General features: G+C 60.4%; 95 protein-coding genes, 3 pseudogenes and 1 riboswitch (2 of these 99 cut by a window edge). Of the genes and pseudogenes, 71 read left to right on the forward strand and 27 right to left on the reverse strand.

Annotation, left to right across the window (positions count from 1 at the left end; all coding sequences use genetic code 11):
* Positions 1-92, reverse strand: partial view of an alkene reductase gene (locus AB7M23_RS19835; protein WP_454241793.1) — the 5' end (the start) only. 994 nt of this gene lie to the left of the window's left edge; only the first 92 of its 1,086 coding nucleotides appear in the window; the start codon lies at positions 90-92; the stop codon falls past the left edge of the window.
* A 262-nt stretch (positions 93-354) separates the two neighbouring features.
* Between AB7M23_RS19835 and AB7M23_RS19840 the strand changes: the two genes are divergently transcribed.
* Positions 355-1,692, forward strand: a complete 1,338-nt coding sequence (locus AB7M23_RS19840) for a spinster family MFS transporter (protein ID WP_065758663.1) — start codon at positions 355-357, stop codon at positions 1,690-1,692.
* A gap of 157 nt (positions 1,693-1,849) precedes the next feature.
* On the opposite strand, the gene AB7M23_RS19845 is transcribed toward AB7M23_RS19840, so the two are convergent.
* From AB7M23_RS19845 to AB7M23_RS19855, 3 genes are all read right to left on the reverse strand, one after another.
* Positions 1,850-3,943, reverse strand: coding sequence for a TonB-dependent siderophore receptor (locus tag AB7M23_RS19845; RefSeq protein WP_454241794.1), 2,094 nt, complete (start codon positions 3,941-3,943; stop codon positions 1,850-1,852).
* Positions 3,944-4,089: 146 nt separating this feature from the next.
* Positions 4,090-4,644, reverse strand: a complete 555-nt coding sequence (locus AB7M23_RS19850) for a DUF4174 domain-containing protein (RefSeq protein WP_102051902.1) — start codon at positions 4,642-4,644, stop codon at positions 4,090-4,092.
* 248 nt (positions 4,645-4,892) lie between these two features.
* The gene (locus AB7M23_RS19855; RefSeq protein ID WP_454241795.1) at positions 4,893-7,253 is read right to left on the reverse strand and encodes a DNA polymerase II; all 2,361 of its coding nucleotides are present in this window, start codon (positions 7,251-7,253) and stop codon (positions 4,893-4,895) included.
* Positions 7,254-7,563: 310 nt separating this feature from the next.
* On the opposite strand from AB7M23_RS19855, the gene AB7M23_RS19860 reads away from it, so the two are divergent.
* The 3 genes from AB7M23_RS19860 (at position 7,564) to AB7M23_RS19870 (ending at position 9,372) form a co-directional block, all read left to right on the forward strand.
* A complete protein-coding gene (locus AB7M23_RS19860) occupies positions 7,564-8,250 on the forward strand; it encodes a sel1 repeat family protein (RefSeq protein WP_454241796.1) in 687 nt (228 codons plus the stop codon).
* A gap of 103 nt (positions 8,251-8,353) precedes the next feature.
* On the forward strand, positions 8,354-9,052 hold the full coding sequence (locus tag AB7M23_RS19865) for an AzlC family ABC transporter permease (protein WP_102051905.1): 699 nt from the start codon (positions 8,354-8,356) through the stop codon (positions 9,050-9,052).
* Entirely contained in the window at positions 9,049-9,372 is a 324-nt protein-coding gene (locus tag AB7M23_RS19870; RefSeq protein ID WP_099775162.1) for an AzlD domain-containing protein, read from the forward strand. The genes AB7M23_RS19865 and AB7M23_RS19870 overlap by 4 nt, the downstream gene beginning before the upstream one ends.
* A gap of 51 nt (positions 9,373-9,423) precedes the next feature.
* Here the strand turns inward: AB7M23_RS19870 and AB7M23_RS19875 are convergent, their stop codons facing one another.
* Positions 9,424-9,621, reverse strand: a complete 198-nt coding sequence (locus AB7M23_RS19875; protein ID WP_145991779.1) for a co-regulatory protein PtrA N-terminal domain-containing protein — start codon at positions 9,619-9,621, stop codon at positions 9,424-9,426.
* Between the two features lie 227 nt (positions 9,622-9,848).
* Here AB7M23_RS19875 and lpxO point away from each other — a divergent pair, with 227 nt between their 5' ends.
* The 3 genes from lpxO to AB7M23_RS19890 all read left to right on the forward strand — a co-directional run bounded on the left by lpxO (position 9,849) and on the right by AB7M23_RS19890 (position 11,873).
* Complete coding sequence (gene lpxO / locus AB7M23_RS19880; RefSeq protein ID WP_454241797.1) at positions 9,849-10,748, forward strand: lipid A hydroxylase LpxO; 900 nt, start codon at positions 9,849-9,851, stop codon at positions 10,746-10,748.
* Between the two features lie 147 nt (positions 10,749-10,895).
* Positions 10,896-11,234, forward strand: coding sequence for a carboxymuconolactone decarboxylase family protein (locus tag AB7M23_RS19885; RefSeq protein WP_065758655.1), 339 nt, complete (start codon positions 10,896-10,898; stop codon positions 11,232-11,234).
* A gap of 72 nt (positions 11,235-11,306) precedes the next feature.
* The gene (locus AB7M23_RS19890) at positions 11,307-11,873 is read left to right on the forward strand and encodes a GNAT family N-acetyltransferase (protein WP_065758654.1); all 567 of its coding nucleotides are present in this window, start codon (positions 11,307-11,309) and stop codon (positions 11,871-11,873) included.
* A gap of 32 nt (positions 11,874-11,905) precedes the next feature.
* Here the strand turns inward: AB7M23_RS19890 and AB7M23_RS19895 are convergent, their stop codons facing one another.
* Positions 11,906-12,595: a VIT1/CCC1 transporter family protein gene (locus tag AB7M23_RS19895; protein ID WP_102051907.1), complete on the reverse strand. Its 690-nt coding sequence runs from the start codon at positions 12,593-12,595 to the stop codon at positions 11,906-11,908.
* A gap of 255 nt (positions 12,596-12,850) precedes the next feature.
* Here AB7M23_RS19895 and AB7M23_RS19900 point away from each other — a divergent pair, with 255 nt between their 5' ends.
* Positions 12,851-13,339 carry a glycine zipper 2TM domain-containing protein gene (locus tag AB7M23_RS19900; protein WP_454241798.1) on the forward strand — a complete coding sequence of 163 codons (489 nt, stop codon included), beginning with the start codon at positions 12,851-12,853 and terminating at the stop codon, positions 13,337-13,339.
* A gap of 237 nt (positions 13,340-13,576) precedes the next feature.
* Here the strand turns inward: AB7M23_RS19900 and AB7M23_RS19905 are convergent, their stop codons facing one another.
* The 3 genes and pseudogenes from AB7M23_RS19905 to AB7M23_RS19915 form a co-directional block, all read right to left on the reverse strand.
* Entirely contained in the window at positions 13,577-15,223 is a 1,647-nt protein-coding gene (locus tag AB7M23_RS19905) for a SulP family inorganic anion transporter (protein ID WP_099775165.1), read from the reverse strand.
* A gap of 69 nt (positions 15,224-15,292) precedes the next feature.
* Positions 15,293-15,685 carry a CZB domain-containing protein gene (locus AB7M23_RS19910; RefSeq protein WP_371917191.1) on the reverse strand — a complete coding sequence of 131 codons (393 nt, stop codon included), beginning with the start codon at positions 15,683-15,685 and terminating at the stop codon, positions 15,293-15,295.
* Positions 15,686-15,688: 3 nt separating this feature from the next.
* A pseudogene (locus AB7M23_RS19915) lies at positions 15,689-15,964 on the reverse strand (methyl-accepting chemotaxis protein); the annotation flags it as partial.
* Between the two features lie 712 nt (positions 15,965-16,676).
* On the opposite strand from AB7M23_RS19915, the gene AB7M23_RS19920 reads away from it, so the two are divergent.
* From AB7M23_RS19920 to AB7M23_RS19935, 4 genes are all read left to right on the forward strand, one after another.
* On the forward strand, positions 16,677-16,988 hold the full coding sequence (locus AB7M23_RS19920; RefSeq protein ID WP_065758650.1) for a hypothetical protein: 312 nt from the start codon (positions 16,677-16,679) through the stop codon (positions 16,986-16,988).
* Between the two features lie 270 nt (positions 16,989-17,258).
* Positions 17,259-19,364, forward strand: coding sequence for a putative bifunctional diguanylate cyclase/phosphodiesterase (locus AB7M23_RS19925; RefSeq protein ID WP_454241799.1), 2,106 nt, complete (start codon positions 17,259-17,261; stop codon positions 19,362-19,364).
* Between the two features lie 100 nt (positions 19,365-19,464).
* Positions 19,465-19,878 (forward strand): DoxX family protein, encoded by a 414-nt coding sequence (locus AB7M23_RS19930; RefSeq protein ID WP_065758648.1) that lies wholly within the window; start codon positions 19,465-19,467, stop codon positions 19,876-19,878.
* 210 nt (positions 19,879-20,088) lie between these two features.
* Positions 20,089-21,228, forward strand: a complete 1,140-nt coding sequence (locus AB7M23_RS19935; RefSeq protein ID WP_454241800.1) for a diguanylate cyclase — start codon at positions 20,089-20,091, stop codon at positions 21,226-21,228.
* A 31-nt stretch (positions 21,229-21,259) separates the two neighbouring features.
* Here the strand turns inward: AB7M23_RS19935 and AB7M23_RS19940 are convergent, their stop codons facing one another.
* Genes AB7M23_RS19940 through AB7M23_RS19950 form a run of 3 tightly spaced genes read right to left on the reverse strand, consistent with a single transcriptional unit; the run spans position 21,260 to position 25,065 of the window.
* Positions 21,260-22,573, reverse strand: a complete 1,314-nt coding sequence (locus tag AB7M23_RS19940; protein WP_454241801.1) for an NAD(P)/FAD-dependent oxidoreductase — start codon at positions 22,571-22,573, stop codon at positions 21,260-21,262.
* Complete coding sequence (locus AB7M23_RS19945) at positions 22,570-23,658, reverse strand: polyamine ABC transporter substrate-binding protein (RefSeq protein ID WP_102052009.1); 1,089 nt, start codon at positions 23,656-23,658, stop codon at positions 22,570-22,572. The genes AB7M23_RS19940 and AB7M23_RS19945 overlap by 4 nt, the downstream gene beginning before the upstream one ends.
* Before the next feature lie 48 nt (positions 23,659-23,706).
* Complete coding sequence (locus AB7M23_RS19950; RefSeq protein WP_065758644.1) at positions 23,707-25,065, reverse strand: glutamine synthetase family protein; 1,359 nt, start codon at positions 25,063-25,065, stop codon at positions 23,707-23,709.
* 173 nt (positions 25,066-25,238) lie between these two features.
* On the opposite strand from AB7M23_RS19950, the gene AB7M23_RS19955 reads away from it, so the two are divergent.
* The 4 genes from AB7M23_RS19955 to AB7M23_RS19970 all read left to right on the forward strand — a co-directional run bounded on the left by AB7M23_RS19955 (position 25,239) and on the right by AB7M23_RS19970 (position 28,303).
* Positions 25,239-26,159 (forward strand): helix-turn-helix domain-containing protein, encoded by a 921-nt coding sequence (locus tag AB7M23_RS19955; protein WP_454241802.1) that lies wholly within the window; start codon positions 25,239-25,241, stop codon positions 26,157-26,159.
* 100 nt (positions 26,160-26,259) lie between these two features.
* Complete coding sequence (locus AB7M23_RS19960) at positions 26,260-27,510, forward strand: MgtC/SapB family protein (protein ID WP_102051913.1); 1,251 nt, start codon at positions 26,260-26,262, stop codon at positions 27,508-27,510.
* A 250-nt stretch (positions 27,511-27,760) separates the two neighbouring features.
* Positions 27,761-28,117, forward strand: coding sequence for a hypothetical protein (locus tag AB7M23_RS19965; protein WP_454241803.1), 357 nt, complete (start codon positions 27,761-27,763; stop codon positions 28,115-28,117).
* A 3-nt stretch (positions 28,118-28,120) separates the two neighbouring features.
* On the forward strand, positions 28,121-28,303 hold the full coding sequence (locus tag AB7M23_RS19970) for a DUF1289 domain-containing protein (RefSeq protein WP_102051915.1): 183 nt from the start codon (positions 28,121-28,123) through the stop codon (positions 28,301-28,303).
* A gap of 98 nt (positions 28,304-28,401) precedes the next feature.
* On the opposite strand, the gene AB7M23_RS19975 is transcribed toward AB7M23_RS19970, so the two are convergent.
* The 3 genes from AB7M23_RS19975 to AB7M23_RS19985 all read right to left on the reverse strand — a co-directional run bounded on the left by AB7M23_RS19975 (position 28,402) and on the right by AB7M23_RS19985 (position 31,657).
* Positions 28,402-29,253: a CAP domain-containing protein gene (locus tag AB7M23_RS19975; RefSeq protein WP_454241804.1), complete on the reverse strand. Its 852-nt coding sequence runs from the start codon at positions 29,251-29,253 to the stop codon at positions 28,402-28,404.
* A 68-nt stretch (positions 29,254-29,321) separates the two neighbouring features.
* Positions 29,322-30,182 (reverse strand): CAP domain-containing protein, encoded by an 861-nt coding sequence (locus tag AB7M23_RS19980; RefSeq protein WP_454241805.1) that lies wholly within the window; start codon positions 30,180-30,182, stop codon positions 29,322-29,324.
* Between the two features lie 221 nt (positions 30,183-30,403).
* Positions 30,404-31,657, reverse strand: coding sequence for a 2-aminoadipate transaminase (locus AB7M23_RS19985; RefSeq protein ID WP_454241806.1), 1,254 nt, complete (start codon positions 31,655-31,657; stop codon positions 30,404-30,406).
* Positions 31,658-32,043: 386 nt separating this feature from the next.
* On the opposite strand from AB7M23_RS19985, the gene AB7M23_RS19990 reads away from it, so the two are divergent.
* From AB7M23_RS19990 to AB7M23_RS20010, 5 genes and pseudogenes are all read left to right on the forward strand, one after another.
* Entirely contained in the window at positions 32,044-33,444 is a 1,401-nt protein-coding gene (locus AB7M23_RS19990; RefSeq protein WP_102051918.1) for an amino acid permease, read from the forward strand.
* 30 nt (positions 33,445-33,474) lie between these two features.
* Positions 33,475-33,675, forward strand: a riboswitch (cobalamin riboswitch).
* A gap of 59 nt (positions 33,676-33,734) precedes the next feature.
* Positions 33,735-35,926 (forward strand): annotated as a pseudogene (locus AB7M23_RS19995) (TonB-dependent receptor).
* A gap of 20 nt (positions 35,927-35,946) precedes the next feature.
* Entirely contained in the window at positions 35,947-36,732 is a 786-nt protein-coding gene (locus tag AB7M23_RS20000; RefSeq protein ID WP_454241807.1) for an ABC transporter ATP-binding protein, read from the forward strand.
* Positions 36,729-37,700 (forward strand): ABC transporter substrate-binding protein, encoded by a 972-nt coding sequence (locus AB7M23_RS20005; protein WP_454241808.1) that lies wholly within the window; start codon positions 36,729-36,731, stop codon positions 37,698-37,700. The genes AB7M23_RS20000 and AB7M23_RS20005 overlap by 4 nt, the downstream gene beginning before the upstream one ends.
* Positions 37,700-38,719, forward strand: a complete 1,020-nt coding sequence (locus AB7M23_RS20010; protein WP_454241809.1) for a FecCD family ABC transporter permease — start codon at positions 37,700-37,702, stop codon at positions 38,717-38,719. Before AB7M23_RS20005 ends, AB7M23_RS20010 begins: the two co-directional genes overlap by 1 nt.
* A gap of 57 nt (positions 38,720-38,776) precedes the next feature.
* Here the strand turns inward: AB7M23_RS20010 and AB7M23_RS20015 are convergent, their stop codons facing one another.
* Entirely contained in the window at positions 38,777-39,679 is a 903-nt protein-coding gene (locus AB7M23_RS20015) for a LysR substrate-binding domain-containing protein (RefSeq protein WP_065758631.1), read from the reverse strand.
* A 108-nt stretch (positions 39,680-39,787) separates the two neighbouring features.
* On the opposite strand from AB7M23_RS20015, the gene AB7M23_RS20020 reads away from it, so the two are divergent.
* From AB7M23_RS20020 to AB7M23_RS20045, 6 genes are all read left to right on the forward strand, one after another.
* Positions 39,788-40,879 carry a tartrate dehydrogenase gene (locus AB7M23_RS20020; protein ID WP_454241810.1) on the forward strand — a complete coding sequence of 364 codons (1,092 nt, stop codon included), beginning with the start codon at positions 39,788-39,790 and terminating at the stop codon, positions 40,877-40,879.
* A 193-nt stretch (positions 40,880-41,072) separates the two neighbouring features.
* On the forward strand, positions 41,073-42,674 hold the full coding sequence (locus AB7M23_RS20025) for a BCCT family transporter (protein ID WP_102051922.1): 1,602 nt from the start codon (positions 41,073-41,075) through the stop codon (positions 42,672-42,674).
* 141 nt (positions 42,675-42,815) lie between these two features.
* Positions 42,816-43,937 carry an aromatic ring-hydroxylating oxygenase subunit alpha gene (locus AB7M23_RS20030; RefSeq protein ID WP_454241811.1) on the forward strand — a complete coding sequence of 374 codons (1,122 nt, stop codon included), beginning with the start codon at positions 42,816-42,818 and terminating at the stop codon, positions 43,935-43,937.
* A gap of 51 nt (positions 43,938-43,988) precedes the next feature.
* Positions 43,989-45,437 (forward strand): NAD-dependent succinate-semialdehyde dehydrogenase, encoded by a 1,449-nt coding sequence (locus AB7M23_RS20035; RefSeq protein WP_454241812.1) that lies wholly within the window; start codon positions 43,989-43,991, stop codon positions 45,435-45,437.
* A gap of 62 nt (positions 45,438-45,499) precedes the next feature.
* A complete protein-coding gene (locus AB7M23_RS20040) occupies positions 45,500-46,471 on the forward strand; it encodes a PDR/VanB family oxidoreductase (protein ID WP_454241813.1) in 972 nt (323 codons plus the stop codon).
* Positions 46,472-46,635: 164 nt separating this feature from the next.
* A complete protein-coding gene (locus tag AB7M23_RS20045; RefSeq protein WP_454241814.1) occupies positions 46,636-47,718 on the forward strand; it encodes a PAS domain S-box protein in 1,083 nt (360 codons plus the stop codon).
* 6 nt (positions 47,719-47,724) lie between these two features.
* Here the strand turns inward: AB7M23_RS20045 and AB7M23_RS20050 are convergent, their stop codons facing one another.
* Complete coding sequence (locus tag AB7M23_RS20050) at positions 47,725-48,075, reverse strand: hypothetical protein (RefSeq protein ID WP_102051924.1); 351 nt, start codon at positions 48,073-48,075, stop codon at positions 47,725-47,727.
* Between the two features lie 316 nt (positions 48,076-48,391).
* On the opposite strand from AB7M23_RS20050, the gene fdnG reads away from it, so the two are divergent.
* From fdnG to fdhE (AB7M23_RS20075), 5 genes are read left to right on the forward strand one after another with little or no spacing between them, the layout of a single operon-like run.
* Positions 48,392-51,442 (forward strand): formate dehydrogenase-N subunit alpha, encoded by a 3,051-nt coding sequence (fdnG, locus tag AB7M23_RS20055; RefSeq protein WP_454241815.1) that lies wholly within the window; start codon positions 48,392-48,394, stop codon positions 51,440-51,442.
* Positions 51,443-51,460: 18 nt separating this feature from the next.
* Entirely contained in the window at positions 51,461-52,351 is an 891-nt protein-coding gene (fdxH, locus tag AB7M23_RS20060) for a formate dehydrogenase subunit beta (RefSeq protein ID WP_330523413.1), read from the forward strand.
* The gene (locus AB7M23_RS20065; protein ID WP_065758622.1) at positions 52,348-52,995 is read left to right on the forward strand and encodes a formate dehydrogenase subunit gamma; all 648 of its coding nucleotides are present in this window, start codon (positions 52,348-52,350) and stop codon (positions 52,993-52,995) included. Before fdxH ends, AB7M23_RS20065 begins: the two co-directional genes overlap by 4 nt.
* Positions 52,992-53,396: a formate dehydrogenase accessory protein FdhE domain-containing protein gene (gene fdhE, locus AB7M23_RS20070; RefSeq protein WP_454241816.1), complete on the forward strand. Its 405-nt coding sequence runs from the start codon at positions 52,992-52,994 to the stop codon at positions 53,394-53,396. The genes AB7M23_RS20065 and fdhE (AB7M23_RS20070) overlap by 4 nt, the downstream gene beginning before the upstream one ends.
* On the forward strand, positions 53,311-53,904 hold the full coding sequence (fdhE, locus tag AB7M23_RS20075) for a formate dehydrogenase accessory protein FdhE (protein ID WP_454241817.1): 594 nt from the start codon (positions 53,311-53,313) through the stop codon (positions 53,902-53,904). The genes fdhE (AB7M23_RS20070) and fdhE (AB7M23_RS20075) overlap by 86 nt, the downstream gene beginning before the upstream one ends.
* A gap of 61 nt (positions 53,905-53,965) precedes the next feature.
* On the opposite strand, the gene AB7M23_RS20080 is transcribed toward fdhE (AB7M23_RS20075), so the two are convergent.
* Positions 53,966-54,931 carry a toxin-antitoxin system YwqK family antitoxin gene (locus AB7M23_RS20080; RefSeq protein ID WP_454241818.1) on the reverse strand — a complete coding sequence of 322 codons (966 nt, stop codon included), beginning with the start codon at positions 54,929-54,931 and terminating at the stop codon, positions 53,966-53,968.
* A gap of 120 nt (positions 54,932-55,051) precedes the next feature.
* The gene (locus AB7M23_RS20085; protein ID WP_454241819.1) at positions 55,052-55,414 is read right to left on the reverse strand and encodes a hypothetical protein; all 363 of its coding nucleotides are present in this window, start codon (positions 55,412-55,414) and stop codon (positions 55,052-55,054) included.
* A gap of 99 nt (positions 55,415-55,513) precedes the next feature.
* Here AB7M23_RS20085 and AB7M23_RS20090 point away from each other — a divergent pair, with 99 nt between their 5' ends.
* The 17 genes from AB7M23_RS20090 to AB7M23_RS20170 all read left to right on the forward strand — a co-directional run bounded on the left by AB7M23_RS20090 (position 55,514) and on the right by AB7M23_RS20170 (position 80,721).
* Positions 55,514-56,212: a YoaK family protein gene (locus AB7M23_RS20090; protein WP_454241820.1), complete on the forward strand. Its 699-nt coding sequence runs from the start codon at positions 55,514-55,516 to the stop codon at positions 56,210-56,212.
* A gap of 115 nt (positions 56,213-56,327) precedes the next feature.
* Entirely contained in the window at positions 56,328-56,885 is a 558-nt protein-coding gene (locus AB7M23_RS20095; RefSeq protein WP_454241821.1) for a cytochrome b, read from the forward strand.
* 408 nt (positions 56,886-57,293) lie between these two features.
* Positions 57,294-62,129, forward strand: a complete 4,836-nt coding sequence (locus tag AB7M23_RS20100) for a beta strand repeat-containing protein (protein WP_454241822.1) — start codon at positions 57,294-57,296, stop codon at positions 62,127-62,129.
* A gap of 167 nt (positions 62,130-62,296) precedes the next feature.
* Positions 62,297-64,006 carry a type I secretion system permease/ATPase gene (locus AB7M23_RS20105; RefSeq protein ID WP_454241823.1) on the forward strand — a complete coding sequence of 570 codons (1,710 nt, stop codon included), beginning with the start codon at positions 62,297-62,299 and terminating at the stop codon, positions 64,004-64,006.
* A 23-nt stretch (positions 64,007-64,029) separates the two neighbouring features.
* On the forward strand, positions 64,030-65,349 hold the full coding sequence (locus tag AB7M23_RS20110) for an HlyD family type I secretion periplasmic adaptor subunit (RefSeq protein WP_454241824.1): 1,320 nt from the start codon (positions 64,030-64,032) through the stop codon (positions 65,347-65,349).
* A 1-nt stretch (position 65,350) separates the two neighbouring features.
* Positions 65,351-66,682, forward strand: coding sequence for a TolC family outer membrane protein (locus AB7M23_RS20115; protein WP_454241825.1), 1,332 nt, complete (start codon positions 65,351-65,353; stop codon positions 66,680-66,682).
* A gap of 442 nt (positions 66,683-67,124) precedes the next feature.
* Positions 67,125-70,586, forward strand: a complete 3,462-nt coding sequence (locus AB7M23_RS20120) for a T6SS effector BTH_I2691 family protein (protein ID WP_454241826.1) — start codon at positions 67,125-67,127, stop codon at positions 70,584-70,586.
* Complete coding sequence (locus AB7M23_RS20125) at positions 70,583-71,362, forward strand: hypothetical protein (RefSeq protein WP_454241827.1); 780 nt, start codon at positions 70,583-70,585, stop codon at positions 71,360-71,362. The genes AB7M23_RS20120 and AB7M23_RS20125 overlap by 4 nt, the downstream gene beginning before the upstream one ends.
* A gap of 209 nt (positions 71,363-71,571) precedes the next feature.
* Complete coding sequence (locus tag AB7M23_RS20130) at positions 71,572-72,825, forward strand: ferredoxin reductase family protein (RefSeq protein ID WP_102051934.1); 1,254 nt, start codon at positions 71,572-71,574, stop codon at positions 72,823-72,825.
* Positions 72,826-73,958: 1,133 nt separating this feature from the next.
* Positions 73,959-74,549: an amino acid synthesis family protein gene (locus AB7M23_RS20135; RefSeq protein ID WP_065761139.1), complete on the forward strand. Its 591-nt coding sequence runs from the start codon at positions 73,959-73,961 to the stop codon at positions 74,547-74,549.
* A gap of 25 nt (positions 74,550-74,574) precedes the next feature.
* Positions 74,575-75,408 carry an alpha/beta fold hydrolase gene (locus tag AB7M23_RS20140; RefSeq protein WP_065761138.1) on the forward strand — a complete coding sequence of 278 codons (834 nt, stop codon included), beginning with the start codon at positions 74,575-74,577 and terminating at the stop codon, positions 75,406-75,408.
* Positions 75,405-76,886 carry an aldehyde dehydrogenase gene (locus tag AB7M23_RS20145; RefSeq protein ID WP_454241828.1) on the forward strand — a complete coding sequence of 494 codons (1,482 nt, stop codon included), beginning with the start codon at positions 75,405-75,407 and terminating at the stop codon, positions 76,884-76,886. Before AB7M23_RS20140 ends, AB7M23_RS20145 begins: the two co-directional genes overlap by 4 nt.
* A 12-nt stretch (positions 76,887-76,898) precedes the next feature.
* On the forward strand, positions 76,899-77,384 hold the full coding sequence (locus AB7M23_RS20150; RefSeq protein WP_102051935.1) for a flavin reductase family protein: 486 nt from the start codon (positions 76,899-76,901) through the stop codon (positions 77,382-77,384).
* Positions 77,385-77,452: 68 nt separating this feature from the next.
* On the forward strand, positions 77,453-78,904 hold the full coding sequence (locus tag AB7M23_RS20155; protein ID WP_454241829.1) for an NAD-dependent succinate-semialdehyde dehydrogenase: 1,452 nt from the start codon (positions 77,453-77,455) through the stop codon (positions 78,902-78,904).
* 20 nt (positions 78,905-78,924) lie between these two features.
* Positions 78,925-79,314, forward strand: coding sequence for a carboxymuconolactone decarboxylase family protein (locus AB7M23_RS20160; RefSeq protein ID WP_065761134.1), 390 nt, complete (start codon positions 78,925-78,927; stop codon positions 79,312-79,314).
* An 89-nt stretch (positions 79,315-79,403) separates the two neighbouring features.
* On the forward strand, positions 79,404-80,156 hold the full coding sequence (locus tag AB7M23_RS20165; protein WP_454241830.1) for a GntR family transcriptional regulator: 753 nt from the start codon (positions 79,404-79,406) through the stop codon (positions 80,154-80,156).
* Position 80,157: 1 nt separating this feature from the next.
* Positions 80,158-80,721, forward strand: a complete 564-nt coding sequence (locus tag AB7M23_RS20170) for an NUDIX hydrolase (protein ID WP_065761132.1) — start codon at positions 80,158-80,160, stop codon at positions 80,719-80,721.
* 18 nt (positions 80,722-80,739) lie between these two features.
* Here the strand turns inward: AB7M23_RS20170 and AB7M23_RS20175 are convergent, their stop codons facing one another.
* On the reverse strand, positions 80,740-81,033 hold the full coding sequence (locus AB7M23_RS20175; RefSeq protein WP_099775199.1) for a DUF1330 domain-containing protein: 294 nt from the start codon (positions 81,031-81,033) through the stop codon (positions 80,740-80,742).
* Between the two features lie 70 nt (positions 81,034-81,103).
* On the opposite strand from AB7M23_RS20175, the gene ribBA reads away from it, so the two are divergent.
* The 5 genes from ribBA (at position 81,104) to AB7M23_RS20200 (ending at position 86,438) form a co-directional block, all read left to right on the forward strand.
* Positions 81,104-82,213 (forward strand): bifunctional 3,4-dihydroxy-2-butanone-4-phosphate synthase/GTP cyclohydrolase II, encoded by a 1,110-nt coding sequence (gene ribBA / locus AB7M23_RS20180; RefSeq protein WP_454241831.1) that lies wholly within the window; start codon positions 81,104-81,106, stop codon positions 82,211-82,213.
* Positions 82,214-82,483: 270 nt separating this feature from the next.
* Positions 82,484-83,509 carry an ABC transporter substrate-binding protein gene (locus AB7M23_RS20185; protein ID WP_065761129.1) on the forward strand — a complete coding sequence of 342 codons (1,026 nt, stop codon included), beginning with the start codon at positions 82,484-82,486 and terminating at the stop codon, positions 83,507-83,509.
* Complete coding sequence (locus AB7M23_RS20190; protein ID WP_065761128.1) at positions 83,506-84,450, forward strand: ABC transporter permease; 945 nt, start codon at positions 83,506-83,508, stop codon at positions 84,448-84,450. The genes AB7M23_RS20185 and AB7M23_RS20190 overlap by 4 nt, the downstream gene beginning before the upstream one ends.
* 6 nt (positions 84,451-84,456) lie before the next feature.
* Positions 84,457-85,266: an ABC transporter permease gene (locus tag AB7M23_RS20195; RefSeq protein ID WP_099775202.1), complete on the forward strand. Its 810-nt coding sequence runs from the start codon at positions 84,457-84,459 to the stop codon at positions 85,264-85,266.
* Between the two features lie 17 nt (positions 85,267-85,283).
* The gene (locus AB7M23_RS20200) at positions 85,284-86,438 is read left to right on the forward strand and encodes an ABC transporter ATP-binding protein (protein WP_065761126.1); all 1,155 of its coding nucleotides are present in this window, start codon (positions 85,284-85,286) and stop codon (positions 86,436-86,438) included.
* 485 nt (positions 86,439-86,923) lie between these two features.
* Here AB7M23_RS20200 and AB7M23_RS20205 read toward each other — a convergent pair whose 3' ends face one another.
* Positions 86,924-88,330 (reverse strand): purine-cytosine permease family protein, encoded by a 1,407-nt coding sequence (locus AB7M23_RS20205; protein WP_454241832.1) that lies wholly within the window; start codon positions 88,328-88,330, stop codon positions 86,924-86,926.
* 322 nt (positions 88,331-88,652) lie between these two features.
* Here AB7M23_RS20205 and AB7M23_RS20210 point away from each other — a divergent pair, with 322 nt between their 5' ends.
* Both AB7M23_RS20210 and AB7M23_RS20215 read left to right on the forward strand, forming a co-directional pair.
* A complete protein-coding gene (locus AB7M23_RS20210) occupies positions 88,653-89,138 on the forward strand; it encodes a flavin reductase family protein (RefSeq protein ID WP_065761124.1) in 486 nt (161 codons plus the stop codon).
* A gap of 193 nt (positions 89,139-89,331) precedes the next feature.
* Positions 89,332-90,375 (forward strand): LLM class flavin-dependent oxidoreductase, encoded by a 1,044-nt coding sequence (locus tag AB7M23_RS20215; RefSeq protein WP_099775204.1) that lies wholly within the window; start codon positions 89,332-89,334, stop codon positions 90,373-90,375.
* Positions 90,376-90,445: 70 nt separating this feature from the next.
* Here the strand turns inward: AB7M23_RS20215 and AB7M23_RS20220 are convergent, their stop codons facing one another.
* The 5 genes from AB7M23_RS20220 to glnT form a co-directional block, all read right to left on the reverse strand.
* Positions 90,446-91,771: an ammonium transporter gene (locus AB7M23_RS20220; RefSeq protein ID WP_454241833.1), complete on the reverse strand. Its 1,326-nt coding sequence runs from the start codon at positions 91,769-91,771 to the stop codon at positions 90,446-90,448.
* Between the two features lie 128 nt (positions 91,772-91,899).
* The gene (locus AB7M23_RS20225; RefSeq protein ID WP_065761881.1) at positions 91,900-93,222 is read right to left on the reverse strand and encodes an FMN-binding glutamate synthase family protein; all 1,323 of its coding nucleotides are present in this window, start codon (positions 93,220-93,222) and stop codon (positions 91,900-91,902) included.
* 15 nt (positions 93,223-93,237) lie between these two features.
* Positions 93,238-93,921 carry a GltB/FmdC/FwdC-like GXGXG domain-containing protein gene (locus tag AB7M23_RS20230; RefSeq protein ID WP_099775206.1) on the reverse strand — a complete coding sequence of 228 codons (684 nt, stop codon included), beginning with the start codon at positions 93,919-93,921 and terminating at the stop codon, positions 93,238-93,240.
* Positions 93,922-93,932: 11 nt separating this feature from the next.
* Positions 93,933-94,838 carry a class II glutamine amidotransferase gene (locus AB7M23_RS20235; RefSeq protein WP_065761883.1) on the reverse strand — a complete coding sequence of 302 codons (906 nt, stop codon included), beginning with the start codon at positions 94,836-94,838 and terminating at the stop codon, positions 93,933-93,935.
* 67 nt (positions 94,839-94,905) lie between these two features.
* The gene (gene glnT, locus AB7M23_RS20240) at positions 94,906-96,240 is read right to left on the reverse strand and encodes a type III glutamate--ammonia ligase (RefSeq protein WP_330523809.1); all 1,335 of its coding nucleotides are present in this window, start codon (positions 96,238-96,240) and stop codon (positions 94,906-94,908) included.
* A gap of 298 nt (positions 96,241-96,538) precedes the next feature.
* Here glnT and AB7M23_RS20245 point away from each other — a divergent pair, with 298 nt between their 5' ends.
* The 8 genes from AB7M23_RS20245 (at position 96,539) to AB7M23_RS20280 (ending at position 105,120) form a co-directional block, all read left to right on the forward strand.
* On the forward strand, positions 96,539-97,138 hold the full coding sequence (locus tag AB7M23_RS20245; protein ID WP_065761885.1) for a helix-turn-helix domain-containing protein: 600 nt from the start codon (positions 96,539-96,541) through the stop codon (positions 97,136-97,138).
* A gap of 279 nt (positions 97,139-97,417) precedes the next feature.
* A complete protein-coding gene (gene purU / locus AB7M23_RS20250) occupies positions 97,418-98,284 on the forward strand; it encodes a formyltetrahydrofolate deformylase (protein ID WP_102051941.1) in 867 nt (288 codons plus the stop codon).
* Positions 98,281-99,180: a bifunctional methylenetetrahydrofolate dehydrogenase/methenyltetrahydrofolate cyclohydrolase FolD gene (gene folD, locus AB7M23_RS20255; RefSeq protein ID WP_099775208.1), complete on the forward strand. Its 900-nt coding sequence runs from the start codon at positions 98,281-98,283 to the stop codon at positions 99,178-99,180. The genes purU and folD overlap by 4 nt, the downstream gene beginning before the upstream one ends.
* The gene (locus AB7M23_RS20260) at positions 99,162-100,403 is read left to right on the forward strand and encodes an FAD-dependent oxidoreductase (RefSeq protein ID WP_099775209.1); all 1,242 of its coding nucleotides are present in this window, start codon (positions 99,162-99,164) and stop codon (positions 100,401-100,403) included. The genes folD and AB7M23_RS20260 overlap by 19 nt, the downstream gene beginning before the upstream one ends.
* 14 nt (positions 100,404-100,417) lie before the next feature.
* Entirely contained in the window at positions 100,418-100,723 is a 306-nt protein-coding gene (locus tag AB7M23_RS20265) for a sarcosine oxidase subunit delta (protein WP_454241834.1), read from the forward strand.
* Positions 100,720-103,623 carry a 2Fe-2S iron-sulfur cluster-binding protein gene (locus tag AB7M23_RS20270; protein ID WP_454241835.1) on the forward strand — a complete coding sequence of 968 codons (2,904 nt, stop codon included), beginning with the start codon at positions 100,720-100,722 and terminating at the stop codon, positions 103,621-103,623. The genes AB7M23_RS20265 and AB7M23_RS20270 overlap by 4 nt, the downstream gene beginning before the upstream one ends.
* A gap of 3 nt (positions 103,624-103,626) precedes the next feature.
* Positions 103,627-104,220 carry a sarcosine oxidase subunit gamma gene (locus AB7M23_RS20275; protein WP_102051944.1) on the forward strand — a complete coding sequence of 198 codons (594 nt, stop codon included), beginning with the start codon at positions 103,627-103,629 and terminating at the stop codon, positions 104,218-104,220.
* Between the two features lie 90 nt (positions 104,221-104,310).
* A complete protein-coding gene (locus tag AB7M23_RS20280) occupies positions 104,311-105,120 on the forward strand; it encodes an IclR family transcriptional regulator (protein ID WP_454241836.1) in 810 nt (269 codons plus the stop codon).
* 139 nt (positions 105,121-105,259) lie between these two features.
* On the opposite strand, the gene AB7M23_RS20285 is transcribed toward AB7M23_RS20280, so the two are convergent.
* Complete coding sequence (locus tag AB7M23_RS20285; RefSeq protein WP_454241837.1) at positions 105,260-107,425, reverse strand: methyl-accepting chemotaxis protein; 2,166 nt, start codon at positions 107,423-107,425, stop codon at positions 105,260-105,262.
* A gap of 1,001 nt (positions 107,426-108,426) precedes the next feature.
* Between AB7M23_RS20285 and AB7M23_RS20290 the strand changes: the two are divergent.
* From AB7M23_RS20290 to kdpD, 7 genes and pseudogenes are all read left to right on the forward strand, one after another.
* A pseudogene (locus AB7M23_RS20290) lies at positions 108,427-108,657 on the forward strand (HAMP domain-containing protein); the annotation flags it as partial.
* Positions 108,658-109,521 carry a methyl-accepting chemotaxis protein gene (locus tag AB7M23_RS20295; RefSeq protein ID WP_454242203.1) on the forward strand — a complete coding sequence of 288 codons (864 nt, stop codon included), beginning with the start codon at positions 108,658-108,660 and terminating at the stop codon, positions 109,519-109,521.
* A gap of 306 nt (positions 109,522-109,827) precedes the next feature.
* Positions 109,828-109,920, forward strand: coding sequence for a K(+)-transporting ATPase subunit F (kdpF, locus tag AB7M23_RS20300; protein WP_409278467.1), 93 nt, complete (start codon positions 109,828-109,830; stop codon positions 109,918-109,920).
* Positions 109,917-111,689, forward strand: a complete 1,773-nt coding sequence (gene kdpA, locus AB7M23_RS20305; protein ID WP_454241838.1) for a potassium-transporting ATPase subunit KdpA — start codon at positions 109,917-109,919, stop codon at positions 111,687-111,689. The genes kdpF and kdpA overlap by 4 nt, the downstream gene beginning before the upstream one ends.
* Before the next feature lie 8 nt (positions 111,690-111,697).
* The gene (kdpB, locus tag AB7M23_RS20310) at positions 111,698-113,776 is read left to right on the forward strand and encodes a potassium-transporting ATPase subunit KdpB (RefSeq protein ID WP_454241839.1); all 2,079 of its coding nucleotides are present in this window, start codon (positions 111,698-111,700) and stop codon (positions 113,774-113,776) included.
* Positions 113,777-113,787: 11 nt separating this feature from the next.
* Positions 113,788-114,360 (forward strand): potassium-transporting ATPase subunit KdpC, encoded by a 573-nt coding sequence (gene kdpC / locus AB7M23_RS20315; protein ID WP_454241840.1) that lies wholly within the window; start codon positions 113,788-113,790, stop codon positions 114,358-114,360.
* A gap of 26 nt (positions 114,361-114,386) precedes the next feature.
* A protein-coding gene (gene kdpD / locus AB7M23_RS20320; RefSeq protein ID WP_454241841.1) for a two-component system sensor histidine kinase KdpD crosses the window boundary here: on the forward strand, positions 114,387-115,343 show its beginning. Its footprint extends 1,743 nt past the window's final position; the window shows 957 of its 2,700 coding nt (coding positions 1-957); the start codon lies at positions 114,387-114,389; its stop codon lies beyond the right edge, outside the window.

Consider the following 115,343-nt stretch of genomic DNA (forward strand, 5'->3'; position numbering starts at 1 on the left):
GCATCGGCACGACTGCGGGTCATCGGCGCCATGACGATACGATTGGCCAGCTGCAGTTCGCCGAGGCACACCGGCTCGAACAAGATGCTCATGTCAGCTCCTTAACGTCTTATTGTTTCCGGCGATGCCAAGCGGCTCACCGCAAGGTGGCCAGGGATTGCGCAGAACCGGATATGGGCTGAATGATTCACCTTGAACGCAACTGAAACATCGTCCGACAAGACTAGATTTACCGGCCTGGACATCGCAGCCAAATGCCCGCAACTACGGGAAAAATGGTCTGAACGGACGATGAAAAAACAGCCGGATGCACTGACGATCAAGCCCACTAGAACAAGACCGGGAGCACCCGCAGTGAACGCATCCAACCCCGTGACATGGCGAACGCATTACGCGCTTTTCGTGCTCGCCAGCATCTACGTTTTCAACTACATCGACCGCCAGTTGATGGCGATTCTGATCGAACCGGTGAAGCTCGAGTTCGGCATATCGGACACCGGCATCGGCTTGTTGTCGGGCGTGACCTTCGCGGTGTTCTATACGGTTTTTGGCTTCCCTTTGGGGCGCCTGTCGGATCGCATCGGGCGTAAACCGGTCATTGCCTTCAGCTGCATCGCCTGGAGCCTGATGACCATGCTCTGCGGCATGGCTGGCAGCTTTCTGACGCTGGTACTGGCACGGATCGGCGTCGCTGTCGGTGAAGCCGGCGGTACCGCGCCGTCAGTGGCGATGGTTTCGGACCTGTACCCGGCACGCCGCCGCTCGACAGCACTGGCCGTGCTGATGCTGGGCTCAAGCCTGGGTGCGATTGTCGGCCTCGGCCTAGGCGGCTGGATTGCCCAGCACCATGGCTGGCGCTACGCCTTCTTGCTGATCGGCGCCCCCGGTATCTTCCTTGGCCTGCTCCTGCTGTTGACCGTACGCGCGCCAAAACCTGCACTGCCGCCAGCGCACCTGAACAAGGCTGCACTGCAGCAGGAAGGCTGGCTCAAGACGTTGGTCGAGCTGTTCCAGATGCCATCATTCCTGTGGCTGGTGCTCACCGGCGGTGCGGCGGCCATTGCCGGGTATGCGATTGGTACCTGGAGCCCGAGTTTCCTCATTCGCTCCCATGGCCTGAACCTGCAGGAGGCTGGGTTCCTGGTCGGCGTGGTCGGCGGCACCGGCTCGACTATCGGCACCCTGACCTGCGGCCTGCTGACCGACCGAATGGCACGGCGCGATGTCGGCTGGCAAATCGGTGTACCCCTGTTGGGCACGCTGATCAGCATCCCCTTTGCACTGGCCTATTTCCTCTGGCCACAAGGCGTTGCCTTCCATATCGGCAGCATCGCCGTACCGCAAGCGTTCCTGTTCTACAGTGCGTTCGGGTTCTTCGGTGTCTGGTGGGCAACGCCCTGCCTGAGCGCGATCACCCACCTGTTTCCGGCCTCGCGACTGGCCCAGGCCACCGCTATTTTTGTGATGTCGATGACCTTGCTCGGTGTCGGTGTCGGTCCGCTGCTGATTGGCATGCTCAGTGATTTCTTCATCCCGACCCTGGGCGGCGAGTCGCTGCGCTATGCACTCGCCTCTTCCGTCTCGCTGCTGGTGCTGGCGGCGGTTTTCCTGGCGCTGGCACTGCCGCGTTATCGACAGCAGTTGAAGCAAACGGCGCTGGCTGTCCCTCCCGCACAAGCCGTTACCGCCTGACGGCATCAGGTACGCACGCGAACCGAGTTGAGACTATCGCAGGCAAGCCTGCTCCCACCTGTGGGAGTTGGCTTGCCAACGATGCAGGCCCCCCGAACCTACTGACACCCCGCCGATGCCATCGCAGGCAAGCCTGGCACACGGGGCCAAGCCAGAATCACAGGCTCAAGGCCAGGCTCAGGCTGACGTTGCGCGGATCACCCGGCATGACCCACGCCGCGTTGTAGCTGCGCTCGTAATAGGTGCGGTCGAACAGGTTGTTGAGGTTCAAACCAAGCGTAAGGTTCTCCGTCGCCTTGTAATGGGCCAACAGATCGACCGTGCTGTAACCGGGCAAGCGGAAATCGCTGCCAGCAAGGCCCGAGCGCTCGCCTACATAGTTGGCCGCCACCCCCATGTCAGAACCGCGCAAGGCACCGTCCTGGAACTCATACACCGCCATCAGGCTGCCGCTATGCCGGGGGATACCCAGCAAGTCGCTGCCCTTGGGCACGCTGGCATCGCCCTTGGTGACTTCGGCGTCGATGTAGGCATAGGCGCCAATCACGCGCACGGCATCGCTCAACTGGCCACTGAACTGCGCATCCAGGCCCTGGCTGCGTGCCTTGCCCGCCGCGATGCTGTCGCCATTGGCATCGGTGGTGATGACGTTTTCCTTGTCGATCTGGAACAACGCAATCGTCGCGCCCAAACGGCTGTCGAACAGGTCGAGCTTGACCCCGGTTTCATAACCCAGGCCTTTCTCCGGCTTGTAGACCTCGCCCTGGGTGCCCATGCCGTTAGGCTTGAACGAGGTCGATGCGTTGGCGAACACCCCCACCTGCGGTGTCAGCTGATACAACAGGCCCACCCGAGGCGTAACGGCATCTTTTTCCTGGGTGTTACTGACCTGCGTTGCTCGGTTCTGAGCGGTCTGCTCGATATGTTCAAGACGTACGCCGAGCAACCCCCGCAGCCGTTCGGTGAAAACGATCTGGTCCTGCAGGTTCAGGGCGTAACTTTCGGTGCGCTCGAAGAAGTCGTTGGCCTTGACGATGGCAGGTTTGGGTTGGCCATACACCGGGTTGTAAACATCCAGGCCATAGTCCAGGGTCGTAGCGCTTTGCGGGTACTTCTGGCTGTTGCGGTAGTTCTCGTACTCCAGGCCAATCAGTGTCTGGTGTTGCCAATTGCCCACATCGAAACGGCCATGCAGTTCTGCCTGGGTGATGTTGTCGTTCCATTCAAAATTCCGCTGACGGTAGAACCGGCTGATGGCCGTTCCAACCACCCGTGAAGCTTCCGAGCTGTCACCGTTGAGGGTGCCCTGGGTGTAATGGTTGGCCAGACGCAGCTTCCAACTGTCATTGAGGTAATGTTCCAGCGCCAGGTCCAGCGTCTGATTGTCATTGCGGATACGGCCATCGTTGGGTTCACCCAGAAAGGTCGAACGCTTTACTGAACCCAGTTCGTTGTTCACGGCCGCAATGCCACGGTCGAACACCGACTCGGTACGGGAGAATTCCGTATCGACGAACAGTTGCGTGTCCGGGTTGAGCTGCCAACTCAGCGACGGGCTGACAATCCGCCGCTGGCTGTCGACATGGTCACGGAAGCTGCCGTTGTCTTCCACCGCCAGGTTAACCCGCGACAGCAGCGAACCATCGTCGTTGAGCGGGGTGTTCACATCCAGGCTGCTGCGGTAGCGGTCCCAACTGCCGGCACTGGCCTTGAAGCGGGTGAAGGCTTCGGCCTCGGGCCGTTTGGTCACGATGTTCACCAACCCGCCGGGGTCACCTCGCCCATACAGGCTGGCAGCAGGCCCCTTGAGCACTTCGATACGCTCGATACTTGAGGTATCCGGCGCGCTGTAGCTGCCCCGGTTGACGGCAAAACCATTCTTGTACAACTCGCCGGTGGTGAAGCCCCGCACGCTGTAGTTGAGGAAGGTCAAGCCACCAAAATTGTTCTGCCGCGACACACCCCCGGCAAAATCCAGTGCGCGATCAATGCGGGTGCTGTTGAGGTCATCGAGCACTTGGGCGGGTACCACACTGATGCTCTGCGGGGTGTCGCGGATGTCGGTATCGGTCTTGGTCGCGGTGCTGGAGCGCGTGGCCCGGTAACCCTGTACCGGGCCATCGGCACGCTCTTCAAAACGACTGTCACTGACGGTGACGGCATCGAGGACGATGGTTTGTTCGGCAGTGACAGGCACGCTCAACAGGCCTGCAGACAGGCCAAGGTACAACCTTCCTAGCGGGTGATTCATGGGGGCTCCTTTATTAACTATGTAATAACATAACAATAAAGTGAGCAATATCCTACTGCTTAGCGAGAATCATTTACCGAAAGGAGGGTATCGCGGTGAGTGCCTGCCGCATTGCTGCAGGCACTGGGCTGACGTGCCGGGAATGATCAGTCTTCAAGCGGCTTGGGCGGCGCTGCCGGTTTTGCTGGCTTCGCCGGTTTTACCGGTTTGCCCTCTTTGCCTTCCTTACCTGGCGCAGCCTCTGTCACGACAGGTGTCGTCGTAACCATTTCTTTCTCGCTGGCCGGCAACTGATCGATGGTGGTGAAAAGCTCCTTGGGCTCAACCGTACCAATGCGCTCGAGCTTTTTCTCGCCATCCTTGCCCATCAGAATCACCTTGGTACCCACGCTGGCACCCAGCTTGAGCTCGCGAATCAAGGCCATGGTGGTTTGCGGGTCCATGTTCTTGCCGTCGCGTTGACCGATGGTATTGGCGATGGTGAACAGCACCATGTTGCGCTCAGTGAACGCCTGACGGTTGGCCGGTTCATCCAGGGCCTTTTTCAGGCTGACCAGCGTCGGGTCTACTGTACTGGGCGCAATGATGATCAAGGGTCGGGTTCTACCCCGCTCCAGAGCGAGGGGGCCGTCACTGTCAGCGGCCATCAAGGGGCAGGCAACAGCCAGCAGGGTGGCAAGGGTCAGTGAACGAGTGAGCATACGCATCTCCTTCTTGTTTCAATGCTCCATAGGCTACGAATCCTGACGAAAGATCCGACCTGCGAGCCTAAACGACTGTACCGACCATGTACGCAAGACAACGGTAACTTCCGATGACCAAGCCCCACCCGACGCGCTATGAAAGGCTGAATCCATTGAACCAGAGGATAGCTGATGGTCTGCACTTTGCTGCCGTCCATCGGCTCGCAGCATCGAGTTTCATCTAATCCACGCGAAGGCACCCGGCGTTAGAACAACCCCATCTGCCGGTCAATCAAGGCACTGAAGCTATCGCCCACAAACGGCAGGATTGCATCGGCGATCGGCTGCAGCTGCTTGGTCAGGTAATGGTCGTAATCGATCATCGCGTTGCGGTTTTCCAAGGGTTCAGGCCCGGCCAAGGTGATCACGTAGCTGATCCAGCCACCATTCTGATACTGGCGTGGACGCCCCTGACGGTCGTTGTAGTCATCAGCCAGGCGCGCGGCACGCACGTGCGGCGGGACGTTACGCTGATAGTCCGCCAAGGGTCGACGCAGGCGCTTGCGGTAGATCAGTTGCTCATCCCGTTCACCCGCCAGCGTCTGCCGCACATAGTCACGCAGATAAGCCTGGTAAGGCTGGCGCAGAAAGATGCGCTGGTAGAGCTCCTGCTGGAACTGCCGGGCCAGCGGCGACCAATCGGTACGCACGGTTTCCAGGCCCTTGAAAACCATCTCGTCACGCCCGTCTGCACGGCGCACCAAGCCGGCATAGCGCTTCTTGCTGCCCTCCTCGGCACCTCGGATGGTCGGCATCAGAAAGCGTTGGTAGTGGGTTTCAAACTGCAACTCCAAAGCGCTTGTCAGGCCGTACTCTGCCTGCAGGTGTGCTTGCCACCACAGGTTGACCTGCTGCACCAGGCGTCGGCCGATGGCCGTTGCATCCTCTTCACTGTGCGTGCGTTTGAGCCAGACGAAGGTCGAGTCGGTATCGCCATAGATCACTTCATACCCCTGGGCCTCGATCAGCTCGCGGGTGCGACGCATGATTTCATGACCACGCATTGTGATCGACGATGCCAGCCGTGGGTCGAAGAACCGGCAACCACTGGAGCCGAGTACCCCGTAGAACGCGTTCATGATGATCTTCAAGGCCTGGGACAACGGGGCGTTGCGCTCACGCTTGGCCGCTTCACGCCCCTGCCACACCCGCTCGACAATCGAGGGCAGGCAATGCCGGGTACGCGAAAAACGCGCCCCCCGAAAACCTGGCACCGACGTGGCATCGCCAGGTTCGCGCAGGCCCTCGACCAAGCCGATCGGGTCGATCAGGAACGTGCGGATGATCGACGGGTACAGACTCTTGTAATCGAGCACCAGCACCGACTCGTACAAGCCCGGTCGCGAGTCCATGACAAAGCCGCCCGGGCTGGCTTCGTCCGGACGGCCACCGAGGTTGGGCGCCACAAACCCCTGGCGGTGCATCAGCGGCATGTACAGGTGACAGAACGCCGCCACCGAGCCGCCACTGCGGTCCGCGGGCAAGCCGGTGACGCTGGCACGCTCCAGCAGGAAGGTGAGCAATTCGGTCTTGGCGAAAATCCGTGTCACCAGTTCGCAGTCCTTGAGGTTGTAGCGCGCCAGGGCCGGCTTGTCCTCGGCAAACATGCGATTGATTTCGTCCATGCGCTGATAAGGCGTGTCGATTGCCTTGCCCTCGCCGAGCAAGGTCTGGGCAACGTTTTCCAGGCTGAACGACGGAAAGCTCCAGGTCGCCGAACGCAACGCTTCGATGCCGTCGATGATCAAGCGCCCTGCGGCACCGGCAAAAAAATGAGAACGACTGCCGTGCTCGCGCCACTCCATCGGCTCGCCTCCACGCCCGAGGATCAAAGGGACCTTCAGCCTTTGAGCATGCTCATGGAGTACACGCAGGTCGAACTGCACCAGGTTCCAGCCAATGATCGCGTCAGGGTCGTGACGGGCCAACCAGGTATTCAGCCGCTCAAGCAATTGCGCACGGCTGGCACAATATTCCAAGGCAAAATCCACGGCTTGGTCGTCGCCATTGGCCGGCCCCAGCATGTACACCTGACGCTGACCACAACCTTCCAGTGCAATGGAGTACAGCTCACCGCGTTCGGTGGTTTCGATATCCAGCGACACCAGCTTCAACTGTGGGCGGTAGCCTGATTCGGGCTTGAGCTGAGCATCCAGCCATACACCGCTGGCGTCGACGCGCCCGGCGAAACTCACCGGCGCGGTGATGAAGCGCTCCATCAGGTAGCGCTCCGGCGGACGAACATCGGCTTCCAGCAGTTCAATGCCGGCCGCACGCAGGCGCTTGTCCAGTTGCATCAACTGACGGTGCTGGCGGCAATACAGGCCCAGTACGGGGCGGTGCTGGAAGTCACAGAGGTCCAGCGGGCGCAGCTCGACCTCTCGCTCGCCAGCCAGCAAGGCCTCGACGCGGTCTCGCTGCTCGGCCAGGACAAAGGCCACGGAGGTTTGCACCGGCAGCCGCACCTGGCGTGGGCCGGCATCGGTCGCCAGCCAGAATTCCACCAGGGTGCCGTCTGGCGTATCCCGCCAATGCCGGGTCAGGACGAAGCCCTGTTGTACATCCACCGCTGCAACCCCTGAACTGAATCGTGAGCCTCGATTCTACCCGAGCTGTCACCCGCTCCGTCGTGTCCTCTGCGCTTAACCGCAACGATGTCGATAACGCGGCCCTGCGGCTGCTTGCCGACAAGGTGCATGACAGGGCATAAGGCATCACTTCAGCTGTCTGCCTGCAACCGCTAGAATAGCGAGCGTCAGGTAACGCCCTTTCCACTGCTGGACCATCGGATCGACTCATGCATACCGTCGTCGGCTCATCTGCTTCGCTCTGGCGTGTACACGTCGAGCACTCATCCCTGCTCACAGGTTGCGCGAAGTGAACCGCTGCCTGCGGCTGTTGACGGTGTTTTCGGTAATGGCACCTTGCCTGAGCCTGGCCGACAGCCCTATCGACCCTCACGCCGACCTGCTGTACCGCCAGGCCCTGCCGTTTCTGGAGCAGGCTGACACCCAGGCCAGTACCTTCAGCCCGCAAGCCAACGCAACCCAGGACGACCTGTTGCGCCAGGGCACGACACTGGTGCAAACCCTGACGCCAGGTGTGGAACTGCTGCGCAAGGCAGCGTCGCTCAACCACCCGGTGGCCGAGTACCGACTGGCGCTCTACTACATGACCTACCTGAGCCCCGCCGAGGTACCGGCACAGGCCTGCCCGCTACTTGCCGCCAGCCTCAGCCAGGGGTTCGCACCGGCCTCGCTGCAGATCAACTCGCTGTGTAGCGAGTACCGCGACAGCGGTGCCTATCGGGCAGCGCTGAAGAAAGCCGTACAAGACGCCACGCGCTATGCCACCTACTACCCGCAACCGGCCATGCGCCTGGAGTGCCAACCGCAAGGCCGTCGGGGGCTGACGCTGCAATGGGGCCAGCAACGTGACTTTCAGGCCGAGGTCTATCGACTGCTCGGTGCCGTCGACCGACCGCAGCGCCAGATGTGGTACCGCAAGGCGGTTGATGCCAATGGCTGCGCAACCGCCCAGCATCGCCTGACCAGCCAGCGCTGAGTGAGGTGACCTGCGCCAGTTCGCAGCCTGGCAAGATCGTTCAAGCAGCGCAGCTGGCACTCTGGCATGCTATGCCCCCCCTGTTCAGTCGCGTTTGTAGACCATGACTCACCCACACCTCGCCCGCCAGGCATTCATCCATGGCGCCATTGCCATCCTGCCGCTGTCGTTGGCCGTTGCCCCCTGGGGCCTGCTGGCCGGCTCGATGGCCATTGAAGCCAACCTGACACCCCTTGAAGGTCAGGGGCTATCGGCAATTGTCTTCGCCGGTGCCGCACAACTGGTTGCCATCGGTATGCTCAAGGGCGGCGCGAACCTGTTTTCGATCATCCTGACCACTCTGCTACTGACCTCACAGCACCTGCTCTACGGTCTGTCGATGCGCCCCGTGATTTCTGACCTGCCTGTGCGCTGGCGGGTGGGGCTGGGCTTTCTGCTGACCGACGAATTCTTCGCCCTGACCAGCCAGTACGACAAACAACAGTTCAACCGCTGGTATGCGCTGGGCGTAGGCCTGACCTTCTATGTGGCCTGGAACCTGTTCACCCTGGCCGGCATCGTCCTGGGCCAGAACATTCCGCACCTGGACAAACTGGGCCTGGACTTCTCCATCGTTGCCACGTTTGTAGCCTTGATTGCGCCGCTGGTACGCAACCTACCAACGGTGGTGTGCGTCGCGGTTTCGCTGTTCAGTTCAGTGCTGTTCAGTTTCTGGCACTGGGAAACAGCGCTGGTGCTGGCCGGCCTGCTGGGCATGAGCGCCGGTTTCATCTGCCAGAAACTGAGCGGAGGCCGCTCATGATTTTCCTGCTGATCGTCGGCATGGGGCTGGTCGTGTTTCTCAACCGCTACGCCTTTCTCGAGCCCCGCCTGCCATTGCGCCTGAGTTCAAATGCCCGGCAATTTCTCGGTTTTGCCGTGCCCGGCATGCTCACCGCCATCTGCGGGCCGATCATCTTCATGCCCGACCACCAGCTCGACCTCAACCCGGCCAACCCCTACCTGGTGGGCTCGATGGTGGCAGTCGTGCTGGTGTTGTTGACCCGTAACACCTTGATCAGCATGCTGCTGAGCATGGCGTTTTTCTTCGTCTTTCGCTGGTGGATGAACGGTGCGGCGTGAAGCAGTGAAGGCTTGCCAACGACAGCATCGCCGGCAAGCGGGCTTGTGTAACTAGCCTTCTGACTCGGCATCGGTGTGTTCAGCGGCCTGCTCAGGGGCTTCGACCGAGGCTACGTTGTCAGGGGCTTGTTGCTGAGCGGCGAAGATCGCTTCATAGCGCGCCTGCAGGCGATCACTGCCGCCTTCGGCCAAGGCCAACGTAGAGGCAAGACTCAATACACCCATCAGGGCAAGTCGGGAACATTTCAAACGGGTTTCTCCAATGACTGATTTGCCACACGCGGTGCGGCACTCGAAAGTGAGTCCAGGCAGTGTCGATGTGTAGGATTATCGGCTGATTAACGGGTAAATCCCGGCTGGATATTGCACATAAGTCGACCTGCCAAACAGTAACAATATGTTCAAAGACTAGGCGCGATTGTTTATGCTGGCGCACTTACGCAATGGCTCATAGCCACACCGACAAGTAACCGTGCATGAAACTATTTCTCGTTCTTCTGTTCGTTTTTTCGATTGCCTATGTCCACCTGCGCGGTCGCGTTCGACACAAACTGACCCGTCAGTTGGGCGACCACTCCAGCTTCCTGGCGCCCGTCAACGTCTTCCTCTACCTGTTCTCCAGGCTGCCCGCCCGGCCCTACCTCAGCACCGATTCATTTCCCGAGCTCAAACCCCTGCAGGACAACTGGGAAGCCATCCGCGAAGAGGCCCAACAGCTCCTGAATGTCGGCGAAATCAAAAGCTCGCAGCGTTATGACGATGTGGGCTTCAACTCATTTTTCAAAAGTGGCTGGAAACGTTTCTACCTGAAGTGGTATGGCGAAAGTCACCCTTCGGCGATGAAGCTGTGCCCACGTACCACAGAGCTGCTGCAAGGTATCGGCACCGTCAAGGCAGCCATGTTCGCCACCCTGCCACCGGGCTCGAAACTGGTTCGTCACCGCGACCCCTATGCCGGTTCTTACCGCTACCACCTGGGCCTGGACACCCCCAACAGCCCGGACTGCTACATCGACGTGGACGGTGAGAAGTACCACTGGCGTGACGGTGAAGGTGTCGTGTTCGATGAAACCTATATTCACTATGCCGCCAACCAGACGGATCAAAACCGCATCATTCTGTTCTGCGATATCGAGCGTCCCCTGAAATACCGCTGGGCCACTGCGTTCAACCGCTGGTTCAGCCGCAATGTCATGGCCGCGGCTGCCGCGCCGAACACTGACGGGGACAAGACCGGCGGCATCAACCGCCTGTTCACCCGGATCTACAAGATCCGCGAGCGCGGCAAGGCACTGAAGAAACGCAACCGCGCACGTTACTACGCCGAAAAATGGGCGGTAGTGACCGTGTTGGCGCTGATCTTCATTTACATCTGACCCGTTATGGCGGCGCCGACACAGTCGGCGCCCACGTCTTGCAAAGGCTGCCCACGTCCCTGCCCTGCGCCTATCGACCAACGGCGCAGCAACTGCCGAAAAACTAGCTTCACTGTTCATTTTGTCGAAACACACAAGGTGAACACCATGTTGGACTGGAACGAGTACCGTAAACAGCTGACGGCCGGCATTCGCGACCTCAAGCAACTCTCACCGGACACGGTCAGCGGCTACCTGACCGCCAGTGCTGCCGGCGAAAAAACCAACCACCTCGACGCCAAGACCCGCGAACTGATCTCTCTGGCCGTGGCCGTCACGACCCGTTGCGATGGCTGCATTGCCGTGCATTCGGCACAGGCCGTGAAACACGGTGCCACCCGGGAAGAAATTGCCGAAGCACTGGGCGTTGCCATCGCGATGAACGCGGGTGCAGCACTGGTTTACTCGGCACGGGCACTGGATGCGGTAGGCAAGGTCGAGCCATAATCCCGCCATCGCCAGGCTGGCGCGACACGTCCGTTGCAGCCAGCCCACCCGCACGCCCCCTCCGAGAACAGCATGATTCACATCCGCCCCATGACCGCCGCCGACTTCGAGCACTTCTGGCCGACCTTCAAGGCCATCGTCGGCGCCCGCGAAACCTATGCCTTCGACCCCGCCATCACTGTCGAACAGGCACGCCAACTGTGGCTGGAAATGCCCTTGCATACCCTGGTAGCCGAGGAAAACGGTGAACTGCTGGGCTCCTATTACCTCAAGGCCAACGCTGCCGGCCCAGGCGCCCATGTGTGCAATTGCGGCTACATGGTTACCGAGGCCGCACGCGGCCGAGGCGTAGCGCAGGCGATGTGCCAACACTCTCAGCAACTGGCTCGCGACAACGGTTTCATGGCGATGCAGTTCAACTCGGTAGTGTCGAGCAACGAAGTGGCCGTGGCCCTCTGGCAAAAGCTTGGTTTCGAGGTGGTCGGGCGCCTGCCCAAGGCCTACCAGCACGCACGCCTGGGCCTGGTGGACTGCCTGGTGATGTACAAATGGCTAGGCGAAGCTATGCCGCATGAGCAGCCAAAACTGATAGGTCGCAAGAATATCGAGGCGGTGGTGTCCCGGCGTCGCGGCCGTTGACTACGGCGGCCACATAACCTGGCGCACGCCCGTCAAGCGGTGACGCCAAACAAAACACCGACCCCCGCCGTCAGGCCCATGGCCAGTGCGCCCCAAAAGGTCACGCGGGCTGCAGCCGTTACCACAGACGCGCCACCGGTGTAGCCTGCCAACACCCCCAGAAGCATCAGAAACAGCAGCGAACTGCCAGCCACGGCATACATCAGCAGCGATTGCGGCACCCATAGAACGATCAGCAGTGGCAGTGCCGCACCGACTGAAAACGAACCTGCAGAGGCCAGGGCAGCCTGCACCGGTCGCGCGGCCAATGCTTCGGAAATGCCCAGTTCATCGCGGCCATGCGCACCCAGCGCATCGTGTGCCATCAACTGTGTGGCGACGCGGCTGGCCAATTCTTTATCGAGCCCGCGACCAACGTAGATCTCGGTCAACTCGGCGTGTTCATGTACAGGATCAGCCGCCAGCTCCTTGCGTTCCCGGTCCAGGTCGGAACGCTCGGTATCCGCCTGCGAACTAACCGACACGTATTCGCCAGCGGCCATCGACATCGCCCCCGCAACAAGGCCTGCAACGCCGGCGATCAGAATACTTGCAGCACTTGCGCCGGCCGCCGCCACACCCAGGATCAGGCTGGCAGTGGAAACAATACCGTCATTGGCGCCAAGCACAGCGGCACGCAGCCACCCTATACGATGAGTTTTATGGACTTCGATGTGCCTCATGAGTGACTCCCTATGCAGAAAACAAGCGCGGTACAAGCATAGCGCTATGCGGTCCGCCCAAGGCACTTAACACCCTCCCGCATTGTGCGCTACCGCACCGACGTTTCCGGGTATTGAGCGCAATGTTGATCACAGTCGTTGAATGGCGTGTGGTCGCGTGTTCCAAGCCCTTTCTGTATGCCCCCACGCGCTCAGCAGTCAGCAGTCAGCAGTCAGCAGTCAGCAGTCAGCAGTCAGCACAAGAGGAGATGTGAAGTGAGTACCCTGAACACGTTCAACGCCATCGTTGGCCTGGCCTGTGGCCTGACCCTCAGCGCATGCGCTGAACTCTATCCCCCAAACAACACCTCAACCCCGATCTACAACAGCCCAGAAGTCATCCAGACAACATCAGCCTATTCTGGCCGTGGTGTCGTGCAATCGATTGTCCCAGCCAATCAGGGCTACCAGGGCTTGGCGGGTACGGGTTACGGGCTAGGGACACTGATCGGTGCCCTCGCCGGTGGACTTGCCGGCAGCCAAGTAGGGTCAGGCACCGGCAAAACGGTTGCGATGGTCGCGGGCACAGCAGGCGGCGCCTATGTGGGACACCAACTGGAACAGCGTAATCAGCAACCTGCCAGCTACGCGATTACCATCCGCATGGACAACGGCTCCTACCAGACCCTGAACCAAAGCTCGACTGGCGGTCTGAACGTTGGCGACCGTGTCAGGATCCAGAACGGATTATTGCAGCGGGACTAGGTAGGGCTGCACCAGTGAGCACGTTGACGAGCGTCGCAGAAAGCGGTCGACCGGGAGTTTGAACCAGGCATCCCGGTTAGCCAATGCAACCAGAATCTGGTTAACCTTCAAGCTGGCGACCTCCATGTTGTTCAACGACTGCACCACGGTATTCCAGCCCTTGTGCTGTGCCTTGTGTGGCGCTTCCCAATGTAGATACAAAAATGACGCAGTCAGCGCAACGTCCTGTGTCCGAGGTCAGCGCGCAAGCTCGGCAGCGTCAGCCAGTGCGTCACTGAACGCCGCATGGTAATGCTGGCTGCCAATGGCTTGCAGGATGCCTACCCTGCCGAGCTTGCCCAACACCTTGGCATTGGCTTCACAGAGTTTTACGACAATGTGCCGTTTGTGCAGTTGCTGGATCACTTCTTCGAGCATTTGCAGGCCGGTGATGTCCATGAACGGTACGTGTTTAAGGCGCAGAATGAGTACGACGGGATCGGTATGCGTCTGGGCCAGGGCACGCTCAAAGGTTTCCGCCGCACCAAAGAACAGCGGCCCCTCGACGGTGTAGATCAACACGCCAGGCGGCAGGTGCTGGTGACCGTTCTGGCGCAGTTCGTGTTCGAGCTCGTGCTCGACGACCTGCTGCACCTCGACGGAGGATGCCATGCGCCGCATGAACTGCAGCATCGCCAGAATCACGCCGATGTTCACGGCGATCACCAGATCGCTGAATACGGTAAGGGTGAAGGTAATGAGCAGAATCGCTACATCGGCGCGCGGGGCACGTTGAACCATGCGCTTGAAGTGTTTCAACTCGCTCATGTTGTAGGCGACAACGAACAGGATGGCCGCCAGGGCGCACAGAGGAATGTTCGAGGCCAAGGGTGCCAGGAACAGAATGATCAAGACCAGGGTAATGGCGTGGGCAATACCGGCCAGCGGGCTCGTACCGCCATTACGGATATTGGTCGCGGTACGGGCAATCGCGCCGGTCGCGGCGAACCCGCCAAACAGAGGGGTTGCCAGGTTGGCGATACCCTGGCCGATCAACTCCTGATTGGAGTCGTGCCGCGTGCCGGCCATTCCGTCGGCAACCACAGCGGAAAGCAGCGATTCGATGGCCCCCAGCATGGCGATCGCAAACGCCGGCCCAATCAGGTCAATAACACGCGCCAGGGTGATCTGCGGCGGGTTGAAGTCGGGGAAACCTTGAGGGATACCGCCGAAGGCACTGCCAATCGTGGCGACGCCATCGAAGTGGAACAGCGACTGGATCAGCGTCGCAACCACCATGGCAACCAATGGCCCGGGAAAACGTTTGAGCGCTGCAATTCTGGGGGTGATCAGCACCAGGAACAGGCTGAGCAACGCCAACGACGTCGTGGCCATGTGCAGGTTCGGCAGCGCGAGCAGCAAATGCCAGAACTTCTCGTGAAAATACTCACCGGTAATTGCCGGCAAGCCGAAGAAATCCTTCCACTGCCCCACCCAGATGATCACGCCGATGCCCGCGGTAAAACCGACGATCACCGGGTCCGGGATGAACTTGATGATTGCACCCAAGCGGGTGATGCCCAGCAGCAACAGGATGACGCCGGCCATCATCGTGGCAATGTGCAGGCCCTCGACACCGTGGGTCGCGGTGACACCTGCCAGGATGACGATAAATGCCCCCGTCGGGCCGGCAATCTGCAGCCGGCTGCCGCCAAAGATCGACACCAGCAGGCCGCCAATGATTGCGGTGTAGATGCCTTGCTCGGGCTTGACACCCGAGGCGATGGCAAACGCCATGGCCAACGGCAGTGCAACCACTCCGACAACCACCCCGGACACCAGATTGCCTAGCCAATGCTCACGCCCGAACAAACCGGCTTTCCATGCTTCACGTATCGCAATCATGCCAGGCTCCTCAACGGCTGCATGTTCATACTAGTAGCATGAGTGCGACCCGTACTCGGCATTCCTCTACTAAGCGTCCCGGTTAGCCAGCGCAACCAGAACCTGGTTAACCTTCAAGCTGGCGACTTCCATGCTGTTCAACGACTGCACCACGGCATTCCAATCCTTGTGCTGCGCCTTGTGCAGCGCCTCGCTTGCTGACTCGTGGCAGAGACGGTGCGGATCGTCGAGCTGGCTGAATGACCGATCATTTCGGTAGGTTTCCTGGGTTTCAGGCGTGAGGTACCACTTCCCGAGACGGCAGTTCTTGTGGTCCGAGAGCTCAAGGTTCTGGTCTTGATTGAACAAGCGCAGATAGACCATCAACTTGAACAACAGGTGATCAAGCTTGACCGCCTCACAGAACGAACTGAGCGCGATATTCTCGATCAAGCCGGTCATGTGGTCGCCCATCACCACCATTTCATCCAGGGTCTGCGCCGACGACGACACATCGCTGGCCAGTCGGGTTGCCTCGGTGGACAGGTTACCGATCGAGGCGCTTGCCGCCGCCGTATCGGTGTTGATGCCATCCACCAGGACGCTGATGTCCTGGGTCGCCTGATGGGTGCGTTGCGCCAGCGCCCGGACCTCATCGGCAACCACTGCAAAACCACGGCCCTGCTCACCGGCACGCGCCGCCTCGATGGCCGCATTCAGTGCCAGCAGGTTGGTCTGGTCAGAAATCGCCTTGATCAAGCCAACAATGTTGCTGATCTCACTCACGCGGGTCTTGAGTTGGCTGACACTCTCCACGCTGCTCACGCCCTGCTCTGCCATGTGCGTGAGCGAACTGGAGAACGAGGACAGCATCTCGGAGGTTTGGGCAAATACACCACTATTGGCCTTGAGGTGATCCACTTCGCCGCGCAGAACTTCTGCCTGGTGGACGACGCCATCACGGGTCTGCTTCATGGAGTCGTCGAACATGCCCAGCTTGTCATGCAGCTCACTCTGGTAGCGGCTGTAACCATTGAGCGCAGCCTGTTCGGCCTGGGTCTGGGCAACCAGATCGGCCAATTGCCGGTTTTCCTGGCGCAAGGCTTCGTTTTCTCGGCGCAACGCGACCAGCTCATCGTCCTGCTCGGCAACTCGCGTTCGCCATTTACCACTAAACATCGCAACCGCTCCTTAGCACCCGTGTGCCAAACGTCATGGTGTCAGTAATCAAAACGCGGGCCTGAAGTCGGTGCACCTTGATCGTATCGACGATACTTTAAACGCGTCACACTGACGCAGCATTGACATCAATCAGCCATCATCCAAGTATTCAATACTGTTATCAACCATGAGGCAGACGCACATACCAAACAGCAGCAACTGGGCACGGTCGGCTTGAACGTTGATTCATGTCAGTGAACTGCAACAGGCGTTGCTGTACATAGCCCGTCCACCTTCGTAGGGATGCAGTGCCATGTATGAGTCCAACCAGGCAGCCCGAATCATCTGCAGCAATGAAGTGCTAGCCGACCAGCTACGCCCGCTGCTGGCTAACATCGCGCCAGACTGCGAGGTGCTGGTTGTACCGAGTGATTGCAGTGCCGCCCCCCTTTGTCGCTGGCTGGGTGACGCGCACCTCGGGTCGACCGGGCGAGTACACGCGGCCTTGGTCGAAACGACCGAGGTTTTGGAGCAGACCCGTCATGCCTTCAAATCCCGCGAACTGGGGATGTTACGGCGGCGTCTGGTTGGGCTGTTGGAGAAGTTGTCAGACAATCCAGAATGATGTAATTATGCCATCAGAAGGTTCCGCTAGAAGCGGGAGCCGGCTTTGCCGAGCAGGACATAGGGCCTGAAAGACGAAGCGCCGTGACCATGCGTTCTTGAGCAGAATGCAGGGTCACGGCGCTTTTTTTTCAGCAGAAAACGTATCTGTACAAGTACAGGGCCATGTGAATGAAGGTGACAGCAGATCTGACGGAGTTGCTTAAACGTATTCGCCTCGACCAGGAGGAAATCGCCGAGCGCTTTCGCTTTCTCGACTGGAGCGCAGCGGATGCCGGAGCGTCTCAGCGCAGCAGCAGCGCACATGGCCCCTGCTCAGCCGACGTTCATCAATCGGCTGTACCGTCACCTGGAGCAGTTTGCCACACCGTCTGCACTGCTGCGCACGCCCGAGATCACTACCCGCCTGAAGCACAGCCAGGCGGACTACTACCAGCGCTTGTGGGCCGGTCTCTACGATGATGCCTACATCAACAGCCGCCTGCGCATTGGCGTGATCCACCAACAGGTCGGCCTGGAGTTGAAATGGTACCTGGGCACCTACCGCCTGTACCTTGACGATATGCTTGCCAGCCTATTCGGTGACAGCGATCAGGCCACGCTTTACTCAAGCCTGTTGAAGGCCGTGTTCTTCGACATGACCCTGGCCATCGACACCTACAGCGCAGCGCAGCACAAGGCGCTGGAAGACAGCGAAGCACGCTTCGCCCGTGCGCTGCGCGGTGCCAACGACGGCATCTGGGACTGGCACATCGACCAGGATCGACTGTATGTATCCGAGCGTTGGGCCAGCATGCTCGGCCTCAGCCGCGACAGCATGGGCGAGAGCAGTGCCAGTTGGTTCAACCGCGTTCACCCGGACGACTTGCCGGATTTTCGTCAAGCCATCGATGCCCACCTGCAAGGGCAGACCGCCTTCGTACACCATGAGTACCGTATCCGCCAAAGCAACGGTGACTATACCTGGGTACTGGTACGCGGGGTCGCCGAAGTCACCACACCGGGCCAGTTACGCATGGCCGGCTCGCAGTCCGATATCAGTGCCCGCAAAGACGTCGAGCAACGCCTGATGCATGCCGCTCACCATGATCCGCTGACCGGTCTGGCCAACCGCATACGCCTTGATGAGCAAATGCAGAAGACCATCATGAAAGAACGCAGGGGCGGCGACTACGAAGCACTGCTGTTCATCGACCTCGACCGCTTCAAGCTGATCAACGATAGCCTGGGCCACAGTGTCGGTGATCGCGTGCTGGTCGAAGTGGCCCAGCGCCTGAGAAACGCGCTGCGTCCCAGTGATCAACTGTTCCGCTTCGGCGGCGACGAATTCATCGTCCTGCTTAACGACCTCAGTTGCAGCCTCGACGCCGAACACATCTCCCAGCGCATTCTGGACAACCTGCATCAGCCGCTGCATATCGACGGCCATACCCTTGTGGTCAGTGCCAGTATTGGCATCGCCCCCATGCACGAACATGGCAAGGCGCTGGATGTCGTGCAGGCCGCCGACCTTGCCCTCTACAGCGCCAAATCTGCTGGCAAGGCACGCTTTGCCCACTACAGTGAAGCCTTGCAGGACGATGCACAGCACCATCTGGAACTGGAGTCCGCGCTGGGCCAGGCACTCCAGCACGATGAATTCGAACTGCACTACCAACCGATCTATCGCCTGGACCAAGGGGTACCACAGGTGTGCGGGGTGGAAGCGCTACTGCGCTGGCGCCAGGATGAACGCCTGATTTCACCCCTGGAGTTCATTCCAGCACTGGAGGAATCAGGAGAAATCATCCACGTCGGCGAATGGGTACTGCGCCAGGCCTGCCAGCAGACCCGCACCTGGCAGAAGGAAGGACATGAGCACATCCGCTGTTCGGTGAACATTTCCAGCCTGCAACTGCAACAAACCGACTTCACCCCCAGGCTGATCGACATCCTGCAGGAAAGCGGCCTGCCCCCTGCCAGCCTGATCCTGGAAATTACCGAAAGCCAGTTGATCATTGAGGACTCGAACACCTTGGCCTGCCTGAATGAACTGGCCAGCCTGGGCGTATTGTTGGCGTTGGACGACTTTGGCACCGGATACTCATCACTCGGCTATCTCACGCGTTTTCCACTGCACATTCTCAAACTGGACAAGAGCTTCATCGGCGGTATCCCGTTCGATGGCAAACAAGGCACGATCAGCCAGGCGATCATCGGCCTTGGCCGGAACCTCGGCCTGGAAGTCGTCGCCGAGGGGATCGAAACCCCGGCACAACTCGATTTTGTGCTCAATGAAGGCTGCCACTATGGCCAGGGTTACTGGTTTAGCCAGCCACGACCGGCCGACCAGATGCAACGCCTGTTCAACACAGCGAACAGCTTAGAGGCGCGGTGATGGGCTGGCTGCAGGTACTCACTTCAGCCTTTGCGCGTACTGGCACTCGGCGATGCAATGACTAGACTCATGGCATTACATTCAGCATCGGGTAAAGACCATGCGTTACACCCTGTTTGAACAGCAGAAAGACTTGATCATCCTCATCGCACGCCTTTTGCTGATGACTATTTTTGTCATGTCTGGCTGGAGCAAGCTGACTAACTTCGAAGGTACTGCAGGCTATCTTGCGTCGCTTGGCGCACCGATGCCGCCCGTGGCAGCAGGGATCGCAATACTGATGGAGTTCTTCGTCGGCATTGCCCTTGTAGTCGGTTTTTTTACCCGGCCACTGGCGGCATTGATGGCGTTGTTCGTGCTGGGGACGGCACTCATTGGCCATCCCTTCTGGAGCATGCCTGAGCCCGACAAGGCCGCGAACATGATCCAGTTCTACAAGAACATCAGCATCATGGGAGGCTTGTTGCTGCTCAGCGTGACAGGCGCAGGCAAGTTCTCGGTCGATCGGCAGTAACCCGATCCCCCAATGATTCAGTGCAAACGCGCCTACATCCCAGCAGCCAATGCAGGTTGGATATTTTCCGGGTGGCCTCTGGATTGCATAGATACGTCGCTGAGTTATCCTCTATATTCGCAAGGTTTTTAGCACTCACGCGCCTGGGACGATGGCCATCAACCATCCCCAACTGCGCTGATGGAGCAGTGTCATGATTGGGCGGCGCGAATGAACCCTTTTGCACTACAGCATGACCAGAATGTGCTCATTGCCGAGCAAGTTCGTACCGACCGCTTGCATCTGCTGTTCCGTCAGTCCGTAACGGCGGTGGTCGGCAGCTTCATTGCCGCCTGTCTGCTCTGTTGGCTGTGCTGGGAGCGTGCGGATCAATCCGTCATTCTGTTATGGATCTCACTGCTCGGTGGCGCGACACTGCTGCGCATCGGCTTGTTCCTGGCCTACTTTCGCAGCCATGAGCGCGAACGCATTCCTAATCGATGGGAAGGCAAGTACTGGATCACCCTGGTGCTCTCTGCCGGCCTCTGGGGGCTCGGCGCGCTGGCGATAATGCCCAGTGATGACCTACTGGCGCAGGCGATCGTACTGCTGTTTACTGTCGGCATGGCCGGCAGCGCCGTGTCCTGCTACTCGGCGTACCGGTCCATGACCTTGTCGGCCATGGGCTTGGTCTTGCTGCCATGCACGCTCTGGCTACTGCTTCAGCCCTCGGCGATGCAGGTCGGCATGGCCATCGCCGCCCTGCTGTTCTCGGCATCCATCGTGCGGGCAACACGCGAGCTCTCCGAGGCACTGGAGAAAGCCTTTCGTTTGACCCATGAAATGGAGCATGCACACAGTATTGCCAGCTATGCCGCGCAGACCGACGAACTCACCGGCCTGAAGAATCGCCGCGCATTCTTTGAACATGCCCAGCAACTCTACAGCTACTGCAAACGCAATCAGCGCCCCCTTTGCGCCCTGGTGCTGGACATTGACCACTTCAAGCAGATCAATGACACACACGGCCACCAGGCCGGTGATGAGGTACTGCGCCAAATAGGTGCAGTGATCCGGGCGTCCTTTCGCGAATCGGACGTCTACGGCAGGCTTGGCGGTGAGGAGTTCGCGGTACTGCTGGCGGATACCACCCTGGAGGCGGCGCTACGCATTGCCGAACAGCTTGGAAAATCAATTGCCGAGATGCCATTGATGTTCGAAAAAACACGAACACAACGCCTTACCGCCAGCCTTGGGGTAGCCTCGGCGAGTGCCGAAGATATGGACCTGCACGACCTGTTGAACAGTGCCGACAAAGCCATGTACCGCGCCAAGGCCCTCGGCCGCAATCAGGTGGTTGCGGCCGAGTAACCTCCTCGTCCTTTTAACGAGAATACTGGCGCTACCCCAACAACTCCCGCAGCCGATACCACAACATCCCCAGCGCCAGCAGCGGCGAGCGCAAGGCCGGGCCTCCGGGGAAGGTCATGTGCGGCACTTTGCTGAAGATGTCCAGGCCATGGCTGTGCCCGGCATGAATCGCTTCGGCCAGCAGTTTCGCGGTCCAGTGGGTGACGTTCAGGCCATGGCCTGAGTAGCCCTGGGCATAGAACACGTTCGGGTGCTGTTGCAAACGCCCGACCTGGGGAAAACGGTTGGCCGTAATGCCGATCTTGCCGCCCCATTGGAAGTCGATGCGCACGTCGGCCAACTGCGGGAACACCTTGAGCATTTTCGGTCGCATGTAGCTGGCGATATCCGCCGGGTCGCGCCCGGAATAGTGACACGCGCCACCGAACAGTAAGCGCCGGTCAGCGGTCAGGCGGTAATAATCCAGGCCGACTTTCTGGTCACACAGGGCCAGGTTCTGCGGGATCAGCGCGTTGGCCACGGCAGGCGCCAGCGGCTCGGTGGTGATGATGTAGCTGCCAGCAGGCAGCACCTTGCCGCTCAGGCGCGGTTCCAGGTCGTCCAGGTGCGCGTTGCACGCCAGCACCAGGCTTCCTGCCTTGACCGTACCCTTGGCACAACGCACCTGGACCGTGTCGCCGTGGATCAGTTCCAGCACCGGGCTTTGCTCGTAGAGACGTACGCCCAGTGATTCGGCCAGACGCGCTTCAGCCAAGACCAGATCAAGGGGATGAAGGTGGCCCGAGCCCATGTCCAGTAAGCCACCGGCATAGGCATCGGACGCTACGACCTGGCGCATGTGCTCTGGCCTGATCAGTCGGGTTTCATGACGGTAACCCAAGGCTGCGAGGCTTTCCTGCTCCTCGCTGAAGGCGGCGAACTGCGCAGGCGTATTGGCCAGCTCACAGAACCCCCAGCGCAGGTCGCAGTCGATCGCGTGTTCACGAATCCGCGTGCCGACCACCTCGACCGACTCAATACCCGCGCGCTGCAGATAGCGCACGCCCTCCTGGCCGACATGACGGGCAAAGCCTGAAACATCGTGACCGATGCCGCGAATCAATTGGCCGCCGTTGCGCCCACTGGCGCCCCAGCCGACTCGCCTGCCTTCGAGCAACACCACCGAGAGCCCCCGCTGGGCCAGCTCAATCGCGGTGTTGACCCCGGTAAAGCCGCCGCCGATCACACAGACATCGGCGATAACATCCGATGCGAGCGCGGGATAGGCAGCCATGTGTTTCACCGTTGCGTAGTAGTACGAACGGGCATGTTCCGACGACGTTGCCATGGTACGTGCTCGACTCATTGGTTGGATTTCACTTTGCTCCAGGCGCGGGTCATCAAGCGCATGATCGCAGGCGGCAGCGTTTGCGAGATGTACAGCTTGTCCAGCACGGCTTGCGGCGGGTAGACCTCCGGGTTGCTGGCAAGCTCGGCCTCCATGTACGCCTTGGACGCCGGGTTCGGGTTGGCATAACCAACGGTGCTGCTCACGCTGGCGATCACTTTTGGCTCAAGCAGGTAGTTGATGAAGGCATGGGCTTGCGTGGTGTTCTTGGCATCGGCGGGAATCGCCAGCAGGTCAAACCACAGGTTGCTGCCTTCCTTGGGAATGGCGTAGGCGATGTGAACACCGTTTTTTGCATCCTTGGCACGGTTGGCGGCCTGGAACACATCACCTGAGTAACCCATCGCCACACAGATATCGCCGTTGGCCAGGTCCGTCACGTATTTGGAGGAATGAAAATAGGTGATGTACGGCCGCAAGGTCATCAGCTTGGCTTCGGCCTTCTTGTAGTCTTCAGGGCGGGTGCTGTTCGGGTCCATGCCCATGTAGTTGAGTACCGCCGGAAACAGCTCATCGGCCGAGTCCATCATCGCCACGCCGCACTGGCTGAGTTTTTTCAGGTTCTCGGGCTCGAACAGCACGGCCCAGGAGTCGATGTGGTCAACACCCAGCACCTGCTTGACCTTGTCGACGTTGTAGCCGATGCCGTTGGTGCCCCACAGATAGGGCACCGAGTGCGCGTTACCGATATCGTTCTTTTCCAACAGCTTGAGCAGCGCCGGATCGAGGTTTTTCCAGTTGGGCAACGCGGCGCGGTCCAGCTTAAGGAACGCGCCGGCATTGATCTGGCGCGCCAGAAAGTGGTTGGACGGTACCACCACGTCGTACCCGGTCCGCCCTGCCAACAGTTTGCCCTCCAGGGTTTCATTGGAGTCGAATACGTCGTAGATCACCTTGATCCCGGTTTTGCCCTGAAAGTCAGCGAGCGTGGTCTCACCGATATAGTCGGTCCAGTTGTACACGCTGACACTTGGCTGAGCCTGGGCAAGCGTACCGAACAGCAAGGCAAAGCCCGCCGGAACAACGGTTTTCATAAGACGCATATCGACACCTTTCATATTGTTTTATCGATGGGTATGACGTGGCCGAAATCAGACGCTGAGCAATAGGAACTCACGCTCCCATGAGCTGATGACCCGCTTGAAGTTCTCGTGCTCGGCACGTTTCACCGCGACGTAACCGCGCACGAACTTACTGCCCAGGTAGCGCTCGATGGTCGGGCAGTCTTCCATGTGCGCCAGCGCATCCTCGATGGTGATCGGCAGGCGCAGATTGCGGCGCTCATAGGCTCGGCCCTGCACGGCGGCACTCGGGTTGATCTGCTCGACCATGCCCAGATAACCACAGAGCAAGCTGGCGGCAATCGCCAGGTAAGGGTTGGCATCCGCCCCCGGCAGGCGGTTTTCCACGCGCATGGCTTCAGGGCTGGAGGTCGGTACACGCAAGCCCACCGTGCGGTTTTCTTCGCCCCACTCTACGTTCACCGGCGCCGAGGTGTCCGGCAGGAAGCGGCGGAACGAGTTGACGTTGGGCGCGAACATCGGCAGTACTTTCGGGATGTACTTCTGCAGGCCGCCGATGTGGTGGAGGAACAGTTCGCTCATCTTCCCGTCGGCATCGACAAAGATCGGTTTTCCGCTGGCGATGTCCACAACGCTCTGGTGCAGGTGCATGGCACTGCCTGGCTCATCCCCTATCGGCTTGGCCATGAAGGTGGCGGTGACGTTGTGCTTGAGCGCAGCCTCGCGCATCGTGCGCTTGAACACGGTGATCTGGTCAGCCAGGTCCAGCGCATCGCCATGACGGAAGTTGATTTCCATCTGCGCCGGGCCGTCTTCGTGGATCAGTGTGTCGAGGTCCAGGCCCTGGGCTTCGCACCAGTCATAGACGTCTTCAAACAGCGGGTCGAATTCGTTGGCCGCGTCGATTGAAAACGACTGACGACCACTTTCGGCACGGCCCGAGCGGCCCAGCGGGGCTTGCAGCGGCAGGTCCGGATCGTCGCAGCGCTGGGTCAGGTAGAACTCCATCTCGGGCGCGACGATGGGCTGCCAGCCTTTGTCGGCATACAGCTTCAAGACGTTCTTCAGGACATTGCGCGGCGACAGTTCGATCGGGTTGCCGAGCTTGTCGAAGGTGTCGTGAATTACAATGGCGGTCGGCTCGATGGCCCACGGCACGGCATAGATCGCGTTTGAGTCTGGCCGACAGATCATGTCGATATCGGCCGGGTCGAGCAGGTCGTAGTAGATTTCGTCGTCGACGAAATCGCCGGTCACCGTCTGCAGCAGCACACTTTCCGGCAGGCGCATGCCCCGTTCATGCAGGAACTTGTTGGTGGGCGCGATCTTGCCACGGGCAATCCCGGTCAAATCGCTGACCACGCACTCCACTTCAGTAATCTTGTGTTCTTTCAGCCAGGCGGACAGCTGATCGAAAGGGGTATTCATAAAAACCTCGTTGTTGTTTTGGGGTGGCACCCGACATGGCGCCTTCTACGCATCGCGGGGTGCATGGCTTCCCCTGCATCGCGTTGAGGACTATCTTGGGTGAGCGATCGGGCTTCGATCTATCCACTTTGAACACAACAAAATGCACCAATGTAGTGCATTGAAGGTTTCCCATGACGTCGCTGAACCCCTTGCGTGTCCAGGCTTTTACCACCGCCGATGTTGCCGAACAGGTGCGTGCGACCCCTGGCTGGGCGCAGCACTATCAGCAAATGTCCCCTGGGCATTTCGCGGGGTTGGTGCGCAGCCTGGACCTGCAGGGCGTGGACGTCTACGAAGAGCGCATGAACACCCGCGTAGAACAGAGCTTCAGCGCACCCAGTGGCTCACTGGCGTTCTGTTTCGACCGCAGCGACAACAGCCTTTACGTGTTGAACGGCGAGAGCCGCAATATCTGGATCACTCCGGAGAACTACCAGGAAGTGGCCGTGGTGTTTGGCCCGGAGTTCGTTCGTGGGCACGGGCTGGATGTCGCCGCGATGGAAGGCCTGTTCATGGCGCCGCTCAACTCCCAGCAGAATGCCTTGTTCAGCAGCTGGCTGAGCAGCACCCTCACCCGACTCTCGCAAAGCCTCGACTCACCCGACCAGGGCGCACTGGCCGAGCAGTTGCTGGAAGACTGTTTGTTCATCCTCGACAACGCCTGTGCCCGCCTTGGGCAGAACGAGCTGTGGCGGCGCACCGAAGAGCGCAACATCATGCGCCGGGTATGCGAATGGGCGGCCGACTCACCCGAGGAAACCGTCAACTTGCTGGAGCTCTCGCACATTGCGGGGGGATCGTTGCGCCAACTGCAGAGCGCCTTCAAAGCCTATACCGGCATGACCCCGACCCACTGGCTACGCCTGCGTCGCCTCAACGGCGCACGACGCGAACTGCTCAAGGCCCGCGATGTGACCGTGGCGGAAGTGGCAATGCGCTGGTCGTTCTGGCACCTGGGGCGGTTCTCCAGCAGTTACCAGGCACTGTTCAAGGAGCTTCCGAGTGAGACACTGAAGCGCAACGGGTTCCGCTTGCCCCTCAAACACGGCTAACCCGGCGGTGCATGGATGCGAACACCGGTAACCGGCAAGCTTTCCACCCGGATGAGTCTATAGTGTGAAAGTTTCTTGCCACCTGCCTTGATGAGATTCGATGAACAGCTTTGACTGGCTCCCCACAGACGCAATCCACCTGTTCTTTGTGCTGTTCCTGTCTTTTCTCATCGGGCTGGAACGCGAAGAGCACAAGACCAACAATGACCAGTATGCGTTTGGCGGCGTCCGCACCTATCCGCTGATAGGCCTGATCGGTTACTCGATTGCAGTGTTGAACAGTGGCGAACTGCTGCCGCAAGCGTTGGGTTTTGCCGTTGTGGCGGCCTTCCTGTTGCTGGCCTACTGGCACCGGCTCTCCTCTACCGGATCACCCGGCATCACCTCGGAAATGTCCGGGCTGACCACCTACCTGGTGGGCGCCCTGATCTATCACGAGATGTTCTGGCTGGCCACCGCGCTGACCGTGTCGAGCATCATCCTCCTGGAGCTGAAGACACAGCTGGAAAACCTGGCTAAGCGCATTGAAACCACGGACATCCTGACCTTCGCAAAATTTCTCCTGCTGTCCGCAGTCATCCTGCCACTGTTGCCGAACACACCGCTCACCCCGTTTCAGATCAACCCCTTCACCACCTGGCTTGTTGTGGTTGCTGTGAGCGCATTGTCGTATGGCAGCTATGTGTTGCAACGCGTGACAAAAAACCAGAGCAGCGTGTTGATGTCGGCACTCGTGGGGGGTGCCTATTCATCGACTGTGACAACGGTGGTGCTTGCCAGGCGCTCGCAGCAGGAAGAACAGGCGCACCTTTATTCTGGCGCCATCCTGATTGCATCGGGCGCCATGTACTTGCGCCTGGCGGCACTCCTGGCCCTGTTCAACCGCGACCTGATGAGCCGCCTGGCACTTCCGTTCATTGTCCTGGGCAGTATGGCGATACTCATCGGTTGGCTATGGTCGCGAAAAGGATACGCCGGGGCGACGACGATAAAGCCACTTGAACCCAAGAACCCGCTGGAAATCAGTGCCGCGCTGCTGTTCGCATTTCTGTTTGTCGGCATGCTGGTGGCGACACACCTGGCAATCGAATACTTGGGGTCCGTGGGCATCTACTCGCTGGCCTCGGTGATGGGCGTCACCGATGTAGACCCATTCATTCTCGGCATGACGCAGTCTGCCGTGAGCAGCACCCCGCTGTCGGTCGCAGCCTCCGCCATCATCGTTGCAGCGGCCAGCAACAACCTGGTCAAGGGGATCTATGCCTTCACCCTGGCCTCCCGCAAAGCGGGCGTGGAAAGCCTGTGCTTCCTGCTAGGCCTGGCAGCCGGGGGGTTGCTGCTCCTGCTGTAGCGCCGCATGAACAGCCACACGGTTGCGGCCTGCGGCTTTCGCGCTATACAACGCCTGATCCGCGGCCCGAATCAGCGCGATTGCTGAAGTAGTCGATATCGATCAGCAACCAAGCATTCTGTGCTTGAGGCATCAGGACATCGCTTATGATGCAAGCAGAGATGACGGCCAAGCGGAACAAGTCACCCCTTCGCGCAAAAAACGTTTCACCCCAGAGACTGCACGTCGACACACAGGCAAGGATCAACCCATGTTTTTCAACAAACGCGATCAGGCGCACATCGAGCGCCGCCTGGTGGCAACCCTGACCGAGGCCTGCGAGACGGCCAAGGCAGAAATCGTCGGGTTCTGCTGGCTAACCCACACGGTGGATTACCGGGCGTTCCCCTCCAGCCTGAGGGTGACCTGGGTCTTCGATACCCTGACCAACAAGCAACAGGCCCTGGCCAGCGGGCAAGGCGCGCGCATGGTTGAGCTGACGGCAATGGCGCTGGCTGAAGCCGGGATTGCCCTCGACCCCGTGTCGAGACATGTGCACTACGACACGGAAGAACAATGCCAGCGCACCCATGCGGGAAACTGGCAACAGCGTTTGGCGCGGGGTTGAAGCATGGCCAAGGATATCGAGAACCCGTGTATCTCCGTCTGCCAGCTCAGCGGCGACCTGTGCCTGAGCTGTGGTCGCAGCAAGGAAGACATCAAGAAATGGAAGCGCATGAAGCGGCCGGAAAAGATGGCCGCCGCACAGCGCGCAACCCAGCGCCTGAAAAGCCTGCAAAAGAAACGCCCCTAAGCCAAATACCGAAAGCGCAGTGCTCCTGTGGGAGTTGGCTTGCCAACGATGCAGGCACCGCGCACGTACTGACACCGCGCCGATACCATCACAGGCGCTCACGGCGTACCGAACATCGCGGTCCAGTAGATCCCCGCGTCACTCTTGGGGTCGACTGCGTAGGCTGCGCCCAGTTCGCGGAACCGTGGGTTCATCAGGTTGGCACAATGGCCAGGACTGGCCAGCCAGCCGTCGACCACCTTGCGTACGGTGTCCTGCCCGGCGGCAATGTTCTCGCCAATCAGTTGGCCGCTGTAGCCTGCCAGTTCAGCGCGGTCACCCGGTGTACGACCCTCGCGGTCCTTGTGATCGAAGAAATTGTTGTTGGCCATGGATCGGGTATGGCCTTCAGCCGCTGTTGCCAGTGTCGCATTCCAGGCCAACGGTGTTGTCGCGCCAAAGGGCTGGGTGCCGCACTGGCGGGCCTGCGCACGTGCGCTGTTGATCTGTTCGAGGAGCTTCTGGCCCTCGGCTTGCCAGTCGCCCAGTCGCCCCGCCAGCAGCGGCCGAGCCAGCACGATGCGCCAGGCACGGTCTTCCCGGCTGACGCCGATATCGACGAACTGCGGGTCGAGCACAATCTGGCAGAAACTCTCCTGCACCGCCTTCATCGCCGCCTGCGCATCACGCGGCCCGGACAAGCTGATCGCCTGCACATTGACCATCGGGTACGAGGCTCGCGCCAGTGCCTGCTGCAGGTCACCGACACCACTGGCAGACAGCACCAGACGCGGATCGGATGCAAGTGGCGGCAACTCCTGCGAGGCCTGCCCCGCACAGCGCTGCACCTGGCTGCGGTAGGCATTGATCGACTGGACCAGTTGCGTCTCCTCGGTCGCGGCTGCCGTGGCGGCTAACACCAACCCCACAGACAACGCGGCAAAACGCAAAGCGGATGATAGGACGCGCATGTAACTCTCCCTTTTGCTGATGGTGCTAATAATGCGCGAAATCCCCCCCTGCGGCACAAGGGCTTTACTCAGGGCGCACCGAACACCATCGTCCAGTAGACCCCCGCATCGCTACGCGAGTTTGTCGCATAGGCCGCGCCAACCTGGGTAAACATCGGGCTCATCAGGTTGGCGCAGTGGCCAGGGCTGGCCAGCCAGCCCGCCAGGGCCTTGTTCGCTGAACCTTGCCCGGCGGCGATGTTCTCGCCAATCTGCCGGCCACGGTAGCCAGCCGCCCATGCCCGGTCTGCAGGCATGTCACCCTCAAGGTCCCGATGGGCCAGGTAGTTGCCGCTGGCCATCGACCGGCTATGCCCTTGCGCTGCGGCCCCCAGGGCGCTACTCCACGCAAGCGGCCGGGCGGCGGCAAACCGTTTACGACCACAGAGGCGCGGCTTTGCCCGCGCCGCATTGACCTGTGCCAGCAAGGTAGCGCCCGCTGCTCGCCGATCCTCCAGATGCCCCTCGAGCAAGGGGCGCGCCAACACGACTCGCCACTCACTGTCGTCGCGACGGATGCCGATATCCGCGTACTGGTTATCGAGCAAGGCTGCGCAGTAATCACGCGCTAGCTGGTCGAACGCCTCATCAGCATCGTAGGCGCCCACCAAGCGGATACTCCGCACTGCAACGGCCCGATAGCCGGAATCCTTCAACGCCTCGCGCATTTCACCGCGATAGCGAATCGGCAACGCCAGGCTCGACTTCAGCGCCAGTGGCGGCAAGGCGCGGCCCGCACTTCTGCTGCAACGCTGGGGATGAGCACGGTAGTCGTTGATCGCCTCCGCCAGTTGCTGTTCCCCGCGCGCATGGGCGGGGCTGGAAAGCAGCGGTAACAGCGGGACGAGGCAGAGCGAAACAACGCGGGAACAGTGGGCGGCTTGGCGCATGAGGCAGACAGCTCTGAAGAGGTGACGACAGAAAAGGCAGTAACGCAGCCAAGGCAAGACATGGCCAAGGCAGGGCCTAAGACTGGAGCCGCTGCACAAGGTTCATGGGGTGAAGGGTATTTTTTACCGAGGTGGCAAGGTCGCCAGCCGGGTCAGGGTCTTCAGGACGTCGTGCTACAGCGGCCCGAGGGCCGCTGTGAGCAGTACGGCGGGCAATGATGTCAGGCGCTGAGTCCAGCCAGGCAGCGTTCGAGAATATCCAGGCCTTCCTCGAACACCTCGGGTTCGATGGTCAGCGGCGCCAGCAGGCGCACGATATGCCGGTATTTGCCACTCGGCATGATCAACAGCCCCGCCTCACGGGTGGTTTGCAACAACGTGGCCAGCGCCTCAGGTGCTGGCGAGCCGTCGGCATTTACCAACTCGATGCCGCGCATGGCGCCTGTGCCGGTCAGGCGCCCCAGGTAAGCGGACAAACCGGACGCTTTCCAGCGCTGATAACGCTCGACAATCGCCTTCTCTTGCCGCTCGCCCCAGGTGGCGAGGTTGCTGTCGCTCATTTGCTCCAGGCTGGCCAACGCCGCCGCACAGGCCATCGGGTTGCCTGAATAGGTACCGCCCAAAGCGCCGCGCTGCAGCGTGTCCATCAGTTGCCGACGGCCCACCACCGCGCCCAGCGGCACGCCGCCCGCAATACTCTTGCCCAGTAACAGCAGGTCCGGCTCAATACCCAGGCGACCAAAGCCGAAACGCTGCCCCGTGCGGCCGAAGCCAGACTGAATCTCATCGACAATCAGCAGAATCCCGCGCTCATCGCAGAACTGACGCAGGTGCCGGGCAAACGCTGGCTCCAGCGCCAGGAAACCACCCTCGCCCTGAATCGGCTCAAGGATGAAGCAGGCCACCTCGTTGACGTCGATTTCGACACTGAACAGGCGCTCCATGGCCTTCAGCGCCTGGTCGACACTGACGTCGTTGTCCGGGCTGGGGTATGGCAGGTGATAGACCGGCCCCGGCAACACACCAATGCCTTGTTTGTACGGGGCGACCTTGCCATTGAGGTTCAGGGTGGCCAGGGTGCGGCCATGAAAACCGCCGTCGAACGCCACCACCGCAGTGCGCCGGGTAACGCCCCGGGCAATTTTCAGGGCATTTTCGGCCGCTTCGGCACCACTGTTGGTGAGCATGCCACTGGCCGGGTAGCTCAGGCCGATGAACGCCACAAGCCGCTCCATCAACTGAAGGTAAGGCGTGTGCGGCACAGCGTTGAACGCCGAGTGGGTCAAGCGTGCTGCTTGCGCCTGAATCGCCGCTACCACCGCCGGGTTGCAATGGCCCAGGTTGAGCACGCCGATACCGCCGACAAAGTCGATGTAACGCTTGCCATCGACATCCCAGACCTCGGCATTGCGGCCATGATCGAGTTCGATCGGGTGAACTATTGCGATGGAATTGCTGATGGTTTGCGCAGGCATGACAAGCGCCGCTCCCGTGGCTTGAGGGTCGTGTATGGCGGCTATCTAAGCGAGTGACGGTGGCCTGGCACAAGCGAATAAAAATTCTACTGTCATTCCTAAAAGTATCGAATTTGGCGTCACCTGCCACAAAGCACTTCGCAAGAGGGTTTCCCTTAAGACCTCGCGCAGTCGCCCCATACACACTTTAAATTCCCCCAAGGAATGATGTTCTGAGTATTGCTCGTTTGTTGAAGCGCCGCTCGTCGACCAATACTGATCTGGATCAATTACCAGGAGCAGGACGCAGTACCGACACGGAAGGTTTCCTTACTAACGATTGTTCAGCGCCGGCTCACCCCGAAAGGACCTGTGGGCCAGGGGGCTGCTGAACCGAGGGTTGATGCATGAGTTCAAACAATAACAACCGCGGGCAACGCTCGCTCAAGCATGGCCTGACCACACGCCAGGTCTCGATGATCTCCATCGCAGGCATTATCGGTGCGGGTCTATTCATCGGTTCCTCCAACGCTATCGCCACCGCAGGCCCGGCCATCCTGATCTCCTACGCACTGACCGGTTTGCTGGTGCTGTTGGTCATGCGCATGCTCGGCGAAATGGCCGTTGCAAACCCGAACAGCGGTTCGTTTTCCACCTACGCCGGCGAGGCCATCGGCCCTTGGGCCGGCTTCACCATCGGCTGGCTGTACTGGTGGTTCTGGGTGTTGATCATCCCGGTCGAAGCCATCGCCGGTGCCGACATCCTGCATGCCTGGTACCCCGCCATCCCGTCCTGGGCCTTCACCTTCCTGATCATGGTCACCCTGTCGGCCACCAACCTGATCAGCGTGCGCAATTTCGGCACCTTCGAGTACTGGTTCGCCCTGATCAAGATCATCGCCATCCTGGCCTTCATCGGCGTATGCAGCGCGGCCGTACTGGGCTACTGGCCGCTGGCTGAAGTCTCGGGGGTCGGACAACTGCTGAGCAATGGCGGCTTCATGCCGAATGGCTTTGGTGCGGTACTGGGCGGCATTCTTGTGACCATCTTCTCGTTCTTCGGCGCCGAGATCGTCACCATCGCCGCTGACGAAACCGAGAACCCCAAAGAGAAGATCCGCCGCGCCACCAACCTGGTGATCTACCGTATTGCGATCTTCTACATCTTCTCGATTTTCTTCATCGTCTCGCTGGTTGCCTGGAACGATCCACGGCTGCTGCAAGTCGGCTCGTTCCAGCGCGCACTGGAAGTGCTCAATGTGCCAGGCGCGAAACTGATCGTTGACCTGGTGGTGTTCGTCGCCGTGACCAGTTGCATGAACTCGGGCCTGTACACCGCATCGCGCATGCTTTACTCGCTGGGCGCACGCGGCGAAGCACCGACTGCAACCCGCTACATTTCGCGCAGCGGCGTGCCGACCGTGGCCGTGCTGATGTCCACCCTGGCAGGCTTCGTCGGCTGCCTGATCAACTACCTGTTGCCGGGCAAGGTCTTTGGCTTCCTGCTCTCGACCACCGGCGCCATCGCCCTGCTGGTGTACCTGGTGATCGCGGTGTCACAACTGCGCATGCGTAAACAGCTGGAGCAGAAAGGCCAGACCCCGGTGTTTCGGATGTGGCTGTTCCCATGGCTGACCTGGTTCGTCATCGCCTTGATCTGCAGCGTGCTCGGCTACATGTTGTTCAGCGCTGCATATCGCTATGAAACCCTGATGACCGCAGCGGTCGCCGGCATCGTCCTGATGATCAGCCTGGTGCGCAAATCGAGCACGACAACACCTGCCACTGCTGCCGCGCAACGCGGCTAAGTGATTGACTGAGCTGGCGTTCGATGTTCAGATGCGCGCCAGTTTCAGGTGTCCTGCGCCGCCGTGCGCAGGGTGAAACGGGAAGCCGGTGCGTCTCTTTGACCAGTCCGGCGCTGCCCCCGCAACGGTAAGCGAGCGAGGCCTTCGACAGACCACTGTGCCACGGCATGGGAAGGTGAAGGCCTCATGACCCTCGCAAGCCCGGAGACCGGCCTGAAGCCTTGTTTGGCAACCCCGCGGTGGGCGGGCGCAGGCCGGTTGGCGGGCGCCTGCGTGCTCGTCATGCCTATATGCGTTATTCCCCCGGGATTCATTCATTCCTGTTTCAGCCTGGAACGACATGTCCCGCAATTACCTGTTTCACACCCTTGTGTCCTCTGCTTGCCTCTCGCTTTCACTGCCGACACTGGCCACCGATGATGCCGAGCGCATCCTCGCCCTGCCCTCGACAGCCATCACGGGCGATCGTGATAGCGAACGCGAAGCCATCAATCTGGCAACGCCATTGCCGACCGGCTCCCGACTGAACCTCAGTGCGCTGGAGACGCCTGCCAGCACCAGCAGCCTCGCTGCCGAGGCCATCGACGGGCGCAACAACCGCAGTGTGCAGGACGCGGTCAGTCGCTCGCCGGGTATCACCTCTGTGGGCACCCCGGGCAACGGCAACACCGCCCTCTCTGCCCGAGGCTTCAGCGGTCACAGCTCGGTGATGACCCTGTTCGACGGCTCGCGCTTGTACACCGGTGCAGGCACCCAGAGCTTCCCGGTAGACCTGTGGATGGTCGAGCGCATCGACATCATTCGCGGCCCAGCCTCGGTGCTGTATGGCGAAGGGGCAACCGGGGCCGTGATCAATGTGATCCCGAAGAAGCCCTTCACCGGCGAGATCCGTAACCACCTGCGCCTGGGCTATGGCTCGTATGACCGCCAGCAATTGGGCCTGGACAGCGGTGGTTCGTTAAACGAGCGGCTGAGCTACCGGCTCACCCTCAACCGTGAGCAGAGCAACGGCTGGATTGATCGCGGCGACTCGGAAAACCTCGCCGTCAGTGCCGCGCTGCGTTGGGATGCCAGTGATGACCTGAGCTTCACCCTGGCCCATGAGCGTGGCGACAGTGAGCCGATGAACGACTTCGGTACTCCGCTGATCGACGGCCACTACCGCGACAGCCTGCGCAAAAAGAACTACAACCTCCATGACGCGGTACAGCGTTACCACGATGAATGGACGCGACTGAACAGCGACTGGTCGATCAACGAGAGCCTGACGGCCAGCAACCAGCTCTATTACATCAAGAGCCGCCGGCACTGGCGCAATGCCGAGGACTACAGCTGGGACAGCAGCCGCGACCAACTGCTGCGCCAGAGCTACCTGCACATCAAGCATGATCAGGAGCAAATCGGCGACCGCCAGAGCTTTTCCCTCGACCATACGTTGTTCGGCCTGACGAGCAAGACCGTGGTCGGTGCCGAATACAACCGGATTCGTTTCGACGTCGACAGCAACTCGCCCTACACCGACAACGGCGGCGACTACATCGACCCGTGGCAACCGGCCCCGGGTTACTTCAGCAGCCAGGACCCCACCCGCCCACAAACTCACAGCACCACCCAGACCTTTGCCCTGTTCGCGGAAAACCGCACGCAATTGTCAGAGCGCTGGTCGCTGGTCACCGGAATTCGCCGCGACCAGAACCATATCGACCGCGACAACCGGGTCGACGGCACGCGCAGCGACCGCAGCCTCGACGGTGGCAACTGGCGTGCCGGGCTGGTGTATGCAGTCACCGAGCAGCTGTCGCTGTACGGCCAGTACTCCACCAGTGAAGACGGGGTTGGCGACCTGATCAGCCTCAGCCCGGCTGCACAGCAGATGGACCTGACCGAGTCGAAGCAAACCGAGCTCGGCCTCAAGCAGCAGTTCTGGAACGGCCGTGGCGAGTGGACGCTGGCGGCTTATCAGATCGTGAAAAAGAAGCTGCCGGTGGTCACCGACAGCCACACGCGACTCACCCAGCAAGTCGGCCAGCAGTCTTCCGAAGGCCTGGAGGCGACCCTGGAGCTGGCCCTTGCGCAGCAGTGGCACGTCTCGGCAAACGCCTCGCTGGTGCGTGCCGCGTATGATGACTTCGACGAGGTGGTGGCCGGTAATATCGTGTCCCGCACGGGCAACCGCCCGATCGGTGTGCCACGGCGCACCGCCAACCTCTGGCTCAGCAAGGCCCTGCGCAACAACCTCGATGCCGGGCTGGGCCTGCGTTACGTTGATGCGCGCTATGCCGATACCGCCAACCAGGCAACGGTACCGGGCTACACCGTGGTCGATGGGAATCTCGGCTGGCAACTGCTGCCGGAGGTGCGTTTGGGCCTGCAACTGAATAACCTGCTCGACCGCCGCTATGCCGTCACGGCCCATAGCGCTGAGCAATGGCTGATGGGGGCGCCGCGCTCGTACTTCGCCACCCTCGATTACCGTTTCTAAGGCACAAGGAACCGCCGCTCATGACCGCATTGAATATCCACCAACTGCGCTGGACGCCGGCAGCACTCGAGCGTCGCCAGCACTGGTTGCTGCACGGTATCGACCTGCACGTGGCGGCCGGTGAGTTCGTCGGTCTGATCGGCCCCAACGGCAGTGGCAAGACCAGCCTGTTGCGCTGCGCCTACCGCTTCAACCCGCCCTTGGCCGGGCATGTCAGCCTGGACGGCACTAACCTCTGGCAACAGCGCCCGCGCTGGAGCGCGCAACGCATCGCCGTTGTGCTGCAGGAGTTTCCCCAGGCGTTCGGCCTTACCGTGGCTGACGTCGTGGCCATGGGCCGCACGCCCCACCTGGGGATGTTTGCCGGCGACAACGAGGCAGACCGCCAACTGATCGCACAGACCCTCGACGCCGTTGGCCTAGGCAACCTTGATCAACACGATTTCGCCACCCTTTCCGGTGGCGAAAAACAGCGCGTGCTGCTGGCCCGTGCACTGGTGCAGCAACCGCAACTGCTGATACTCGACGAGCCGACCAACCACCTCGACCCACGCTACCAACTGGAACTGCTGGGCCACTTGCGCCGCCTGGGCTTGAGCACCCTGGCCAGTTTCCACGACCTGAACCTGGCTGCAGCATTCTGCGACCGCCTTTACGTCATCGACAACGGCTGCATTGTCGCCAGCGGCACTCCGGCCGAGGTACTGACGGCCGAACGCCTGCACCAGGTATTCGGTGTGCATGCACTGGTCGACACCCATCCACTGGCCGGCTACCCGCGCATTACCTGGATCACCGAACCATGAAACGAGCGCTTCCCTACCTCGCCTGGCTTGCGCTGCTGCCGGCCCTCTCGGCCCAGGCCAGCCATTACCCGCTGAGTGTGCAGAGCTGCAACCGCAAGGTCACGTTCGAGCAGGCGCCGCAGCACGTGGTCAGCCATGACATCAACCTGACCGGGATGTTACTGGCCCTCGGCCTGCGCGAACGCATGGTCGGCTACACCGGCGTCAGTGGCTGGAAAACCCTCGACCCGAGGCTCAGCACGGCCCTCGAGGGAGTGCCGGAACTCGCCAGCCACTACGCCAGCGAAGAGAACCTGCTGGACGCGGGTGCCGACTTCTTTTTCGCCGGTTGGGGCTATGGCCTGCGGATTGGCGGCCCGCTCACCCCGGCCAGCCTTGAACCACTTGGGATCAAGGTCTATGAACTGAGCGAGTCCTGCTCGCGGATCATGCCGCAACGCGAGGCAAGCCTTGACGACCTGTACCGTGACCTGAGCAATCTCGGGCGAATCTTCTCGGTCGAAACCCGCGCCGAAGCGTTGATCAACGAGCTGCGCCAACGTATCGCCCGGGTTCAGGCGCGGCTGGCGGCAACGAACGAAACGCCGCGCGTATTCCTCTACGACAGCGGCGAAGACCGCCCCATGACCTCTGGGCGCCTGGGTATTCCGCAGGCGCTATTGACGACGGCAGGTGGCCACAACGTGATGGACGACATCGCCGCCAGCTGGACCCAGGTCAACTGGGAAAGTGTGGTCGAACGAGACCCCGAGGTCATCCTGATCGTCGACTATGGCCCACGCACCTGGCAACAGAAGCGTGATTTCCTGCTGCAGCACCCGGCCCTGCAGGGCGTGAGTGCAATCCGCACGCAACGCTTTATCGTGCTGCCCTATGTGGCGGTAACGCCGTCCGTGGACAACGCCGAGGCCATCGAAACCATCGCCAACGCCCTGCATCCGCAGACCGTGGCGCGGGCAGGTCAGTGATGCCAATACGTAGCGTGGCGGCGTACCGCCTGTTGGTGCTTGGGTTACTGGGCGTGCTGCTGGTGTCGTGCCTGACGGCGCTGGCCTTTGGCTCGGCGAGCGTACCGTTGGCCTACGTCTGGGGGATTGTTGGCGAGCAGTTGGGGCTAGGCGGTGGCGGTGACTGGACGCAGGGCCAGTCACGCATCGTCTGGCTGATTCGTGCACCACGGGTGGTGCTGGGCGCACTGGTTGGCGCCGGCCTGGCTCTGGTCGGTACCGCCCTGCAAGCTGTGACTCGCAACCCGCTGGCCGACCCGCACCTGCTTGGGGTCAGCTCCGGTGCGGCGCTGGGCGCAGTAATGGTGGTGCTGTTCCTCGGCGATTTTGCCGGGGTGTTCAGCCTGCCGCTGGCCGCCTTCATCGGCGCCTTGGGCAGCATGGCCCTGGTGCTGGCGGTAGCCAATCAACAAGGCCGCTTGAGCAGCGAACGGTTGTTGCTGGCTGGGGTGGCGGTGTCGTTCGTGCTGATGGCACTGGTCAACCTGCTGCTGTACACCGGCGACCAACACGCCAGCAATTCGGTGATGTTCTGGATGCTCGGCGGGCTTGGCCTGGCGCGCTGGGAGATGCTCTGGCTGCCGGCATTGTGCCTGCTGCTCGGCCTGCTTGCCTTGCTGGCCCTGGCCCGTGGCTTGAATGCATTGATGAGCGGAGAACACACGGCCGTGAGCCTGGGGTTCAATGTCCAGGCGGTACGCGTGCAGGTGTTCGTCTGCACCGCATTGCTGACCGGGGTGCTGGTGGCGTTGTCCGGGGCGATTGGTTTTGTCGGGTTGATGCTGCCGCACCTGGCCCGGCGCCTGGTGGGCGCCGAACACCGGCGACTGCTGCCGGTCAGCGCCTTGCTCGGCGGTTTGTTTTTGGTCTGGGTGGACGTTGCCGCCCGCACCCTGATCGCCCCGCAAGACTTGCCCATCGGCATCGCCACGGCAGCGATTGGCGGGGTGTTCTTCATCGCCCTGCTACGGCGCCGATAGGTAAGCCAGCTTTGCTGGCGATCCAGAAGCCGCGCACAGGGCGTGAGAACACAATGACTACCCAGGCAAAGTGTAGCGTTCGGCAAAGTACTGACGGAAAAACTCCACCGCAACGCGAACCTTCGCCGAACTGGCCAGCGGCGAAGCGTACACCGCCCAGATGTCCGCCGGCTGGTGGTACTCGCTGAGCACCTGCACCAACCGCCCTGCCGCCAGGCTGTCGTGCAGGTCCCACCAGGAGCGCAATAGTATCCCGCGACCATCCAAGCACCACTGATGGGCCACTTCGCCATGGTTGGTCGACAATGTGCCAGTCACCCGCACGCTCTCCTCGCCCTGCAGGCCTTCCAATTGCCAGATCCCGAACGGGTGGTCACGCTCCTTGATCACCAGGCAGTCATGGCTGGCCAGTTCCGCCAGGGTTCGCGGCGTGCCACAACGTTCGAGGTAGTCTGGGGAGGCACAGAGCACACGGCGATTCTTCGCCAACGGCTTGGCGATCAGGTTCGGGGCGATGGTGTTGCCCACGCGGATATCCAGGTCGACCCCTTCGTCGATCAAGTCAACCAGGCGGTCATGCACGTCCAGCCGGATATCCAGCTTCGGGTAACGTTCGGCCAGCTCCGACAAGGCCGGGGCAACGAAACGTCTGCCCAGCCCCAGGCTGCTGGCAATGCGCAGTTGCCCAACCGGCTCGCGGTGCTGGGCACTGATGTCGTCGCCCATGCGCTGCACCGCATCAAAGATATGCAGCGCCCAGCGGTAGACGCGCTCGCCCTCTTCACTCACCGATACACGTCGAGTGGTGCGGTGCAGCAACCGCACGCCCAGGTTGTCTTCAAGCACGCGAATGCGCTTGCTGATGAACGCGGCAGACATTCCAAGCTCATCGGCAACTGCCGCAAAGCTGGCACGTTTGGCGACCTGAACAAAAATGGTCAGGTCTTCAAGGCTGGGCATATTGTTCACGATACGTGCACTAAGAATCCATGATTGACGAGATTATCTCTAAGCGAAGCCCTTATAGCATGGTCCGCACCTGTTCCCTAGACAACGAGTGTGTCCCCCATGAGCAAGACATTCCGGATCGCCGCAATCCCTGGCGATGGCATCGGCAACGAAGTTCTCCCAGAAGGTATCCGCGTGGTCGAAGCGGCTGCGCGCAAGCACGGCCTGAACCTTGAGTTCGAATTCTTTGAGTGGGCCAGCTGCGACTACTACTTGGCGCACGGCAAGATGATGCCGGACGACTGGTTCGAGCAGCTCAAAGGTTTCGATGCGCTGTACTTCGGCGCAGTCGGCTGGCCGGACAAAGTACCGGACCATATTTCCCTGTGGGGTTCGCTGCTCAAGTTCCGTCGCGACTTCGACCAGTACGTGAACATTCGCCCGGTTCGCCTGTTCCCTGGCGTGCCGTGCCCACTGGCCGGGCGCAAACCTGGCGATATCGACTTCGTGGTGATCCGCGAAAACACCGAAGGCGAATACTCGTCGCTGGGCGGGCGGATGTTCGAAGGCACCGAGAATGAGTTCGTCCTGCAGGAGTCGGTGTTCACCCGCCGTGGTGTCGACCGTATCCTCAAGTACGCCTTCGACCTGGCCCAGACCCGCGAACGCAAGCACCTGACTTCAGCGACCAAATCCAATGGCATGGCGGTCAGCATGCCGTACTGGGATGAGCGTACCGCCGCCATGGCGGCGCACTACCCTGACGTCAGTTGGGACAAGCAGCACATCGACATCCTTTGCGCACGTTTCGTGCTGCAGCCAGAGCGCTTCGACGTGGTCGTGGCCTCCAACCTGTTCGGTGACATTCTCTCCGACCTGGGCCCGGCCTGCGCCGGCACCATTGGCATCGCGCCGTCGGCCAACCTCAACCCGGAACGCAAATTCCCGTCGCTGTTCGAGCCGGTACACGGTTCGGCGCCGGATATCTTCGGGCAGAACATCGCCAACCCGATTGCCATGATCTGGTCCGGTGCACTGATGCTTGAATTCCTTGGCAACGACGGTGCCGACCCACGCTACCGCGCCGCCCACGACGACATCCTCAAGGCCATTGAACGGGTTATCGCCGACGGTGACACCACCCACGACATGGGCGGCAACGCGTCCACCCAACAGGTCGGCAAGGCGATCGCCGAACTGATCGGGGCCTGATCACCCAAGGCCGGTTGTCAGGATTGTCCGACAACCGGCCTTCGCGTGCTTGCAGTCCTCGACGATTCTATGCAAACTGTTAACCGAAAGATTCATGTTAACTTTTGGCTAACAACAAGGAGGTAGAGGTACCGCAGTACCCCGGACTCGCTCCGGGCCAAGCACTACGTACGCCAACGTCCAGGAGACGATGATGTCCCACAAAAATAAAAAGATTGATGTGTTTCTGATTACCGTGAGCCTGATTGCCGTGCTGCTCACTGTCATCGGGCTAGCCTTGTTCCCCACCCAGGCCGAAACCACGGCCAACCTGTTGTTCGAGTTTTCCACCCGCACCTTCGGTACCAGCGTGCAGTTGCTGGTGTTCATCAGCTCCCTGGCGGTGCTGTACCTGGCCTTCAGCAAGTACGGCAACATCCGCTTCGGCAGTGGTAAACCGGAATACTCCACGACCACATGGGTATTCATGTTCATCTGCGCCGGCATGGGTTCCTCGACCCTCTACTGGGGCGTCATGGAATGGGCCTACTACTACCAGACGCCGGGCCTGAACATTGTTCCCCAGTCGCGCCAGGCTCTGGAATACAGTGTCAGTTACTCGTTCTTCCACTGGGGTATCAGCGCCTGGTCGATCTACGCGCTGGCATCCCTGGCCATGGCCTACCACTTCCATGTCCGCAAGAAGAGCGGCCTGAACCTGGCCTCGATCGTTGAAGCGGTAACCGGCTTCAAGGCCACCGGCCCGGTCGGTCGCACCGTGGACCTGATCTTCCTGCTGACCATGATGGGCGCCCTGACGGTATCCCTGGCCCTGACCGCCTCGACCCTGACCCGAGGCCTGGCTGACCTGGCCGGCACGCCCAACACCTTTACCGTGCAACTGATGGTGATCGGTGCCGTGGCAGTGCTGTTCTCGCTCAGTTCCTACATCGGCATCGATGGCGGCCTGCAGCGTCTGAGCAAGATGGTCTGTATCGGCGCGCTGGTGTTTGCCGGTGTGGTACTGCTGGTCGGCCCAACGCAGTTCACCATCAACAACACGGCCAACGCCGTCGGCATCATGATCCAGAACTACGTGCACATGAGCCTGTTCACCGACCCTGCCGGTGACGGTGCATTTACCCGTAACTGGACGGTGTTCTACTGGCTGTGGTGGGTGTCCTACGCACCGGGCGTGGCCATGTTCGTGACCCGCGTTTCCCGTGGCCGGCAGATCAAGGAAGTGGTCTTCGCCCTGCTGCTGGGTGGCAGCTTCGGGTGCTGGTTCTTCTTCGGCGCACTGGAAAGCTACAGCATGCACCAGTTCATCACGGGTGCCATCGACGTGCCGAAAATCCTGACGGAACAAGGTGGCGAAAGCGCCGTGAGTGCGCTGCTGACCGCCCTGCCGCTGGGCAAGGTGTTCCTCGCCGTGTACCTGTTCATCATGGCCGTGTTCTGCGCCTCGCACATGGACGCCGCAGCCTATGCCGTCGCCGCCACCAGCACCCCGAACCTGCGCGAAGGTGAAGACCCAACGCCAACCCACCGCCTGTTCTGGTGCCTGGTGTTGACCCTGGTACCACTGGCCATGCTGTTCGCCAAGGCTTCGCTGTCGACCATGAAAACCGCTGTCGTGCTCACTGCGATCCCTTTCATGCTGATCCTGCTGGTGAAGATCTACGGCTTCTTCAAATGGATGCTTCAGGACTACAGCCATGTGCCGGCATACCGCATCGAAGAAGAAGCGGCGCGGCTGGCAGGTGAGTCCCCTGAAGAAAAAGCCCCGGCCCCTGCGGTTGTCGCAACGCCGTAACCACGGCGACGGTCTGCTCGCCCTCAGGGACCGAGGCGGCAGGCTATTTTTTTTGCCCTGCTTGTTAACCAATAGATACTCGTTAACCAACAAGTAAAAAGTACGACGCTAACGCGTCAGTGCCTGTAAGAGGAAACCACCATGAACGATTTCAAACGTCTGCCCGCCGACTTCTGCAGCAACGCCGATGAAGCCTTTACCATTCCGGCGAACTTCTACACCCAGCAATCGGTGTTTGAGCACGAGAAAGAAACGATCTTCGCCCATAGCTGGATCTGTGTAGGCCACCGCAGCGAAGTCGCCGAAAACAACGCCTACATCACCCGTGAAGTGATCGGCGAAAGCATCATCGTTGTTCGTGGTCGTGACAGCGTGCTGCGCGCTTTCTACAACGTCTGCCCACACCGTGGTCACCAGCTGCTCAGCGGCAGCGGCAAGGCCAAGAACGTCATCACCTGCCCTTACCACGCCTGGACCTTCAAGCTCGATGGCGAGCTGGCCCATGCCCGTAACTGCGAAAACGTGGTGAACTTCGACAAGGAAAACTCCACCCTGGTGCAGTTGCGCGTCGAGGAGTACGCCGGTTTCATCTTCATCAACATGGACATGGAAGCCGGCACCGTTGAAGAACAGCTGCCTGGCCTGGAGGCGCGCATGCGTCAAGCCTGTGCGGTCATTGATGACCTGCACCTGGCTGCCCGCTTCGTCAGCGACACCCCGGCCAACTGGAAGTCGATCGTCGACAACTACCTGGAGTGCTACCACTGCGCGCCGGCCCACCCAGGCTTCGCCGACTCGGTAGACGTTGGCCAGTACACCCACACCACCTTCGGTAACTGGACCCTGCAATACGGTCTGGCCAAACCGTCGGAGCAGTCGTTCAAGTTCGACGATTCGGTGAAAGACCCATCCTTCGCCGGTTTCTGGGCCTGGCCATGCACCATGTTCAACGTACCGCCAGGTGCGAACTTCATGACCGTGATCTATGAGTTCCCGGTCGATGCTGAAACCACACTCCAGCATTACGAGATCTACTTCCTGAACAAGGACATCACCGAAGAGCAGCAGAAGCTGATCGACTGGTACCGCGAAGTGTTCCGTCCTGAAGACCTGCGCCTGGTGGAAAGCGTGCAGAAGGGCCTGAAGTCCCGCGGCTACCGTGGTCAGGGCCGGATCATGGCCGACCGTCAGCGCAGCGGCATGAGCGAGCACGGCATTGCCCACTTCCACAACCTGATCGCCGTCGCCCATATCAACGACTGACCCTGCCAGCCGCCGACCTACGGGTCGGCGGCGGTATACGGAGTGCCTTGCGTGAAACTTAACGATTCCAAACTGTTCCGCCAGCAAGCCTATATTGCTGGCGCCTGGTGCGAGGCCGATGACGGTCGCCACCTGGCCGTGACCGATCCGGCCAATGGCAACGTGCTCGGCAACGTACCGCTGATGGGCGGCGCCGAAGCGGTGCGGGCCATCGAAGCCGCTGAAGCCGCACTGGCCGGCTGGCGCGGGCGCACCGCCAAGGACCGCGCGCAGGTACTGCGCCGCTGGTTCGAGCTGCTGCTGGAACACGAACAAGACCTGGCCCAGTTGATGACCCTGGAACAGGGCAAGCCGCTGCACGAAGCCCTGGGTGAAATTCGCTACGCCGCCTCGTTTGTCGAGTGGTTCGCCGAAGAAGGCAAACGTGTCTATGGCGATGTCATCCCAAGCCCGGCCAGCGACAAGCGTCTGCTGGTGATCAAGCAAGGCATCGGTGTCTGTGCCGCCATCACCCCGTGGAACTTCCCGGCGGCGATGATCACGCGCAAAGTCGCCCCGGCGCTGGCCGCCGGTTGCACCATCGTGGTCAAACCGGCCAACGAAACGCCCTTCTCGGCCCTGGCCCTGGCCGAACTGGCCGAGCGCGCTGGCGTACCGGCGGGCGTGTTCAGCGTGGTCACCGGTGATGCGCCGGCCATTGGTGCGCAACTGACCCGTCACCCGGCCGTGCGCAAACTGAGCTTCACAGGGTCGACCCCGGTTGGCCGCCTGCTGATGGGCCAATGTGCAGAAACCATCAAGAAGGTGTCGCTCGAGCTGGGCGGCAACGCGCCGTTCATTGTGTTTGAAGACGCCGACATCGACGCTGCCGTGGAAGGTGCCCTGATCGCCAAGTACCGCAACGCCGGGCAAACCTGCGTCTGCGTGAACCGCTTCTATGTGCATGACCGCGTGTATGCACAGTTCACCGAGCGCTTCGTCGAGCGCGTACGCGCCCTCGGCGTCGGCCATGGCCAAAGCGACGGCACGCAGGTCGGACCGCTGATCAGCGACAAGGCCGTGGCCAAGGTCCAGAGCCTGATCGACGACGCGGTGAGCAAAGGCGCCGAGGTCGTACTCGGTGGCAAGGCCCATGCCTTGGGCGGAAATTTCTTCGAACCGACCGTGCTGGCCAATATCGGCCCAGGCATGGCACTGCTGGACGAGGAGATCTTCGGCCCGGTGGCGGCACTGGTGCGCTTCTCCAGTGATGAAGAGGTGATCACCCTGGCCAACGACACCCTCTATGGCCTGGCTGCGTACTTCTACAGCGGTGACCTGGCGCGGGTCTTCAAGGTGGCCGAGCGTCTGGAGTACGGCATGGTCGGGGTCAATACCGGGCTGATCTCCAACGAAGTCGCCCCCTTTGGCGGGGTCAAGCAATCCGGCCTGGGCCGCGAAGGCTCGAAGTACGGCATCGAGGATTATCTGGAAATCAAGTACCTGTGCCTGGCCGTTTGAACAGGCATTGAGTTACAGCGCGCGGCAGGGCCTGCCGCGCGTTGCTGCAGTCGAGGTGAACCATGGCCAACCCCTATGAAATGTTCAACGTGCGGGTAACCGCAGTAGAGCAAGCAACACCCCTGATCAAGCGCTTCACCCTGGCGCGCGACGATGGCGCAGCGATGCCGGCCTTCACCGGTGGTAGCCACATCATCGTACAAATGCAGGGTGCCGACGGCAGCCAGTTCAGCAATGCCTACTCGCTGATGAGCGACCCACGCGACACCCGCAGCTACCAGATCGGCGTACGCCTGGAAGAGCAGTCCAAGGGTGGATCGGCGTTCATGCATCAACAGGTCGAGGTCGGCAGTACCTTGACCATCTCCAGCCCGAACAACCTGTTCGCCCTGGACCCGACCGCAGGACGCCACGTGCTGATCGCTGGCGGTATCGGCATCACGCCGTTCCTGGCGCAACTGCATGAACTGGAAGGTGGCGACACCGACTACGAACTGCACTACGCCTTCCGCAGCCCGGAGCACGGCGCCTTCCAGGATGACCTCTCGAGCGGCCCCCATGCCGGGCGTACCCGGTTCTATATTGACAGCCTGGAGCGCAAGCTCGACCTGGCCGCACTCTGCGCAGGCCTGACGGACGATGCCCACCTCTATGTCTGCGGGCCCAAGCCACTGATCGATGCGGTGATCGCCACTGCCGCCAAGGCCGGCATCGCCGAGCGACGCGTACATTGGGAGCAATTTGCCGCCACGCCGGCTACCGGCGCGGCATTCACCGTGGTGCTGGCCCGTTCCGGTCAGGAGTTGCTGGTGGAAGAAGGCATGACCATCCTGCAGGCCATCCAGAAGTCCAAGGCCGCCAACGTCGAGTGCCTGTGCCGGGAAGGCGTGTGCGGTACCTGCGAAACGCGGATCATCGACGGCGAGGCCGAACATTTCGACCAGTACCTGAGCGATGAAGAAAAAGCCGCCCAGCAGAGCCTGATGGTCTGTGTGTCGCGGGCCAAATCGGCACGCCTGGTGCTGGACCTGTAACACCGCCTCACCGACAAGCCAGCCCCCAACCCTGTGGTACAGGGGTGCTGGCTTGTCGGCGCTGCAAGCACCACCTGACGACTGACACGGGCGCACACCGTCAACCTCAAGTTGACAGCTTAGGTATACTGCAGGCTCTGTACCTGACCAGGACACCCCTGCGCATGATGGAAAACAGCTTCGCGTTTCGCCTGAAAGAATTGCTTGAGCACCACAAACTCACCTTGCAGGCGGTGGGTACGGCATTGGGCATTTCGCGTACGGCGGTACACAAATGGACCCGTGGCGGCGAAATCGATTACGACAACCTGCGCAAGCTGGCAGCCTTCCTCAAGGTCAACTGGATCTGGCTGCGTTATGGCGAAGACGCGCTGCAGGATGTGCAGACTACCCAGGTGGTCGAACTGCCGATGACCGATCTGCGTCGCCGCTATACCGCCGAGATCATGGAAAGCGAAACCCGCATGAAGCTGGCCCAGGAAGGCGCCCGCATCGTGACCTGGGAATGGAACCTGATCAGCGATGAAGTCACCTATTCACCTAACGTCGAAGCGGTCTACGGCTGGCAAGTCAACCGTAACGAGGACTTCTGGGTTCACCTGCCCGAAGAGGATGTCCTCAACATGCAGGCCATGTACGCCCAGGCCGTGGCTGAAGGCACTGGCTGCGAGTGTGACTTCCGCATCTACCAACCCGACGGCGAACTGCGTTGGATCTCTTCGCGTGCCACGGTGGTCCGCGACAGCGCCGGGCGTTCGATCAGGATGGTCGGCATCAGCATGGACACCACGGACCGCAAGGTGGCTGAAGAAGCATTGCGCAACAGTGAAGAACGCTTTCGGGCGATCTTCGAGCTGGCCTGGGGCGCCCTCGCCTACATTGATCTGGACGGCACCTGGAAGCGGGTCAACAGCAGTTTCTGCGAGCTGTTGGGCTACCGCGCCGAAGCACTCTATGGCATGACCTTCCAGCAACTCACCCACCCTGACGACCTGGCGACCAACCTGACCCTGCTGCAGCGTCTGTTGGCCGGCGAAATCGACCGCTATGTCGTGGAAAAGCGCGTGCGCCATCACGACGGGCATTATGTCTGGGTACGGGCGCGTACCGCCCTGCAACGCTGCCAGAACGGTGAGCCGGAACAACTGATCAGTGTGTACGAGGACATCAGTGCCCAGCGCGAAGAGCAGGCGCGCCTGCAGGCACGCATTGCCGACCTGGAAGCCAAGCTGGCGGCCACACACTAAACGCGTTCAGAGGCAGGTGGCCAAGGCGGCCATGCGACGCTGGGCAACCGCGTCTGGCTTCACCGCGTAGTAGTTGACGCGAGAGGCCGCCCCTTGGCTCTGGATGTCTGCAAACGACTCCGCACCGCGGGTGTAGACGGTAAAGCCGCCCTGCTTGCCGGGTTCCAGGTAACCACTGGCATCGACACCGAACACGGCTTCGTCCTGCCAGGAAAACTGAATGCACTGGGCAACGACGTCCGCCGACTTGGCCGATGAAAACGTTTTGCCCGGTGTCTTGCTTCGTGCTTCATCCATCGTCGAGGACGCACAGCCCGCCAACAACGCTGCGGCAACAACCGCGATGACTACCCGCATGGTCCATCCTCTTTGAGAAAACGCGACTGTATCACTGCGCGGGGCTGATGAGCGTGCCTGCCCGTGAAAACCTCCAGCCGGGCCTGTACATGCGTCACCGATAGAGCGTGTCGATGGCGCCATCGACAAGGTCAATTAGTCTTACATTTAGTAAGGCAATAGACTGCGGCGCAAGCGCGCACTCAGCCCTGCGCAGAATGGGCACCGGCGCACCCTCTGATTTCCAGCCTGTAAACCGAAGACCACCATCGACATGTTGCTGTCGGGCCTGGCCCCGACGCGCAATGCCTGACGTCGTCTGTATAAGGAGATAACCATGGGTCTTGGCAGAAGACAGTTCTTCAAGCTCTGTACCGTCGGCGCTGCCACCGCCACTTGTGCCACCCTCGGCTTCGCCCCCGGCGTAGCACAAGCGACCCAGTCGCGGCAGTACAAGCTGCTGCGCGCCAAGGAAACCCGCAACAACTGCACCTACTGCTCGGTGGGTTGCGGCATCCTCATGTACAGCCTGGGCGACGGCGCAAAGAATGCCAAGGCCCGCATTTTCCACATTGAAGGCGACCCGGACCATCCGGTCAGCCGTGGCTCGTTGTGCCCGAAAGGGGCCGGGCTGGTGGACTACATCCACAGCGAACAACGCCTGCTCTACCCCGAATACCGGGCACCGGGCTCGGACAAATGGCAGCGCATCACCTGGGAACACGCCATCGAGCGCATCGCCCGCTTGATGAAGGACGACCGCGACGCCAACTTCATCGAGAAAAATGCCAAGGGCACCACGGTCAACCGCTGGCTGAGTACCGGCATGCTCTGCTCCTCGGCCGCCAGCAGCGAAACCGGCTCACTCGATCAACGCTTCACCCGCGCCCTGGGCATACTTGGTACCGACAGCCAGGCGCGGGTCTGCCACGCCCCGACCGTGTCAGCCCTGGCGCCGACCTTTGGCCGTGGCGCGATGACCAACAACTGGGTCGACATCAAGAACGCCAACGTGGTGCTGATCATGGGTGGCAACCCTGCCGAAGCGCACCCGGTAGGCTTCAAGTGGGTGATCGAGGCGAAGATCCGCAATGGCGCCAAGGTCATCGTGGTCGACCCACGGTTCAACCGCAGTGCCTCGGTAGCGGACATCTATTCGCCGATCCGCGCGGGCTCCGACGTGACCTTCCTGATGGGCGTGGTCAACTACCTGATCAGCCACGACAAGATCCAGCATGAATACGTACGTGCCTACACCAACGCCAGCCTGATCGTCCGCGAGGACTACCACTTCGACGATGGCCTGTTCAGTGGTTACGACGCGCAGAAGCGAGCCTACGACCGCAGTTCGTGGACCTACGAACTGGACGCGCAAGGCTATGCCAAGCGCGACCTGACCCTGAGCCATCCACGGTGCGTGTGGAACCTGCTCAAGGCCCATGTCAGCCGCTACACCCCGGAGATGGTCACCACGGTTTGCGGCACACCGAAAGACGATTTCCTGAAGATCTGCGCGATCCTGGGTGAAACCAGCGCCCCGGACAAGACCGCGACCTTCCTCTACGCCCTGGGCTGGACCCACCACACCAACGGCGCGCAGATGATCCGTGGCTCGGGCATGATCCAGTTGCTGCTGGGCAACATCGGCATGGCCGGTGGCGGGGTCAACGCCTTGCGCGGGCACTCCAACATCCAGGGCTACACCGACCTGGGCCTGCTTTCGCTGCGCTTGCCGGGTTACATGAACCTGCCGTCCGACGCGCAAACCGACCTTGAAACCTACCTCAAGCAGATCACCCCGACGGCGCTGCTGCCTGATCAGGTCAACTACTACAAGCACACCCCGAAGTTCTTCGTCAGCCTGATGAAAAGCCTTTGGGGTGACAAGGCGACCCGGGAAAACAGCTGGGGCTTTGACTGGTTGCCGAAGTGGGACGACAGCTACGACGTGCTCAACTTCAGCAACCGCATGTATGAAGGCAAGGTCAACGGCTACATCGCCCAAGGCTTCAACCCGGTCGCGGCGTTCCCGGACAAGAACAAGGCCCAGGCTGCCCTGGCCAAGCTCAAGTTCCTGGTGATCATCGACCCGCTGGCCACCGAAACCTCAAGCTTCTGGCAGAACCACGGCGAACAGCATGACGTCGATACCGCCGCGATCCAGACCGAGGTGTTCCGCCTGCCCTCGTCCTGCTTCGCCGAAGAAGACGGCTCCATCGTCAACTCCGGGCGCTGGTTGCAATGGCACTGGGCGGGTGCCGCACCGCCCGGGGAAGCCTGGCACGACGGCAAGATCCTCGGCCACCTGTTCCTCAAGATCCGCGAGCTGTACGAGAAGGAAGGCGGCGCCAACCCGGCGCCGATCCTTAACATGGCCTGGGATTATGCCGACCCGCTGGACCCGAAACCTGAAGAAGTGGCGAAGGAGTCCAACGGTCGCGCCCTGACCGACCTGCACGATGACCAGGGCAATCTGATCCTGCGCAAGGGCCAGCTGCTCAACGACTTCTCGCAACTACGCGACGACGGCAGCACCAGTTGCTTCAACTGGATCTTCGCCGGTTCATGGACCGAGCAAGGCAACCAGATGGCACGGCGCGACAATGCCGACAGTGGCCTGGGCTGCACGCCGGGCTGGGCCTGGGCGTGGCCGCAGAACCGCCGCATCCTCTATAACCGTGCTTCGGCCGACCCGCAGGGCAACCCTTGGGATGCCAAGCGCAAACTGATCGGTTGGGACGGCACGCGCTGGAGCGGTGTCGACGTACCGGACTTTGCCGTCACCGCCGCACCGGGCAGCAATACCAACCCCTTCATCATGCTGCCAGAAGGCCTTGGCCGGCTGTTCTCGGTCGGTGCCATGAACGACGGGCCATTCCCGGAACACTACGAGCCAACCGAAAGCCCGCTGGCGAAGAACCCGCTGCACCCCAACGTCACCTATAGCCCGACGGCACGGCTGTACGAAAGCGACCGCCTGCGCATGGGCACCCGTGAGGAGTTCCCGTATGTGGCGACCACCTACTCGATCACCGAGCTGTTCCGTCACTGGACCAAGCACTCACGGCTGAACGCCATCGTCCAGCCCGAGCAGTTCATCGAGATCGGTGAAAAACTGGCCAGCGACAAGGGCATCGTTCAGGGCGACACGGTCAAGGTCAGCACCAAGCGCGGCTACATCAAGGCCAAGGCCGTGGTGACCAAGCGTATCCGCCGCCTGACCATCGACGGCCAGGACGTCGACACCATCGGCATCCCCTGCCACTGGGGCTACGAAGGCAGCACACGCAAGGGATTCCTGGCCAACACCCTGACCCCGGGTGTCGGCGAGTCGAATACCCATACGCCGGAATACAAGGCGTTTCTCGTGAATATTGAAAAGGTGTAACGGAGCGAACCCATGTCCATGCAATCCCAAGACATCGTCAGGCGCTCCGCCACCAACGCCTTGACCCCGGCGCCACATACCCGCGATCACCAGGCCGAAGTGGCCAAGCTGATCGACGTCAGTATCTGCATCGGCTGCAAGGCCTGCCAGGTCGCGTGCAACGAATGGAACGACCTGCGTGACGAGGTGGGTCACAACGTCGGCGTCTACGACAACCCGGCCGACCTCTCGGCTGAAACCTGGACGCTGATGCGCTTCGACGAAGTAGAAGACGAGAGCGGCAAGCTGGAGTGGCTGATCCGCAAGGACGGCTGCATGCACTGCGCCGACCCGGGCTGCCTGAAGGCCTGCCCGCAGCCGGGGGCAATCATCCAGTACGCCAACGGCATCGTCGACTTCCAATCCGAGCACTGTATCGGCTGCGGCTATTGCATCGCCGGCTGCCCGTTCGATGTGCCGCGCATCAGCCAGAAAGACAACAAAGCCTACAAGTGCACGCTTTGCGTCGACCGTGTTTCGGTCGGCCAGGAGCCGGCCTGCGTCAAGACCTGCCCGACGGGCGCGATCAACTTCGGCAGCAAGCAGGACATGCAGCACCTGGCCAGCGAGCGGGTGGTCGAGTTGCAGGGGCGCGGCTTCGCCGGGGCAGGCATCTATGACCCGCAAGGCGTCGGCGGCACCCATGTGATGTATGTGCTGCAACATGCCGACAAACCGCACCTGTACCACAAGCTGCCGACCGACCCGCGTATCAGCAGCGCCGTTCATGGCTGGAAGGGCTGGCTCAAGCCTGCTGCCGCAGTGGCGTTCTTCGCCACCCTGGCCGGCACCCTCTTCCACTACGTTGGCGTCGGGCCGAACGAGGTGGATGAACAGGACGAAACGCACGAAGAGGACACCCACGCATGAACAAGGACAAACTGATCCTGCGCACCCGTTTCATCGAGCGTGCCAGCCACTGGTTCATGGTCATCTGCTTCTTTGCCGTAGCGCTGTCGGGGCTGTCGTGGTTCTTCCCGTCGCTCAATGGCCTGAACGCGGTGTTTGGCACGCCGCAACTGGCGCGCATCCTGCACCCGTTCTTCGGGGTGGTGGTGTTCTTGCTGCTGATGTTCCTGTTCATCCGCTTCGTCAAATACAACCTGCCGGAGCGCGAGGACCTGACCTGGTTCAAGAACATCAAGCAGGTACTGGCCGGCAAGCATGAACCGGCGCTGCAGATCGGCAAGTACAACGCCGGCCAGAAAGTGCTGTTCTGGGGCATCATGGCCCTGATCACCCTGCTGTTGATCAGTGGCGTGGTGATCTGGCGACCGTACTTCGCGCCGCTGTTCTCGATCCCGATTATTCGCATCGGCCTGTTCGTCCATGCCCTGGCCGGCATCAGCCTGATCCTGCTGATCATCGGCCACGCCTACCTGGCGTTCTGGGTAAAAGGCTCGATCCGTGGCATGGTCACCGGTTATGTCTCGCATCGCTGGGCCAAGACCCACCACGATCGCTGGTACCGGCAGATCAGCAACAAGCAACCAGGGAGCGGTCGCAAGCAATGAGCAGCATTCAACTGACCCCGGTCGAGCCGCGCTCGCCGGGTATCACCGAGATCCCCGCCGTCCTGCTGCCAAGCCTCAAGCAACGCTATGCACCGCGTGCCGCGCGGCTGCGTCAGTTGGCTGAAGAGCATGTGATGGCCGATTACCTGAACTTCGCCGCCAACATCGTTGCAGCACAGCAACACCTGCTCGACACGCGGCCATTACCGGCGGCCTGCGTCGACGGTTTGGCCGAACGCTTGGGCCGCGCACAACCACCACTGGCCTATTCACGAGTACCCGCGTGCGCCTTACTGGCAAGACGTGCTGGAGCAGTTGCTCAATCAACTGACTGCCGCGGCAACGCCCACCGTAAATGCCGCCCTGGACGCGCTGCGCTCGCAAACACCTGCACAACGTGAGCAGCAAGCCAGCGCCCTGCTCGCAGGCGACTACACGGCAGTCGACAGCGGCCAGGCAGTATTCCTCTGGGCAGCCTTGTCGCTGTACTTCACCCAGTTGGCGGCGCACCTGCCCGCCTCTGCCAAGGCCCTGCCGGGTGAGGCGCGCCAGCATTGCCCGGTGTGCGCCAGCGCGCCGGTCGCCAGTGTGATCATGACCGGCGCCCAGGCCGGGCTGCGCTACCTGCAGTGCGGCCTGTGTGAAAGCCGTTGGCACATGGTGCGCCTGAAATGCAGCAACTGCGAAGCCACCGGCGCGCTCGACTACTGGTCGCTGGAGAATAAAGAGGCACCGATCAAGGCCGAGAGCTGTGACGACTGCCAGAGCTATCTCAAGGTGTTCTATCCAGAGCGTGACCGTGACCTGGAGCTGGTAGCCGATGACCTGGCCTCACTGGCGCTGGATGCGGAACTGGAACGCGAAGGGTTCGGACGCAGTGCGCTGAATCCTTTCCTGTTTCCTGGCTAGGCGCTACCTGCCTGGCCAATACCCCCTGCGACGTCAGCGTCGAAGGGGGTGTTTTCAGGCCTCAAAGCTGACGGCACATGGCGGCCCACTCATCCAGCATACCGGCCCGCACCACTGCCGCCGCCCCCGCTTCCTTACGGTACTCGGCCGCCATTTTGCTGACGCAATCATCACTGCCAGCGGCACGAGCGGTCGGCCGCGCGACGACTTTGACGCCGTCCTTGTAAGTGGACTCTTCCACCAGCGTGCCTTGGGCATTCCACTGCTTGACCGCGCCATTGAGCTGACCGTTGGCCCATTCGGCTGAAACCGATGGCTTGCCGCTGTCGGGGTAGAACTCTTCATGCAAGCCGACCTTTGCCCCGTCGGCATAGGTGCCGCGATAAATCAATTGGCCCTGCTCGGTAAAGCGCTGCATCTGACCGTTGTACTTCCCTGCAACCGCACCAGCAGACAGGACCCGCTTGCCGGTCTTGGCACTGAAACTCTCAATCGTGCCCTGGGTCTGGTTATCCTTGTACTCGGCGCGGTACAGCGGCTTGCCGGTCTCGGGATGGAGCACTTCCAGTTCACCGTCGAGCAGGCCGCCCTTCAGATGGCCTTTGGCAAGCGTGCGCTTACCGTCATGGCTGAAGACGGTGGTCTCACCCTCGAAGGTGCCGCCGGCATAGCGGGCCTGATAACGCACCAGTGTGGATCGTGGGGTAAAACAGGTCACCGGCCCGTCGAGCCGACCTTCGTCGACCGTGATGGTGCACAGCAGGTTCTGCCCGAGCAAACCATCGGTGGTATTCCCGATCAGGTTCAACAGCCGGTTCAGTGTGTCGAGCAGGTCGTTATGCCCGACCTGAAAGGCCAGCAAGCGCTCAGGAAAGTTGGTGACTTCACCGGTCAACGGCTGGTTGGCACCCTTTTCGTAGACGGCGCCGTTGACGATTTCGGTATTGCGAAACTCGATGCTTTTGCCGCAACCCGCCAGCAAGACGGAACCGGCCACCAGCAGGGAAGCCGCTATTTTCTTGAACATGTGTTCCCCACGTGCAGATGATCAGCCAGCCAATCGATCATCATTTGCCGCTTAAGTTCCATGGAGCGACCTGCACGGGGGACGCACCGGCTCGGCGAGCCGGATCAATAGACCAAGGTCTTACTGCCGGGCTGCACGGCTGTGGTAGAAATACAGGTAAGCCAGCCCGAGCGGTGCAATGAACAAGGCAAGGTTCCAGCACATCAGCATGGTCATCAGTTTGAGCATCAACATCAGCAGCGCATTCACGAAAAACACGTTGTTGCCAAAGATGTAGCCGATCACGCTTTCATAGACAAACCTGGCGTAGGGGTACAGCAAGCTGTTGATCACACACAACAGCACCAGGCCGAAGGTGATGCCTTTGGGGGTGTTGCTGATAGCCGCAAACAGAATTGCCGGAAAGATCAGGCCGAACAGGAAGTTGCGCAGGTAGTATTGCGTGGATAGACCACCAAAGGTCTTGACCAGTAGCGGATGCATGTTAGATCCCTCTAAACGTATAAATGGCCGCGCAGTCTAGCAAAAGTGCCTTGTAATCTGCGCGGCACGATCATCCGCAAGGCTCACTCAGGGGGACCAATGCTGCCCGATTCAAACAATGCCAGCGCCCGCACCGTTCATTCCGCGAAGTTACGCGGCCGTGTGGGCCTGTACTTTGTTGCCGGCCTGTCGGTACTCGCGGGGATGACCGACGCCATCGGCTTCATGGCCACCGGCGACTTCGTCTCCTTCATGAGTGGCAACACTACCCGCCTCGCCGTTTCACTGGGCGAACAGCAGTTTGGCCCGGCCCTGCGTATCGTGTTGCTGATCGCAGCCTTTGTGCTGGGGAATGCCTTGGGTGTCATCGCCGCCCGCCTTAGCGGTCGTCGGCCATGGCCATTGCTGCTGACTATTGCCACTCTGCTCTGCATCACCGCCCTTCTGCCCACGTCCCTGCAACTGCTGGCACTGGTCATCGCAGTGGTTGCCATGGGCCTGGTGAACACTGTGGTGGAGGAAGTGAACGGCCTGCCCATCGGCCTGACCTACGTCACAGGGGCATTGTCGCGCTTCGGCCGCGGCCTGGGCCGCACGTTGCTCGGTGAGCGTCGGCACGGCTGGCGTGTGCAGTTGGTGCCCTGGACCGGCATGTTCGTCGGTGCCGTTATCGGTGCCCTGCTGGAAACGACTTTTGGCCTGGGCGCCATGCTGTTCAGCGCGCTCCTGACACTCAGCCTCGGCCTGATCTCGTTGAAGATCCCTCGACGCTGGCAACTGCGCTACATGCCACGCTGAGGCCAAAGCTGAGGCGCCGCTGCCCGACAGCTCATGGCCTTAAGCTATGCTTAAGCTCCCCCGATTACCGTCTGCGGCGAACCCATCCTCAATCGCGCAAAACTAGGGAATCGTTATGACGCGGAACAACAATGAACAGCGCTATGGTCGCCTCACCATTGCCCTGCACTGGCTGATGCTGGTGTTGATGGTTGGCGTGTACGCCTGTATAGAACTCAAAGGCAACTTCCCCAAGGGCAGCGAGCCTCGTGAACTGCTCAAACAATGGCACTTCATGCTGGGCCTGGGCATCTTCGCCCTGGTGTGGATACGCCTGCTCAGCCGCCTGATTGCCCCCACGCCGAAAATCACCCCGACACCACCGCAATGGCAGACGGCACTGTCCCATCTCATGCACTTGGCCTTGTATGCATTGATGATCGGCGCACCGCTGGCCGGCTGGCTGGTGTTGAGCGCTGCTGGTAAACCCATCCCGTTCTTCGGCCTGGAATTACCCCCACTGATTGGCAAGAACCCTGAGCTGGCAGGTGAAATCAAGGAGTGGCACGAACTGGCCGGCTCGGCGGGTTACTGGCTGATCGGCTTGCATGCCGTGGCTGGTTTGTTCCACCACTACGTCAACCGCGACAACACCCTCAAGCGCATGCTGCCGGAGCAGGTTCGCCTGAAGTAATACTCGATCGAGCCCTGGCGCCGTACGTGTAACGCGGGCGCCAGGACATTCCTGCCATCGGGCCATCCACCCGATAGACACACACCGAATACCTCCCGCCTGAAACGCCTGCCGAAAAATGCACGCCCAAGTGCAGCCATTTCGCCTTAAAGATTGCCTGGAACGCGCCGATACAGGCTGCAATTCCCTGTCGAGACGCCCATCAGAGCAGCTCTTCTTAAGCGCTTTACATAAACCCCGTACATGCCAAAATGCCACCACTCAATGGCCTATTGGAAGTAAAAGCTGCGCTTTAAATAACCACTAAGCACTAGCGTGTTCGGCACTGATGCCCAGACACGGCCGTTTACCCCGACACCCGATCGTCACGGCACTAGCGCCGTACCTGGTCACGCAAGGAAATGGAATATGAGCACCCCGGTTACATTTAACGGAAATCAAACGGACACCAGCGCCATCATCGCCTCCGGCAACGTAGAAAGCCCGAACCTCACGGGGCTTACCGACAACGGTTATGTAGTTGCCTGGTCGGTGGACAACGCCGACTTCGAGGGAATGGTGGTCAATCGCTACGCGGCCAATGGTGACTTGCTGAAAAGTACCCAGATCCGCTCCAACGATGTCGACGATCCATCGGTCACCGCCTTGCCCAATGGCCAGTTCATTCTGGCCTGGAGCTCGGCAAATGATGCGACCCACACCTCTACCGTTTACACCCAGCGGTTCGATGCCAATGGCAATAAAAGCGGCAGCCCGGTGGTCGTTACCACCTCCCCGCTTGAGCTTGAAGACGCCAAAGTCACCGTACTGAGCGCCACCCAATACATCGTCACCTGGGGCGAGACCCATGAAAGCCCTTCGGGTGACGAGCGCGAAGACACCTCCGACCTCAAAGCAGTGGTGTACACCAACAACGTGGCCGGCACTGTGCAGACCCTCGCCACCGCCAACCCGGCCGACGGCGAAGCGGACGACATGACCGTGCTGCCCACCGGCAACGGTAGCTACTGGCTGGCGTACAGTGTTGAACGCGGCGAGGTGATTGACGCCACCACACCGCCGACCTATCAGTACACCTCCAAGTACCTGATCAGCCAGATCGGTGCCGATGGCAAGGTGGTCACAGGCACGGCAAAAACCCTCGACACTGTCACCAGCAACTATGGCAATGCTGCCTATTTCAACGTTGTCGACGTCACCGGTGGCTATGTGGTCAGTTGGGTTGACCAAAGCGCCTCCGGCATGAACCGGGTCATTCATACCCAACGCTACGACAGCCAGTTCAATCCCGTCGGCACGCCATCGGAAGTCGAGAGCGCTTATTCGGTCAATGGCGCCAGCATCACCTCGCTGCCGAATGGCGGTTACCTGCTGGCCTGGAACGAATACGCCATGGGCGAAGCCAATGTCTATGTCCAGCGCTTCGCCGCAGACGGCACGGCCAGCGATGCAACACCGATCAAGGTCGCAACCGCAGGTGTCGATGACATCCTCTGGGACACCCCGGCAGTGACCGTCCGGGATGACGGCACGATTTCCATCAGTTGGGAAACCGGCACCCTGGCAAACGACAGCCCTACCGCAATCCACCTGCAGAACATCAGCAGCACGGGCGAGCTGTTGGGTGTCGACACGACCGTCGACAGTGGCGGCGATATCCCTTCTGGAAGTGGTGACACCCCTGTTGACCAGGCGCTGACCGGCAACCTGGCCAACTACACCTTCAGCCAAGACAGCGCTGGCAACGTCGTAGCCACGAAAGGCAGCACCAAGACCACACTGACGGGCGTTGACACAGTCACCTTTACCGACGGCAGCACGGTCACCATCGACGCTGGCAAGAACGCCAACGAAAGCGGCAACGTCGTGTCCATGGAGCCGGCCTCGACTATGTTGAGCAACGGCGGCTACGTGATTGCCTGGGAGCAGGCCGGGCAAATCCACCTGCAGCAATACGACAAGAACCATGACCTGCTGAACGATCGTCTGCTCTCCGGTGTCGTCGGTAACAACCCGATCGTCGCCCCAGACAACAAAGGTGGCTTCCTGCTCGGCTGGACAACCCAAGACAAACTGATCGTCCAGTCCTTCGACGCTGACAGTGTGGCCGTCGGTAAATCGATCACCATCTCCAAGACCGACAGTACAGCCAATGTGCACATGGAGGATGCCTCGGTCACCGTACTGGCGAACGGCAACTATGCCGTGTCATGGTCGGAAGAGATGGTCAACGGCCAGGAAACCATCGGCGGCGAACTGTTCATCCAAGTGTTCAACGGCACCACTCATGCGCCGCTGGGCAAGCCAATGCACGTGGACACCACCGCCAAAGACTTTGCGATCTACGCCAGCGAACCAAGCATCACCCCGCTGGCCAATGGCGGTTTCGTAATTGCCTGGGAGCGTGAGTACGACGCCGCCGACAACGTCGATGTCTACCTGCAGCGTTTCAAGGCCGACGGTAGCAAGGACGGCGCCGCCGTGCGGGTCAACAGCACCCTCGCCGGGGAGCAGTACGGCCCGGAACTGGCCACCCTTAACGATGGCAGCTATGTCGTGACCTGGGTCAGCGTCCAGTACGACAAGAATGAGAATGCAATCAGCGGCGACGTGTTCATGCAGCGCTACAGCGCCAGTGGCGCGAAGCTGGGTGGTGAAACCCGGGTGAACAACCCCACCAAGGAAATTCAGGGTGAGCCGGCCATTACCGCGCTGAAAGGCGGCGGTTACGTGATCAGTTGGGCCACCTCCGATGAGGCACCGCACACCGGTAACGCCAACCTGTACGCGCAGATCTATGACAAGAACGGCGCCAAGGTCGGCAACCAGATGCTGATCACCAGCGACGACGATGACCTGTTCCCTATCCTCAACGCCACCGACGATGGCGGTTTCATCGTCACCTGGGAAGAGCTGTCGGCCAACAACCTGCATGGCGACATCCACAGCCAGCGTTTCGACGCCAATGGCAACTCTACCAGCCTGATCGGTGATGCCAACGACAACACGCTGGTCTGGACCAGCGCAAAGGCCGTCATCCTCAGTGGCGAAGAAGGCAATGACACCCTTCAGGGTGGCGCTGGCAACGACACACTGATCGGCGGCGCCGGTAACGACCGCCTCATCGGCGCTGCCGGGGCCGACACCCTGGTCGGTGGCACCGGCAATGATACCTACGTGGTCGACTCCCTCAAGGACCAGATCATCGAAAACCTGAACGAAGGTACTGACAGCGTTCAGTCGTCAATCAGCTGGACCCTGGGCGCCAACCTGGAAAATCTGACCCTGACCGGCGCGGCAACAGTCGATGGTACCGGCAACACACTGAACAACGTCATCACCGGCAACAGCGCCAAGAACACCCTGACCGGTGGTGCAGGCAACGATACCCTGGACGGTGGCGCCGGTGTCGACAAGCTGGTCGGTGGTGCCGACAACGACACCTACCTCGTTGACCTGCTGAGCAAAGGTGCAGGCAGCAAGGCAACCGTGGTACTGGAAGACACGGTCCTCGAGACTGCCAATCAGGGCTCCGACACCTTGAAGCTGCGCATGGACACCAACCTGGCCAAGAATTTCACCGGTAATGCATCGCTGACCCTGGGTGCCAACCTGGAAAACCTCGATGCCTCCGCAACCGGCAAGCTCAACATTGGCCTGACGGGTAACGCCCTGGCCAACCGGATCGTCGGCAGCGATGGCGACAACCTGCTTGACGGCAAGGTCGGCATCGACACCCTTATCGGCGGCAAGGGCAACGATACCTACCTGCTCGACAACGTTGGCGAACTGGCGCTGGTTCAAGAAAACGCGAATGAAGGCACCGATACCCTGAAAGTTGGCTACGTCAACAAGGGCAAGGCACTGACCATCGACTTGAACCAAAACAATCTGCTGAACGTCGAGAACGTCACCGTGGCCGGTGCAGGCCTGTTTAACCTGACGGGTAATGCGCAGAACAATATCCTGATCGGCAACATGGGCAACAACACCCTCAGCGGTGGTGCCGGGGATGACGTGCTTGACGGTAAAAAAGGTGTCGACACCCTCAAGGGCGGCACGGGCAATGACACCTACTACGTCTACAGCAACAAGGACGTGGTCATCGAGAACGCCAGCGAAGGTACCGACACCGTGCGGGTCGTGTCTTACCTCAAGAACAGCTACACCTTGGCCACGAACGTTGAAAACGCCATCGTCGACTCCAAGGCTGCGATCAGCCTGACCGGTAACGCACTGAGCAACACCCTGACCGGTAACGACGTAGCCAACACCCTCAACGGCGGCCTTGGTGCCGATACCCTGATCGGCGGCAAGGGCAATGACACCTACGTCGTCGACAATGCTGGCGATAGTGTGATTGAGAACGTCAACGAAGGTGCGGACACCGTCAACGCCTCCATCGACTACGTACTGGGCGCCAACATTGAAAACCTGACCTTGCTTGATGGTGCCTTCAACGGTACCGGCAACGCCCTGAAAAACACCCTCATCGGCAACACGGCGAACAACACGCTGGACGGCGGTGCGGGCGTTGACAAGTTGGTCGGCGGCGCCGGCAATGACACCTACATCGTCGACCTGCTGGCAAAGGGCGCCGGTGGCAAGGCCACCGTGGTGCTCGAAGACACCGTCATCGAAAGTGCCAAACAGGGCGTAGACACCCTGGCACTGCGCATGAGCGACGCTGCCGTCAACGCCTTCCAGGGCAAAGCAACCATCACGCTAGGCGCCAACCTGGAAAACCTCGACGCACGCGCGACCGGTAAACTGGGCATCACCCTGACCGGCAATGCTGCAGACAACACCCTGTGGGGCAACACCGGCAACAACACCCTCAATGGTGGCGTGGGCAACGACACCCTGTATGCCGGCAACGGTGGCAACAACGTGCTGATCGGCGGCACCGGTGCCGACACGCTCTATGCCGGCAGCGGTATCGATACCATCAAGTTCAATGCATTGAATGAAATGGGCCTGGGCAACAAGCAGGACGTTGTCCATGGCTTCACCACCCATGCAGTGAGCCCAGGCAAAGGCGACAAGCTCGACTTCTCCGCGCTCAAAGGCTACACGTTCATCGGTGAAGCGGCCGACTTCAGCGGGGCGGCCAAGGAACTGCGCTACGTGACGGATGGCTCTTCCGTGACGCTGTACGGTACCTCGAACGCTGACCACAGCGCCGATTTCTCGATCAAGCTGGTGGGTGTCACTGCTCTGACCGCTGCAGACCTGGTGCTCTAAGCATCAGTGATCGCTGTCTCTGTGGCCTTGATGGCCACAGAGACAGCACACACTAGTGCCCACCCCTGACGGCCAACACTGATGTGTGGCCGCCAGGGGTGGGCATTTGTTCACTCTACAGACAATGATTTTTTGAGCCCCCCCTCGCGGGCCTCAGGTAAGGGACCATGTCAACGCAACCCAGGACTGAACTGGAAAGCGCCCTCGCAGCATGCAGGGAGAGTTTTCTATCGGTCGGTTTTTTCAGTTTTTTCGTCAACCTGCTGATGCTGGTGCCCTCCTTCTACATGCTCCAGGTGTATGACCGCGCCGTAGGCAGCGGCAGCCTCTCGACACTGCTGATGCTGACGCTGATCATGCTGCTGTTGATGGTCACCCTCGGTAGCCTGGAGTGGGTGCGTTCACGAGTCATGGTGCGCATCAGCACCCGCCTGGACACCCTGCTGAACCAGCGACTGTTCGATGCCAGCTTCAGGCAGGCGCTGAACAGCGGCGGCATGAATGCGTCGGCCCAACCCCTCAACGACCTCAGTAGCCTGCGCCAGTTTCTGACCGGCAATGGCCTGTTCGCCTTTTTCGACACACCCTGGATTCCGATCTACCTGGCGGTCATGTTTATCTTCCACCCCTGGTATGGCTGGATGGGCGTGATCAGTGCCCTGCTGCTGGGTGCGCTGGCCTACCTCAACGAAAAACTCACCCAGGCACCCCTGCAAGCGGCCAACCGCGAGCAGATGGCGGCCACTACCTTCACCCAGAAAAGCCTGCGCAATGCCGAAGTCGTCGAATCGATGGGCATGCTTGCAGACCTGCGCCAGCGCTGGAGCCAGCGCATCAACAAGGTCTTGATGCTACAAAGCTGTGCCAGCGATCGCGCTGGTGCCATTGCAGCGGTCTCCAAGACCTTCCGCCAGATTGTCCAGTCACTGGTACTGGGCCTGGGCGCCTACCTGACCATCAAGCATGAGATTTCTTCCGGTTTGATGATCGCAGGCTCCATTCTGCTGGGGCGCGCCCTGGCCCCGATCGACCAGTTGATCGGTATCTGGAAAGGCTTCGTTGGTGCGCGTGCACAGTACTCACGGCTGCATGAACTCCTGCAGAAAGTTGCCGCTGAACCGGTGCGCATGTCACTGCCGGCACCACACGGTGCCATCACGGTCGAGAACCTCTCCGTCAGCTCGCCAGGCAACCGCACGCCATTGGTGCGTAACCTGAGCTTTCGCGTGGCTGCTGGTGAAGCCGTGGGCATCATCGGCCCCAGCGGTGCCGGCAAGTCGACCCTGGCCCGCGCCCTACTGGGGATCTGGCCAAGCCTGACAGGCACGGTACGCCTGGACGGCGCCGACATCAGCCAATGGCGCCGCGACGAACTGGGCCGCTACATTGGCTACCTGCCACAAGACATCGAGTTGTTCGAAGGCAGCATCAGCGAAAACATTTCCCGCTTCGGTGAAGTCGACGCTGCCGCCGTTGTCGCTGCGGCCCGAATGGCTGGTGTGCATGAGTTGATTCTGCAACTGCCACAGGGCTACGACACCCTCATCGGCGCCAATGGTGGCGGGCTTTCCGGTGGCCAACGCCAACGTATCGGCCTGGCCCGCGCCCTGTATCGGGCACCGCGGCTGGTGGTACTGGACGAACCCAACTCCAATCTCGACGACACCGGTGAACAGATGCTCGCTGAAGCCTTGCGCAAACTCAAGCAAAGCGGTGCCACGGTATTTGTCATCACACACCGCTCGGGCGTGCTGGCAAACGTGGATAAATTGCTGGTGTTGAGCCAAGGCGAACTGAGCCTGTACGGGCCACGCGACAAGGTCTGGGCGCACCTGCACAGCAATATAACCGCGCACGCGCAAACCGCTCCGGCCTAACGAACAAGCAGATGATCAACGCCATGCAAGACTCTATGCACGCCTCCGTCACTACGGCGCAGTTGCCTGTCGATGACCGGCCAACCCGTCGTGTCGGTTTCCTTATTGTGATGGTGACCTTTGGCCTGTTCGGCGGCTGGGCGGTCTTTGCTCCCCTGGACAGCGCTGCACTGGCGCCCGGTGTCGTCACCGTTAAAAGTTACCGCAAGACTGTGCAACACCTGGAAGGCGGCATCGTCCGCGAACTGCGGGTACACGACGGCGACCGAGTAACGGCAGGCGACGTCTTGCTGGTCCTGGACAACACCCAGGCCCGCTCCGAGACAGAGATGATGCGCAGCCAACTGATCGCCGCGCGCGAACTGGAAGCGCGGCTGGTCGCCGAGCGCGATGGAGCGGCCGAGCCAGCCGCCGTGCCCGACCTCGACGCCAGCGACCCGCGTGTACGTGAAGCCCGCGACAGTGAAGCGCGTATCTTCCAGACCCGCCGCAACGGGCTGTTGGGCGAGATCGGCCTGCAAGAAAAAGCGATCCGTCAGATCGAAGAACAGATTCGCGGCTTCCGGGCAATCATCGCCAGCAAACAGACCCTGGCCACCTCCTACCAGGAAGAGATCGTCGACCTGCGCGCCTTGTTGGCCGAAGGCTACGTTGATAAACAGCGCCTGCGCGAACAGGAACGCAGCCTCTCCCGCCTGCAGGCCGAAGTGGCCGAGCATCAATCGGACAGTGCCCGCGCCCAGGTACAAATCGGTGAAGCCGAGCTGAAGATTCTCCAGTTGAAAAAGACCTTCGCCACCGAAGTTGCCGGGCAACTGGGTGAAACCCGCACCAAGATCTACGACCTGCGCGAGCGACTGGCCACCGTACAAGACCGCGACAAGCGCACGGAAGTGCTGGCACCAGAGTCGGGCATGGTCATGGGCATGACCGTGCATACCTTGGGCGGTGTGGTGAACCCGGGCACGCCGCTGATGGACATTGTTCCGGCCAACGAAGAACTGATTGTCGAAGCACAGCTGTCGCCCACCGATATCGACCGTATCGTGGTCGGCCAGTTGGTGGACATTCGCTTCAGCGCCTTCAAAAGCAGCGCAACACCGGTCATAGAGGGGCAATTGCTGCAGGTCTCCGCCGACCGCCTGACCAACAAGGAGACCGGGACGGCGTATTACCTGGCCCGAGTAGCACTGACCGAAACGGGTCGAAAAACCCTCGGCAACCTGGCGCTGGTACCCGGCATGCCTGCCGAAGTCCTGATCAACACCGGCGCCCGCACCCTGCTGCAGTACCTGATACAACCTGCCAGCAATGCCTTCGCCCGCTCGCTGATCGAGGACTGACATGAAGTACCTGATCGCGATGTGCTTAACCGTGCCACTGGCAGCACTGGCCAACAGCCCAGTTGAAGGCAGCGCCGCAGGCCACGCCGTCGACCTCTGGCAACTGCAGCAGGAAGCCAGCAGCGCCGACCCACGCATACTGCGTGCGAACGCCTTGATTCGCAGTGGCGAAGGCCGCCAGCGCGAAGCGTTTGGCCAACTCCTGCCACAGCTCAGCGCCGGGGCCAGCGTCAACCGTAGCCGGCGTGACGACGACCTGAGCCGAACCGAGTACACCGGGCGGCGCGCCACCCTGAGCCTGAATCAGGTGATCTATGACCCGCAGGTCTGGCGCAGCTACCAGAAATACACGCAACTGACCAAGCAGCGTGAGTACGAGTCGGACGACACTCAGGTACAGGCCAGCATCGACTTGTCCGAACGTTACTTTGCCGTGCTCGCCGCCGAGGACGAGCTTTCCCTGGTACGTAGCGAACGCAGCGCGACCGAACGCAACCTCAAGCAAGTGAAAGCCATGTTCGCCCGGCAAATGGCGATGATCACCGACGTAAACGACCTTGAAGCACGGGTCGACACGCTGCTGGCCGATGAGATAGAGGCAGGCAACAAGGTCGCGAACAGCCGCGAGGCCATCTCCGAACTGGTAGGGCGTGACGTTCAGGAACCGCTCAAACGACTGGGCGACAACCCGAGTTTCAGCCTGCCGGCTCAAGCCCAGGATTACTGGGTAGAAGCGGCCTTGAGCAGCAACCCGGCACTGCTGGCCCGCCAACAAAGCGTCAATGCCGCCGATGCGGCAATCGCCGAAGCCAAGGCCGGGCACCTGCCCCGTCTTGGGCTGAACCTGACCGCACTGCGCAGCGACATCGGCTATGAGGGCACCCTGACACCGCGCTCGGAAAACTATGTCGCGTCCCTCGACCTGCAAGTACCGCTGTACAGCGGCGGCTCCACCAGCGCCCGCGTGGTCAGCTCGGAAGGCGACAAGGACGCCGCCCAGCAGGAAATGGAAGCCTTGCGCCGCGAGATCATCAAGGAAACCCGTACAGCCTACATCGGCATGAGCGCCGAACTCGGACGTATCAAGGCCACCCGCCGCGCACTGGAATCGGCAACGAAGTCACGCATCTCGACGGAAAAAGCCTTTGGCTACGGGGTCAAGAATGCAGTCGATGTGCTCTACAGCATCAAGGAAGAGTTCCGCGCCCGCCGTGACCTCTACCAGGCGCAGTACCGCTTCATCACCAGCATGCTGGTGCTGCACCGCTGGAGCGGACGCTTGGCACAAGCCGATATCCGCAAGGCCAACGAGTGGCTCGTAGAGCCACTCTAGTCCTGCACAAGCGACCTGAGTGCCCTGACAGTTCGTCTTCCGCTCCCGATACACCGCTCTGGATACGCTAACCTGCAGGGATGAGCACCTGCAGGGGCTTTCGATACCGGTAGCAACCGGACCGGATACCAGCTCATCCCCCGGCAACAGCTTGAGCCGCGCGCTCAATCATTGCCCAGACGGTAACCTCGACTTTTGCCCCCCTTCCCGCCCTCTCCCGACAATGTGAGACGCAGCTGCCGACACCGGCCTTGTAACAACTTTCGGAAGCGTCCTACATCCCTCCAGAAGTGCATCTGCTAGCGTTCGAGTCCTTTGCCATTCGAGGTGTTCCGCTATGCGCGAGCACCCCGCTCATTACCACTGCAGTCAGCAAGGCCACTGTCGGCACGCCCTTCATGGATGACCACTGCCTGGCAATCGAATTAGACAAGGATGCAACATGAATCAGGAAGCCAGTCCGGCAGAGCTTAGGCAGGCGCGTCTCCGGCAAGCCTTTGACGATGTTCCGGTGGGGCGCGGCTGTTGCCCGATGAAATCCCCCGAGGTTGCCATCTTTCCGGTGCGCTACGCGATTGACGCGTCCCCGGAAAAAGGCCAGGCACAAGGCCCGCATCCACTGCACAAAGGCTGGGCACCCAAACTCCAGCCCACCTTGAAAACCCGCAGCTACACCCTGCGCCAACTGCGGGACGGCTGGTTGTATGTCTGGGACAGCGTCGACAAGACCTTCCACGAGTACCAGGTCATCGGGCGGCTATTTATCCGCCACACCTGGACCGCATTGGAAATTGGCCAGGACCTGCGAACCAACCCCGGCGAATTACGGCCGTACCTACTGTACCCCCGCCGCAGCATCTTGCGCCTGGCCTTTTCGCCGGTGCAATGGACCTGGCGGCTGTGCGAGGCCATGCGTTCCGGTGGCCTGCAAACGCCCTGGTTGCGCGACCTCGACCTGCCGGATTACTGCGACACCTACCAGGTTGCCCACGGTGCACCACTGGTGCAACTGGGCCAGAGTGTGGCCGATATCCGCGTACAGGACCAGCCCGCACCGAACCTGCTCAGCACCACGCTGCCCACCGATGCAGACCCATCCGACCCCGACCGGCCGTTCAAGCGGGATTTCGAGGAAGCGCTGATTCGTGGCTACGTGCCAGACCAGAACACGGCACTGTTCATCGCCCTCGACGACCCGTTGGCGCTGGTTGACGACTTGAGCCTGAACCTCACCGGGCGGCGCCTGGAACAGGCACTGTTCGAGCAGGAACACCAGGAAAAACTGCAAACGGCCACGGCGGTACAAGCACTGTGCGGCTTTGATTGCACACCGCTGCTACCCGCGCACGTCGCCCTGGACCCGGCGCTGACCCGCGCCTACACCGATGACCTGTACACGTTGCTCAAGGCCGATGATGAAGCCGAGCGAGCCCGTGTGGTTGGCAGTGCGGGTGATGCGCCCATGATCGAGACGTGGCGCTGGGAGGTCGAAAAACTCGAGGCGAAGTTCATTCAGCGCTGGGGCAAACTACCGCACCCCGGTACCTGGCGGCGCACGCTGGCCGAGTGGCGCGACAAACGCCTGTGGCGCGAAGACGTCCACTTCGATGAACTGCAAGGCTTCCTGAGCCGGGCCACGGCCCAGGCGGCCCAGCTTGAGGCCCATGCCCAGCGCAGCGAACGCGACCTGCTCAACTGGCTGGAGCGGCTTGCACCGAATGCCGACACCCTGTTCTTCGACACCTGCCACCCAGCCCACAGCCGCGCCTTGCTGGAGACTGCCGAAGGCCTAGCAACCCTGTTGGGCGGCGGCGAGGCCGGGCAGGACTGGCTGTGCCGGCAGGCGGTGAAACCGAGCACCCTGCTGGGCACGGCGCTGTTCAACTTCAACCCGGAAATTGCCGCGCTGGTACGCACGGTCGCGCACAACTTCGCCACCACCGGCTTGCTCGATGGCCGTAGCCAGGGCGATGGCAGCACACTCCCCGTCGACCCCGGCAACCCGGCAGATGTCACCAGCGTTGCCACCCGTGCGAACGAACTCAAAGGCGTGCTCGACCTGCCCTCGGTCAAGCAGAGCAAGGCCTACCAGGCGCTGAGCACGACGGCCCGGCGGGCGTTCGACACCCTGGTAACGGTGGCCAACAACAGTGCCGAAGGCGCCTGGCACACCCTGAGCGTGACCCTGGCGCCGGCCCTGCAACGGGCCTACGCCAGCGCGACGGACGTGCTCACCCAAGTAGTTACCCAGGCCTTGATCTCGACCCAGGCCTCTGACGCTACCCAACTGCGCTTCAACCCCGACTTCAAGGCGCAGTTCCGCCGCTGGCAGCAGCAGGTGCTTGGCTTGCAACGGCAGATCGACGCCCAGCAGCGCACGCTGACGCGCCCCGGCGCACCTCACGATCAGGCTGCGACCCGCACCGCGCTACGCAGCTTGACCCTGCAACTGCAGGACCTGCATTTCAGCCGGCCGCATCAACTGGTGTTCACACTGTCCCCGGTCAACCGCCTGAACGTGCATGTCGACCACCTCCACCAACAACTGGGCGACCTCGGGCAGCAGGAGGCCCTGGCCCAGCACCGCCTCAAAAGCCAACAACGCGAGCGCTTCAACGCCCGCAGCCGCGAATGGATGGGCAAGCACTTCGGCCAGTCGCTGCCGCTGATGCTGGTCGGGCTGAATGTCTGGAACACCCTGTACAGCCTTGAACAAGCGAGTGCCGACGGCCTGTTCAACAACAGCGAACTGCGGATGATGACCGCCAATGCGGCCTATACCGGTAACGCAATGATGGCCGTGTGCGTGGGCCCGGCGTGGAATCGGGCGCAGGGGATGTATGCGCCGTTGGGCAACGAGATCACGAAACTGACGAAAGCGGGCGCCAGGGCATGGCTGGCTCAAGGCGACATCAACTTCGCGCAGGCCGCAAAGCGGTTGATTGCCCGTACCGCGACCTGGGCGGCGCTCGGCGCGATTGCTGCGGGTGTTGAGGCGTGGCAGGTGTCCAAGGATATTGCGGGGGCGAGTAGTGAAGATGAGAGATATTTTCTCACTCTAAAGCGCGGCGCTCTTGGCGTGATGTCGGGTGTGGCTAGTTTGCAGCTTGTGGGTGCTGTACTGGGTTACTGGTTCAACTTCGCTTGGATCATGTCTTCACCGGTCACCATTGTTCTGGGCGCACTTGGCATTGCCTATCTGCTGTTTTCAGTACATGCCAACCGTTATAAGCGCGAAGGCTTGCGCCTATGGCTGTACCGCTGTAGCTGGGGCAAAGCTCCAGAGGAAAACTGGGTAGGCATTGACGGCCATAAAACCCAGTTGATGGCCTTGCTGGAGATCCTGCAGCGGCCCAGCGTCTGGGCCCGGGCGGTGTACACCTACCCGGACCGTGGGCCACAACGTTGCCTGGGGTTCTGGGTGCAACTGCTGCTCCCCGCCACGCTGGCGGGCAGTATTGTCCAGCTGCAACCAGTGGTGATCGACAGCGAAGGTTCACCGGTCTATCACACGCCGCAGCAGCAGAGCCCACTCTACGAGCACTTTCTGCGCGGCCATTGGGTTGATCCTGAGCTGGCCGGGCAACTGCCGGAGGCCGCCGGTGGCCAGCAATTACAGAGCGACTTTGCCTATCAGGCCAAGGATCAATACCGCATATGGCAGGCCTGGGTGGCGACACCCACGAGCAATGCAGCACTGGAACTGGAGGTGCATTACCCGCCACCGCTCAATCAACGCGCAGACGCCCGTGGCTACATGTTCCGTGTGGCGCTGCGCGACGCTTTACGGGAGGCCGAGCGAAAAAATACGCTGTTCACCGACATGCTGCCTGAAGAACAGAAGTTGGAGAAATACAGCCTCTACGGGTTGAACCTTCAGGTGCCTGAGGGGATGGCGAAATGAAGGTTTCAGAAGGGTTGTCTCGCGTGAAGTCCCGGCTGGGCCACTGGGCCACACCACGAGAGCTTCCGTCTCAACTGACGTGGAAGTATGGACATGAATCTGAACTGCTGAGCTGGAGAATCAAGGCCAGGAACTACAATACAACGGTTGCTAACTTGGCATTGCTGGTTATGTTGATGATTGCGTCAGCGATTGCGCTGGTTTTGTATTTTTCATCCGAGTTTATAGAAGAGCCTTGGAGAGCGCTGTCGCATGTATTTGTCTTCGCCTTGATATCTATACCTGCGGTATGCATGACCCATCAGCGCATGAATTTTGCCTACCGTTTTACAAAGTCTGGAGCAGAATTTTGCAAATGGAAGGTTTTTCCGGAGTGGACACTCACTTTCTTGAAGGGGTTGGCAGCATTCACGGCGATTGCATTTATGTGTATGGCAAGCGCCTACAATGATCCGGCGCTCCTCATCGGTGCTGTAGGTGGATCCGGTAGCGTGATGTTGACACATGCCTCCATGAATTCAGCGCGCTACCGTGATTTGCAAACAGACTTTCATCACCATACCTACGAGTGGTCGAGGTTTACAGAGGTAGCCATAGACCGAAAGCAAAAATTGGTTGGCTTGGAGTTCGCTTGGTACAACGATTATCTGAACAAACTCTCGCGCAGTACCTTCCCACTGTTTGCCAAGCGTAAAGCGTTCGAGTCGATCCTGGACCTTGTTGAGCAGCACCTCCCGAATGTACCTCGGGCCGACAGGCACGTTGACCGTGGTTAAGGCGCACCGGGCGGAGGGAGATGGCTAAATGACTGCAGTCAGCGGTTTATCTAACGTGAAGTCCGTGCTGACATACTGGGTTGGAGCATCAAGGCACGGAACTACAGTACCGTTATTACTGACACCGTCGTCACGCCCGTGACCCAGGTCAGCGCCGACCGCCTCGAAAACCGTTAAGCTGTTAACGTTGATAACTGGAGGCTAACCGTTTGAAAAGCTGGCACTGCGTCGTGGGTATCCTGCTGATCACCACGCTCACCATTTTGCTCGAAATTCCTTCCGATACCTGGATGACCTCGGCCACCCTCAGCTTGGTGCTGGGCGCTGCGGCGTTGGCCAACATGGCGGTTTCATGCCTGCTGGCCGCTCGCTGGCACCTCATCGAGCGACTGTTCGGCGGGCTGGATCGGGTGTATGAAACGCACAAATGGCTGGGCATCTGGGCGTTGGTCTTTGCCAGCTACCACTTGGTGTTCAAAGCCAACCTGGACGCCTGGAACAGTGCTGCGATTGTGGAGTTTTCCAAGTACTGGACGCGCATGGTGCGCCAACTGAGCTATGTGGCACTGGGCATGATCGTGTTGCTGGCCCTGAACCGAAACATCCCCTATAGCGTCTGGCGCTGGTGGCACAAACTCTCTGGCCCGCTGTTCCTGATCGTCATTGCCCATTGGCTGAGCTTCAAGTCACCGATTACCCTGAACAGCCCTTCCGGCATCTGGTTAGCCGTACTCTGTGGCCTGGGGGTCATTGCTGCCCTGTACAAGCTGGTGCTCTACCCCTTCATTGCCACAGCCGGCGAGTACAAGGTTGCTGCGGTGTCCATCGCCAAAGGCTCCCTGCACCTGGAACTGGCACCGGTCCATCGCGGCTTCCCGTTCAAGGCCGGGCAATTCGCATTCCTGGCCATGAAGGAAAAGGGCTTGCGTGAGCCCCACCCGTTCACGATCGCCAGCGCCCATAAAGACAACGGCCACATCCACTTCGTGATCCGCGCCTTGGGCGACTACACCCAGGCGCTGCGCAAACAGGTCAAGGTCGGCATGCTGGCTGATATCTATGCCCCTTACGGGCACTTCAAGCGCCTGCCCGATGCCCAGCGGGAAATCTGGATTGGTGGCGGGGTGGGCATTTCGCCGTTCGTTTCCTGGTTGCAGGACAAAGCTGCCAAACGCTTCGACAATGTCACGCTGGTTTACTGCTTCAACCCTTCACGGGCGTTCCCCAGTGTCGAACAGATGAAAACGATGGCTGAAGAACGCGGCGCCGAGTTCGTCGGCCATGACAGCAGCGCCGACAAACTGGCTGAGACCTTGCGCCGGGTTGCTGGCGAAACCAATCCAGAGCACATCCAGATCAGCTTCTGCGGCCCCAAAGGGCTGCTGGCCCAGGTCAAGGAACTGATGCGCGAACAGCGGATTCCAGAGGGCAATCTGCGTTATGAGTTCTTCGAATTCCGCTAACAGCCTTCACTGAACGTGCACCGAGGGAAGCGCTTGACCCGAAACATTTTATTAACCATATGATTTTTCATAACTCTTTTGATGTGCTGAAGTCCTCCTCACGACCTAAGCAACATTTCAATTACGCGGCGAAACGCCATAACGCTACAAAAGAGTTCATGATGATTCGGCACGACAAGCAAGGCGTGAGGCTGCATGGCAGCCTCTTCGGTAGTAATGCTGGCGACACTTACACGGGGCAGTCCTATGGAGATGATGTGCCCTGCACGTCATGCGGTGGACGACACCCCATCTACGAGACGCAACAGGTCTACGACGTCGCACGCACGATCGTCGACTGCATCGCAGTCAGACGATTCATGATGATCGGCGTTCTTCGATCGAACGATGGGCGGTGGGTTGCGGCTTGCTCAGCCGCTGAAGGAACACCGGCCTACAGTGCCTTCAGAGAAGCGCTCTCTCATCGCCACAAGCGCTCACTCCCACCATTGACCATATTGGGAAACACCCCACATCGCTATAATCACTCACATGGTGGGCGAGTTCTCTCTGCGGCCTTCATGCGCTCGTGCCGCGTGGGTCACGCCCCGATAGCCGGCAAGTGCGCCGCCCCCAAACTTCTTCTGCATGCCATTGCCCATAGGCTGCCGCGGCCGTGGACTATGTCAGAGGTACTGTTCGACCCTGCGGGCACCAATAGGAATTACACCGCCTACGCAACCGCTCCCTCCTGCGCAACCTGCAAAAATCTCTTGCCACCCCTACTGTGCCCATCAAAAACAGATGTGGAGTTCAGTGATTTCAACGGCCTTATCGAACAATCCTGGGGGGGCTCCTGGTAGGCTGCTCAGGTCATTTCCTTTGACCTCAAGGGCTTTAGTACTTCGAATTCCGTTAACAGCCATCACTGAATCTTCCGCGATGCTACGCCAAGGCCGATTGGCGTAGCAGCTACATCACGCCCTCGCTTTTCCCCCTCGCCCTCCCAGCACACCTCCAGCAGACAGCGGAATCCCTGTTTGCAGGCCATCTGTCGCCTTCTTGCTCTACAAACTCATCTGAGGGACTTGCGCTTACAGTATTATGGTATACCATCATACGCACAAACCTTATTCACTCAGATGGAGCCGCTCATGAGTTTTGAAATTCGCAAAATCGTCAGCTATGTCGAAGAAACCTTCATCGAAGGCGGTAAAGCTGCAGACAAGCCGGTGACCATGGTCGGGCTGGCTGTGGTCATCAAGAACCCTTGGCTGGGCCGCGGCTTCGTTGAAGACCTGAAGCCGGAAATCCGTGCCAACTGCTCCGACCTCGGTGCCCTGATGGTTGAGCGGCTGGTGGCAACCATTGGCGGCGCGGAAAAGATCGAAGCCTACGGCAAGGCAGCCGTCGTCGGTGCCGACGGTGAAATCGAGCACGCTTCCGCTGTCATCCATACCCTGCGCTTTGGCAATCATTACCGTGAAGCGGTCAAGGCCAAAAGCTACCTGAGCTTCACCAACAAGCGCGGTGGCCCTGGCACCTCGATCCAGATTCCGATGATGCACAAGGACGATGAAGGTCTGCGTTCGCACTACATCACGCTGGAAATGCAGATCGAAGATGCACCGCGTGCCGACGAAATCGTTGTGGTCCTGGGTTGCGCCGACGGTGGTCGCCTGCACCCGCGTATCGGCAACCGCTACATCGATCTGGAAGAACTGGCCGCTGAGAAAGCGCAGTAACCCACACAGCATGTAGGAGCGCTCCATGATTCGGCTCACTGCTGAACGCACACCGGCTGGCACCAGTTACCTGGCGACCGGCCAAGGCCAGCCCGTGATATTGATCCACGGCGTGGGCCTGAATAAAGAAATGTGGGGCGGGCAGATCGTAGGCCTGGCCACAAAGTACCGTGTCATTGCCTACGACATGCTCGGGCATGGCGCCAGCCAGCGCCCGCCCACCGGTACCGACCTGCTGGGCTATGCCGATCAGTTGCTGGAGTTGCTTGAGCACCTTGAGCTGCCGCGGGCGACCGTGATTGGCTTCTCCATGGGCGGGCTGGTCGCTCGCGCCTTTGCGCTGCACTATCCGCAGCACGTGCAAGGGCTGGTGATCCTTAACAGCGTGTTCAACCGTAGCCTGGAACAACGCGCTGGCGTCATTGCGCGAACCGCCCAGGCCGCTGAACACGGGCCGGACGCTAATGCCGAAGCGGCGCTGTCACGCTGGTTCAGCCGCGAATATCAGGCTGCCAACCCGGCACAGATCGCAGCCATCCGCCAGACACTGGCCAGCAATGATCCACAAGGCTACCTGACCACCTACGAGTTGTTCGCCACGCAGGACATGTACCGCGCTGACGACCTCGGCAGCATTCGGGTGCCCACCCTGATTGCCACCGGCGAACTGGACCCCGGTTCGACCCCGGAGATGGCCCGGCAATTGGCCGAGCGCATTCCCGGCGCACAAGTGGCAATACTCGACGAACAGCGGCATATGATGCCGGTAGAGTCGCCGCGCCTGGTCAATCAGGTGCTGCTGAACTTTCTGGATAACGCACAAAACCAACACAACCAGATAGAGGGGATCGTTGCATGACACTCGCACGCTTCCAGATGTGCATCGGCGGCGAATGGGTCGATGCCCTTAACGGCAAGACGTTTGAAAGCCTCAACCCGGCGCTCGCCGAGCCTTGGGCGGTGCTGCCCGATGCTGACGAAGCCGATGTCGAACGTGCCGTTCAATCGGCCCAGGCAGCCTTCGAGGGCGCGGCCTGGCGGGGCCTGAGCGCTACCGCGCGAGGCAAGCTGTTGCGCCGCCTTGGCGATCTGATCGCCGAGAACAAAGAGCAACTGGCACAACTGGAAAGTCGCGACAACGGCAAACTGATCCGCGAAACCCGCGGCCAGGTGGGCTACCTGCCAGAGTTCTTCCACTACACCGCGGGCCTGGCCGACAAGCTCGAAGGCGGCACGCTGCCGCTGGACAAGCCGGACATGTTTGCCTACACCGTGCACGAACCCATCGGCGTCGTGGCCGGGATCATCCCGTGGAACAGCCCGCTGTACCTGACCGCGATAAAACTGGCGCCAGCATTGGCCGCAGGTAACACCATCGTGCTCAAGCCGTCCGAACATGCCTCGGCGACTATTCTTGAGCTGGCACGCTTGGCCCTGGAAGCCGGCATTCCGCCGGGTGTCGTCAACGTCGTGACCGGTTACGGCCCCAGCACGGGTGCTGCACTGACCCGTCACCCCCTGGTGCGCAAGATTGCCTTCACCGGTGGTGCCGCCACGGCGCGCCATGTGGTTCGCAGCAGCGCCGAGAACTTTGCCAAGCTGTCGCTGGAGCTGGGCGGCAAATCACCCAACATCATCTTTGCCGACGCAGACCTCGACAGTGCAATCAACGGAGCCATCGCGGGTATCTATGCGGCCTCCGGCCAGAGTTGCGTGTCCGGTTCGCGCCTGCTGATTCAGGACGAAATCTACGATGAGTTCGTTGAGCGCCTGATTGCCCGCGCCAAACGCATTCGTATCGGCAACCCGCAGGACGACAGCACCGAGATGGGCCCGATGGCCACGGCCCAACAACTGGCAGTCGTCGAAGGCCTGGTGGCCGATGCCCTGGCCGAAGGTGCTCGCCTGCGCCTGGGTGGCAAGCGCCCGGACATTGCCGGCGGAGGCTGGTTCTATGAGCCGACCCTGTTCGAGTGCGACAGCAACTCGATGAAGATCATGCAGGAAGAGGTGTTCGGCCCAGTGGCCTCGGTGATTCGTTTCAAGGACGAAGCCCAAGCCCTGGCGATCGCCAACGACTCGCAATTCGGCCTTGCTGCCGGTATCTGGACACGCGATCTGGGCCGCGCCCATCGCCTGGCCCGGGACGTACGCTCCGGCATCATCTGGGTCAACACCTACCGCGCGGTATCGGCCATGGCGCCTATCGGCGGCTTCAAGAACAGCGGCTACGGTCGCGAGAGCGGCATCGAATCGGTGCTGGCCTATACCGAACTGAAAACGGTATGGATCAACCTCTCGCAAGCACCGATGCCCGACCCGTTTGTCATGCGCTAGGAGACCTGCATCATGATCGAACCCGGCATTTACAAAGAAGTCATGGGCTCCTTCCCTTCCGGGGTGACAGTGGTCACCACCCTGGACGCGCAGGGTGACATTGTCGGCATCACCGCCAGCGCGTTCAGCGCGCTGTCGATTGACCCGGCACTGGTCCTGTTCTGCCCTAACTACGCGTCTGATACCTACCCGATTCTGCGCAACAGCAAGCAGTTTGCCATTCACTTGCTCGCAGCCGATCAGCAGGCCGAAGCCTATGCCTTTGCCGGCAAGGGCAAAGACAAGGCCAAAGGCATTGAGTGGCACCTCAGTGCGTTGGGCAACCCCTTGCTGAGCAAGGCCACTGCGATCATTGAATGCGAGCTCTGGCGCGAATACGACGGCGGCGATCACGCCATCATCGTCGGCGCGGTAAAAAACCTGATCCTGCCCGATCAGCCAGCTACGCCGATGATCTACCACAAAGGCAAGCTGGGCGCGCTGCCCACCCTGGCCTAAGCGTTTACTCCGGGGCCACTCGCTACCCTCCCCCTCGGTAGCGGCCCCTTTTTATTCCGGGAGCCGGCATGACACCTGCAGCCTCGCAACTATTCCGCCAGCAAGCCTTTATCAATGGCCAATGGCTGGACGCGCCAGACGGCGCCTATCAGCAGATTTTCAATCCGGCCAACGGCGAAAAAATCGGCCAAGTCCCCAACCTCGGCGCCGACCAGGCCCGCCTGGCCATCGCTTCGGCAAACGCGGCCTGGCCGAGCTGGCGCAGCCTGACGGCCAAGGAACGCAGCACCCTGCTCAAGCGCTGGCACAGCCTGATGCTTGAACATGCCGACGCCCTGGCCGAAATCCTCACGCTGGAACAGGGCAAACCCCTTGCCGAAGCCAAGGGTGAGATTCTCTACGCGGCCAGCTTTATCGAGTGGTTTGCCGAGGAAGCCAAACGCATCTACGGCGATACCATCCCCAGCCACAAGGCTGATGCACGTATCGTCGTCAGCAAGGAGCCGATCGGTGTCGTGGCCGCCATCACACCGTGGAACTTCCCGGCCGCGATGATCACCCGCAAAGCCGGTCCAGCCTTGGCCGCAGGCTGCACATGTATCGTCAAACCGGCACCGGAAACCCCCTTCTCAGCGCTGGCCATGGCCGCGCTGGCCGAACAGGCCGGTATTCCGCCCGGCGTGTTCAATGTCATCACAGGCGACGCCGTGGCGATTGGTGCAGAACTGACCAGCAGCCCGTTGGTGCGCAAGCTCTCCTTCACCGGCTCCACCGGCATTGGCAAACTGCTGATGGCGCAGTGCGCGCCGACCCTGAAGAAAGTTTCGCTGGAGCTGGGCGGCAATGCGCCCTTTATCGTCTTCGACGACGCCGACCTTGAGCGCGCCGTGGAAGGCGCATTGGTCGCCAAGTTCCGCAATTCCGGGCAGACCTGCGTATGTGTCAACCGCTTCCTGGTTCAAGACGGCATTCACGATGCGTTTGTTGCACGCCTTGCCGAGCGTGTTGCAGCACTCAAGGTTGGCAATGGTTTCGAGCCCGACGTCCAGCAAGGGCCACTGATAAACGAACGTGCCGTGGCCAAGGTTGAAGAGCATGTTCAGGATGCACTGGCATTAGGTGCGCAGCGGGTCTGCGGTGGCGCGCGCCATGCGCTGGGGCACGGCTTTTTCCAACCAACCGTCCTCGCCGGGTTGACCCGCGACATGAAGGTCGCGCAGGAAGAAACCTTCGGGCCACTGGCAGCGGTATTCCGTTTCGACACTGAAGCCGAAGCGATTGCGCGTGCCAACGACACCGAGTTCGGCCTTGCGGCCTACTGTTACACCCGCGACCTGGGGCGTGCCTGGCGCATGAGCGAAGCCCTGGAGTACGGCATGGTCGGCATCAACGAAGGGTTGATCTCCACCGAGGTGGCGCCCTTTGGCGGGGTCAAGGCATCGGGCCTGGGCCGTGAAGGCTCGAAGTACGGCATCGAAGACTACCTCGAAATCAAATACACCCTGATGGGCGGGCTTTGACCCGACAGGAGCAGCACGACATGAGCAACGAAAAATATGAAAAGGGCCTGGCGATTCGTACCCAGGTGCTGGGCGAAGCCTACGTCAACCGCTCAATCGAGAATGCCGACGACTTCAACCGTCCCCTGCAGGAGTTGGTCACAGAGTACTGCTGGGGTCACGTCTGGGGCCGCGAGGGCTTATCGCTTAAAGAGCGCAGCATGATAAACTTGGCCATGATATCGGCCCTTAACCGGCCTCACGAACTCAAGCTGCATATCCGTGGCGCCTTGCGTAATGGACTGAGTCGTGAACAAATACGCGAAATTCTGCTTCAGGTCGGCATCTACTGTGGCGTACCCGCTGCCGTAGACAGTTTCCGGCTTGCCCGTGAAGCCTTCGCCGAAGCCGATGCAGAGGCCTCCAGTTAAACCTGGGCTGCTGATCCAAACGGAGCACGGACGATCCCGATGATCGACGTGCGCCTTTTACCTGGACAGCCCAACTCAGAGCAGACCCCATGAAACGCCTGCCACTCGACGACAGCTTCAAGGTCAATCGCAACCCCGTTACCCTGCGCGAAATCGTGCTGGATAAACTGCGAAGCGCCATCATGAATTTCCAGCTCCTACCCGGAGACCGCCTGGTCGAGCGCGACCTGTGCGACCGCCTCGGCGTCAGCCGTACCTCGGTTCGCGAAGCCTTGCGCCACCTGGAATCCGAAGGGCTGGTGGAATTCGCCGACGCCAAGGGCCCTCGGGTGGCAATCATTACGCTGGACGATGCGGTCGATATCTACGAGCTGCGCTGTGTACTGGAAGGCATGATCGTCCAACTGTTCACCCTGCGTGCCAAGGCCAAGGATATCAAGGCCCTGGAAAAAGCCCTCGAAGAAAACCGCAAGGCCCTCGCAGAGGGCGAGCTGCAGCAGGTCATCGATTCGGTTCAAGGGTTCTATGACGTGTTGCTCGAAGGCTCGGGCAACCACATCGCCGCGACCCAGTTACGCCAGCTGCAGGCCCGTATCAGCTACCTTCGCGCCACATCGGTGTCTCAGGAAAACCGCCGTGGCACCAGCAGCCACGAAATGGAACGTATCGTCGAGGCCATCAAGAGCGGCGATCCACTGGCCGCGCACCAGGCCTCGGTCGACCACGTCCGCGCGGCGGCGAAGGTGGCCTTGGAGTACCTCAAGCGCAAGCAAGGGGAAACGGGCGACATCTCCGAAATCGTTGCACCCATCGCCCTTAAAGAACCGCGTATAGGCCGCTGAAATGATGACCCCGCGCTTTTGCCCGCAATGCGGTGGCAATGACCTGGTTCGCCAGCTGCCACCGGGGGATACCCATGAGCGCCAGATGTGCCGCAGTTGCGGCTACATCCACTACGTCAATCCAAAAATCATTGCCGGCTGCATCATCGAGCAGGACGGCAAGTACCTGCTGTGCCAACGCGCCATCCCTCCTCGCCCGGGCACCTGGACACTGCCGGCCGGTTTCATGGAAAGCAATGAGACCACTGAACAGGCTGCCTTGCGCGAAGTGTGGGAAGAAACGGGCGTGCGAGCGGAAATCCACTCACCCTACTCGATCTTCAGCGTGCCGAAGATCAGTGAGGTGTACATCATCTACCGCGCCATCGCCCTGGAAGTCACCGGCCAGTTTGGCCCGGAAACCCTCGACTACAAGTTCTTTGCGCCCGAGGATATTCCTTGGGACAGCATCTATTACCCGGCAATACGGCAGATCCTCGAACGCTACATCGAGGAACGCCGCGCGGGGGTCTATGGCATCTACATTGGCAATGATGACTGCGGCAAGATCCACTTCATCCGCTGACCCCACCGCGCCCGTCATTCAGGGCGCTATGCCCTCGACTATAATCACTTCAGCCCGAGCAACACCTTCACGGTAGCCCTTGGCCTCTTGGTACTGCTGCGAGTGGTAGCAGGCCAGCGCCTGCGCGTAGGAGTCAAATTCGATGACAACGCTGCGTTGTGGCGTTGCTCGCCCTTCCAGCGCTTCGCTGCGGCCGCCCCGAGCCAATAGACGCCCCCCATAAGCAGCAAACGCCGCAGGTGCACGACGGGTGTATTCGCTGTAAGCGTCCGGGTCGGTGACATCCACATGCGCAATCCAGTAAGCCTTCATCGTGACCTCCTCAGTCAACCTGTATTATGGTATACCATAGAATTTCATACCACACACTGAGAGTCCAGCCATGGCCTTCAACAGCATCGAAGAAATCATCGAAGACTACCGCCAGGGCAAGATGGTGATCCTGGTCGATGACGAGGACCGCGAGAACGAAGGCGACCTGCTGATCGCGGCCGACCATTGCGACGCCAAGGCCATCAGCTTCATGGCCTGCGAGGCCCGTGGCCTGATCTGCCTGACGCTAACCGACGAGCACTGCCAGCGTTTGGGCCTGGAGCAAATGGTGCCCAGCAACGGCAGCGTATTCAGTACCGCGTTCACCGTCTCCATCGAAGCGGCCAGCGGCGTCACCACAGGCATTTCTGCTGCCGACCGGGCCCGTACCGTGGCCGCCGCAGTGGCCAGCAATGCCGTGCCAGAGGACCTCGTGCAACCCGGGCATATCTTTCCGTTGCGCGCCAAGGAAGGCGGCGTCCTGACCCGCGCCGGGCATACCGAAGCGGGCTGCGACCTGGCGCGACTGGCGGGCCTTACCCCGTCCTCGGTCATTGTCGAGGTCATGAACGACGATGGCACCATGGCCCGGCGCCCTGACCTGGAAGTGTTCGCCCGCCAGCACGGCATCAAGATCGGTACCATTGCCGACCTGATCCACTACCGCCTGAGCACCGAGCACACGATAGTGCGCATTGGTGAGCGTGAGCTGCCGACGGTACATGGCACCTTCCGCCTGGTCACCTATGAAGACCGGATTGAAGGCGGCGTGCACATGGCGATGGTGATGGGCGAACTGCGCCGCGAACAACCAACCCTGGTACGGGTGCACGTCATCGACCCACTGCGTGACCTGGTGGGCGCAGAGTACAGCGGGCCAAGCAACTGGACACTCTGGGCGGCCCTGCAGAAAGTCGCCGAGGAAGGCCATGGGGTTGTGGTAATCCTGGCCAACCATGAATCCTCACAAGCCCTGCTTGAACGCATACCGCAGTTGACCAAACCGCCACGGCAGTACAGCCGCTCACAGTCGCGCATCTACTCGGAAGTCGGCACTGGCGCGCAGATCCTGCAGGACTTGGGCGTGGGCAAACTGCGTCATCTTGGCCCACCGTTGAAATACGCAGGGCTGACCGGCTATGACCTGGAAGTGGTTGAAAGTATTCCATTTTCTGCCTGATCACCGCTGTTTCAAGCGCGGCAATGCGCGATGTTGTCCAGAAACACAGCATTTTGCCGGATGGTCGGTACGGCAAAATGCTTGCAGAAAGTTTGGAATACCATAATATGATATTCCGTAGACCGGACACTTTTGCCAAGTGCGCCCGCCAGGGACAGCACAAATAACAGCCCTTGGCACGGTCGCCTCTCAAGGCCCCGATGGACCTACTGCTCCCGATAAGCGGGTGTCTACAGCCCGCTCAAAAACACAACAAATGAGGGCGTGAAAATGGTGTTGAACAAACGTGTAGCCGCGGTACTTGTTGCAGGCATGCTGTCATCGGCCTGCTCATTCGTCTCAGCGGCCGAGAGCGTCAACTTTGTCAGTTGGGGCGGTACAACCCAGGATGCGCAGAAGCAGGCCTGGGCCGACTCCTTTACCCGCAGCAGCGGCATCACCGTGGTTCAAGACGGGCCAACCGACTATGGCAAGCTCAAGGCCATGGTCGAAAGCGGCAATGTGCAGTGGGATGTCGTGGATGTAGAGGCTGATTTCGCCTTGCGCGCAGCAGCTGAAGGCTTGCTCGAGCCACTGGACTTCAACACGATTCAGCGCGACAAGATCGACCCGCGTTTTGTCTCCGATCACGGCGTCGGCTCGTTCTTCTTCTCCTTCGTGCTGGGCTACAACGAAGGCAAGCTGGGCGCCAGCAAGCCAGTCGATTGGAGCGCACTGTTCGACACCAAGACCTACCCCGGCAAACGTGCCCTGTACAAATGGCCAAGCCCTGGCGTGCTTGAGCTGGCCCTGCTGGCTGACGGCGTGCCCGCCGACAAGCTCTATCCGCTGGACCTGGACCGCGCCTTCAAAAAACTCGACACCATCAAGAAAGACATCGTCTGGTGGGGCGGCGGCGCGCAATCGCAGCAACTGCTTGCCTCGGGTGAAGCCAGCCTCGGGCAGTTCTGGAACGGCCGGATCTATGCCCTGCAGCAAGATGGCGCCCCCGTGGGCGTAAGCTGGAAACAGAACCTGGTCATGGCCGATTTCCTGGTAATCCCCAAAGGCTCCAAGAACAAGGATGCGGCCATGAAGTTCCTGGCCAATGCCAGCAGCGCCAAAGGCCAGGCCGACTTTTCCAACCTGACCGCCTATGCGCCGGTCAACGTCGACAGCGTCGCGCGCCTGGACTCCGTGCTGGCACCTAACCTGCCGACTGCCTACGCTAAGGACCAGATCACTCTCGACTTCGCATACTGGGCCAAGAACGGTCCTGCCATTGCGACACGGTGGAACGAATGGCTGGTCAAATGAAAATGGCGGCCACTGCGTCCCGTCACGCTAACCCGAGCAGCAGCGCCAAGGGCGCTGCAGGCTCGACCACTGGCAAGGCAGTCACCATGAAGCAATCCCCCACCCTGGCCCAACGCTGGCGGGGCGTCGGCAACCTGATACCGGCCCTGCTGTTCCTTGGCCTGTTCTTCCTGGCGCCATTAATCGGCCTGTTGCTGCGTGGCGTACTGGAACCCACGCCAGGGCTGGGAAACTACGAACAACTGTTCGCCAACTCGGCCTATGCACGGGTGCTGCTGAACACGTTCTCGGTGGCCGGGCTGGTCACGCTGTTCAGCCTGCTGCTGGGCTTTCCGCTGGCCTGGGTGATCACGCTGGTACCTCGCGGTTGGGGTCGCTGGGTGTTGAACATCGTCCTGCTGTCGATGTGGACCAGCCTGTTGGCGCGCACCTACTCCTGGCTGGTGCTGCTGCAGGCGTCCGGGGTCATCAACAAGGCGCTGATGGCCTTGGGCATCATCGATCAACCGCTGGAAATGGTGCACAACCTGACCGGCGTGGTGATCGGCATGAGCTACATCATGATCCCGTTCATCGTCCTGCCGCTGCAGGCCACCATGCAGGCAATCGACCCGATGATCCTGCAGGCCGGCTCAATCTGCGGCGCCAGCCCCTGGACCAACTTCTTCCGGGTGTTCTTGCCGCTGTGTCGTCCGGGGCTGTTCTCTGGCGGGCTGATGGTGTTCGTGATGTCCCTGGGTTACTACGTGACGCCAGCGCTGCTGGGCGGTGCGCAGAACATGATGCTGCCCGAGTTCATCATTCAGCAGGTGCAATCGTTCCTTAACTGGGGCCTGGCCAGCGCCGGCGCCGCACTGCTGATCGTGATCACCCTGGTGCTGTTCTACTTCTACCTGAAGCTTCAACCGGAGTCTCCGGTTGGTGCCAGTAACGCGAGGTAAGCGATCATGCTCCTGACTCCCAATGCCATGGGCCGGCGCATGCGTCTGGGCCTGTACCTTACCACCGGCCTGATCGCACTGTTCCTGCTGCTGCCGATCGTGTTCATCGTGCTGCTGTCATTCGGTTCTTCGCAGTGGCTGGTGTTCCCACCACCGGGCTGGACGCTGAAATGGTATAGCCAGTTCTTTTCCAATGCCGACTGGATGAACGCCGCACTGGCCAGCCTGAAGGTGGCGGTGCTGACGACAATCTGCGCCGTTGCACTCGGCCTGCCGACGGCCTTCGCCCTGGTTCGCGGGCGCTTTCCTGGCCGGGAAATGCTCTATGGCCTGTTCACCCTGCCGATGATCGTGCCACTGGTGATCATCGCCGTTGCGGTGTATGCGCTGTTCCTCAAACTGGGCTACACCGGAACCCTGTTTGCCTTCGTGGTAAGCCATGTGATCGTCGCGCTGCCCTTTACCATCATCTCGATCATCAACTCACTGAAGCTGTTCGATCAGTCTATCGAAGACGCCGCGGTGATCTGTGGGGCGTCGCGTCTGCAGGCGGTGGTCAAGGTGACCTTCCCGGCGATCCGCCCGGGCATGGTTGCCGGCGCACTGTTCGCCTTCCTGGTCTCGTGGGACGAAGTGGTGCTCAGCGTGATGATGGCCAGCCCGACCCTGCAAACCCTGCCCGTGAAAATGTGGACCACCCTGCGTCAGGACCTGACACCTGTGATCGCCGTCGCTTCGACGCTGCTGATCGGCCTGTCGGTACTGGTCATGGTGATCGCCGCCGCGCTGCGCCGGCGCAATGAAATCAGCGCCTGAGCGCCTAGGAGTACGACATGAGTGCCGTCATCAAAGATCCTGCACAGCAGCGCGACAAGCCCCTGGTCAGCCTGCGCAACCTGAACAAGCACTACGGCGACTTTGCCGCCGTGGACAACATCTCGCTGGACATCCAGGACGGTGAGTTCCTCACGTTCCTCGGCTCCAGCGGCTCGGGAAAGAGCACCACCCTGTCGATGCTTGCCGGGTTCGAAACACCCAGCAGCGGCGAGATCCTGGTCAATGGCCAATCGCTGGTCAATGTCCCGCCGCACAAGCGCGACATCGGCATGGTGTTCCAGCGCTACTCACTGTTCCCGCACCTTTCGGTACGCGACAACATCGGTTTCCCCCTGGCCATCCGCAAATTGGCGGCCAGCGAGCGAGACAAACGTGTCGATGCCATGCTCAAGCTGGTACAACTTGAGAAGTTCGCCCATCGGCGCCCATCCCAACTCTCCGGTGGCCAGCAGCAGCGCGTGGCGATTGCGCGTGCGCTGGTCTACGAGCCACGCATCCTGCTGATGGATGAACCGCTCGGTGCCCTGGACAAGAAACTGCGCGAAGACCTGCAGGACGAACTGCGTCAACTGCACCGTCGCCTGGGCATTACCATCGTTTATGTCACCCACGACCAGGAAGAAGCCATGCGCCTGTCTCAGCGCATTGCGATTTTCAGTCACGGCAAGATCGTTGGGCTGGGCAGTGGCTACGACCTCTATCAGAACCCACCGAATGCCTTTGTCGCCTCGTTCCTTGGCAACTCCAACTTCCTCAAGCTCAAGGCCCAGGGTAATGCGGTGGCCAGCTTTGAAGGCCAGCCATTGTCGATCCGTCTGACCGGTGGCCTGCAACTCGACCAGGACGTGCTGTTGATGATCCGGCCGGAGAAAGCACTGGCCCTGAGTGTGGAGCAGGCCCAGCGGGAACCACTCGCTGCGGGCTGGAACGAAGTCTCGGCCAAGGTCAGCGAAATGCTCTTCCTTGGTGAAAGCCAAACCTGCAGCGTGGTTACACCGGGCGGTACGGCGATGACCGTCAAGGCCCTGTCGGCCACCGGCATGCCACTCACCGCTGGCGACACCGTGCGGGTACGCTGGGCAACCAGTGATGCCTGCGTGTATACCCAATGGTCTGAAAGCGACCTGAACAAGGCCGCTGGCGCGCATTAACTCCCCTCCACGTTCCCGTGCCCTGCACGGGAACGCCCCTACCGACGGTACTGGTCGGCCTGCATCGCCCCCCTTTCCTACACTACATAAAACACGACACCCTCTCCTGCCTTCGCTAATCCTTACGAGACTTCGCGCTTAACCGCCAGCGTAGCCATACAGCGGGTCGGTACCGTGCCTGTCCGCGAGCCAGGTATTCCGGAGCCGATCCGCCTGTATCAATTGAGAGGTATGAACGCTGAGAGGGTATGAAGCGTGATGCCCGAAAGCGGCAGCGAAGCGCAGGGTGCAGGCAACCCGGCCACTAACCTGAGCACTGCACGCCAGGTCAGTAAGCGGTGTTTGTTCGATTACTCGATGGGGGGATTATCGGTTCGTCATCGACGCAGCGGGGCTGACGCTTGAAACGCAATACGCCGCCGCCGAGCAACCTGGGTATGAACCCAGCTGCGCCCAGCGACGGCGAGTAACAGTAACGCGCTTGATCAGTCGGTAAAGCCCAGTTTGACGGCGCCGCGTGCTGCTGGCTGACTACGGGTAGCCAGGCAGTAGTACAGTGGGCAGGTCACTGCCAGCCCGACCAGCCAGGACAAGTCAGCGCCTTCCACCAGGTTGGCGTAGGGCCCGACATACAGCGAAGTATTGGCAAACGGCAGTTGCACGAGGGTGCCGATAAAGTACGCAACAATCGCATGCAGATTGAAACGCCCATACACGCCGCCGTCGGCGCTGAAAATCGAGCTGATGTCGTACTGACCGCGCTTGATCAGGTAGAAATCAATCAGGTTGATCGATGCCCACGGCACCAGGACCAGCAATAGCGCCAGAACCAGGCCGATAAACTGCGAAATGAAATTCGGCGAGGCACCCAGCGCAACCACGCAGCACCCCGCCAGGATCAACGTCGACAACACTACCCGTACCCTGATGCTCGGGGTCCACTGGCTGGCAAAAGTCTGGATCGAGGTAATGATCGACAACACAGCGCCATACAGATTCAGGGCGTTGTGGCTGATGATGTTGAGCAGGAACAGCACCATCAAAATCGGCCCCAACCCGCCCGTGGCCTGCTTTACAGCAGCCATGGCTTCAGTACCGTCGGGCGTGGCCAGCACGGCGACGACACCGAAGGTGAACGACAGAATGGTACCCAGTGTCGCGCCCAGGTAGGTGGCCAGGAACGGTCGGACGATGCCGATATCGGCGGGCAGGTAGCGCGAGTAATCCGACGTGTAGGGCGAAAAGCTGATCTGCCAGATGATCCCCAGTGACACCGTGGCCAACCAGCCAGAAAGGTTGAAACCGCCACGGCTGAAGAAATCAGCAGGCACATCGTGGGCAAAGATATAGACGAAACCTGCCAGCAAGGCACTGCCCATGACCCAAGTGCCGATACGGTTCAAGGTATGGATAAAGCGGTAGCCGATCACGCCGATTGCCGTAGCGCTCAACGCACCGATCAGAATGCTGGCCGGTACCGGCACCGAGGGCGCGATGCCGGTAATGGATTTTCCGGCCAGGACGATGTTGGAAATGAAAAAGCCGATGTAGATGATTGCAGTGAAGAACACGATCAGTAATGCACCGTAGCGGCCGAATTGACCACGGCTCTGGACCATCTGCGGAATCCCCATGCATGGGCCTTGCGCCGACGCCAGGGCAATCACAATGCCGCCGATCATGTGCCCGAGGATGATCGCCATCACGCCCCAGAACAGGTTGAGGTGGAACACCTGAACTACCATCGCACCGGTCACGATGGGTAATGGCGCAATGTTGGTGCTGAACCACAGGGTAAAGAGATCGCGCGCCTTCCCATGGCGCTCCGCAAGCGGTACGTAGTCGACCGTATGGTTCTCGATCAACGGGTCTTGTTTGGACATCTGGGACATGTTCATCAACTCGAGTTTGTCTGTTTTTATCGTTGTACAAAGCCAAACCGGGGCGGCTCTGCGAGCCACCCAAGATGAACACCATATTATGGTATTCCAACTTTTTAACAAGACTGAGCCGGTCTTTTGCCGACCAGCTGATCTGCCCTCGTGCCGTGGAACGCCCGATTTTAATGGCCAAAACCCCCGAGAACACGGGGCCTGAAGCGCCTTTGTGACACTCGTCGTGTTGTACGTAAAAGGCGTTGCAAAGATCATATTATGGTATACCATCATACCTGAAGCCTGACCCAATTCTTCCTGCTGCTTCGAGGACAGTCCAATGATCGATGCCACCCTCTACAAACAAGTCATGGGTTCATTCCCGTCCGGGGTGACCGTCATCACCACCCTCGACGACGATGGCCAGGTCGTCGGCCTGACTGCCAGCGCGTTCAGTTCGCTGTCGATGGACCCGGCACTGGTGCTGTTCTGCCCCAACTACAGTTCCGACTCCTACCCGGTCCTGATCAAGAACAAACGCTTTGCCATCCATGTGCTGTCCGGCGTCCAGCAAAAAGAAGCCTATGCCTTCGCCCGCAAGGGTAAAGACAAGGCGCAAGGGATCGAATGGACCCTCAGCGAACTGGGCAACCCACTGTTGAGTAACGCCACGGCCATCATCGAATGTGAACTGTGGCGCGAGTATGAAGGCGGCGACCACGCCATCATGGTTGGCGCAGTCAAGAACCTGATTGTGCCGCAGCGCGACAACGGGCCGCTGGTGTACTGCAATGGAAAGATGGGCGCATTGCCAGTACTGGCTTGAGCCTGGGCACAGAAGACAAATCGCTTGCAGATATCCCGTATTATGGTATACCAATAATTCAGTACCCGGGCCTTCCTGTTCCACTCGGTACCCGGTGATAACGGCCAGACACCACCCGGCAGCGCACAGCGCTCTTTCCTGATATCAGGCCTGCAGTCGACAGGCCCACAACAAAAGATCCGAGGTAAGCGTCATGAAATTTTCGTTGTTCGTACACATGGAGCGTTGGGACGAAAGCGTCAGCCATCGCCAGTTGTTCGAAGACCTGACCGAGCTGACCCTCATGGCCGAAACCGGCGGCTTCAGCACCGTCTGGATTGGTGAACACCACGCCATGGAATACACCATCTCGCCAAGCCCGATGCCGCTGCTGGCTTACCTCGCGGCCAAGACCACCACCATCCACCTGGGTGCAGGCACGATCATTGCGCCGTTCTGGCACCCTTTGCGCGTCGCGGGTGAATGCGCGCTGCTGGACGTGATCAGTAACGGGCGGATGGAAGTCGGCCTGGCCCGTGGTGCTTACCAGTTTGAATTCGACCGCATGGCCGGTGGCATGCCCGCCTCCTCCGGTGGTCAGGCCCTGCGTGAAATGGTCCCGGTCGTCCGTGCCCTGTGGCAGGGTGACTACGCCCACGACGGTGATATCTGGAAATTCCCGACCTCCACCAGCGTGCCAAAACCCGTACAGAAACCCATGCCACCCATGTGGATTGCCGCCCGCGATCCAGACTCGCACAACTTTGCAGTCGCCAACGGGTGCAATGTGATGGTCACGCCACTGATGAAGGGCGATGAAGAAGTCCTGGACCTCAAGAACAAGTTCCAGACCGCCTTGAACAACAACCCCGAAGTACCACGCCCGCAACTGATGGTACTGCGCCACACCCATGTACACGCCGTTGACGACCCTGAAGGCTGGAAAGTCGGTGCCCAGGCCATTTCGCGCTTCTACCGCACCTTCGATGCCTGGTTCGGCAACAAGCAAACCCCGGTCAATGGTTTCCTTGAGCCAAGCCCGGAAGAAAAGTTCGCCGAACGTCCAGAGTTCGAGCTGGAAAACATCCGCAAGAACACCATGATCGGCACCCCGGAAGAGATCATTGCGCGCATTCGCTACTACCAGGAACTGGGCGTGGACGAGTTCAGCTTCTGGTGCGACAACAGCCTGCCGCATGCCGAGAAGAAGAAGTCCCTGGAGCTGTTCATCAAGCACGTGGTACCCGCCTTCAGCTAAGCGAAGCGCAGGCATCTGTCACAAAAACGCCGGGGCATGCCCCGGCGTTTTTGCACTCAATTGCTACAACTCAATGGTTGTACGCCCGCTCGTTGTGCTCGGCGAGGTCCAGCCCCATCTCCTCTACCGACTCATCGGCACGCAAGCCCGTCAGCGAATTCACCACTTTCAGAATGAGCCAACTGACCACAAAGCAGTAAACCGTGGTCATCAAAACACCCTGAACCTGCGCCCACACCTGCGTGCCCATGCTCACGCCCTCAACCAGCCCACCCATGGACGGTACGCAGAACACGCCGGTCAGCAGCGCGCCAATGATGCCGCCGATACCATGCAGGCCAAACACGTCGAGGCTGTCGTCATAACCCAGGCGCCGTTTCAGCACAGTGACGCTCAAGTAACAGAGCACGCCGCACAACACGCCGATGGCCAATGCCCCGCCAACCCCCACGTAGGCACACGCCGGGGTAATACCGACCAGGCCGGCCAAGGCACCGCTGGCCAGGCCCAACGCACTGGGTTTACCGACCTTGAACCATTCGGTGAACATCCAGCCAAGAATGCCGGCGCACGCTGCCAGTTGGGTGTTAAGCATGACAATCCCGGAGACGCCGCCAAGGCCACCACCCGAACCGATATTGAAGCCGAACCAACCGACCCAGAGCATGGCCGCACCGACCATGGTCAGGCTCAGGTTATGCGCTGGCATCGGCGTATTGGCATAACCCTTGCGCTTGCCGAGCATCAAGCACGCAGCGAGCGCTGCCACCCCGGCATTGATGTGCACCGCTGTTCCGCCGGCGTAATCCAGCACCCCCCAGTTGTGCATCAACGCTCCCGCCCCACCCCAGACCATATGCGCCACTGGCGCGTACACCAGGGTGAACCACAAGGCCATGAACAACAGCGCCGCCGAGAACTTCATGCGCTCGGCGAAAGCACCCGCGATCAACGCCGGGGTAATGATGGCGAACGTCATCTGGAAGGTGACGTAGACGCCCTCGGGAATTTCACCCACCAGGCTGTCAGGCGTCATGCCAGCCAACATCGCGCGGCTCAGACCACCGACAAAGCTGTTGAAGGTCACTTCCCCTTCAACCATCCCAGTGGTATCGACCACCATGCTGTAGCCATAGATCACCCACAGCACGCCTACCAGGCCGGCGATACCAAAACACTGGGTAAACAGCGAAAGCATGTTCTTCGCCCGCACCAGGCCACCGTAGAAAAGCGCCAGCCCCGGCAGGCACATGAACATCACCAGCACTGCCGCACTGATCATCCAGGCGGTACTGCCGGTATTGAGTGTCGGTGCATCGGCGGCCTGGGCCAGCGGCACAACCGCGCCCAATGCCATCAGGCTCAAGAGGAGATTGCCAGAAAAGCGCTTGACCATTTTCGAAGCTCCTGCAAAAAAAGGGTTTGCTGGCAGCACGTAAAAAGACACTGATAGACGGGCTTTTATAAGCCTCTAGGCATGCACAGCACCCCTCCGGGGAGGGGTGCTGCGTTTACAGCGCTGGCTCAGTACTGTTGGCCAGGTATCCAATGGGTGCCTGCCAGCGGCACCCGTGCCATCGCAGCCGCTTCCACCGTCAAGGCCACCAGGTCCTCAGGATCGAGGTTGTGCAGGTGCGACTTGCCGCAGGCACGCGCCATGGTTTGCGCCTCAAGCACCAACACCCGCAAGTAATTGGCCAGACGACGCCCACCTTCAACAGGGTCCAGGCGCTTCGACAGTTCCGGGTCCTGGGTTGTGATCCCTGCCGGATCACGACCGTTCTGCCAGTCATCGTAGAAGCCTGCGGCCGAGCCGATTTTCTTCAGTTCCTCATCCAGACGCGGGTGGTTGTCACCCAGCGCAATCAGCGCCGCAGTGCCGATCGCAACAGCATCCGCGCCCAACGCCATGGCCTTGGCGACATCGGCGCCGTTGCGGATACCACCAGAGACGATCAACTGAACCTTGCGGTGCATGCCCATCTCTTGCAAAGCCTGTACCGCTTGCGGGATGGCCGGCAGGATCGGAATGCCCACGTGCTCGATAAACACTTCCTGGGTCGCCGCCGTGCCGCCCTGCATACCGTCGAGGACAATCACATCAGCCCCGGCCTTGACCGCCAGCTTGACGTCGTAATAAGGACGGCTGGCACCGATTTTCACGTAGATGGGCTTTTCCCAGTCGGTGATTTCACGGATCTCGGCGATCTTGATCGCCAGATCGTCCGGCCCGGTCCAGTCCGGGTGGCGGCAGGCACTGCGCTGATCGACACCAATTGGCAGGGTGCGCATACCCGCTACCCGCTCGGTCACCTTCATGCCCAGCAGCATGCCGCCACCACCCGGCTTGGCGCCCTGCCCCAAAACGATCTCGATGGCATCGGCCTTGCGCAGATCGTCCGGGTTCATGCCATAGCGCGATGGCAGGTACTGATACACAAGGTGCTGCGACTGGCCACGCTCTTCCGGGGTCATGCCGCCGTCGCCGGTGGTGGTGCTGGTACCGGCAATGGTCGCGCCACGGCCCAACGCTTCCTTGGCGTTGGCCGACAAGGCGCCGAAGCTCATCCCGGCAATGGTCACGGGAATTTTCAGGTGAATCGGTTTCTTGGCAAAACGGTTGCCGAGCACAACATCAGTGCCGCACTTCTCGCGGTAGCCTTCCAGCGGATAACGCGAAACGCTGGCACCGAGTAGCAGCAGGTCATCAAAATGCGGCAGCTTGCGCTTGGTGCCACCGCCGCGGATGTCGTAAATGCCGGTTTCGGCGGCACGCTGGATTTCCTGAATGGCCAGGCGGTCGAAGGTGGCGGACTCGCGCAGCACTGGAGGGGTCTTTTCGCTCATTGTGGTTCTCCTGGATCAGTACGCGGAGGCGTTGTCGACTTTGAAGTTGTACAGCTGGCGGGCTGAGCCATAACGCTTGAAGTCAGCGGCCTTTTCATTGAGGCCAGCGCGATCTAGCAACTGCTGCAGCTCTTCCAGGTGCTCGGCACGCATTTCCTTGGCAATGCAGTCCGAACCCAGCGACTCGACCTTGCCTTTGACATAGATGCGGGTTTCGTACAGCGAGTCGCCCAGCGCATCGCCGGCATCGCCACACACCACCAGACGACCCGCCTGCCCCATGAAGCAGCTCATGTGGCCGATGCTGCCGCCGACCACGATGTCGATGCCTTTCATGGAAATGCCGCAACGCGCACCGGCATCCCCCTCGATCACCAGCAGGCCGCCATGTGCGGTGGCGCCTGCCGCTTGCGAGGCGCTGCCCTTGACCCGCACATACCCCGACATCATGTTCTCGGCGCAACCGACACCGACGTTGCCATGCACGGTGACCGAGGCTTTCTGGTTCATGCCTGCACAGTAGTAACCGGCGTGGCCCTGAATATCGATAGAGACCTCCTGGTTGACCCCGACCGCCAGGTTGTGCGCACCGTTAGGGTGAGTCACGACCCATTCGCGGTCATCCACATGCTTGGCCTGGTCATGCAGGGCCTGGTTCAGATCACGCACAGAGGCGTTGGACAAATCGATAGTTTTCATGTGCGTGCTCCTTAAGCCGACTCGCGTTCCCAGATGTACATGGTGGCCGGGACCGGTTCCCAGACCTTGGCGTTCTCGATACCTGGCAGGCTGGACAACGCCTGATACTCCGAGGCCATGGCAACGTAGTCGTCAGTCTCGGCGAGGATCGCCGGCTTGCAGGCAATCGGATCGCGAATCACGGCAAAGCCGTTGCGTGTGCCGATCGCAAAGGTGAAGAAGCCATCGAGGTCTTCCAGCGACTTGTCCAGCGCTTGCTTGAGCGTGTCGCCCTGCTGCAGGCGCCAGGTCAGGTAACCGGCGGCCACTTCAGTGTCGTTCTCGGTTTCAAAGGTGATACCTTCGCGGCGCAGGTTCTGGCGCAGGCGCGAGTGGTTGGAAAGCGAGCCGTTATGCACCAGGCACAGGTCGGCGCCGGTGGAAAACGGGTGGCTGCCTTCCATGGTCACCGCGCTTTCAGTGGCCATGCGGGTGTGACCGATGATGTGGCTGCCTTTCATGCTGGCCAGGCCGAAACGCTCAGAGATTTCTTTGGGCAAACCCATGCCTTTGAGAATCTCGATGCTCTGCCCGGCGCTCATGATGCGCACGCTTGGCGCCAACTCGGCCAACACGGCCCGCACTGCGGCTTCGTCTGCCTGTACTTTCAGGACAATGGCGCTGGCATTCTGAAACCAGTCCAGCGCGCAACCCAGGCGGGCCTCGACGGCTGCAACCAACGCCTTGAAGTCATAGCCCTCGGTGGTCGCCTGCAGGGTCAGTTTGACCCAACCATCCGCCACTTCATCACCGTAGATGGCAAAACCGGCACTGTCCGGACCACGATCCGTCATGGCCTCGAGCATGGGTTCAAACAGCTTGCCCAACTGGGATTCAAGCTTGGGGTTTTTCAGGTAAAGACCCACGATTCCACACATATTAGAAACTCCAGGGCAGAAGACGCCCTCCCCACTCACCGGGCGTCAGGAACGGTTGATTAACGAATCAGAAAAACTCGGTGTAGCGCTGGATCTCCCAGTCGCTCACATGGCGGCTGTACTCCACCCACTCCATGCGCTTGAGGCGGATGAACTCGCCCACGATCTCCGGCCCCATGACCTCGGCGAACAGGGGGTCGGCCTCCAGGGCATCACAGGCTTCCTTGAGTGATTGCGGCAAGGTCTTGATGCCACGTGCGGCGATCTCTTCAAGGCTGAGCTTGTAGAGGTTCTCGTTGCAGACCTTGTCGATTTCGAGCTTGCGGTCGATGCCGTCCAGGCCCGCAGCGATGATTGCCGCGCTCACCAGGTACGGGTTGCAGCCCGCATCGGGCAAGCGAAACTCCAGGCGACCGTACGGCACACGGACCATCGCTGATCGGTTGTTGGCACCAAAGGCGATGAACGCTGGCGCCCAGGTTGCGCCAGACAGCGATTGACCAACCACCAGGCGCTTGTAGGAGTTGACCGTGGGTGCAGCAAAGGCACACAGCGCCGGGCCGTGCGCCAAAAGGCCTGCGGCAAAGTGATAAGCCAGCTTCGACAAGCCCATGCCGCTTGGATCACTGGCATCGTGGAACAGGTTCTTGTTTTCGGCACTGGCGATCGACAAGTGAAAGTGCATCCCGTTGCCGGCCCGCTTCGGGTCGGGCTTGGGCATGAACGAGCAGATCATGCCCAGATCGTTGGCAATTTCACCCGCCGCCATGCGGAAGAAGGTGAAGCGGTCCGCGGACTCCATGGCTTCGCTGTAGGTGTAGTTGATCTCGAACTGACCGTTGGCGTCTTCATGGTCAATCTGGTAGATGTCAAAACCCACCGGCTGCAAGGCTTCGGTCAGGCGCTCAAGGAACACCCGCGAACGCGACAGGCCCTTGTAGTCGTAGCAGGGCTTGTCCAGGGTATCGCTGCTGTCCACCAGTTGCAGACGCCCCTGCTGATCGCGACGCATCAGGTTGAACTCTGGCTCCAGCCCGGTGTTGAGCGTCCAGCCCTTATCGCTCAGGCGTTTGATCTGCTGCTGCAAGACATAACGGCTGTCATAGGGATGGGGCTTGCCATCGACATGGCCGATGCACACGATACGGCCGTAGCCTGGCTGCCACGGAACCGGCGTCAGCGTCGACAGATCGCCTCGGGCCATGAAGTCCGGGCCATGCGGCTCCATGCCCATGCCGCAGATGGCGAATCCCGCGAAGCCCGCACCGTCTTCGGCAACCATTTTCAGGCCAGAAACCGGCACTGATTTGGTCTTCGCCGAACCGTGAATGTCAACGAACTGAGCCAGCACGTACTTGATCCCATGCTTCTCGATCAAATGCTGGGTATCTGGTGGCAACATGGATCTCACTCCTCGTGAAAGGCAAAGCGTTGTGGAAGGTTGAAACGCCTGACTTCCCTGACAACCACATTATTCCAATCAGGAAAGTTACTTTCCCAATAGGAATGCAATCAGCTTGCCAACTCTGGGATACCACTGACCTGAATGCGCGAAGGGGAGCGTTGCTGCTGTCTATATGGGAAACTTGCTTTCCCACCGCGAATAATCGAGGGTGGACAGGCTCGACAGGGGTGTACATCGCACATTCCTGGTGCGAATATAAAATTATTGAAAAGAAATAGTGCAGGCTGTGATAACGATGACCGATGAAACGCAACCCCGCCTGAAGCTCGAGCAGTACCTGGGCATGCAGATCAAACGTCAGCGCCAGGCCCAGGAACTGAAACTGGCCGACGTCGCCCGTATCGCCGGTATCAGCCAGGGCATGCTGAGCAAGATCGAAAACGCGCAGGTATCCACCAGCCTCGATACCCTCAGCCGTCTCTGCGACGTGCTGGGCATGCCCATGTCGAAACTGTTCAGCCAGTACGATCAGCAAGGCAGCAGCGCGCTACTGGTCAAGGCTGGTGAAGGCCTTGAAGTGGTCAGGCGAGGTACCGAGAAAGGCCACACCTACCACCTGCTCAACCATACCCGTGGGCCAAAGAAGAACTTCGAGGCCTACATGGTGAGCATGGATGACGCCAGCGAAGAGTTCCCGACCTTCTCCCACCCCGGTACCGAGTTTCTCCACCTACTTGAAGGTGAACTGATCTACCGGCATGGCAATCAGCTGTACCGCATGGAAGCCGGCGACAGCCTGACCTTCGACGGGGAGGTTCCCCACGGGCCGGAGCAACTGGTGCAGGTGCCGATTCGCCTGCTGTCGATCATGAACTACGGCAACCAGAACGAGTAAGCAGCACGCAAGTAAAACCCGCTCCTGCGCAGGGCCTCGGCGGGCCGGCGATGACGCCCTCATCGCACCCGCCTGACCTCGCCCGCCCACCAAAAAAATTCCTGTAAGTAAAAAAAGTTTCCAGAAACCACTGGACGCTACGGCCCTCCTTCACCTATAAAAGCACCCACAGGAATATTTTATTCCCAAGGGTGATTTTTATTGGCCCGCAAAAAACGAATTCACCGATGAACTTTTCCGCTCTGCGATGACCTGCCGCCATCTTTCCGAGGACCAGCCATGCAACACGAAAAGAACCCGTTCATTCTCAAGATCAGCTGCCCGGCGACGTCAGGCATCGTCGCCGCCGTTACCTCCTACCTCGCGGAAAACGGCTGCTACATCGGAGAAATGGCACAGTTTGACGATGAGTTCAGCGGCAAATTCTTCATGCGGGCGGTGTTTCGCTTCAACGACGGCCACGACGGCGACATTGACCAGCTCAAGCACGCGTTCCAGGCCGTCGCCGATGGCTTCGACATGCACTGGGAGCTCTTCGATAGCCGTGAGCCCATGCGGGTGCTGCTGATGGTCAGCAAGTTCGACCATTGCCTGACCGACCTGCTCTACCGCTACCACAAGGGCGAGATGGACATGACCATCACGGCCATCGTCTCGAACCATCTGGACCTGCGGCCGATGGCCGAACGAGAAGGCATTCGCTTCATCTACCTGCCAGTGACCAAGGACACCAAGGCGCAGCAGGAAGCCGAACTGATGAAGGTCATTGATGAAACCCGTACCGACCTGGTGGTACTCGCACGCTACATGCAGGTCCTCTCCGACGACCTGTGCCGGCAACTGTCGGGCCGGGCAATCAATATCCACCACTCGTTCCTGCCCGGCTTCAAGGGTGCCAAGCCTTACCACCAGGCCTACCAACGCGGGGTAAAGCTGATCGGTGCAACCGCCCACTACGTCACCAGCGATCTGGATGAAGGCCCGATCATCGAGCAGGAGGTCCAGCGGGTCGACCATGTCTACCAGCCGGACGATCTGGTAGCCACCGGACGGGACACCGAAACCGTCGCCCTCTCCAAGGCGGTGAAATACCACCTGGAACACCGGGTTTTCCTTAACAACGACAGAACGGTGATCTTCCGATGAGCCCGCTGAAACTGATTGATGGCAAGGCCGCTGCCGCACAGGTGCTGCAACAGGTGCGCGAAGACGTCCGAACGCTGAAAGCCGACGGTATTGAACCTGCACTGGCGGTGATCCTGGTAGGCGAGGACCCGGCCAGCCAGGTCTATGTACGCAACAAAATCCTGCGGGCAGAGGAAGCCGGTATCCGCTCGCTGGAGTACCGACTACCCGCCACCACCGGCGAAACCGAGCTGTTGGCATTGATCGGCAAGCTCAACGACGACCCGCAGGTACATGGTTTGCTCCTGCAACTGCCATTGCCGCCACACATCGAGGAAACCCGGGCCCTGCAAGCCATTGCGCCGAGCAAGGACGTCGACGGCTTTCACAGCGAGAACGTCGGTGGCCTGAGCCAGGGCCGCGACGTGCTGACACCTTGCACGCCCAGCGGCTGCCTGTACCTGCTTGAGCAGGTCCTTGGCGACCTGAGTGGCAAACACGCCGTGGTAATCGGTCGCTCGAACATCGTCGGCAAGCCCATGGCCGCCCTGCTGCTCAAGGCCCATTGCTCGGTGACCGTGGTTCACTCGCGCAGTGCCGACGCCAAAGCCTTGTGCCAGCTCGCCGACATTGTCATCGCCGCCGTCGGGCGACCACGGCTCATCGATGGTTCGTGGCTCAAGGAGGGCGCCGTGGTCATTGATGTCGGCATCAACCGCATTGATGACAACGGTCGCAGCCGACTGGTCGGCGATGTCGATTTTGACAGTGCCCTGCCCAAGGTTGCAGCGATTACGCCGGTGCCTGGCGGTGTGGGCCCAATGACCATCGCCTTCTTGATGAAAAACACCGTGATCGCTGCCCGGCAGCAAGCCCAACGCAGCCAGTCGGAGGCCGTATGCCTTTCAACCTACTGAAATACGGGCTGAGTTCGGAGTACCCGGTGGAGGTCGACTTGCCGGCCCCAAAAGCCCTCAAGCCTGCCTACGACGTGGTCATCATCGGCGGCGGCGGTCATGGACTGGCAACGGCGTATTACCTTTCCCGATACCACGGCATCAACAACATTGCCGTACTGGAAAAGTCATACCTGGGCGGTGGCAACACCGCTCGCAACACCGCCGTGATTCGCTCCAACTACCTGACCAGCGAGGGCGTCAAGTTCTACGCCGAGTCGGTCAAGATGTTCCAGGGCCTGTCCAACGAATTTGACTTCAACATCATGTATTCGGAACGCGGCCAACTGACCCTGGCCCACACCGACGCCACCGTGCGTGCATTCCGCCAGCGTGCCGAGGTGAACAAGCACTTCGGCGGGCGAACCGAAATGATTGATCGCCAGCAGATCCGCGAACTGGTGCCTACCTTGAATCTGGACCCAGGGCACCTGCCGGTACTGGCCGGCCTCTGGCACATCGACGGTGCGACAGCGCGTCACGATGCGGTGGCCTGGGGCTACGCCAAGCAGGCAGCCAAACGGGGAGTGGAAATCCATCAGTTGACCGAAGTCCAGGAACTGGTCATCGAAAACGGCACGATCAGCGCGGTGAAAACCAACCGCGGCACGGTGCGCTGTGGCTGCGTCGTGCAAGCCGTGGCGGGCATGAGCTCGCAGATGATGAAAAAGGCCGGTATTCGCTCGCCCATCCAGACCTTTCCCCTGCAAGCGATGGTCACTCAGCCGTTCAAGCCCTTCCTTGATCCGTTGGTGAGCTCTTCGGCCCTGCACTGCTACGTGCAGCAGACCGGTCGTGGCGAAGTGGTGTTTGGGGGTGGCTCGGACCCTTATCCCCTGTTCAACACCCGCTCGACGCTCGACCTCAAGGAAAGCCTGCTTGCCCACGCCATCGAAATGTTCCCGTTCCTGGCCAACGCCAAACTGATGCGCCAATGGGCCGGAATCACCGACATGACCCCGGACTACAGCCCGATCATGGGGTTGTCCCCAGTGAAGAACTATTACCTGGACGCCGGCTGGGGCACCTGGGGTTTCAAGTCCACGCCCATCTGCGGCAAGACCATGGCCGAACTGGTCGCCAGTGGCGGCAAGGTACCGGACCTGATCAAACCGTTCAGCCTGGAGCGTTTCTCGACCTTTGCCCAAGTCAACGAAATGGGCGCCACGGCAGCCAGCCACTAACAGGAGAGCATGAGATGAAAATCATGATTTGCCCGCTCAATGGGCCTCGCAACATCAGCGAGTTCACCTACGGTGGCGAGTTCAAGCCAATGCCGAACCCAAGCACCTGCAGCGACAGTGAATGGGCGGCCTATGTCTTCAACAGCGAAGACACCCTCGGCGTGGTTCGCGAATGGTGGATGCACAGCCCCTCCAGCTACTGGTTCCTGGCTGAACGCCACACCGTCACTGACGAGATCATCCGGACCTTCGACCCACGGGAACTGTTCAGCACGCGGGTTGAGTTCACTGCCGCGCAACCGCAGGAGATCGCAGGATGAGCCTCCCCAATCGCCTTCCGGCCCCCATGGGCCTGCTGATCGATCGCAATCAGCCGCTCACCTTCAGCTTTGATGGCACCGCCTATCAGGGCCTGCAGGGTGACAGCATCGCCAGCGCCTTGCTCGCCAACGGCCGTTTTCTGCTGTCACGCTCGTTCAAGTACCACCGCCCACGCGGCCCACTGAGCATGGCCGGGCAAGATGCCAACAGCCTGATCCAGTTGCCCCACGAGCCCAATGTCCTGGCCGACTGCCAGCCGTTGACGCAAGGCCTTGAAGCCAGCGGGCAAAACTTCAACGGCTCGCTGGAGCACGACAAGGACGCCTACCTGGGCAAGTTCTCCAGGTTCATGCCGGTGGGGTTCTACTACCGTTCGTTCTACAAGCCCAAGGGCATGTGGAAAGTCTGGGAGCCGATCATCCGCAAAAAGGCCGGCCTTGGCGTACTCGACCTCGACTTCAAGCCCGAGTACTACGACAAGGCCTACCTGTTCGCCGACCTTGCGGTGATCGGTGCAGGCCCGGCCGGCCTGCAAGCCGCCCTGACCGCCGCCAATGCCGGTGCCAAGGTGTTGCTGGTTGAACAACAATCGATTCTCGGCGGCTCGCTGAACTATGCCCGTTTCGACATCGACAACCGACGCGCCAACACCCTGCGCAACCAGTTGATCGAGGCGGTCCAACAGCATGCCAACATCCGCATCCTTACCCAGGCCACCTGCAACGGCTGGTTTGCCGACAACTATCTGCCCGTGATTCAAGGCAAGCGCCTGTACAAGGTCCGCGCCAGCCAGTGCCTGATCTGCAGCGGCTCATTCGACCAGCCCGTCATCTTCCGCAACAACGACCTGCCGGGTGTAATGCTGACCAGTGCAGCCCAGCGCCTGATGAAACTGTATGCCGTGAAACCCGGCAAACGCGCCGTGGTGCTCACCGGCAACGACGACGGCTACCTGGCCGCCCTCGACCTGTATGAGCAAGGCGTTGAAGTTGCCGCACTGGTGGACCTGCGAAGTGGTCCGGGCAATCGCGATCTGCTGGTCGCGCTGGAGCAACGCAGTATCCGCTGCCACCTTGCCACGACCGTCTACGAAGCCCTGCACAGCAAAGGCATGCGCCACATTACTGGCGTCGAACTGCGCAGTATCACCGGCCAGGGCCAGGTGGCCAGCCAGGCCTTGACGCTGGACTGCGACCTGCTGTGCATGTCCGGCGGCTACATGCCGGTGTATCAGTTGCTTTGTCAGGCTGGCGGCAAACTGGCCTACAACGACGCATCGGCAGAGTTCACCTTGAGCGGCCTGCCGAACAACCTCGGCGTAGCCGGTTCCGCCAATGGCCGGCATACCCTGGACAACGTCCTGGCCGATGCCACCAATGCCACCGCCACGGCCCTGGCTGCGTTGGCATTACCCTACCCGGCGGAGCAATCGTTCAAGGCCGAAGCGCGGGTCAACTTCCCTTGGCCGATCTTCCCTCACCCAAAGGGCAAGGACTTTGTCGATTTCGACGAAGACCTGCAGGTCAATGACATCATCAACGCAACCCGGATCGGCTACCGCGATATCCAACTGGTCAAACGTTACTCCACCGTCGGCATGGGCCCGTCCCAGGGCCGTCACTCGGCGTTGCCCACGGCTCGCCTGGTCGCGGCTTCGACACAGCGCAGCATCAGTGAAACCGGAATAACCACTGCCCGCCCACCCTTCGAGGCAGAGAAACTGGCCCACGTCGCCGGACGGGCGTTCGACCCCTTCAGGCAAACACCCATGCACGCACAGCATCTGGCTGCCGGCGCGAAGATGATGCCTGCCGGCATCTGGCAACGCCCTGCCTACTACGGCAAGGCCAGCGAACGCGAGCGGTGCATGCAGGAAGAAGCACTGCACGTACGCACCAAAGTCGGCCTGATCGATGTGTCCACGCTCGGTGGCCTGGATGTGCGCGGGCCGGACGCCGGCGAGTTGCTCAACCGCCTCTACACCTTTGCCTTCCTCAAGCAACCGGTGGGCCGCTCACGCTATGCGCTGATGACCAACGAGCAAGGGGTGGTGATTGACGATGGTGTCTGCGCACGCTTCGCCGAGCAGCACTTCTACGTCACCGCCACCACCAGCGGCGTCGATCGCATCTACCAGCAGATGCTCAAGTGGAACGCCCAATGGCGCCTGAACGTCGATATTGCCAACGTCACTGCGGCCCTGTCGGCCGTGAACCTGGCCGGGCCGGATGCGCGCAAGGTATTGCAAACGCTCTGCACCGACATTGACCTGTCCAGCGCGGGCTTCCCTTACCTGGGGGTGCGCCAGGGCACGGTCGCCGGCATCAAGGCCCGCGTGCTGCGGGTCGGCTTCGTCGGTGAACTGGGCTACGAGATTCACGTGCCGTCGCGCCATGGCGCGGCCCTCTGGCAGGCTCTGATGAATGCCGGCAAGGACTACGACATCCGCCCCTTCGGCGTCGAGGCGCAACGCCTGCTACGCCTGGAAAAAGGCCATGTGATCATCAGCCAGGACACCGACGGCATGACCCATCCCGACGAGATCGACATGGGTTGGGCGATCAACCGGACCAAGCCATTCTTCGTGGGCCGCCGTTCACTGGACATCCTTCAAGCACAACCGGCAAAACGCAAACTGGTCGGTTTCACTCTACCCAAGGGCAGCCCTAAACCACTGGAAGGCCACTTGGTACTGAACGGCCCCGACATCAGCGGCAACGTCACCTCCTGCGAACACTCGCAGACCCTGGGGCAGATCATCGGCCTGGCCTATGCCGCACCCGAGCAAAGCACACCAGGGCAACAGATTCCCATCCGCGTCGACGGCGGCCTGGTGGTTCAAGCCACAGTGGTGCAGCTACCGTTCTTCGACCCCGCCAACCAGCGCCAGGAGCTCTGAGCCATGTCTAACCTGCACGCACAGCCCTTACTCGATGTTGGCGCCCTGCAGCAGTGCGCCTTGATTGACCTGACCGCGCTGCCCCGCATCGGCTTTCGTGGCACGCACAGTGCCGACTACTTGCGTGTACGCGGTTTCGAGCTGCCCGAAGCGCCCAACCGCGCCGTCCTCCAGGCCGACGGCAGCCAGGTCGCGCGCCTGTCCCAGACCGAGTACCTGCTGCTCGGTGGCCTGGCCGACCAGGGTCAACGCATTGCCGATGAGGAAGTCAGTTGGGAACTGGACCACAACGCCAACTACCTGCTGCCACGCCAGGACAGCCACGCCTGGCTGCAACTGAGCGGCGCCTGCATCAGCGAGGTCATGGCCAAGCTCTGCGGGGTCGACCTGCGGCCCGAGGTGTTTCCCGTCGGTGCAGTGGCGCAGACCTCGGCGGCGCGAATCAACGTCATCGTGATCAACCTGGGCCCCGTCGGCCTGCCCTGTTTCCAACTGCTGTGCGATCGCGCCTCGCTGGCCTACTTCAAAGATGCCGTGCTGGACGCCATGAGTGAGTTCAACGGTGCCTTGCTAGCGCCTGAAGTGTTGATGGATTAAGCCGCACACGGGCTTGAACGAGGTACAACGCCCGGGTCGCCACCGCTGGCTGACCCGGCTACCCGACGCGCAACACCACTGGAGCTGATGATGCCAAGCCTTGAAAAGGAAACCGACTACAGCGTACCAGCGCTGCAACGTGGGCTCAGTGTGCTGGGGTTGTTCGACGCTCACACCCGCTCGTTGGGTATCAACGACATTGCCGAACAGCTTGGCGTAAGCAATTCGGCAATCTACCGCATCCTCTACACGCTAACCGACATGGGCTACCTGAAAAAGTACAACAATCACTATGAACTGGGCGCCCAGGTCATCTCCACGGGGTTCAGCTACCTGGCCAGCCGCGACATTGTCGAAATCGCCATGCCGCACCTCAATGCACTGCGTGACAGCACGTCCCTGTCATGCCACTTGAGCACCCGGGAAGGCACCGACAGCCTGTACCTCTACCGAGCCTTTGCCGCCCAACGCTTATCAGTGAACATCCCGATTGGCACACGTATCGCCTGCCATTGCACCGCGATGGGTCGCGTGCTGCTAAGCGACCTGAGCACCGCGCAACTGCGCCTGCTGTACCAGCATGTGCGCCTTGATGACTACCCGGCACCAGCGCCGCGCACCCTGCCGGAACTGGAACAGCTCACAGCCGTCGACCGCGAGCGGCAATGGGTCGTGCATCGCTCGGACTATTCGACGGCTATCGCCACCGGCGTACGTGATCACACCGGGCGTATCAGCGCAGCAATCAACCTGTCCGGCCCCGATGCGATCATGGACCCGGACGGCACGCAGGCACGCTTTACCGAGTTGCTGATGCACTGCGCACTGAAGATCAGCGAAGAGCTCGGCTATCGAAAGGCAAACACCCCGCAGGGTATCAGCACACCGGGCACACTCTAGGCTCTGTACGAAAAGCCTTGATACTCGGTGATGCTGCGTTGAAAACAGCCTCGGAATGCTCATTTACAACCCGTAAACTCCGCTTCCTCGGCTGTTTTCGCCTTGCCTGACCTTCGTCTCAAGACTTTTCTTGCAGACCCTAGGCCGCATCCCGTTGCCGGGCATTGCTACTCACCTCAAACAGCCCTACCAGCTTCTGCAGCTTGTTGGCATCGAGCCTGACGGTTTCCGCGCTGGTCTGCAGCACGGTGACGGTCTGGCGCATTTGCGCAGACGACTGATCGACCTGCTTGATGGTCTTGCCGTAGTCCAGGCTGCGCTGATTCAGTTGCTGAATGATCGCGAACATGTTTTCCACGGCCTGATGCAGTTGCACGTTTTCCGAAGACGCCTCTTCAGCCAGGCGCAGGCTGTTGTCGACATCCTTGACCCCGTCCTCCATAAAACCCACCGCCTGCTGCGTTTCGCGTTGCAGCCCTTCGACCATCTGCCGGATATCGTCGGCTGCCTTCGAGGTACGTGACGCCAAGGTGCGGACTTCATCGGCGACCACGGCAAATCCGCGGCCATGCTCACCGGCGCGCGCCGCCTCGATCGCCGCGTTGAGCGCCAATAGGTTGGTCTGGTTGGTGATATCGCTGATCAGTCCGGTGATGGTGCCAATCTCACCCATGCGGCTGTCGAGCAACTGGACGCTGGAGGACGAGCGCTCGACGACATTGCGAATCGACTGAGTGCCCTTCTGAACCTCCAGAAACTGCTCTCGGGCGCGGGTGACCACTTCATCCATGGCCTGTTTCATCTGCTCGGCACTGGCCGAAGCCTGCTGGATCTCACCCAACTGGTCTTCGACGATGATCATCATACTGTGCACCGCCTGGGCAACTTCTTCAGAGGTGAGACTGGCCGCCTGGCTACGCCCCAGCATCATCTGATTGGTCTTGCCGACACTGTGGCTGGCCTTGATCACCTGCCCGACGACGGCGTCCAGATGGTCGATGAAACTGTTGATCCAGCGCCCCATGTCACCGGTCTCATCGTTGGCCATGCGCGACGAGTCGAGGCGCTGGCGCAGGTTGCCCTCACCTTCGGCGATGGTTCTGATGACGCCGGTCATTTCATTCAAACGTGCCGCCAGGCGCCTGGGGCCCAACGAACGGAACAACAGCGCCGCAGCCAACATGCTCGACATCTCGCAGAGGTCAATCAGGCCCTGGGAAAGACCGCTGTAATGCTGGATCAGGTAGTTGCAGCCAAACAGGCCTGCCATGGTTGCCAGGTAAGGCTTCATCAGCCCGTAACTCAGCGAGCGGCGGCGGTAGACTTCTTCCAGGTCAGCCTCGCACATCATCCCCCAACGGTCCGGTGAACCGGGCAACTGGAAGGTAACGCCCTTGCCGACCACGGGAATGTGCCGGTAGTCGGAGTAGCCGGGATAGGCGACAAACAGATTGGCGCCGGTGCGGATGGTTTCGCGCACACCAGGGTGCAGCTCCTGGGTCGACGGATCGGTGAAGCGCAGCTCCAGTTCAGTGTGACGCTGCACCTGAACAGTCTTCCAGGGCGTATGCACGCCGCTCTTGAGGTTTTCGCCGTGGGTAAAGGTACCGTCTTCGAAGCGCGAGCGTGACAAGGCGACCCCCGGCTGGATTGCCGGATCGAAGCGCGACTGCACCATGAACAGGTAGTTGTCCCCTGACTCGGCAAAAATGTGCCCGGCCTCACGCTGGATCAAATCACCCAATACATCGTTCGGAACCCGTCCACAGAGGCAGCCGAGTACTTTGCCGTCGACCTTCAGGGGTTGATAGAACATCAGCGTGACTTCGTCATGAAAACGCGACGATGAAGGGCCAATCTGCAACGTCAGTGGGTCGCTGTAGGGGCCGTGAAGGAACGCTGCCTGCAACCCGGCGGCAAGGGCCTTGGCATTGCACGGCGACCGCCCGGCATGGCCATTCCAGGTCGAGGCAATCACCGCACCACTGGGGTCGACGACAAACAGTTCGGAAAAGTCTTCAGCCTGGGCCAGCTTCTCCAGCAACAGGCCCGGGCCAGGCTGGCCACCGTCGCGGCTCAAGGTAGCCGCCAGTTCAGCCAAATGGTCCCACTGCTCCCGCGCCCAGTTCTGCAGCAGCTTCACCCGGGTTTCGGCGATGGCTTCGAATGTCTGCTCAATCACCGGGTAAGCCGATCGATTGAGACGGCAAGACCACTTCATGGCCAGTTTTCCGGTCTTGCCAAACCAGGGCAACCAGCGTTTTTCGGCGGAGGATAACTGCATGGAATTGCTTGATAGCGACATTCACTTCTCCAGCTGCGACATTGGGCATCGAACCTGGAAGCAATTACCACGCCATGTTGAAAGCATGCTAACGATCCAACCTAAAGAAAACTGTCGATTTATGGCATCTATCCGTGCATATCCTCCAAAAAATATAGAATTTACAGCGTAATTTTCCGAAAAAAATAATAGCCGATAGCCCTCACCCGGCACCCAACGCGCAGCGCCAAGGGAGGCCCTTCGCGCATCAAAACGGTGCGTAAAGCGCTCCGCGCTCACTGACGGGGCATATGAAATCCTGAGAGAGGCGAGTCGACGCCATCAGCGTTCGATAATCGCACAAATCCCGTTTTACACGCTCAAGATCAACAGCCCGCCCAGAGATACAGAAGCAGCGGATCACTCTGATAACAACAATCCAGACGCGCCACTTCCCGCCCGGGATGGCCGAAGCATCCGCTGAAATTCCTTCGATCTTTGGAGCGATCGCCATGTTTCGTCATCTTAAAATCCGTACCGGGATGTGCTGGGTACTGCTGCTGTTTGTTCTGGCGCTGCTGTTCTCTACTGTCAACGCGTGGCGAGCAGCCGAACGAAGCGACGCCCATATCAGGGAGCTGCACAGCACTGCGCTGCAGGCCGACAGGCTCAACAACGCCTTGCTGCTGGCCATCCGTGCGAGTGCCAACGTGTCCTCAGCATTCATTGAAGACATCGGCGGGCAAAAGGACGCTGCCAAAGCCCGGCTCGTCCGCTCGGAGGATATCTGGCGTTCCGCCCTGGAAAAGATCGACAACTTTTCGTCCACCCTGTTAACCCCCGCGGACAGGGCCCTGGGCCTGCAGCTTGAAGCCTCGTTCAGCGAGTACGGCAAGGCCATCGAAGGGCAGCGCACAGCGGCGCGGGCGAATGATCTGGCGGGCTATTTCCGCGTCAACGCAGAGGCTTCAACAGCCATGGGCAAACTGCAGGAACAGCGCACAAGCATGATGCAGTCGCTGAACAGCCGCAGTGAAGCGCTGATGGCCGAGGCCAGTGTGAAACTCAAGCACGCGCAGATCACCGCCGGGGTACTGGTGGCCCTGACCGTGCTGCTCGCGGTGCTCTGCTGGGTGTTTATCGCAGGCCGCGTCTTGAGCCCGCTGGAGCGTGCAGGCCAGCATTTCAAACGTATTGCCAATGGCAACCTGCGCGAACCCATTGAGGTCGACAGCCAGAACGAGATCGGCCTGTTGTTCAGCGAACTGCAGCGCATGCAGGAGAGCCAGCGCCACACCATCATCCAGATCAGTACCTCGGCATCGCAACTCGCCGCCGCCGCGACACAACTCAATGCCGTCACCGAAGAAACCAACCGGGGTTTGCAGCAGCAGGACCACGAACTGGAGCAAGCCGCTACCGCCGTGACCGAAATGACGACCGCGGTGGAAGAAGTCGCCCGTAATGCGGTATCGACCTCCGAGGCCGCCACCCACTCCAATAGCCTCTCCGCCCAAAGCCGGCAGCAGGTCAGAGGCACAATCGACGGCACCCAGGCCATGGCCGACGACATCAGGCAAAGCGCCGGGCACATCCAAAAGCTTGCGGGGCAGATTCTGGAGATAGGCAAGGTACTGGACGTGATTCGCAGTATCTCCGAGCAAACCAACCTGCTCGCACTCAACGCGGCAATCGAAGCCGCACGGGCGGGTGAAGCCGGGCGGGGCTTTGCAGTGGTAGCCGATGAAGTCCGTACCCTCGCCTATCGCACCCAGGAGTCGACACGCGAGATCGAGCAGATGATCAGCAACGTGCAAAGCGGCACCGAGACTGCCGTACAGTCAATGCGCTCAAGCACCGAGAAAGCTCAGGCCAACCTGTCCATCACCCAAGCGTGCGGCGAAGTGCTGGAATCCATCTACACGGCGATTGGCGAAATCAATGAACGCAACCTGGTGATCGCCAGCGCTGCGCAGGAACAATCGCAGGTGGCCCGGGAGGTCGATAGCAACCTGTTGAACATTCGTAACCTGTCAATGCAGTCAGCGGCGGGGGCTTCGCAAACCAACGCGGCGAGCAATGAACTGTCGCGCCTGGCGGCAGAGTTGAGTGCGGTGGTCGCCAGGTTTGATACCTAGCACGGGCATCGTACTCACTTTTCCTCCGAAGAAGGCCAAGACAAAGCCCGACGTGATCGTCGGGCTCTTACTACCCGTGCAACGGATTCGTCCTGCCCCTTTCCCGGCCCCTCCTCTCGAGATTTTTATCTCACCACTGATCATCTTTACACCATCTTGATAGATGAACGACTAGCCTAACTAGCATCGCAGGAGGAACACAGGAGGCGTCGCGATGGACTTCGTCTTTCTAGGACTTGGCGTACTGTTCTTTGTCATCCTGGTTGGCTTGGCCCGCGGCTGCGCGGGGCTGAAAAGGGGGCGTTCATGAGCGGCTTCTATCTCTGTGGTGGTGTGGTGGCTTTCGGGCTACTGATCTACCTCATTGCAGCGCTGCTGTTTGCGGAGGACTTCTCGTGACCCTTCAGGCCTGGACACTGCTTGGCGCCTTCCTTGTGGTACTAGGCCTACTGGCATTGCCACTCGCGCGCTGGCTCACCACCGTAATGGAGGGCCGATTCACCCTCGGCTCACGCATTGAGGCGCCGCTGTATCGGCTGGCCGGTATCAAGGCTGATACCGAGATGGGTTGGCTTCAATACACGCTCGCACTGCTGCTGTTCAACGGACTGGGAGGGCTGGCAGCCTACACACTGCAGCGCCTGCAGGGTTTCCTGCCATTCAACCCGCAGGGGTTCGGCGCCATCAGTCCCGATTCGTCGTTCAATACGGCAATCAGCTTCGTGACCAACACTAACTGGCAAGGTTACAGCGGCGAAGCGACGATGAGCTACCTGACCCAGATGCTCGCACTGACAGTACAGAACTTTATGTCTGCAGCCACCGGTATTGTGGTCGTCGTTGCATTGATCCGCGGCTTCGCCCGCCACAGTACCGCCAGTATCGGTAACTTCTGGGCCGATCTCACGCGTGTCACGTTGTGGGTGTTGCTGCCGTTGGCAGTCATCTTTGGGCTGTTCCTTATCAGCCAGGGCGTCATCCAGAACTTCGATCCCTATAAAGAGGTGACGACGCTCGAAGTTATAAATTATCAATCCCCCACGCTCGACGCCGCTGGCCTCCCCGTGCTGGATACGCTGGGCAAGCCCGTGATGCAAGACAATACGAGCAGTACGCAAACCTTGGCGATGGGGCCGGTGGCTTCCCAGGAAGCGATCAAGATGCTTGGTACAAACGGTGGCGGCTTCTTCAATGCCAACTCGTCCCATCCTTATGAGAACCCCACTGCGCTGGCTAACTTTTTTCAGATGATTGCAATCTTCCTGATCCCCACGGCACTGTGTTTCGTGTTTGGCGAAATCGTCGGTGACCGGCGTCAAGGCTGGACCGTATTGGCGGCGATGGTGACGATCTTCGTCATTGCAGTCATAGCGGTTACCCATTACGAACAGCTTGGCAACCCGCAGCTCTCCGCCCTGGGTGTCGACGCGACAGCCGGCAACATGGAGGGCAAGGAAGTACGTTTCGGTATCTCGGCGTCGAGTCTGTTTGCCGCCGTCACCACGGCTGCCTCATGCGGCGCCGTGAATGCCATGCATGACTCCTTTACGCCACTGGGCGGCGCCGTTCCCCTGATACTGATGCAACTCGGAGAAGTCGTGTTCGGCGGTGTCGGCTCGGGCCTGTATGGCATGCTGGTATTTGCCATTCTCGCAGTCTTCATCGCAGGCCTTATGATTGGCCGCACGCCTGAGTATCTCGGCAAGAAGATTGAGGCCTACGAGATGAAGATGGTGGCTATCGCGATCCTGATGACACCGTTGCTGGTGCTCTGCGGGACCGCCATCGCAGTCATGGCCGATGCAGGCAAGATCGGTGTCGCCAACCCCGGTGCCCATGGGTTCTCCGAAATCCTCTATGCCTTCACCTCGGGCGCCAACAATAACGGCAGTGCCTTCGCCGGCCTGTCGGCCAACACACCTTTCTACAACACGATGCTCGCCACCGCGATCTGGTTTGGTCGCTTTGGGGTCATCGTGCCGGTCCTGGCAATTGCTGGCGGCCTGGCGGCCAAGAAACGCCTGGCCGTGACGGGCGGCACAATGCCCACCCATGGTTTGCTATTCGTCGCTCTTTTGATCGGAACCGTGCTGCTGGTCGGCTTGTTGAACTACGTGCCGGCGCTTGCGCTGGGGCCGGTCGTCGAACACCTGATGCTGTTCAAGTGAGCCGAAAAATGACCCGAAAAACATTCACATTGTTCGAACCAGCATTGATCAGGCCGGCCATTGTCGAGTCCATGTGCAAACTCAGCCCCAGTGTGCAGTGGCGCAATCCGGTTATGTTCGTCGTTTATGTCGGTGCCATTCTCACCACGGGCTTGTGGGTCCAGGCACTTGTCGGCAAAGGCGAGGCCAGTAGCGGCTTCATTCTTGCCGTGACCTTGTGGCTATGGTTCACCGTGATATTTGCGAACTTCGCCGAAGCCTTGGCGGAAGGTCGTAGCAAAGCGCAGGCAGCGTCTCTACGTGACCTCAAAAAGGAAATCTGGGCCAAGAAATTGCGCGAGCCTCGCTATGGTGCGCAATGGCAACTGGCTCAGTCCAGCGACCTGCGCAAGGGCGACGTAGTGGTCGTTGAAGCGGGCGATCTGGGAGGCTCACTGATTCCTGCCGATGGTGATGTGATCGAGGGCGCAGCATCCGTGGACGAATCCGCCATTACTGGCGAATCCGCACCGGTGATCCGGGAAGCCGGTGGCGATTTCTGCGCGGTGACCGGTGGTACGCGTGTGCTCTCTGACTGGATTGTCGTACGTATCACGACCAACCCAGGTGAGACCTTCGTCGACCGCATGATCGCAATGGTCGAAAACGCCAAGCGCCAGAGGACTCCAAATGAAATTGCCTTATCGATTTTGCTGGTTGCGCTGACCATCGTGTTCCTTGGTGTCACGGTAACCCTGCTGCCCTACTCGTTGTACGGTGTTGAGGTCACAAAAGCCGGATCACCCATCACAATCACCGTCTTGGTGGCGCTGCTTGTCTGCCTGATCCCAACGACCATCGCAGGCCTATTGTCCGCAGTGGGCGTAGCCGGCATGAGCCGCATGATGGAAGCCAATGTGATTGCCACCTCGGGACGGGCAGTGGAAGCTGCAGGTGACGTCGACGTATTGCTCTTGGACAAGACCGGCACTATCACACTCGGAAATCGCCAGGCATCGGCCTTCCTGCCAGCTCCAGGCGTCAAGGAATCGGAACTGGCCGATGCTGCGCAACTTGCATCGCTTGCCGACGAAACCCCCGAAGGTCGCAGCATCGCCGTGCTCGCGAAGCAGAAATTCAACCTGCGCGAACGTGACATTCATAGCCTGGGCGCCCAGTTTGTTCACTTCTCGGCACAAACGCGCATGAGTGGCGTGGACATGGGTACCCGGCAGATAAGGAAAGGGGCGGCCGAGTCGATCCATACCCATGTGGCGATGCTGGGTGGCAGTGTTCCCGAGAAAGTGAAAGCCATTGTCGAAGACGTTTCACGTCGCGGCAGCACACCGCTGGTGGTGGCCGACGGGACCAAGGTGCTGGGGGTCATCGAACTCAAGGACATCGTCAAAGGTGGTATCAGAGAGCGCTTTGTCGAACTGCGACGAATGGGCATCAAGACCGTGATGGTGACCGGCGACAATCGCCTCACCGCTGCTGCTATTGCTGCTGAGGCTGGGGTCGACGACTTCCTGGCAGAGGCGACTCCTGAGGACAAGCTGCGACTGATTCGCAGCCACCAAAGCGAAGGTCGGCTGGTGGCAATGACCGGCGACGGCACCAATGACGCGCCAGCGCTGGCACAGGCCGACGTTGCGGTGGCGATGAACTCGGGTACTCAGGCCGCCAAAGAGGCCGGCAACATGGTTGATCTCGACAGTAACCCGACCAAGTTGATCGAAGTGGTGGAGACGGGCAAACAAATGCTGATGACCCGAGGTTCTCTAACGACCTTTTCGATCGCCAACGACATCGCCAAGTACTTCGCGATCATACCGGCGGCCTTCGTCACGACCTACCCTCAACTCGGCGCACTCAACATCATGGGCCTCACGAGCCCAAACTCCGCGGTTCTCTCTGCTGTGATATTCAATGCACTGATCATCATCTTTCTGATCCCGCTGGCCTTGAAAGGCGTCAAGTATCGCCCGATCGGTGCGGCACTGTTACTGCGTCGAAACCTGCTGGTTTACGGCCTCGGCGGCATGATTGTGCCGTTCATCGGTATCAAGCTGATTGACATGACCCTGTCGATTGTCGGCCTCGCTTGAAGGAGCCACAAATGACCGCCCTCCTCCGCCCTGCTTTGACGCTGTTCATCACTCTGTCACTGATAACCGGCCTGGCTTATCCACTGGCCATGACCGGCATCGCCAAGCTGGTCTTTCCCGATCAGGCCGCAGGCAGCCTGATCCAGAAGGAGGGCAAATCGGTCGGCTCCCGTCTGATCGGTCAGGCGTTCGGCGCCCCAGGGTACTTCTGGGGCCGACCGTCCGCGACAAGTCCCATGAGCAACAACGCGAGCGCTTCGAGTGGATCAAACCAAGGGCCGCTCAATCCTGCACTGGCAGATGCCGTAAAAAACCGTATCGAAGCACTGCGTGCCGCCGATCCAGGCAACAACGCAACAGTGCCAGCTGACTTGGTCTACAGTTCTGCCAGCGGGCTCGACCCCCATATCAGCGTGGCTGCGGCCATCTACCAGATGGGGCGAGTCGCGCGTGCGCGCAACCTGCCAGTGGAGCGCGTGCGGTTGCTGATAAACGAATACTCAGAAGGTCCGCTGCTTGGATTTCTTGGCGAGCCGCGGGTCAATGTCCTGGCCCTGAACCTGGCACTCGATGCGACCCGCTAAGTGCTGGCTCATACACGGTGGCCATGATGGACGGACAACGCCCCGACCCGGATCAACTGCTAGCGGTGATTCGCGAGCAAGAGTCGCAGGCAAAGCGCGGTCGCCTGAAAATTTTTTTCGGTGCCTGCGCCGGTGTCGGTAAAACCTACGCAATGCTCGCAGCGGCCCGTATGGCAAAGGAGCAAGGTGCTGACGTACTGATCGGCGTGGTCGAAACCCATGGGAGAGCCGAAACGCAAGCGTTGGTGAACGGGCTCGACCAACTGCCACTCAAGCAAGTCGAATACAAGGATCGTTTGCTGACCGAGTTCGACATCGACGGCGCTCTGGTGCGCAAACCAGGACTTATCCTGATCGACGAACTGGCACACTCCAACCTTGCAGGCTCCAGGCACCCCAAGCGCTGGCAGGATGTAGAGGAGCTCCTGCAATCAGGTATTGATGTCTGGTCGACAATGAACGTTCAACACCTTGAGAGCCTGAACGACATTGTCGGCGGCATCACCGGTATCCGCGTGTGGGAGACCGTACCCGATCATGTCTTCGACTCGGCAGATGAGGTTGTTATCGTGGACCTGCCGCCCGATGACCTGCTGCAGCGGTTGAGGGAAGGCAAGGTCTACATGGCTCACCAGGCTGAACATGCGGTACAGAATTTTTTCCGCAAGGGCAATCTGATAGCGTTGCGGGAATTGGCGCTACGCCGAACGGCCGACCGGGTTGACAACGAGATGCTGCACTACCGCCAAAACGGTGCAGTACAACCCGTTTGGGGAACACGCGACTCTTTGCTGGCCTGCATCGGCCCTGGCGAGCGCACCGAAAAAACCGTGCGTTCGACGGCACGTCTGGCAGCTCAACTCGACGTGCCATGGCACGCTGTCTATGTCGAGACACCTGCATTGCAGCGCCTGCCAGACGACGCCCGACGTCGGGTGCTGCGCACGCTAAAACTCGCCCAAGAGTTGGGAGCGCACATTTCG

It is taken from the genome of Pseudomonas sp. HLS-6 TE3448 (assembly GCF_053629555.1).

Coding starts and splice junctions, on each gene's coding strand:
- AB7M23_RS19845 (WP_454241794.1), bottom strand. CDS start 3,943: ATGAATCACCCGCTAGGAAGGTTGTACCTTGGCCTGTCTGCAGGCCTG.
- AB7M23_RS19850 (WP_102051902.1), bottom strand. CDS start 4,644: ATGCTCACTCGTTCACTGACCCTTGCCACCCTGCTGGCTGTTGCCTGC.
- AB7M23_RS19865 (WP_102051905.1), top strand. CDS start 8,354: ATGACTCACCCACACCTCGCCCGCCAGGCATTCATCCATGGCGCCATT.
- AB7M23_RS19870 (WP_099775162.1), top strand. CDS start 9,049: ATGATTTTCCTGCTGATCGTCGGCATGGGGCTGGTCGTGTTTCTCAAC.
- lpxO (WP_454241797.1), top strand. CDS start 9,849: ATGAAACTATTTCTCGTTCTTCTGTTCGTTTTTTCGATTGCCTATGTC.
- AB7M23_RS19885 (WP_065758655.1), top strand. CDS start 10,896: ATGTTGGACTGGAACGAGTACCGTAAACAGCTGACGGCCGGCATTCGC.
- AB7M23_RS19890 (WP_065758654.1), top strand. CDS start 11,307: ATGATTCACATCCGCCCCATGACCGCCGCCGACTTCGAGCACTTCTGG.
- AB7M23_RS19895 (WP_102051907.1), bottom strand. CDS start 12,595: ATGAGGCACATCGAAGTCCATAAAACTCATCGTATAGGGTGGCTGCGT.
- AB7M23_RS19905 (WP_099775165.1), bottom strand. CDS start 15,223: ATGATTGCGATACGTGAAGCATGGAAAGCCGGTTTGTTCGGGCGTGAG.
- AB7M23_RS19910 (WP_371917191.1), bottom strand. CDS start 15,685: ATGGTGGTGATGGGCGACCACATGACCGGCTTGATCGAGAATATCGCG.
- AB7M23_RS19920 (WP_065758650.1), top strand. CDS start 16,677: ATGTATGAGTCCAACCAGGCAGCCCGAATCATCTGCAGCAATGAAGTG.
- AB7M23_RS19925 (WP_454241799.1), top strand. CDS start 17,259: ATGCCGGAGCGTCTCAGCGCAGCAGCAGCGCACATGGCCCCTGCTCAG.
- AB7M23_RS19930 (WP_065758648.1), top strand. CDS start 19,465: ATGCGTTACACCCTGTTTGAACAGCAGAAAGACTTGATCATCCTCATC.
- AB7M23_RS19935 (WP_454241800.1), top strand. CDS start 20,089: ATGAACCCTTTTGCACTACAGCATGACCAGAATGTGCTCATTGCCGAG.
- AB7M23_RS19940 (WP_454241801.1), bottom strand. CDS start 22,573: ATGAGTCGAGCACGTACCATGGCAACGTCGTCGGAACATGCCCGTTCG.
- AB7M23_RS19945 (WP_102052009.1), bottom strand. CDS start 23,658: ATGCGTCTTATGAAAACCGTTGTTCCGGCGGGCTTTGCCTTGCTGTTC.
- AB7M23_RS19950 (WP_065758644.1), bottom strand. CDS start 25,065: ATGAATACCCCTTTCGATCAGCTGTCCGCCTGGCTGAAAGAACACAAG.
- AB7M23_RS19955 (WP_454241802.1), top strand. CDS start 25,239: ATGACGTCGCTGAACCCCTTGCGTGTCCAGGCTTTTACCACCGCCGAT.
- AB7M23_RS19960 (WP_102051913.1), top strand. CDS start 26,260: ATGAACAGCTTTGACTGGCTCCCCACAGACGCAATCCACCTGTTCTTT.
- AB7M23_RS19965 (WP_454241803.1), top strand. CDS start 27,761: ATGTTTTTCAACAAACGCGATCAGGCGCACATCGAGCGCCGCCTGGTG.
- AB7M23_RS19970 (WP_102051915.1), top strand. CDS start 28,121: ATGGCCAAGGATATCGAGAACCCGTGTATCTCCGTCTGCCAGCTCAGC.
- AB7M23_RS19975 (WP_454241804.1), bottom strand. CDS start 29,253: ATGCGCGTCCTATCATCCGCTTTGCGTTTTGCCGCGTTGTCTGTGGGG.
- AB7M23_RS19980 (WP_454241805.1), bottom strand. CDS start 30,182: ATGCGCCAAGCCGCCCACTGTTCCCGCGTTGTTTCGCTCTGCCTCGTC.
- AB7M23_RS19985 (WP_454241806.1), bottom strand. CDS start 31,657: ATGCCTGCGCAAACCATCAGCAATTCCATCGCAATAGTTCACCCGATC.
- AB7M23_RS19990 (WP_102051918.1), top strand. CDS start 32,044: ATGAGTTCAAACAATAACAACCGCGGGCAACGCTCGCTCAAGCATGGC.
- AB7M23_RS20000 (WP_454241807.1), top strand. CDS start 35,947: ATGACCGCATTGAATATCCACCAACTGCGCTGGACGCCGGCAGCACTC.
- AB7M23_RS20005 (WP_454241808.1), top strand. CDS start 36,729: ATGAAACGAGCGCTTCCCTACCTCGCCTGGCTTGCGCTGCTGCCGGCC.
- AB7M23_RS20010 (WP_454241809.1), top strand. CDS start 37,700: ATGCCAATACGTAGCGTGGCGGCGTACCGCCTGTTGGTGCTTGGGTTA.
- AB7M23_RS20015 (WP_065758631.1), bottom strand. CDS start 39,679: ATGCCCAGCCTTGAAGACCTGACCATTTTTGTTCAGGTCGCCAAACGT.
- AB7M23_RS20020 (WP_454241810.1), top strand. CDS start 39,788: ATGAGCAAGACATTCCGGATCGCCGCAATCCCTGGCGATGGCATCGGC.
- AB7M23_RS20025 (WP_102051922.1), top strand. CDS start 41,073: ATGTCCCACAAAAATAAAAAGATTGATGTGTTTCTGATTACCGTGAGC.
- AB7M23_RS20030 (WP_454241811.1), top strand. CDS start 42,816: ATGAACGATTTCAAACGTCTGCCCGCCGACTTCTGCAGCAACGCCGAT.
- AB7M23_RS20040 (WP_454241813.1), top strand. CDS start 45,500: ATGGCCAACCCCTATGAAATGTTCAACGTGCGGGTAACCGCAGTAGAG.
- AB7M23_RS20045 (WP_454241814.1), top strand. CDS start 46,636: ATGATGGAAAACAGCTTCGCGTTTCGCCTGAAAGAATTGCTTGAGCAC.
- AB7M23_RS20050 (WP_102051924.1), bottom strand. CDS start 48,075: ATGCGGGTAGTCATCGCGGTTGTTGCCGCAGCGTTGTTGGCGGGCTGT.
- fdnG (WP_454241815.1), top strand. CDS start 48,392: ATGGGTCTTGGCAGAAGACAGTTCTTCAAGCTCTGTACCGTCGGCGCT.
- fdxH (WP_330523413.1), top strand. CDS start 51,461: ATGCAATCCCAAGACATCGTCAGGCGCTCCGCCACCAACGCCTTGACC.
- AB7M23_RS20065 (WP_065758622.1), top strand. CDS start 52,348: ATGAACAAGGACAAACTGATCCTGCGCACCCGTTTCATCGAGCGTGCC.
- fdhE (WP_454241816.1), top strand. CDS start 52,992: ATGAGCAGCATTCAACTGACCCCGGTCGAGCCGCGCTCGCCGGGTATC.
- AB7M23_RS20080 (WP_454241818.1), bottom strand. CDS start 54,931: ATGTTCAAGAAAATAGCGGCTTCCCTGCTGGTGGCCGGTTCCGTCTTG.
- AB7M23_RS20085 (WP_454241819.1), bottom strand. CDS start 55,414: ATGCATCCGCTACTGGTCAAGACCTTTGGTGGTCTATCCACGCAATAC.
- AB7M23_RS20090 (WP_454241820.1), top strand. CDS start 55,514: ATGCTGCCCGATTCAAACAATGCCAGCGCCCGCACCGTTCATTCCGCG.
- AB7M23_RS20095 (WP_454241821.1), top strand. CDS start 56,328: ATGACGCGGAACAACAATGAACAGCGCTATGGTCGCCTCACCATTGCC.
- AB7M23_RS20100 (WP_454241822.1), top strand. CDS start 57,294: ATGAGCACCCCGGTTACATTTAACGGAAATCAAACGGACACCAGCGCC.
- AB7M23_RS20105 (WP_454241823.1), top strand. CDS start 62,297: ATGTCAACGCAACCCAGGACTGAACTGGAAAGCGCCCTCGCAGCATGC.
- AB7M23_RS20110 (WP_454241824.1), top strand. CDS start 64,030: ATGCAAGACTCTATGCACGCCTCCGTCACTACGGCGCAGTTGCCTGTC.
- AB7M23_RS20115 (WP_454241825.1), top strand. CDS start 65,351: ATGAAGTACCTGATCGCGATGTGCTTAACCGTGCCACTGGCAGCACTG.
- AB7M23_RS20120 (WP_454241826.1), top strand. CDS start 67,125: ATGAATCAGGAAGCCAGTCCGGCAGAGCTTAGGCAGGCGCGTCTCCGG.
- AB7M23_RS20125 (WP_454241827.1), top strand. CDS start 70,583: ATGAAGGTTTCAGAAGGGTTGTCTCGCGTGAAGTCCCGGCTGGGCCAC.
- AB7M23_RS20135 (WP_065761139.1), top strand. CDS start 73,959: ATGAGTTTTGAAATTCGCAAAATCGTCAGCTATGTCGAAGAAACCTTC.
- AB7M23_RS20140 (WP_065761138.1), top strand. CDS start 74,575: ATGATTCGGCTCACTGCTGAACGCACACCGGCTGGCACCAGTTACCTG.
- AB7M23_RS20145 (WP_454241828.1), top strand. CDS start 75,405: ATGACACTCGCACGCTTCCAGATGTGCATCGGCGGCGAATGGGTCGAT.
- AB7M23_RS20150 (WP_102051935.1), top strand. CDS start 76,899: ATGATCGAACCCGGCATTTACAAAGAAGTCATGGGCTCCTTCCCTTCC.
- AB7M23_RS20155 (WP_454241829.1), top strand. CDS start 77,453: ATGACACCTGCAGCCTCGCAACTATTCCGCCAGCAAGCCTTTATCAAT.
- AB7M23_RS20160 (WP_065761134.1), top strand. CDS start 78,925: ATGAGCAACGAAAAATATGAAAAGGGCCTGGCGATTCGTACCCAGGTG.
- AB7M23_RS20165 (WP_454241830.1), top strand. CDS start 79,404: ATGAAACGCCTGCCACTCGACGACAGCTTCAAGGTCAATCGCAACCCC.
- AB7M23_RS20170 (WP_065761132.1), top strand. CDS start 80,158: ATGATGACCCCGCGCTTTTGCCCGCAATGCGGTGGCAATGACCTGGTT.
- AB7M23_RS20175 (WP_099775199.1), bottom strand. CDS start 81,033: ATGAAGGCTTACTGGATTGCGCATGTGGATGTCACCGACCCGGACGCT.
- ribBA (WP_454241831.1), top strand. CDS start 81,104: ATGGCCTTCAACAGCATCGAAGAAATCATCGAAGACTACCGCCAGGGC.
- AB7M23_RS20185 (WP_065761129.1), top strand. CDS start 82,484: ATGGTGTTGAACAAACGTGTAGCCGCGGTACTTGTTGCAGGCATGCTG.
- AB7M23_RS20190 (WP_065761128.1), top strand. CDS start 83,506: ATGAAAATGGCGGCCACTGCGTCCCGTCACGCTAACCCGAGCAGCAGC.
- AB7M23_RS20195 (WP_099775202.1), top strand. CDS start 84,457: ATGCTCCTGACTCCCAATGCCATGGGCCGGCGCATGCGTCTGGGCCTG.
- AB7M23_RS20200 (WP_065761126.1), top strand. CDS start 85,284: ATGAGTGCCGTCATCAAAGATCCTGCACAGCAGCGCGACAAGCCCCTG.
- AB7M23_RS20205 (WP_454241832.1), bottom strand. CDS start 88,330: ATGTCCCAGATGTCCAAACAAGACCCGTTGATCGAGAACCATACGGTC.
- AB7M23_RS20210 (WP_065761124.1), top strand. CDS start 88,653: ATGATCGATGCCACCCTCTACAAACAAGTCATGGGTTCATTCCCGTCC.
- AB7M23_RS20215 (WP_099775204.1), top strand. CDS start 89,332: ATGAAATTTTCGTTGTTCGTACACATGGAGCGTTGGGACGAAAGCGTC.
- AB7M23_RS20220 (WP_454241833.1), bottom strand. CDS start 91,771: ATGGTCAAGCGCTTTTCTGGCAATCTCCTCTTGAGCCTGATGGCATTG.
- AB7M23_RS20225 (WP_065761881.1), bottom strand. CDS start 93,222: ATGAGCGAAAAGACCCCTCCAGTGCTGCGCGAGTCCGCCACCTTCGAC.
- AB7M23_RS20230 (WP_099775206.1), bottom strand. CDS start 93,921: ATGAAAACTATCGATTTGTCCAACGCCTCTGTGCGTGATCTGAACCAG.
- AB7M23_RS20235 (WP_065761883.1), bottom strand. CDS start 94,838: ATGTGTGGAATCGTGGGTCTTTACCTGAAAAACCCCAAGCTTGAATCC.
- glnT (WP_330523809.1), bottom strand. CDS start 96,240: ATGTTGCCACCAGATACCCAGCATTTGATCGAGAAGCATGGGATCAAG.
- AB7M23_RS20245 (WP_065761885.1), top strand. CDS start 96,539: ATGACCGATGAAACGCAACCCCGCCTGAAGCTCGAGCAGTACCTGGGC.
- purU (WP_102051941.1), top strand. CDS start 97,418: ATGCAACACGAAAAGAACCCGTTCATTCTCAAGATCAGCTGCCCGGCG.
- folD (WP_099775208.1), top strand. CDS start 98,281: ATGAGCCCGCTGAAACTGATTGATGGCAAGGCCGCTGCCGCACAGGTG.
- AB7M23_RS20260 (WP_099775209.1), top strand. CDS start 99,162: ATGCCTTTCAACCTACTGAAATACGGGCTGAGTTCGGAGTACCCGGTG.
- AB7M23_RS20265 (WP_454241834.1), top strand. CDS start 100,418: ATGAAAATCATGATTTGCCCGCTCAATGGGCCTCGCAACATCAGCGAG.
- AB7M23_RS20270 (WP_454241835.1), top strand. CDS start 100,720: ATGAGCCTCCCCAATCGCCTTCCGGCCCCCATGGGCCTGCTGATCGAT.
- AB7M23_RS20275 (WP_102051944.1), top strand. CDS start 103,627: ATGTCTAACCTGCACGCACAGCCCTTACTCGATGTTGGCGCCCTGCAG.
- AB7M23_RS20280 (WP_454241836.1), top strand. CDS start 104,311: ATGCCAAGCCTTGAAAAGGAAACCGACTACAGCGTACCAGCGCTGCAA.
- AB7M23_RS20285 (WP_454241837.1), bottom strand. CDS start 107,425: ATGTCGCTATCAAGCAATTCCATGCAGTTATCCTCCGCCGAAAAACGC.
- AB7M23_RS20295 (WP_454242203.1), top strand. CDS start 108,658: ATGCAGGAGAGCCAGCGCCACACCATCATCCAGATCAGTACCTCGGCA.
- kdpF (WP_409278467.1), top strand. CDS start 109,828: ATGAGCGGCTTCTATCTCTGTGGTGGTGTGGTGGCTTTCGGGCTACTG.
- kdpB (WP_454241839.1), top strand. CDS start 111,698: ATGACCCGAAAAACATTCACATTGTTCGAACCAGCATTGATCAGGCCG.
- kdpC (WP_454241840.1), top strand. CDS start 113,788: ATGACCGCCCTCCTCCGCCCTGCTTTGACGCTGTTCATCACTCTGTCA.